The organism is Pseudomonas libanensis (assembly GCF_001439685.1).
Lineage (GTDB): Bacteria > Pseudomonadota > Gammaproteobacteria > Pseudomonadales > Pseudomonadaceae > Aquipseudomonas > Aquipseudomonas libanensis.
Window position 1 is genome coordinate 343,924 of the sequence record NZ_JYLH01000004.1, and the last position, 94,627, is coordinate 438,550.

A 94,627-nucleotide genomic window follows, 5' to 3' on the forward strand; every position below is an offset into this window, starting at 1 on the left:
AATGACTACGTTCTGGAGTCTGTACGTCACAGTCCTGAGCCTGGGTACCATCTTCGCCCTGACCTGGCTGCTGCTGTCGACCCGCAAGGGCCAGCGCACCGAGCAAACAGACGAGACCGTCGGCCACTCGTTCGACGGCATCGAGGAATACGACAACCCGCTGCCCAAATGGTGGTTCATGCTGTTCGTCGGCACCATCGTCTTTGCCCTTGGTTACTTGGTGCTGTACCCGGGCCTGGGCAACTGGAAGGGCCTGCTGCCGGGCTACAACTACCTCGACAACGACAAGCAAACCTCCTTCGCCAACGGCCAGACCGGCTGGACCGGCGTGCATGAGTGGGAAAAGGAAATGGCCAGGTCGGACGCCAAGTTCGGGCCGATCTTCGCCAAATTTGCCTCGATGCCCATTGAAGAAGTCGCCAAGGACCCGCAAGCCTTGAAAATGGGCGGCCGCCTGTTCGCCTCCAACTGCTCGGTGTGCCACGGCTCCGACGCCAAGGGCGCCTACGGCTTCCCCAACCTGACCGACGCCGATTGGCGCTGGGGCGGCGAGCCGGAGACGATCAAGCAGACCATCATGCAGGGCCGCCACGCGGTGATGCCAGGCTGGGCCGAAGTCATCGGCGAGCAAGGCGTGGCGGACGTCGCGGGCTTTGTGGTGACCAACCTTGACGGCCGCAAGCTACCGGAAGGCGCCAAGGCCGACGTGGCCAACGGCGAGAAACTCTTCGCCGCCAACTGCGTGGCCTGCCACGGCCCGGCCGGTAAAGGCACGCCAGCCATGGGCGCGCCCGACCTGACCCACCCGGGTGCGTTCATCTACGGTTCAAGTTTCGCGCAACTGCAGCAGACCATCCGTTATGGCCGCCAGGGCCAGATGCCGGCGCAGGAGCAGTTGCAGGGCAATGACAAAGTGCACTTGCTTGCGGCGTATGTGTATAGCTTGTCTCATGGGGATAAGAAGGCTGAGGAGCAGTAAGACCTCTGAAACAATGGAGCCCCGCGCAGCGAATGCTGGCGGGGCTTTTTGTTTATTGCTCTGAAACACAGCAGGCATTAAGTTTGAGCGCTGACGCTTACAGTCGGGCTGATGCATGAACGAAGACAACATCGACTTTCTCCCTGGGCGCACAACCATTATTACGAGGGCACAGTTCGATGATTGAGTCATTTAAACGGCCACAGTTCTAAAAACGCCGGGATTCCAATGGGGGGCTTGCTCGCTAATACGGAGTACCGGCTACGATTTTCATTACTGGAGACATCGCATTCGCGAGCAAGCCCGCTCCCACATCTGGACTGCCTTGTTCAAAAAAACCGGGTCTCTCAAGTGAACGCCTTTCGGACCTGCCCGTCCACCACAGCGACAAAAACCGTCCATACTTGCCAAGTCAATTGATCCAGGTCACGTACACCATCAATTGATTTCCCCCAACGCGACCAAAGGTCGCACCCTTTGCGCACCATCGGGGGCGTATCATTAGGCCACTGCAACACCCTTAATTTGACCCCGGCTGGCACGTACTGGCCGAGGCAAATCTCCACCGCCGTGGGATGCAATGATGAGCAACCAGATACCGGTACATGACGTTACCCCGCCTGCCAAAAACGCGACCAACAGCGTCGACCTCTACGCTTCGCGTGAGAAGATCTACACCCGCGCCTTCACTGGCTTGTTCCGCAACCTGCGCATGCTTGGCGGTGCCGGTCTGTTCCTGCTCTACTTCGGCACCGTGTGGCTGAACTGGGGCGGTCACCAGGCCGTGTGGTGGAACCTGCCGGAGCGCAAGTTCTTCATTTTCGGCGCGACGTTCTGGCCCCAGGATTTCATTCTGCTCTCGGGCATCCTGATCGTTGCGGCCTTCGGGCTGTTCTTTATCACCGTGTACGCCGGGCGTGTGTGGTGTGGCTACACCTGCCCCCAAAGCGTGTGGACCTGGATCTTCATGTGGTGCGAAAAGGTCACCGAAGGCGACCGCAACCAGCGCATCAAGCTCGACAAGGCGCCCATGAGCGCCAACAAGTTCCTGCGCAAGTTCAGCAAGCACAGCCTGTGGCTGCTGATCGGCTTTGCCACCGGCATCACCTTTGTCGGCTACTTCTCGCCGATCCGCGAACTGGTGTTTGATTTCTTCACCGGCCAGGCCGATGGCTGGTCGTATTTCTGGGTGGGTTTCTTCACCCTCGCCACCTACGGCAACGCCGGCTGGCTGCGCGAACAGGTGTGCATCTACATGTGTCCCTATGCGCGCTTCCAGAGCGTGATGTTCGACAAGGACACCTTGATCGTGTCCTATGACCCGCGCCGTGGTGAAGTGCGTGGCCCGCGTAAAAAGGGTACCGACTACAAGGCCCAGGGCCTGGGCGATTGCATCGACTGCACGATGTGCGTGCAGGTCTGCCCTACCGGTATCGATATCCGCGACGGGCTGCAGATCGAGTGCATCGGCTGCGCCGCCTGCATCGATGCGTGCGACAACATCATGGACAAGATGGAGTACCCACGCGGCCTGATCAGCTACACCACCGAACACAACCTGTCGGGACAGAAAACCCATAAGCTGCGCCCGCGCCTGATCGGTTACGCCCTGGTGTTGCTGGCGATGATCAGCCTGTTGGTAGCCGCCTTCTTCATGCGCTCGCTGGTGGGTTTCGACGTCAGCAAAGACCGCGTGCTGTACCGCGAGAACGCCGAAGGGCGCATCGAAAACGTCTACAGCCTGAAGATCATGAACAAGGACCAGCGCGACCACACCTACGTGCTCGACGCCGCCGGCCTGCCGGACCTCAAGCTGCAAGGCCGACGCGAAATCAAAGTGGCGGCCGGCGATATCGTCAGCATGCCGGTTGAGCTGTCGAGTGCGCCGGAGCAGTTGCCGTCGAGCACCAACGAGGTGACGTTCATCCTCAAGGACGCCGATGACACCAGCGTTCATATTGAAGCCAAGAGCCGATTCATCGGCCCACAAGTCCGTTAACAGGGAATAGAACCAATGTCCTCAGCCACTGCCGCAAGCCCTTGGTACAAGCACCTCTGGCCCTGGATCATCATTGCGATCCTGGCCTGCTCGGTGACCCTGACCTTGTCCATGGTGACCATCGCGGTGAACAACCCGGACAACCTGGTCAACGACAACTACTACGAGGCCGGCAAAGGCATTAACCGCTCCCTGGACCGCGAACGCCTGGCCCAGACCCTGCAATTGCGCGCCAGGCTGCACCTGGATGAGCTGACCGGCGAAGTCGAGCTGCAGCTGACCGGCAACAGCGGCCCGGCGACCCTGGAACTGAACCTGATTTCCCCAACCCAGCCGGAGAAGGATCGCAAGATCGTCCTGGCCCGCAGTGACACTGGGCAGGGCCGCTATATCGGCCAGGTCACCGACAAGGTCGAAGGCCGGCGCTTCGTGGAATTGCTCGGCGTGGAAGGTGACCAGACCTGGCGGATGTTCGAAGAAGAAGAGGTCAGCCATGACAAGGACTTGCTGCTGGGTGACGAGCCGTTGCAGGGCGCCGAAGATCTGAAGCCGTAAAAAAAGCCGCGCTACGCGCATCGCGGGCAAGCCCGCTCCCACAGGAGAACGCAATCGAATGTGGGAGCCGGGCTTGCCCGCGATGAGGCCCTCCCAGCCACCAAAGACCTTGAACCATGACCACCCCCTGCTACCACTGCGCCCTGCCCGTCCCCGCCGGCAGCCGGTTTACCGCCCAGATCCTCGGCGAGCGCCGCGAACTCTGCTGCCCGGGCTGCCAGGCGGTCGCCGAGGCCATCGTTGCCGGTGGGCTCGAAAGCTATTACCAGCACCGCAGCGAAGCCTCGGCCAACCCCGAGGCGCTGCCCGTGCAGTTGGTGGACGAACTGGCGCTGTACGACCGCGCCGATGTGCAAAAACCCTTTGTGCGCCATGAAGGCGACCTTGCCGAAGCCACCCTGTTGATGGAAGGCATCAGCTGCGCGGCCTGCGGCTGGCTGATCGAGAAACACCTGCGCAGCCTGCCCGCCGTGGCCGAGGCCCGGCTGAACCTGTCCAACCACCGCCTGCAGGTACGCTGGGCCGATGGGCAGTTACCGTTGAGCCAACTGCTCAGCGAACTGCGTCATATCGGCTACGCCGCCCACCCTTACCACGCCGACCGCGCCGCCGAGCAATTGGCCAGCGAGAACCGCCTGGCCCTGCGCCAACTGGGAGTCGCCGGCTTACTGTGGTTCCAGGCGATGATGGCAACCATGGCCACCTGGCCGGAATTCAATATCGACCTGAGCCCGGAGCTGCATGTGATCCTGCGCTGGGTCGCGATGTTTCTGACCACGCCCATTGTGTTCTACAGCTGCGCACCCTTCTTCAAGGGCGCCCTGCGCGACTTGCGCACGCACCACCTGACCATGGACGTGTCAGTGTCCCTGGCGATTGGCGGCGCGTACGTGGCGGGCATCTGGACGGCGATCACCGGTGTGGGCGAATTGTATTTCGATGCGGTGGGCATGTTTGCGCTGTTCTTGTTGGCCGGCCGCTACCTTGAGCGCCGCGCCCGCGAGCGCACCGCAGCGGCCACCGCTCAGTTGGTCAACCTGTTGCCTGCCTCCTGCCTGCGCCTGAAAAATGATGGCCAGAGCGAACGCATCCTGCTCAGTGAGTTGGCGCTGGGTGATCGCGTGCTGGTGCACCCCGGCGCGGTTTTGCCGGCGGATGGGGTGATCCTCGACGGCCAATCCAGCATCGATGAATCCCTGCTGACCGGCGAGTACCTGCCGCAGCCCCGGGGGATCGGTGACAGCGTCACCGCCGGCACCCTGAATGTCGAAGGCGCGCTGAGCGTCGAAGTGCGCGCCCTGGGCCATGACACACGATTGTCCGCCATCGTGCGCCTGCTGGAGCGCGCCCAGGCCGAGAAGCCTCGCCTGGCGCAGATCGCCGACCGCGCCGCGCAGTGGTTCCTGCTGTGCTCGTTGATCGCCGCCGCGCTGATCGGCCTGCTGTGGTGGGAGCTGGACCCATCCCGGGCGTTCTGGATTGTATTGGCGATGCTGGTGGCGACCTGCCCATGCGCGCTGTCCCTGGCCACGCCGACCGCCCTCACTGCTGCCACCGGCACCTTACACACCCTTGGGTTGCTATTGACTCGTGGCCATGTGCTTGAGGGCCTGAACCAGATCGATACGGTGATTTTCGACAAGACCGGCACCCTCACCGAAGGGCGCCTGGCGTTGCGCGCCATCCGGCCCCTGGGCGCACTGGACAGCGACCAATGCCTGAGCCTCGCCGCCGCCCTGGAGAACCGCTCGGAACACCCGATTGCCCGCGCCTTTGGGCGTGCGCCGCTGGCCGCCGACGAAGTGCTCAGTTCCCCCGGCCTCGGCCTGGAAGGTCGCGTGGGTGAGCGGCACTTGCGTATCGGCCAGCCGGCGTTTGTCTGTGCGCTCAGTGGTTGCGCGATGCCGGCGGCACCGGATGAAGCCGGGCAATGGCTGCTGCTGGGCGATCGCAACGGCGCACTCGCCTGGTTCGTGCTGGACGACCGTCTGCGCAGCGATGCACCGGCCTTGCTGGCCGCCTGCAAGGCGCGCGGCTGGCGTACGCTGTTGCTCTCGGGGGACAGTTCGCCGATGGTCGCCAGCGTCGCCCTTGAGCTGGGCATCGACGAAGCTCACGGTGGCCTGCGCCCTGACGACAAGCTGCGCGTGCTGCAAAACCTGCACAAGGAAGGCCGTAAGGTGCTGATGTTGGGCGATGGTGTCAACGATGTGCCGGTACTGGCCGCCGCCGATATCAGCGTAGCCATGGGCTCGGCCACGGACTTGGCGAAAACCAGCGCCGACGCGGTGCTGTTGTCCAACCGCCTCGATGCCTTGGTGCAAGCCTTCAGCCTGGCGCGACGCACTCGCCGGGTAATCATTGAGAACCTGCTGTGGGCCGGGCTGTACAATGGTCTCATGTTGCCATTTGCCGCCCTGGGCTGGATCACCCCGATCTGGGCGGCGATCGGCATGTCCCTCAGCTCATTGACCGTGGTGCTCAACGCCTTGCGCCTGACTCGCCTGCCGAGCGCGCCAGCCACCGGCACCACCTTGATAACCCGCCCACTGCCGGCCTGAGCCGCGTGGGCATGGAGTGCAGATGCCAGCTCTATACGTGATGATTCCGGCGGCGCTGCTGTTAGTGGGTGTGGCGATCTACATCTTCTTCTGGGCCGTGGACAGCGGCCAGTACGAGGATCTGGATGGCCCGGCCCACAGCGTGTTGTTCGACGACCAGGACCCGAATCACCTGGCCGCCATCGACGAAGCCAACGGCCCCGAGCAACCGCCTAAAGCCCCGCCCCATGCTTGAGCTGGCGCCCCTGCTGGTCTCGGCGCTGATCCTTGGCCTGCTTGGCGGCGGCCATTGCCTGGGCATGTGCGGCGGGCTGATGGGCGCGCTGACCCTGGCGATCCCCAAGGCGCAACGCAGCCGCCGCTTTCATCTGCTGCTGGCGTACAACCTGGGGCGCATCCTCAGCTATGCAACGGCGGGGTTACTGATTGGCCTGGCTGGCTGGGCGGTGGCCAACAGCCCGGCGGCGATGTTCATGCGCGTGCTCGCCGGGCTGCTGCTGATCTGCATGGGCCTGTACCTGGCCGGCTGGTGGAGCGGCCTGACCCGTATCGAAAGCCTCGGGCGCGGCCTGTGGCGGCATATACAGCCTGTTGCCAACCGCCTGCTGCCGGTGTCCAGCCTGCCTCGCGCCTTGCTGCTGGGCGCGTTGTGGGGCTGGTTGCCGTGCGGGTTGGTCTACAGCACCCTGCTCTGGGCGGCGAGCCAGGGCAATGCGCTGGACAGTGCATTGCTGATGCTGGCCTTCGGGCTGGGCACCTGGCCGGTGCTGCTCGCCACCGGGCTGGCGGCCGAACGCGTAACCGCGTTATTGCGCAAGCGCAGCGTGCGTGTCGCCGGGGGCGTGCTGGTAATGATCTTCGGTATCTGGACGCTGCCGGGCCCCCATCAGCACTGGCTAATGGGGCATTAAAAGCCATGTGGCATAGCGCCGCTCCCCGTTGATGCAAATCAAGATGCCTGCCCGGCCCTGCCCCTAGACTCGGCTCACTAGCCATTCCCGGGGACCACCCGCATGCTCGACGCCATTCGTTGGGACACAGATCTGATTCACCGCTACGACCTGGCGGGGCCGCGCTACACGTCCTACCCCACCGCCGTACAATTTGACAGCCAGGTCGGCACCTTCGACCTGCTCCACGCGCTGCGTGACAGCCGCAAGGCCGTGCGGCCATTGTCGCTATATGTGCACGTGCCGTTTTGCGCCAACATTTGCTACTACTGCGCCTGCAACAAGGTCATCACCAAGGACCGCGGCCGCGCCCAGGCCTACCTGCAACGCCTGGAGCAGGAAATCCAGCTGGTGGCCTGTCACCTCGACCCCAAGCAAACTGTTGAGCAGCTGCATCTGGGCGGCGGTACGCCCACTTTTCTCAGCCACGACGAACTTCGCCAGGTGATGGCCTGCCTGCGCCAGCACTTCAATTTGCTGGATGATGATTCAGGCGACTACGGTATCGAAATCGATCCACGCGAAGCTGACTGGGCCACCATGGGCCTGTTGCGCGAGCTGGGCTTCAACCGCGTGAGCATCGGCCTGCAAGACCTCGATCCCGACGTACAACGGGCGGTCAACCGCCTGCAAAGCCTGGAAGAAACCCGCGCGGTGATCGATGCGGCACGCACCCTGCAATTTCGCTCGATCAATATCGATCTGATCTACGGCTTGCCCAAGCAGTCGCCGCTGAATTTTGCGCGCACCGTGGAGGAAGTCATCCGCTTGCAGCCGGACCGCCTGTCCGTATTCAACTACGCGCACCTGCCGGAACGCTTCATGCCGCAACGGCGGATCAACACCGACGACCTGCCCTCGCCGGCTGAGAAACTGCTGATGCTGCAAACCACCATCGAACAATTGACCCAGGCTGGCTACCGCTATATCGGCATGGACCACTTTGCCTTGCCAGATGACGAATTGGCCATTGCACAGGAAGAAGGCAGGCTGCAGCGTAACTTCCAGGGCTACACCACCCACGGGCACTGCGATCTGATTGGGCTTGGAGTGTCGGCGATCAGCCAGATTGGCGACCTGTACTGTCAGAACAACAGTGATCTGAACCAGTACCAGAAGGCCTTGGCGGGCGCGCAACTGGCGACCAGCCGTGGCCTGGTCTGTACCACGGACGATCGTCTGCGCCGGGAAGTGATCCAGCAGTTGATCTGCAATTTCAGCCTGGCATTCGAGGAAATCGAACAGAGGTACAACATCGATTTTCGCGGCTATTTCGCCGAACTATGGCCGCAACTGGAGACCATGGCTGCCGATGGCTTGATCGAACTGGATGCCCTGGGCATCCGTGTACTGCCTGCGGGGCGCTTGTTGGTGCGCTCGGTGTGCATGGTGTTCGATGCCTATCTGGAGCACCAGAACAGGCAGCGATTTTCGCGGGTCATCTAAAGGCCCTTACTTCATTGCCAGGCTGGCCGCTTTGACCGCGTCACCGGCACTCATCTCTTTCATCGCCTTGGTGAGAGACGCCTGGGCGCTGGTCAAGCTTGCCTGCAGCCCACTCAATGCCGATTGCAGGCCGGAAAGTCGGGCGCGAGCCTGTTCCGGACTGAGGCTCTTGTCGGCCATCACCGCCGCCATCTCAGCCTGCTTCTCGGCAATTTGCTTCTTGATCTCGCGAATCATCTTGAGCAGATTCTTGACGTTGTCCGCCAAGCCACTGTCGTCGATATCACTGTTTGAGGTTTTCTCAGCGGCCGCAGCTTTCATCGCAGCACCTGAAATGGTCACTGAAACGGCGGGCTTGGCTGCATCAGTCGTCGGGACCGCGGCAACATCGGATTCAGTAGCCTTCTTGGTTTCGGGCAGCGCCTGAATCTGAGTTCGCGAAGCGAGTTGAGTACTGAGAGATAACATGGTTTGAACCACCCGCATTCATATTCGATGGCAGTACTATCGGCCGCTTCGGGCAAATCTTTATATTCCGTCAGGTTTTTTGTACACGCTGGCCTCCGTGCCCCCCAGTGCGTTACCCTTACGTCTTATGTGTGTTTTCCCACAAGGATTTAAGAAATGTCTGAGCCAGCCAAACTGCGTGCTCACAGCCAGGTTCACTGCAAGGATTGCAGCCTGGCTCCCCTCTGCCTGCCACTTTCGTTGAATCTGGAAGACATGGATGCGCTGGACGACATCGTGAAACGCGGGCGCCCGCTGAAAAAAGGCGACTTTCTGTTTCGCCAGGGCGACAAATTCGATTCGGTCTATGCAGTACGTTCGGGCGCATTGAAGACATTCAGCCTCAGCGATGGAGGCGAAGAACAAATCACCGGTTTCCACTTGCCCAGCGAATTGGTCGGGCTGTCGGGGATGGACACCGAGGTTCACCCGGTGTCGGCCCAAGCGCTGGAGACCACTTCGGTGTGCGAAATCCCTTTCGAACGCCTGGATGAATTGGCCCTGCAGTTGCCGCAGTTGCGTCGCCAGTTGATGCGCGTGATGAGCCGTGAGATTCGTGACGACCAGCAAATGATGCTGCTGCTGTCGAAGAAAACCGCCGACGAGCGCATCGCGACATTCCTGGTCAACCTGTCGGCGCGCTTCCGCGCCCGTGGTTTCTCGGCCAACCAATTCCGTCTGAGCATGTCGCGCAATGAAATCGGCAATTACCTGGGGCTGGCCGTAGAGACCGTGTCCCGCGTGTTTACCCGCTTCCAGCAGAACCAGCTGATTGCCGCCGAGGGCAAGGAAGTGCATATCCTTGATCCGATCCAGCTGTGCGCACTGGCCGGTGGTTCACTGGAGGTCTGATCCAGACTGCGGCCGCGCCAATCGGCAAGGCCGCAGGTATACTTCGAGTCCGTTTTCCGCCCAGGACTCTGCGACGATGACTTTCGATTCGTTCGACATCAAATCCCTGATTCGCCCCGTCATCGACTTCCCCAAGCCTGGGGTTATCTTTCGTGACATCACTCCACTGTTCCAGTCGCCCCGCGCCCTGCGCCTGGTCGCCGACAGCTTTGCCCAGCGTTACGTCGAGGCCGACTTCAGCCATATCGGCGCGATGGATGCGCGGGGCTTCCTGATCGGTTCGATCATCGCCTACCAGCTCAACAAGCCACTGATCCTGTTTCGCAAGCAGGGCAAGCTGCCAGCGGACGTGCTGGCCGAGGGTTACCAGACCGAATACGGCGAAGCCTTCCTGGAAGTGCACGCCGACAGCCTGTGCGAAGGAGATTCGGTGCTGATGTTTGATGACCTGATCGCCACCGGAGGTACCTTGATCGCGGCGGCTAATCTGGTGCGGCGCATGGGCGCGAAGATCTTTGAAGCCGCGGCGATTATTGATTTGCCGGAGCTGGGTGGCTCGCAGCGGTTGGAAGACATGGGAATACCGACGTTTTGCCTGACGCAGTTCGGGTTGACTGAAAGATAGTCTTTGTCAGGACTGACCCCATCGGGGGCAAGCCCCCTCCCACCTTTGTTCTGTGAACGCAGTCAAATGTGGGAGGGGGCTTGCCCCCGATGAGGCCCTCAAGACCAACACAGATCACAACCCCATCTGCTTGCTGATGATTTCATTCATCACTTCACGCGTCCCGCCACCAATCGACAAAATCCGGTTATCGCGATAAAGCCGCTCCACCAGGCTGCCACGCATATACCCCTGCCCCCCCAGTATCTGCACCGCGTCATACGTCACTCGATCAGCGGTATCGGTGGCCAGGTTCTTGGCCATGGAAATCTCTTTGATCACGCTCTTGCCAGCGGCCATTTTCGCGGCCTGGCGATAGGTGAACTCGCGGGAAACCTCCACGGCGGTAGCCATTTCCGCCAGGCGATGCTTGAGCACCTGGAATTTGCCGATAGGTTTGCCGAATGCCTCGCGCTGGGCGGCCCACTTGAGGCTCTCCTCCAGGGCCAGTTGCGCGGTCATGTTGGCCATCAGCGCCAAGGCCAGGCGCTCGCTCTGGAAATTGCCCATGATGCAGGCAAAGCCCATGTTCTCGACGCCGATAAGATTGCCCACCGGCACGCGGCAATCGTCGAAGAACAACTCGGCGGTGTCCGATGCCCACCAGCCCATCTTTTTCAGCGGCTGGCCGACAGTGAACCCGGGCGTGTCTTTCTCAATCATCAGCAGGCTGATGCCGCCAAAGCCCGGCCCGCCCGTGCGCACGGCTACGGTGTAGAAGTCAGCGCGAATGCCGCTGGTGATAAAGGTCTTGGCGCCGCTTACACGGTAATGCTCGCCTTCACGTACGGCGCGGGTTTGCAGGTTGGCTACATCTGAGCCGCCGCTGGGCTCGGTCACCGCCAGGGCGATGATCTTTTCGCCGGCCAGCACCCGAGGCGCTATGCGCTCACGCACGTCGGGCCTGGCCCATTTGACGATGGGCGGCAGGCCGATATCCAGGGAGCCAAGCCCCGCAACCACACCACCGGAACCGCAGCGCATCAGTTCTTCGCTGGCGGCGACCTTGGCAAACAGATCGCCTTCGTGGCTACCTCCAAGAGCTTCGGGATAGCCGATCCCGAGGATGCCCGCCGCACCGGCCTTGCGATAGAGCCCACGGGGAAAGCTGCCGGCTTCCTCCCATTGCTCGACGCCGGGCAACACCTCGCGCTCGACAAAACGGCGCACGCTGTCGCGGACCAACTGGTGGCTGGGATCGAAGTATTCCTGATAGGCAGACATCGGCAAGCTCCATGGCGGGATGGAGCGAACTTACCAAGCGCTTGCTTGGTTATCAAGCCGAATACATTTTTAACCGTCACACAAAACCAATGTGGGAGCCGGGCTTGCCCGCGATGCCAGCGCCTCGGTCTTTCAGTTACACCGTGGTGATGCTATCGCAGCGATGCGGCGACCCGACAAGCCAGCTCCCACATTGGGACTGCAGTGGGTTTTAAAGCGCGATCGGCTTTCGGCCTGCGAACGAGTGCGCCAGGGTGCCGCCGTCCACCAATTCCAACTCGCCACCCAACGGTACGCCATGGGCGATTCGTGAAGTAATCAAACCTTTATTGGTCAGCAACTGGGCAATGTAATGCGCCGTGGCTTCACCTTCCACGGTCGGGTTGGTCGCCAGGATCACTTCGGTAAAGGTGCCCTGCGCTTCAATTCGTGCGACCAGTTGCGGAATACCGATAGCCTCCGGCCCCAGCCCGTCCAGCGGCGACAGGTGGCCCTTGAGCACAAAATAACGACCGCGGTAACCGGTCTGCTCAACGGCATACACATCCATCGGCCCTTCCACCACGCACAGCAAGGTGTCGTCGCGGCGTGGGTCGGCGCATTGCGGGCAGAGCTCTTCTTCGGTGAGGGTGCGGCACTGACGGCAGTGGCCCACGCCTTCCATGGCCTGACTCAGGGCCTGGGCCAGGCGGGTGCCGCCGCTGCGATCACGCTCCAGCAGTTGCAGGGCCATGCGCTGGGCAGTTTTCTGGCCGACACCGGGCAGCGTGCGCAAGGCGTCGATCAGTTGGCGAATCAGGGGGCTGAAGCTCATGGGCGAAGGGTCCGACAAAACAACGAGACGCGGTTTATACCCGCGCCCCGGATTAGCGTCAAATACTCAATCCTGCGCGACGCGCACCACCAACTTGCCGAAGTTGCGTCCCTCGAGCAAGCCGATAAAGGCTTCGGGCGCCTGCTCCAGGCCATCGACCACGTCCTCGCGGAACTTGATCTTGCCATCGCGCACCCACGGCGCCATGGCGCTGAGGAACTCCGGCTGGCGGTCGCCATAGTCGTCGAACACGATAAAACCCTGGATACGCACCCGCTTGGTCAGCAAGGTACGCTGCAGTGCCGGCAGGCGATCAGGGCCGCTGGGCGCTTCGTGGGCGTTATAACCGGCAATCAACCCGCACAGCGGCACGCGTGCCTTGGGGTTGAGCAGCGGCAGCACTGCATCGAAGACTTTACCGCCGACGTTTTCGAAGTAGATGTCTACACCCTTGAAACACGCCATGGCCAGTTCGTTGGCAAAGTCCGCGCTCTTGTGGTCGATACAGGCATCAAAGCCCAGCTCATCCACGACATAGCGGCACTTGTCCGCACCACCGGCGATGCCCACCACACGCAAGCCCTTGAGCTTGGCCACCTGGCCCACCACCGAGCCCACCGCGCCGGACGCAGCGGCCACCACCAGGGTTTCCCCGGCCTTGGGCTGGCCGATGTCCATCAGGCCCATGTAGGCGGTCATGCCCGGCATGCCCAGCACACCCAACGCCATCGACGGACTCGCCAGGCCCTTGGGCACTGGCATGAGGTTGCTCCCATCGCAAATGCAGTGGCTCTGCCAGCCGGTGGAACCCACCACCAGGTCGCCTACCTCAAATTTCGGGTGACGTGATTGCTCGACACGGCTGACAGCACCGCCGGTCATTACCTCGTCGATTTCTACGGGTGCGGCGTAGGACGGTGCGTCGCTCATGCGCCCACGCATATAGGGGTCCAGCGACAGATACAGCGTCTTCAACAACACCTGGCCGTCTGCCAGCTCCGGCAGGCTCACACGTTCCAGGCGAAAGTTCTCCGGCGTGGGTGCGCCTTGAGGGCGTGAGACCAAGACGATGCGTTGGTTGAGCGTCATTTCTTGAGGCATCAGCGGGGCTCCTGTTATCGATGAGAATTCAACGGTATAGGGTGCAGACCCTGGGTAACGGGTTGGGGTTCGATGTTTCGTCGGCCCAAAAAAAATGCCAGGCGCAATGCCCGGCATTTGAGTCTAGCCAAAGTGTGTATCAGAACGGCAGCTTCATGCCCGGCGGCAATTGCATGCCAGCGGTCACGCCGGACATTTTGTCCTGGCTGTTGGCTTCGATCTTGCGCACGGCGTCGTTGACGGCTGCGGCGAACAAGTCTTCGAGCACTTCGCGGTCGTCGTCGCTGACGCCTTCCAGCAGGCTCGGGTCGATGCTCACGCGCTTGATGTCGTGACGACCGGTCATCACTACGCTGACCATATCGCCACCGGCTTTACCGGTGACTTCGGCGTTGGCCAGTTCTTCCTGCATCTTGGCCATCTTTTCCTGCATCTGCTGCGCCTGCTTCATCAGGCCGGCCATGCCACCTTTCATCATGGGAATCACCTCAAAAGTACGTGGATCAAGTTAGTAGCCCGGAGTCATGACGCCTGGGACACCGGGGCTTCGACAGGTTCAATAGTATCGTGACGGACGACCGCACCGAACTGTTGCATCATTTGTTGGATCAGCGGATCAGCGTGGATCGAATCCTCGGCCTCGCGTTGACGGTTAAGGCGCCGACGGGTTGCCGCCTGGGCCGGGGTTTCCTGCTCGGGCTTGATCAGCTCGATGGCGATAGTCAGCGTGCGCCCATGGTACTGGTTGAGCGCATCGTTGAGCCGACGCTGCTGGGTGGCATTGAACAAGGCGCTATGGGCCGGGTCCAGGTGCAACAGCCAGTGGTCGCCCTCAATGGAAATCAGGGTGCAGTTGGCGGCGATACTGCCGGTCATGCCGGAGATCGGCAATTTCGGAAACAATTCCAGCCATTGCAGGGCCAGGCCGGTGGCCGGGGCCGCAGCCGGTTCTGCCTCGGGCTCGGGCGCCGGCTCGGCGGTGTGCTCGCTGGCCAATTCGTCCAGGTAGCTGTAGGCCGAGTCCATGTCCGGCTCGATGTAGTCTTCATCCAGCGGCGGTTCGTCGTCCAGGTCAATGCCTGGGGTTGCAGCCTCAACCTGGGCGACGGTCGGCTCGGGAACCGGCGCCGGCACCCATTCTGGGGCATCCGGCACCACGCTGTCAGGGGTCTGCGCCGGCATCGGCGTCAGCTCGGGTTGCTCGCCGGTGGTTTCCAGCACGGGCTCCACGGCCGGTTGTTGCTCAGGCTCTGGCTCGGCTTCGACCGGGTCATTCCAGGGCAGGTCGACCACAGGCTCTGGCTCGACAACCGGCGCAGGTTCAACCACAGGCGCTGCTGCAACCGGCACAGGTTCAGGCGTCGGCGCAACCGGTACGGGCGCAGCGACTACTGGCGCAACAGCTGCCGCGCCAGCCACTGGTTTGGCGGAATCAACTGTGGCCTGGCTGATCCCCACTGGCTTTAGCGGCTGTCTCGGCGCGTCTGCCGAATCCGCCGGCCGGAACGCCAGCATGCGCAGCAGCACCATTTCAAAGCCACCGCGCGGGTCCGGCGCCAGGGGCAGGTCCCGGCGGCCAATCAGGCCCATCTGGTAGTAGAACTGCACATCCTCGGCCGGCAGGGCCTGGGCCAGGGCCAACACGCGATCGCGGTCGCCATGGCCGTTGTCGACGCCTTCCGGCAGGGCCTGGGCAATGGCGACGCGGTGCAGCACATTGAGGATCTCCGAGAGCACGCCGTTCCAATCCGGGCCTTGCTCCGAGAGATGGCGCACCGCTTCGAGCAGCGCCTTGGCGTCGCCTTCGATCAGCGCATGAAGCACATCGAACACCTGGCCGTGGTCCAGGGTGCCGAGCATGGCGCGCACATCGGCAGCCATGACCTTGCCTTCGCCGAACGCGATGGCCTGGTCGGTGAGGCTCATGGCGTCACGCATCGAACCGTCGGCGGCGCGGCCCAGCAACCACAGCGCGTCGTCTTCGAACGGTACGTTCTCGACGCCCAGCACATGGGTCAAATGCTCGACCACGCGCTCGGGGGTCATGTTTTTCAGGGAGAACTGCAGGCACCGCGACAAAATCGTTGCAGGAAGTTTCTGCGGGTCGGTGGTGGCCAGGATGAACTTAACGTAGGGCGGCGGCTCTTCCAGGGTTTTCAACAGGGCGTTGAAAGAGTGGCTGGACAGCATGTGCACTTCGTCGATCAGGTAGACCTTGAAGCGGCCACGGCTCGGCGCGTACTGCACGTTGTCGAGCAGCTCGCGGGTGTCTTCGACCTTGGTGCGGCTCGCGGCGTCGATCTCGATCAGGTCGACAAAACGCCCCTCGTCGATCTCGCGGCATACCGAACAGGTGCCGCAAGGCGTTGAAGTGATACCGGTTTCACAATTCAGGCACTTGGCGATGATGCGTGCAATCGTGGTCTTGCCCACTCCGCGGGTACCGGTGAACAGGTAGGCGTGGTGCAGCCGTTGGCTGTCCAAGGCATTGATCAGAGCCTTGAGCACATGGGTCTGGCCGACCATTTCGCGGAACGAGCGCGGGCGCCATTTACGTGCAAGAACCTGATAACTCATCGAAAACCGTCGCAACTGGGAAGCGGAAGCCGGTAATGCTAGCGGAGCAAGGGGGAAATTGCATCCGGCACGCTCGTCTAATCTGACGAAGCTTGCCTGATTGGCCCCACAGCGGGCTTTTGCGCACGCCCTGCATGAACGCTTGAACGCCAGTGGCCCTCCAGACTGATAGCGGCCACGCTGGCCAGTACGATCACCGCGCCCAGCATCACCTGCAGGGCCACATGCTCGCCGAGCAGCGTCGCGGCCATCAGCATGGCCACCGGTGGGATCAGGTACATCGCCACCGAAGCACGGCTGACCTCGACATGCTTCAACACATACCCCCAGGCCAGGTATGCCAAGGCGCTGGGGAAGATGCCCAGCACCAGCACCGCGAGGTTCTCCGGTAACGGTGCCTGTAGGATGGCGGCGGGCAGGCCTGGCAGGTTCACGCAGAGCATCAAGGTGCCGGACCACACCATGTAGCACGCCAGGGTCAACGGACTGTAGCGATGGGCGTAATGCCGCGCGATGGCGAAATACACACTCCACGAGCACGCCGCCAGCAGGATGAGCAAGCCCCGGGGGTCGATGTCGCCCACGCCGTGGTCGCCCCAGATCACCACCAGCACGCCGGCCAGGCCCAATAGCACACAGCCCCAACGCCAAACGCTGACGCGCTCCTTCAAGCAGAAAAACGCGATCAACACACTGAACAGCGGTGCTGACTGTGCCAACACACTGGACGCCGCCGCCGTCACCCATTGCTGCCCGTGGTTGAGGCTGGTGTGGTGCAGGAACACCCCGAAAAAACCCAGCACCAACAACCACGGCAGGTCGCGCACATGGGGCCGGCCAATGCCCACCCAGCAGGCCACGCCCGCCATGAATACCGAGGCAATCAAAAATCGTAGCAACGCCAGTTGGCCCGGACTGTAGCTATGCAGCCCCATGTGCACGCCGATGGGCGAATAGGCCCAACAGAGGATGACGCCGGCAATGACTAGCGTAAGCTTTAGAGGTGATGGGGTATTCATCGACGGCATCCACACATTGAGAAGGCATGCCGTCAGTCTTGGCCCAGGCCGGGCCTAGGACAATTAAGTGTTTCTGACTTCTGAAATCACGGGAACTGAGCAATGGAACTGGCCCAACTGAAAATGGTGCGCGCCGTGGCACAAACCGGCAGCGTGGCCCAGGCTGCCCTGCAGTTGCACTGTGTGCCGTCCAACATCACCACGCGCATCAAGCAGCTGGAAAACGAGTTGGGCACGCCGCTGTTTATCCGCGCCGGCCGCGGGTTGGCGATCAGTGCTGCGGGTGAGATTTTCCTGGATTACTGCGAACGCATCCTGGCGCTGGTGGATGAGTCCAAACGTGCGGTGGATGCCAACGCCATTCCCCGTGGCACCTTGCGCATCGGTGCGGTGGAATCCAGCGCCAGCGGTCGCCTGCCACCGCTGCTGGCGGAATATCACCGACGCTACCCCGAGGTCAGCCTGGAACTGGTCACCGGCGCCTGGGCGCAATTGCTGGACGACCTGCAACACCATCGCCTGGACGTAGCGCTGGTTGCCGCCGGTGGCAACCGTACAAAGCTGGAGCGGAGCGTGGTCTACAGCGAGCGCCTGGTGTTGATCGCCAGCACCTCCAGTGCGCCTATCAACAGCGCCGAGGACCTGGCCGGCCGTACGCTGTTGGTATGGCCGCCAGGCTGCCCCTATCGCGCCGCCCTGGAAAACTGGCTCAAGCCCCATGACTTCAAGCCGGCGATTGCCAGCTACGCCAGTTGGGGCACGATCATCGGCTGCGTCAGCGCGGGGATTGGCGTGGCATTGGCGCCCGAGGGCATTCTGGCGCGCTATGAACAGGCCAATCAGCTGGCGTCCTATCGGTTTGACGAACTGGCGGCAGTAGACAATCTGCTGTTTTGGCACAAGGACACCCAGCGGCATCTGGCCCGGGATGCATTTGCCGGGTTACTGCGCGAGACCTTCGGCTGACACATTCCTAAATGCGGGAGGGACTTCATTGCCCTCGATGGCGGTGACTCAGTCAAATATGAGTTGACTGCCACACTGCTATCGGGAGCAAGTCGAAACGTCGTACCGCCCCCTCTACACTTTTTAGCGCTTCGGTGCCGCCAATCGCGCGTACTGGTCCTGGCTGATCCACCCCGTAAAGGAGCGCTCCTCAGCATTGATAAACTCCACCTGCGCCCAGCCATCCTTGAACGCCAGCACACCCACCACATCATCCTTGACGATGTAGGGACGCTTGGCGGCCTTGGCCCCCGGGGTTTTCAGCAGGTAAGCCTTGTCGGCGGCTACAGTCACCAGGCCGATCCACTTTTTGCTGGCGGTCTGGGTCAGGTCCAGGCCGGTGGCGATTTCCGGCATCAGCACGTTGATACAGCCGGGGTGCTGACGGCCCTGCTCCACCGTCAGGATCACACCGTCGGACGCCACAGCCACACTGCCAGGGTAGGCGGCGTCCAGCCAGGTGGTCAGCGCCTCAGGCTTGCCTTGCAGGAAGAAGGTGCAACGGCGGCTCACGCCCTCGCCCATCGCCTCGGCATAGAAACCCTCGACCTGATGCCCAGGCGTCACCGCCAGCATCAGCCCTTCGTACTTGCCCGAATGCAAGGTTGGCGAGCCAGCCAGTGCCGACGCCACCGTGCACAACGACAACACGCCCATCGCCAGAAAACGAATCATCTTATTTCTTCCCTTCAAAGGCTTCGTAGGCTTGTTTCATCAGCACGTCATAGTTGCCGTAGTCATCGCCGTTATAGTTGCGGGCCATGGCTGTGAAATCCTTGTTTTTCATCGCACTCATCAACGCCGCGCTCTTGCTGCAAAAGCTGATGTAGGCCTTGAGTTGATTACCGGCGTTCACTTTCAACGCTGCGACAAACTCAAACACCGTCTTGAAACCGCAGGATGCGAAGTTGAATCCCATGACCTGAAACATGCCCCACGACGCCGACATCAATGCCGCTTCCTGGTCCAGGGCGAATGCGGTGGCCATGGTTTCCCAGGCCTTGACCTGGTCCTTGTTATTGGTCTGCCACTGCGGTCCGGCTTTTTTCTTGTAGATGTACGACAGCAGCGGGTGCGACTGGTCGTAGATGTGCTTGGTGTACTTGCGAAAGTGGTGGCCTTCGAAGGCGATGATCGGCAACTTGGCCGGCCCGAACCCTACCTTTCCACCGGACTCCACGGTAGCGAAGGCCTTGACCACATTCACCGAGATGCCGCTGCCCAGTTGCTTGGCGGCGTTCTGGAAATCTGTGTCGCTGAGTGTGGTGCCGCCGTCGCAAGTGGCCTGGAGCATCAACTGGCGGTTACGCCGCTCGGCTTCGATCATCGCACGCACACGGTCCAGATAGACGTTCACCGTGGCCTGCACCGCATCGACGTTGTTATTGCCAAACACATTGATAAAAGTCGGAATGCGCATGGTCGGGAAGGCCTTCACTGGCACCTTTACCGCCTCTTCGATCAGACTGTTGAACGTGCGCCCCGTGGGGTCGATCACACCATCGGGGTGGGCGTATTTGAGATGGCGGAACTGATACTGGCTGATGCACTGCACCAACTGGCCGTCGCACTTGCCGTTCTCCTGCAAGGCAAAGCCCATCTTGGGAATGATCAGGTTGAATAGATACTGGATGCACTGAACATCGGCGGGCAAGTTGCGGGCTTTGCCGGGAGCGCCTACCGATGCACTGATAAGACGAGGCAACCCTTGCAGGCTTTTCATAACAGACATCCTTGTGAGTGAAAGAAGTGATAGCACTTCAGTATCAATTCCGTACCCTTGTCATACTCTGAAACAAGTGGCTGGCGGAAGCTAGCAAGGCGGTCTGCGGGTTGTCCAGAAGGCTTTTTGAAAGTTGTGAAATAGCCTGGTAAATCCATCAGTAACCATGGGATTCACGGGTCTTCTGATACTGGTGGTAGTCGAGCCACTCAACCACATCGTAGGGCAGATACAGTTGCATCCTGGCCCGGGAAATCGCGATATAGACCGCGCAGAGTCGCTGGTCGAACGCGTAGGCGTCCTTGAACTTCACGTTGGTCAGCAACTCGGGCGTGAGCAGCACCCGGTCGAATTCCATGCCACCGGCGTCTTGGGCCAGCATCAACAGGCAGCGCTCGTCCGGATGCCCGCTCAGCCTGTTCAAGCGCGTGACATCAGACAGGTTAAAGCCTTTTTCCAGCTCGGCCTCGACCCACAGGAACGCCTCGTCAAACTGGCAGGCTTCGCGCACCTGCTGCCAATCAGCCATATCGCTGAAAAACGGATGGGGGCCGCTGTCATTGAACTCGTTGCTGTAGAAATCAGGCTTGAACAGCGCCACAACCGTATCCATGAAGTATTTGAGCGACTGTTGCGCTTCTTTACTCGCCAGGCCGAATGGGCAGCGGGCTTCGCTCAGTTGCATGGCCCACTTCATGGTGTCCCAATGGGACGCGGTCAGCACCACGCAACCCTGCGGGGGTACGAAACCCTGCGGGTAAAACTCAATACCGACATCGGCATCCCGTGCGCCCTCGAAGAGCACTTTGCTTTTATCCGAGTGCTGGCTGATCAGTGGGTTGACCAGGCGCTCGACATTGCGTCCCGAACGCACGGAGTAGCACACGTCCGTGTGGCGAACTTCACGGGAGCGCTTGACCACGCCCCCACTGGCCTGTTGATACTCATCCCCAAGAGTGATCAGCACCTGGCGGCCACGCTCGATGATCTGCAACAGCGGCGCCGGAATGTCCTGGCTCTCGTCGATCAGTACGTGGGTATAGCGCTCGGGCACCACGCAGCCGGCGAGGCTGGCACGCTTGATCATCAACAAGGCTTCAAAGCCCGTCTGGCTGCCCCAGGCCGGATTCGCCTCAAGGTAGCTCCACAACCGGCTGGCATATTCGAGCAGTGCCCGGGCGTCGACGCTGGACAGCGGCTGCTTGAAATGCGGTAGATGCTTCGCCGACAGGCTGTATTCCCAGGAGCGGCAGTAGGCTTGCAGCACTTTGAGGCAGACATCCACCACCGCTTGCCCCTCCAAGCGCCGGAAGCCGAAGATATTCAACTCCCGAGCCAGTGCCTGCTTGCTCGGCGCCCTTGCTTGAGTATCCAGCGGCTTGGGCCTTGGGCCATGCAACAAGGCATGCGCAAACGCGTAGAAGGTATGCCCGGCCTTTCGCTCGCGAACGCCCACCATGCGAGCACGCAGGGTTTCCAGTTTTGCCGGGGTACGCGCCAGCAACAAGGTTTTCTCCGGACGCAGGTGCTCCATCAAGGCCACCAGCAGGTGACTTTTGCCGATGCCCGCGTAGCCTTGGACATGCAGGTCTTCGTTCAAGTTGGCGCGGAAGGTCCTGACCAGCTTGTCTTGCTCGGCGCTCAACCAGCGTTCGCGGTGCCGGGGCGTGACCATCTGTTTGCTGAACGGGTCATTTGCCTTGAGGTGGCGCACTTTATATTCGACGTCCCATTTGCCGCTGGGCAACAGGTAGTCTCGCGCCTGTACTTCCTCCGCCAGCAGAAAACGCAGCTTGAGGCTTTTGACCACATTGAGGCCGAAGTACAGCTTCCTTTGGTCGAACAGCCGCTGTGCTTCCGACAGCAGGGACACGCTCGTCGAATGGCTGGCCTCTACCGCCCAGTCAATGAGCTTGGCCAACACTTTTTCAGCGCCACTGGCGCTCAGGTCGCTTTCCGGCACCTGCGCCAGATTCTGGATAACCAGCACCGCCGCCAGCTCCGGCTCACTCAGGGCGACGAGCGCCCCTGCACCGTCGCCAGCCAACAAACCCGCACAGGTTTCATCGGTGATCGGCAAGAACACAGGGCTGGATAAATCAAAATGTTCCGAGTGCATACAGCCTCGTAGCCAGGGGAAAGAGACGCTTGGGAGTATGCCACTAGTCGTGAAATGACCGTCATGCGCTGTGCAACAGGCGTCACAGATGACTGGCTGGGCAATAAATACGAATTGGAAATCGAAGAAGGGACTGCAGGAGGAGCGTTATGGAGGCAACCCCACCAGCCACACCCCGGCACACAATGTTCCCGCTGTGGCTGCTGCCTTCCGGCTCTGACCAGGTTCACGGGTAATCGTTGCGGGGGGACCGATGGGGTCACCATAACGACGCTGGCCTCTCGGCAAGCCGCGCCATTGTACCGTTCTCATCGGAAGTTACAACCGTAAAAAATGAGAAGCTTCAAGTACTTGCCATGGCGTTCAACAATTGCACTGTCCAATGTGGGGGCTTACCCCTCCCCACAGGGGTTAATCATTGTGCCTGCAGGACCACATCGGCCCTGCCGCCCTCTTCCTGAATGACCAGGTGAATAAAGTGCAACTTGGCGATCACCGCCGAGGGCAGCACGAAAGGGTAGAAATCCGGCTGGCCCATGGCGCGGGACAGCTCGTTGAGCATGCCGGCCAGTTCGATCCAGGCGTTGACGAAGCTGAGGAATGCCGGGCCGCCAGGATGCTCGGGATCGTACAGCGTCGCCAGGGCAAACGGCTGGTAATCCAGGTCCATCTCGCGGGCGCTCATGCCAAAGCCCAGGGCAGTGTCCACCGCATCCATCATGTGCAGGTAGTGAGCCCAGGTTTCGGCCCAGTCTTCCCAAGGGTGCATCGTGGCGTAGGCACTGACGCAGTTTTGTTGCCAGTCCGGGCGCGGGCCGTTCTGGTAGTGCTGGTCGAGGGCGTCGGCGTAACTGGCGCGCTCGTCGCCGAACAGGGCGCGAAAAGGTTCAAGCCAGTGGCCGTCGGCGATCAGGCGATCCCAGTAATAGTGGCCGACTTCATGGCGAAAATGGCCGAGCAAGGTGCGGTACGGCTCGTGCATCTGTACGCGGACTTTTTCGCGGTGGGCATCGTCGGCTTCCTTGATGTCCAGAGTGATCAGGCCATTGGCATGCCCGGTGGTTGGCGCATTGCCTTGCAGGTCGGTGCCGATGAAGTCGAAGGCCAGGCCAGTGTCCTCGTCGACACTCTTGGGCACCACTTGCAGGCCGAGGCTGATCAATTGCGCCACCAGCCGGCGCTTGGCGGTTTCGACCTTGCGCCAGCGTTCGGGGTTTTGCGCAATCGACAGGTCGGGAATGGTGCGGTTCAGGCTGCAGGCCACGCACAGCTTGGCGGTGCTGTGGGCGGGGATCAGCCAGTTGCACGCAGCCGGGGTATCCAGGTTGGCGCAGCGTCGAAAAGCACCGGCATCGAGATGATCGTCCGCCAGCCAAGTGCCAACCACAGGGCCAGGTTGCAGGGAGGACAGGCGGCTTTGCTGCGGCAGGTAACCCAACACCGCCTGGCAGGCCAGACATTGGCTGTTACGGAAGAATAACGACTGGCCGCAGCGGCATTGCCACACCTTGCTGTTGCGCGAGGGTTGGGCCATGAACGGCGCTGCGATGCGCGAACTGAGTTGCTCGAAGTAGCGGAACATGGCGGGCTCTCCCTGGGGTGACCAAGACTAGATCATTTTCCGTGAGAGAACGTTCCCATCCTTTGCGTGGGAACGACGGCTTGGGCGCGCTTGAGTCGTGACGCGAAGCGTCACCGGATGCATTCCCACGCGGAGCGTGGGAACGACGGCTTGGGCGCGCTTGAGTCGTGACGCGAAGCGTCACCGGATGCATTCCCACGCGGAGCGTGGGAACGATCAGTCAGCGCGTTTCAAACGCTGATGTTGTGCTTGGCCAGGAAGGCCACGAAGGCTTCTTCGTCCAGCACTCTGAGGCCCAGCTCACTGGCCTTGGCCAATTTCGATCCAGCGCCCGGGCCGGCCACCACGCAGTGGGTTTTCGCCGAGACGGAACCGGCCACCTTGGCGCCGAGGCTTTCGAGCTTGTCCTTGGCCACATCGCGGCTCATCAGCTCCAGGGAGCCGGTAAGCACCCAGGTGTGCCCGGCTTCCGGCAAGCCTTCGACCACCTTCTTCTCGCTCTGCCAGTGCATGCCGAAGTCCTTGAGCTGTTGCTCGATGGCCAGGGCGCGACGGGCGTTGTCGGCATTGTCGAAAAAGTCGCGCACGGCCTTGGCCTGCTTCTCGGGCAGCGCCTGGCGCATGTCGAGCCAGTCAGCCTTGATCACGCCTTCAAGGGTGCCGAACTTGTCCGCGAGTTTCTGCGCGGCGCCCGGCCCTACGGAAGGCACGTGCAGCTTGTCGAGCAAGCCGCCCAAGGTGGTGCTGGCCGCGAATTCGGCGCTCAGGTCGCCCTGGTCCTGCAATTGCAGGCCGCATTCGTCCGCTGCCAACAGCGCACCGATCACTTCCTGGTTGTGGTCGTCTTCAAAGAAACTATGGATCTCATGGGCCACTTCCAACCCCACATCCGGCAAGTACGTCAGCACTTCCGGCAATGCCTTCTGCACACGCTCCAGCGAAGCCAGGGAGCGCGCCAGCACCTTGGCGGTCTCCTCGCCCACATCGGGAATGCCGAGGGCATAGATAAAGCGCGCCAGAGTTGGCGCCTTGCTGTTTTCGATGGCGCTGATCAGCTTCTTGCTGGAGATGTCGGCGAAGCCTTCCAGGTCGATGATCTGTTCATACTTGAGCTTGTAGAGATCCGCCGGCGAGCCGATGAGTTTTTCATCCACCAGTTGCTCGATGGTCTTGTCACCCAGGCCGTCGATGTCCATGGCGCGACGCGAGACGAAATGGATGATCGCCTGCTTGAGCTGTGCGCCACAGGCCAGGCGCCCGACGCAACGGTACACCGCGCCTTCGCTGACGGTTTCCTTGCCCTTGCTGCGCTTGACCAACTGCGTGCGCTCGACATGGGAGCCGCACACCGGGCAGCTCTCGGGGATCTGCACCGCGCGGGCGTTTTCCGGGCGACGCTCGGTGACTACCGAGACCACTTGCGGGATCACATCACCGGCGCGGCGGATGATCACCGTGTCACCGATCATCAGTCCCAGGCGTGCCACTTCGTCCATGTTGTGCAAGGTAGCGTTGGCCACGGTCACACCGGCCACCTTGACCGGTTTCAAGCGCGCCACTGGAGTCACGGCACCGGTACGGCCGACCTGGAATTCCACGTCGAGCAACTCGGTCAACTCTTCCATCGCCGGGAATTTATGCGCGATGGCCCAGCGCGGTTCGCGGGCGCGGAAGCCCAGCTCACGCTGGGCGGCGATGCTGTTGACCTTGAACACCACGCCGTCGATCTCATAGCCCAGCGCGTTACGCCGCTCGCCAATATCGCGGTAGTAGTCCAGGCATTCCTGGATGCCCTTGGCCAGCTTCAGCTCGTGGCTGATAGGCATGCCCCACTTCTGCAACTGCTTGAGGTTACCGATATGGGTGTCACTGATATCTGCGGTCACCTGGCCGATGCCATAACAGCAGAATTCCAGCGGGCGGCTGGCGGTGATCTTCGAATCCAGCTGGCGCAGGCTGCCGGCCGCAGCATTGCGCGGGTTGGCAAAGGTCTTGCCACCCACTTCCAGTTGCGAGGCGTTCAGGCGCTCGAAACCGGCCTTGGACATAAACACTTCGCCACGCACTTCAAGGGTGGTGGGCCAACCCGTGCCATGCAACTTCAAGGGAATATTGCGCACGGTGCGCACATTGACGCTGATGTCTTCACCCGTGGTGCCATCACCACGGGTAGCACCGCGCACCAGTTCGCCATCCTGGTACAGCAGGCTGACCGCCAGGCCGTCCAGCTTCGGCTCGCAGCTGTACTCCACCGCCGCGCCAGCGCCGAACAGATCGCCCACCGGCAGGTCGAGGCCCTCGGTGACCCGGCGATCAAATTCGAGCATGGTGGCTTCATCGAAGGCGTTGCCCAGGCTGAGCATCGGGATCTCATGCTTGACCTGGGTGAACGCCGACAGCGCCGCACTGCCGACCCGCTGCGTCGGAGAATCGCGCGTCACCAGTTCCGGGTGCTCGGCTTCCAGGGCCTTGAGCTCGTGGAACAGGCGGTCGTACTCGGCGTCCGGGATGCTCGGCTCGTCGAGCACGTGGTAGCGATAGTTGTGCTGATCCAGTTCAGCGCGCAGTTCGAGAATGCGGGTATGGGCGGCGGTCATGGGTGTTCTCTCATAAAGCAAAAGAGCAGCCGAAGCTGCTCAATATGTTAGTGCATGGATTCTACAGACAACGCTTATGATCGAACCTCAGCGTTTCTGTGTCAGGGCGCGACGCTCGAATTCGACGATGCGCTGACGGTAGTGTTCGATGGTCTGGGCGGTCAGGACGCTGCGTTGGTCGTCCTTGAGCTCGCCGTTGAGTTCCTGGGACAGCTTGCGGGCCGCAGCCACCATCACGTCGAACGCTTGTTTCGGATGACGCGGGCCCGGCAGGCCGAGGAAGAAACTCACCGCCGGGGTGCTGAACAGGTCGATATCGTCCAGGTCGAAGGTGCCCGGCTTGACCGCGTTGGCCATGGAGAACAGCACTTCGCCATTGCCGGCCATGCTTTCGTGGCGGTGGAAGATATCCATCTCGCCAAAACGCAGGCCGCTTTCAAGGATGTTCTGCAACAGTGCCGGGCCTTTGAAACCACCGGCATCGCGGCAGATCACGCTGATGACCAGCACTTCTTCGGCGGCCGGCTGATCGTTTACCGATTGGCGCGCTGCGCTCTTGGTCGGGGTCTCGTCGGGGAAATCGTTGTCGCGGCTGCTGAAGCTCGGGCCGTCATCGACGTCGAGGTTCAGGTCGCCCTGGTGCGGTTCTGCTACTGCTGCACTGCCACGCTTGCCGCGCTTGGACGACGGCTCGCGAGCTTCACGCACCGGCGCGCTCATCGACGGCAAGTCGTGCTCGTCCAGTTGCGGCTCTTTATGGGTATCCAGCACACGGGGCGGCCCCAGCAGCTCGGCGCTGCCGTCGTCGTCGGGCAGGTTGGACAGGTTTCGGTCCAAGCGGAACTTGAGCTTGCCCTTGCCACCGCGCATACGGCGCCAGCCATCAAAAAGAATACCGGCAATGACAATAATGCCGATGACGATCAGCCACTCGCGCAGACCGATTTCCATGTAATCCCGTGCCTCTATAAAAAATGCTGAAAAATAAGGGGTTTAGCACCGTGCAAACCGCTTTAAAACGTGGCGCCAACTCTATGTTCTGGCTGACGTTTTGCCCACGCACACGAAAAATTGACATTAAACTAGCACGACCAAAGACAACTTTACACCGTCTGTCAAAATGCCTTGAACAAATATGTCCTTTTGCCACTTTCGTCAGACCGGTAAACCACCCTACGTCGTGCCGTAAATCCGCTCTCTTGGCTTGACTCAGGATTCCACCATCGCCATCGCTTCTTCCACATCCACCGCGACCAATCGCGAACAACCCGGCTCGTGCATCGTGACCCCCATCAACTGATCGGCCATTTCCATGGCGATCTTGTTGTGGGTGATATAGATGAACTGCACGGTCTGGGACATCTCTTTGACCAACCGAGCGTAGCGTCCCACGTTAGCGTCATCCAGCGGCGCATCCACTTCGTCGAGCATGCAGAACGGCGCCGGGTTCAACTTGAAAATGGCAAATACCAGGGCCAATGCGGTCAGGGCCTTTTCGCCGCCGGACAACAAATGGATGGTGCTGTTCTTCTTGCCCGGAGGCCGCGCCATGATCGTTACCCCTGTATCGAGTAGATCTTCGCCCGTCAGTTCCAAGTAAGCGCTGCCACCACCGAAAACTTTTGGGAATAACGCCTGTAAACCGCCATTAATCTGATCAAAGGTATCTTTGAAGCGGTTGCGGGTTTCCTTGTCGATCTTGCGGATCACGTTTTCCAGGGTATCCAGGGCTTCCACCAGATCGGCGTCCTGGGCATCCAGATAACGTTTGCGCTCGGACTGCTGCTGGTACTCATCGATGGCCGCGAGATTGATCGCCCCCAAACGCTGGATACGTGCGGCAATCCGTTCAAGTTCTTCTTCGGCGTCTTTCTCGTTGGCCTGGGCGGTCAGGGTGTTGAGCACGCCGTGCAGGTCATAGCCGTCCTCAAGCAACTGGTCTTGCAAGGTCTTGCGCCGCACAGTCAAGGCTTGCCATTCCATGCGTTGCTGTTCGAGCTGGCCGCGGATCAACTGGGACTGCTGCTCGGCCATGGTGCGGCGTTTTTCAGCATCGCGCAGTTCACGGTCGGCATCTTCGAGGGCGATCTGCGCGGTCTTGAGTTCTTCGTCGACAGTCATACGCTTATCGAGCAACTCTTCGAGCTTGAGGCGCAGCTCTTCCAGTGGCGCCTCGCCCTCCTCCAGGTTCAGGCTCAGTTGCTCGCGTTTTTCGGTCAGGCGCTCGGACTGCATCTCCAGGCGCTCAAGGGCCTGGCGCGTGGAGTCGTGCTGGGCGCGCAACGAGCCGAGGCGCACCGCCAACTGGTGGGCGTGGTCCTTGTGCTGGCGCGCTTCCTGGCGCACGCGGTCGAGGCGTTCGCGCAGGCTGTCGCGCTGGGCCAGCAGCAACTCGCGCTGCTCGGTGTCCAGGGCCATGCTGTCGAGGGCTTCCTGCAATTGCAGGCGGGCTTCGCCGATCTGTTCGTGTTCCAGGGCGCGCTGCTCGCCCATCTCGGCCACCTCTTCGTCAAGACGGGTGCGGCGCAGGGTCAGTTGTTCGACCTTGGCCTTGCTCGCCGACAGTTGCGCTTTCAATTCGCCCTGCTGGCGCGCTTCGTCCTGCAACAGCCGGCGCAGGTGTTCGCGGCCGGTCTCTTGCTGGCGCTGGGTGGCGCGCAGGGTTTGCAGTTCGGTTTCCAGGCTTTCCAGGGTGGCTTCGCGCTCTTCACGCTCGGCGGTCAGATTGATGATTTCCTGGCCACGGGCCAATACGCCGCTTTCGGCTTCACTGGCACGGCGCACGCGCAGAAAGTGGCGACCGACCCAATAGCCATCGCGGCTGATCAGGCTTTCGCCGGCCGCCAACTGGCCGCGCTGGGCCAAGGCTTGCTCAAGGGACTCCACCGGTTTGACCTGGCCCAGCCACGGCGACAAGTCAATCGCCGCTTCAACCTTGTCCAGCAGACTGCCCGGCACCCGCGTGCCATCGGCCGCCGGGCTGAGCAGGCGCAAATCGCCCTGGGCAAACCCGGCCAGGTCGAAGCCGCCGAAATCATCCACCAGCACCGCTTGCAGGTCGGCGCCCAGCACCGTTTCCACCGCCAACTCCCAGCCGGCTTCGACTTTCAAGCCTTCGGCCAGGCGCGGGCGCTCAGCCAAATGCTGGTCGCGCAGCCATTCGGCGGTGCCGGTGCCGGGGTCGAGCGCGGCTTGCTGCAAGGCCTCCAGCGAAGCCAACCGACCATTGAGTCGCTGCAAATCGCCTTGGGCCTGCTGCTGCGCCTGGGTCGCGGTGTGCAATTGCTGACGCAGTTGCTCCAGGCGCTCCACTTGCTGTTCTTCGCTGGCCTCCAGCTCTTCGAGGGTCATTTCGCTTTCGGCCAGTTGCTCGCTCAACTGCGTGACCGCCGCGTCTTCCGGGTCGGCGGCGAGCAGTACGCGCTCTTCCTGCAGACGGCGCTGGCGCTCGGCCAGGCGTTCCATGCTGGTTTCCAGTTGCTGGATACGCGACTGCTGCACCTCGGCCTGGCGGCGTGGCTCGGCCGATTTCAGGTTGAAGGCGTCCCACTGCTCCTGCCAGCCGTGCATGGTGGTCTCGGATTCTTCCAGGGCGGCGGCGGCCTCTTCGGCGGCGGCGCTGGTGACTTCCTGCTCGGGGGTGAGCATGTCCAGCTCTTCGCCGAGGGTCAGCAGCAAAGTACGGTCATGGCCCAGGTGCGATTCGGTTTCCAGGCGCGCACGTTCGGCTTCCTTCAGGTCGTCCTGCAACTGGCGCAGACGCTGCTGGCCATGCTGGATGCTCTGCTCGACCCGGGCAATATCGCCGCCCACTGAATAGAAACGGCCCTGCACCAGATTGAAGCGTTCGGAGAGTTCATGGTGGCCGTCACGCAGGCGCTCGATGCTGGCGTCGGCGTTGCGCTGCTCGGCCACCAGCGCTTCAAAGCTGATTTCCTGGGTGCCAATGATCGCTTCGCGCTGGCCCACCTGGTCATTCAGCGCCTGCCAGCGCAGGGCCGAGAGTTGCGCCTTGAGCTGGCGTTCTTCGCCCTTGTATTCCTGGTACTTCTCGGCGGCCTGGGCCTGACGGTGCAGGCGCTCCAACTGGCGCTCCAGTTCTTCGCGCAGGTCGGTCAGGCGGGCGAGGTTTTCGTGGGTGCGGCGGATACGGTTTTCAGTCTCGCGGCGGCGCTCCTTATATTTGGAGATGCCGGCCGCTTCTTCGATAAAGTTACGCAGGTCTTCGGGCTTGGCTTCGATCAGCTTGGAGATCATGCCCTGCTCGATGATCGAATAACTGCGCGGGCCTAAGCCTGTGCCGAGGAAGATATCGGTGATGTCGCGACGACGGCACTTGGTGCCGTTGAGGAAGTAGCTGTTCTGGCTGTCGCGGGTGACTTTGCGGCGAATCGAGATTTCCGCATACGCCGCATACTCACCGATCAAGGTGCCGTCGGAGTTATCGAACACCAGCTCGATGCTGGCCTGGCTCACCGGCTTGCGGCTGGTGGAGCCGTTGAAAATGACGTCGGTCATCGACTCGCCGCGCAGGTTTTTTGCCGAGCTCTCGCCCATCACCCAGCGTACGGCGTCGATGATGTTCGACTTGCCGCAGCCATTGGGCCCCACCACCGCCGCCATGTTGCTGGGGAAGTTCACCGTGGTGGGGTCGACGAAGGATTTGAACCCCGCCAACTTGATGCACTTGAGCCGCACGCTTAGGCGCCTGCCAAGGCTGCGATGACCAGCGAACTGCTGCGCTGGCAATAGGCTGTGAGCACCAGGCGAATCTGCACCAGGTCACGGGCCAGCACTGCGGCGAGTAATTGCTCAAACAGCGCCAGGAACTCGCTCATGGACGCCTTGCGCTGATCCAGCGCCAGGTAATAAGCGCGGTTCATCGCCGGCTGCAGGTTTTCGACGGTTTCCTGCAAATAAGGGTTGTTGGCGAAGGGGTACGCGGCGCGCATCACGCTGAAGCTTTCATCGACGAAAGCGCGGATGTCCTCGCGCTCCAAACTGAGCTGCAGGCGTTGTTGAATTTGCAGGAACGGCGCCATGTCGGCCTGGGTCTGCCAGCCTTCGGCAACTGCATTGCCGAGCAGGATGTACATCTCGCCCATCAACGTACACAGGCTCTGCACCTTGTGCGCGGTGAGTTCGGTGACGTGAGCGCCACGGCGCGGCAGGATCGCGATCAGATGGCGGCGCTCAAGGATCAGCAAAGCTTCGCGCACGGAACCACGGCTGACGTTGAGCGCCAGCGTGACCTTCTGTTCCTGGATCCGCTCCCCAGGCTTGAGATCGCCGCGAATGATACGTTCGGCGAGGTGGTGAGCAATTTGCTCGGCGAGACTGTCCGGCGCCTTGAACGTCATGTTTTCCCTTCAAAATCTTCTATCGGTACAAGCGCGGCAGTGTAGCGCATTGGCCCGCTGATGGCGCTACGCCCACCGTGGCGAATTTGGCATGAAATAAGCAACGTTGAAAGCCTGTAAGCCGCCAAAAACGCCGGTTCCAGAAGACTGGACCATAATTGAAAGTGTTGCGACCGCGTTTTCTTGACCCTTAGGTCAGAAAACCATTGACCGAAAAGTCAGACATGACTAGATTCGGCGCAAAGCGGTTAACAACAATAATGAGTCTGCGAGGCCTTCCGTGATCCAGTTTTTACTCAACCAGGAACTCCGTAGCGAGCACGCCCTGGACCCCAACCTGACCGTGCTCAACTATCTGCGTGAGCATGTGGGCAAGCCCGGTACCAAGGAAGGCTGCGCCAGCGGCGACTGCGGTGCGTGCACCGTGGTGGTCGGCGAATTGCACACCAACGATCAGGGTGCCGAGCAGATTCGTTATCGCAGCCTCAATTCCTGCCTGACGTTCGTGTCGTCGCTGCACGGCAAACAACTGATCAGCGTTGAAGACCTCAAGCACCAGGGCCAACTGCACAGCGTGCAACAGGCCATGGTCGAGTGCCACGGTTCGCAGTGCGGCTTTTGTACCCCGGGCTTTGTGATGTCACTGTTTGCCCTGCAAAAGAACAGCGACACCCCCGACAGCCAGAAAGCCCATGAAGCCCTGGCCGGCAACCTGTGTCGCTGCACCGGTTATCGCCCGATCCTCGCCGCCGCCGAACAAGCCTGCTGCAACAAGCCCCAGGACCAATTCGACAGCCGCCAGGCTGAAACCATCGCCCGCCTCAAGGCTATCGCGCCGACGCAAACCGGTGAGCTCAACAGCGGCGACAAGCGCTGCCTGGTGCCACTGACCGTCGCCGACCTGGCCGACCTCTACGACGCCTACCCCCAAGCCCGCCTGCTGGCCGGCGGTACCGACCTGGCGCTGGAAGTCACCCAGTTCCATCGCACCCTGCCGGTGATGATCTACGTTGGCAACATTGAAGCAATGAAACGCATCGAGCAGTTTGACGACCGCCTGGAGATCGGCGCAGCCACCGCCCTCTCCGACTGCTACGCTGCGCTGCACCACGAATACCCGGACTTCGGCGAACTGCTGCACCGCTTCGCCTCCCTGCAAATACGCAACCAGGGCACCCTGGGCGGCAATATCGGCAACGCTTCGCCGATTGGTGATTCGCCGCCGCTGCTGATTGCCCTGGGCGCTCAGATCGTACTGTGCAAGGGCAACACCCGTCGCACCCTGGCGCTGGAAGACTACTTCATCGATTACCGCGTCACCGCCCGCCAGGACAGCGAGTTCATCGAGAAGATCATCGTGCCCAAGGGCCATGCGCTGTTCCGCGCCTACAAGGTGTCCAAGCGCCTGGACGATGATATTTCCGCAGTCTGCGCCGCCTTCAACTTGAAGATCGACAATGGGGTAATCAGCGAAGCCCGCGTTGCCTTCGGCGGCATGGCCGCCACGCCAAAACGCGCAAAAAGCTGCGAAGCCGTGTTGGTGGGCGCTACCTGGAATAGCGCCACCGTGGAAAAAGCCTGCGTCGCCCTGGCCGAGGATTTCACGCCGCTGTCGGACTTCCGCGCCAGCAAGGAATACCGCCTGCTCAGCGCTCAGAACCTGCTACGCAAATATTTCATCGAACTGCAAACGCCGCACATCGAGACTCGGGTGACCGCTTATGTCTAACCATCACGCCGTGGTAAAACCCCAGGCCGAACTTGCCGCACTCTTTGCCCAGGACCTCACCACCGGGGTGGGTCGCAGCGTCAAGCATGACAGCGCCACCAAGCACGTCAGCGGTGAAGCACAGTACATCGATGACCGCCTGGAATTCCCCAACCAGTTGCACCTGTATGCGCGCATGTCCGACCGCGCCCATGCCCGGATCATCAGCATCGACACCGCGCCCTGCTACGCCTTCGACGGCGTACGCATTGTCATCACCCATGAAGACGTACCGGGCCTGAAAGATATTGGCCCGTTGTTGCCGGGCGACCCACTGCTGGCCATCGACACCGTGCAGTTCGTAGGCCAGGTGGTGCTGGCCGTGGCCGCCCGCGACCTGGAGACCGCACGCAAGGCGGCGATGGCGGCGGTGATCGAATATGAAGACCTGGAGCCAGTACTGGATGTGGTCGAGGCGTTTCGCAACAAGCACTTCGTGCTTGACAGCCACACCCACCAACGCGGCGATTCGGCCGCGGCGCTGGCGAGCGCCAAGCACCGTATACAGGGCACCTTGCATATCGGTGGCCAGGAACACTTCTATCTGGAAACCCAGATTTCCTCGGTCATGCCCACCGAAGACGGCGGCATGATCGTCTATTGCTCTACGCAAAACCCCACCGAAGTGCAGAAGCTGGTGGCCGAAGTGCTTGACGTGTCGATGAACAAGATTGTCGTGGACATGCGTCGCATGGGCGGCGGGTTCGGCGGCAAGGAAACCCAGGCCGCCAGCCCCGCCTGCCTGTGCGCGGTGGTGGCACGCTTGACCGGCCAGCCGACCAAAATGCGTTTGCCGCGGGTTGAAGACATGCTGATGACGGGCAAGCGTCACCCGTTCTATATCGAGTACGACGTGGGCTTCGACGACAACGGCCGCCTGCACGGGATCAACCTGGAACTGGCGGGTAACTGCGGTTGTTCGCCGGACCTGTCCAACTCGATTGTCGACCGCGCCATGTTCCACGCCGATAACTCGTATTACCTGGGCGACGCCACGGTCAACGGCCATCGCTGCAAGACCAACACCGCCTCCAACACTGCCTACCGTGGCTTCGGCGGCCCCCAGGGCATGGTCGCGATCGAGGAGGTGATGGACGCCATCGCGCGTCACCTGGCGGTGGACCCATTGGCCGTGCGCAAGGCCAATTACTACGGCAAGACCGAGCGCAACGTTACCCACTACTACCAGACCGTCGAGCACAACATGCTCGAAGAAATGACCGCCGAGCTCGAAGCCAGCAGCCAGTACGCCGAGCGCCGCGAAGCGATCCGCCTGTACAACGCCCACAGCCCGATCCTGAAAAAAGGCCTGGCGTTGACCCCGGTGAAATTCGGCATCTCTTTCACCGCAAGCTTCCTGAATCAGGCCGGCGCGCTGATTCATATCTACACAGACGGCAGCATCCACCTGAACCACGGTGGCACCGAGATGGGCCAGGGCTTGAATACCAAGGTCGCGCAAGTCGTGGCCGAGGTATTCCAGGTAGAAATCCACCGCGTCCAGATCACCGCCACCAACACCGACAAGGTGCCCAACACCTCGCCCACTGCCGCTTCCAGCGGTGCGGACCTTAACGGCAAGGCCGCGCAGAATGCCGCCGAAACCATCAAGCAGCGCCTGGTGGAGTTCGCTGCGCGCAAGTACGACGTGAGCGAAGCGGACGTGGAGTTTCGCAACGGCCATGTGCGCGTGCGCGAACAAATCCTGACGTTCGAAACGTTGATCCAGCAGGCGTATTTCGCCCAGGTCTCGCTGTCGAGCACTGGTTTCTACAAGACGCCGAAAATCTTCTACGACCGCAGCCAGGCGCGTGGTCGGCCGTTCTACTACTTCGCCTTCGGCGCCGCCTGCTGCGAAGTGATCGTCGACACCCTGACCGGCGAATACAAGATGCTGCGCACCGACATCCTCCACGACGTGGGCGCCTCGCTGAACCCGGCCATCGACATCGGCCAGGTCGAAGGCGGCTTTATCCAGGGCATGGGCTGGCTGACCATGGAAGAGCTGGTGTGGAACGACAAGGGCAAGCTCATGACTAACGGCCCGGCCAGCTACAAGATCCCCGCCGTAGCGGACATGCCGCTGGACCTGCGAGTCAAGCTGGTGGAAAACCGCAAGAACCCGGAAGACACTGTGTTCCATTCCAAGGCCGTGGGTGAGCCGCCGTTCATGCTCGGGATTGCTTCGTGGTGCGCGATCAAGGATGCGGTGGCGAGTTTGGCTGACTATCGCCAGCAACCGAAGATTGATGCACCGGCCACGCCCGAGCGGGTGTTGTGGGGGTGTGAGCAGATGCGGCAGTTGCGGGTGGCGAAAGCTGTCGAGGCTGACACTGAATTGGCTTCGCTCTAGACCCAGGCGCTGCAATCGCGGGCAAGCCCGGCTCCCACATTTTGAGGTGCTAACCCGATCAAATGTGGGAGCTGGCTTGCCTGCGATAGCGGCCGAACTAACAGCAGAAATGTTGAGGTAGACATGAACAACTGGATCAGCGCCCTCGCCACCCTGCAAGACCAGGGCGAACCCTGCGTACTGGTGACCATCATCGAAGAGCTCGGCTCCACGCCGCGCAATGCCGGCTCCAAGATGGTAATCAGCGCCGCCCAGACCTTCGACACCATCGGCGGCGGGCACCTGGAATACAAGGCGATGCAGCTCGCCCGCGACATGCTCGCCCGCGGCCAGCAGACCACCCACCTGGAACGCTTCAGCCTCGGGGCCAGCCTCGGACAGTGCTGCGGTGGCGTGACCGTGCTGCTGTTCGAACCCATGGGCCAGGTGCAGGCGCAGATCGCGGTGTTTGGCGCCGGCCATGTGGGGCGTGCGCTGGTGCCGTTACTGGCGAGCCTGCCGTGCCGGGTGCGCTGGATCGACTCCCGCGATCAGGAATTCCCGCAGCACATCCCCCAAGGCGTGCGTAAAATCGTCAGCGAAGAGCCGGCCGATGAAATTGCCGACCTGCCAGCGGGCAGTTACTGCATCGTCATGACCCACAATCACGCATTGGACCTGGAACTCACTGCCGCCCTGCTCAAGCGCAATGACTTCGCCTACTTCGGCCTGATCGGTTCGAAGACCAAGCGCGTGAAATTCGAACACCGCCTGCGTGACCGCGGCTTCGACACCGCTCAGTTGCAACGCATGCGCTGCCCCATGGGCCTCACCGAGGTGAAGGGCAAGTTGCCGGTGGAGATCGCCATTTCCATCGCCGGCGAAATCATCGCCACCTATAACGCCAATTTCGGCCAGCACACTGCCGGCGCCGAACCCATTGCCAAATTGCTGCCGGCTTCGCGCCGCAGCCAAGCTATCTAAATTGAGATAACCATGCCTTTGACTCGCAAAGCCTACCGTGCCGCCATCCTGCACAGCATCGACGACCCTGCCGTCGTTGGCATCGAAGCCTCCTACGAGTATTTCGAAGACGGCCTGCTGGTGATCGATAACGGCCAGATCAGCGCGCTCGGTCACGCCAGCGATCTGCTGCCGAACCTGCCTGCCGATATCGACATCACCCACTACCAGGACGCGCTGATCACCCCCGGCCTGATCGACACCCATATCCACCTGCCGCAGACCGGCATGGTCGGCGCCTATGGCGAACAGTTGCTGGACTGGCTCAACACCTACACCTTCCCGTGTGAAAGCCAGTTCGCCGACAAGGCCCACGCCGAGGAAGTCGCGGACATCTTCATCAAGGAACTGCTGCGCAACGGCACCACCACCGCGCTGGTGTTTGGCAGCGTGCACCCACAATCGGTGAATGCATTCTTTGAAGCGGCCGAGAAGCTCGACCTGCGCATGATCGCCGGCAAGGTGATGATGGACCGCAACGCGCCCGATTATCTGACTGACACGCCTGAATCCGGCTATCGGGAAAGCAAGGCGCTGATCGAACGCTGGCACAGCAAAGGCCGCCTGCATTACGCGGTGACGCCACGCTTTGCCCCCACCAGCACACCGGAGCAATTGACGCTGGCCGGGAAACTGCTGGGGGAATACCCGGACCTGTACATGCAGACCCACATCAGCGAGAACAAGCAGGAAGTCGAGTGGGTGAAAGAACTGTTCCCGGAGCGCAGCGGCTACCTGGATGTGTACGACCACTACAAACTGCTGGGCGAGCGCTCGGTATTTGCCCATGGCGTGCACCTGTGCGATGACGAGTGCGCACGCTTGGCAGAGGCCGGTTCGGCGGTCGCATTCTGCCCGACCTCGAACCTCTTTCTCGGCAGTGGTTTGTTCAACCTGCCGATGGCGGAGAAACACAAGCTCAACGTGGGCCTGGGCACCGACGTGGGTGGCGGCACCAGCTTCTCGCTCCTGCAAACATTGAATGAAGCCTACAAGGTCATGCAGTTGCAGGGGGCACGGTTAAGCCCGTTCAAGTCGCTGTACCTGGCGACCCTGGGCGGTGCGCGGGCATTGCGTCTGGAAGACAGGATCGGCACGTTGCAGCCGGGGACGGATGCGGACTTCCTGGTGCTGGACTACAACGCCACGCCACTGCTGAGCTATCGCTTGAAGCAGGCCAATAACATTGCCGAAACGCTGTTTGTGTTGATGACGCTGGGGGATGATCGAGCGGTGTTGCAGACCTATGCGGCCGGGCAGTTGGTGCACCAGCGCTGACTCAAGCTACACACAACCAATGTGGGAGCTGGCTTGTGTGGGAGCTGGCTTGCCTGCGATAGCATCACCGCGGTGTAACTGATACACCCCGGCGCCTGCATCGCGGGCAAGCCCGGCTCCCACAAAAACCAGCTCCCACATTTGATCGGGTTTACAGCTTTACAGACGGGCGGCCTGGCTTCCTGGTCTGCAGCAAATGCGAAAACACCGCATGCAAATCATCCGACGCGCTCTCTTCATCGAGGTTGAGCTTGCTGTCGATATGATCCATGTGATGCATCATCAGGTTCACCGCCAGCACCGCATCCCGGGCTTCGATCGCGTCGATCAACTGGGTGTGCTCATCGTAGGAGCAGTGCGAGCGGTTGCCGCTTTCGTACTGGGCGATGATCAATGAAGTCTGGGACACCAGGCTGCGCTGGAAGCTGATCAACGGTGCGTTTTTTGCCGCCTCGGCCAGTTTCAAGTGGAACTCGCCCGAAAGACGGATACCCGCACCGCGGTCGCCGCGGGAGAAGCTGTCACGTTCATCGTTGACCATTTGGCGCAGCTCGGCCAGTTGCTCGGCCGTGGCGTGCTGCACCGCCAACTCGGTGATCGCCCGCTCCACCAGACGCCGCGCCATGAACACCTGGCGCGCTTCTTCCACGCTTGGGCTGGCAACTACCGCGCCGCGATTGGGCCGCAGCAGCACCACGCCCTCATGGGCCAGGCGCGACAGCGCGCGACGAATGATGGTGCGGCTCACGCCGAAGATCTCGCCCAGTGCCTCTTCACTCAATTTGGTTCCGGGTGCCAGGCGTTGTTCGAGGATCGCCTCGAAGATATGCGCGTAGACGATATCGTCCTGGGTTCCGCTGCGACCGGCCTTGCCGGCTCGCGGTTGTTTCTTGAGAGGTTGCAACTGTTCGTTCATGGGCACTCGGGTTTGGAGAACGGCGGCGAAATAACGGTAATACGGCAACGACGCTACGCTGGCAAGTATCACCTAAAAACAGGGCACATTGTACACAACCCGATGCGCCAACACACTGTACGGCTGTTTGCGGCCCCGGCTGTATTGCAATGCCTCGTTACGTTTGAGTTTAGGCTTGAATCTGCGCCATCACCGGCAAAACCCAGGTAAAAGGAATACCCTTCCATGACCGATGCCACCCAAGCGCCCTTGCGCCCGCTGGCCGACACTTCTGCGTCGGCCATCGTCGCCGGCTTCATCGCCATGATGACCGGCTATACCAGCTCCCTGGTGCTGATGTTCCAGGCCGGCCAGGCCGCCGGTTTGACCACCGCGCAGATTTCCTCGTGGATCTGGGCGATTTCCATCGGCATGGCGGTGTGCAGCATCGGCCTGTCGTTGCGCTATCGCACGCCTATCACCATTGCCTGGTCCACACCGGGCGCGGCGCTGTTGATCACAAGCTTAGGCGGCGTGAGTTATGGCGAAGCCATCGGCGCCTACATCACCTGCGCGGTGCTGGTAACCATTTGCGGGCTGACCGGCAGCTTTGAAAAGCTGGTCAAGCGGATCCCGGCGTCGCTGGCGGCGGCATTGCTGGCGGGGATCCTGTTCAAGATCGGCAGCGAAATTTTCGTCGCCGCGCAGCATCGTACCGGGCTGGTACTGGGGATGTTTTTCACCTACCTGGTCATCAAGCGACTTTCACCGCGATACGCCGTGCTCGCTGCGTTGGTAATCGGCACCCTGCTGTCAGGGCTGATGGGGTTGCTGGATTTCAGCGGCTTCCACCTGGAAGTGGCAACGCCGGTGTGGACCACGCCGCACTTCTCACTGGCGGCGACCATCAGCATCGGCATCCCGCTGTTCGTGGTGGCCATGACCTCGCAAAACATGCCCGGCGTTGCCGTACTGCGGGCCGACGGCTACAACGTGCCGGCATCGCCGTTGATCACCACCACCGGCCTGGCCTCGCTGGTGCTGGCTCCGTTCGGCTCCCACGGTATCAACCTGGCGGCCATCAGCGCGGCGATCTGCACCGGGCCCCATGCCCATGAAGACCGCAACAAGCGCTACACCGCAGCGGTGTGGTGCGGGGTGTTCTACGGGATTGCCGGGGTATTCGGCGCGACCTTGGCGGCGTTGTTCGCAGCCTTGCCCAAGGAATTGGTACTGTCGATTGCAGCGTTGGCGCTGTTTGGCTCGATCATCAATGGCCTGAGCATCGCCATGAATGAGCCGAAGGAACGGGAAGCGGCGCTGATCACCTTTATGGTCACCGCGTCAGGCTTGACGTTGTTTTCCATCGGTTCGGCGTTCTGGGGGATTGTGGCGGGGGTGTTGACGTTGCTGATTCTGAATTGGCGCAAGGCATAAAAAAACGGCGACCCTCAGGTCGCCGTTTTTTTAAGTATCACTTGGCCGCGTTGATCGGCTTTTCCGGATACCACACGTCCAGCAGCGGGCTGACTTCAGCCTTGGTCAGCTCGGAACGGGTTTTCAGCCAGGCTTCAACAGCTGCGCGCTGCTCTTCGGAAACCGAGCCACGCTTCTGCAGGCAAACCAGACCGTAGTCGTCGCCGCCGACATAGCCCAGACCGTTGGCTTCCATGGCTTCTTTGATGAATGCTTCGAGGAAAGCGTCGATAGCTTCTTCACTCAGGCCTTCTTTGAAGTCCAGGTTCAGTTCGAAACCCAGCTCTTGAAATTCATCAACGCACAGTTTTTTGCGCAGACGCTGGGAACGGTTAGTCGCCATTGGAACAATCCTCATAAGTAATAACGGGCGGCACTTTAGCAGTTTAAGGCGGCAATTGCCCGACTCTCTGGGACGGGCGGGCAAAAGCCGACAAAAAAACCGCGATTAGCAGCTATCGTTGAGCTACAAGTGGTGCCAGCTTGGGGCATAATGCCGACACTTTCGTGACCATTGAGGGATTTTCTTGCATACCCCTCACCTTTTCACCCTCCTCAGCAGTAGGGTTCTACCTCTTATGATCAAATCTTTACGTTCAGTGTTATTCGCCGGTTTCCTCTTGCCACTGGCCTTCTGCGCCACTGCCGCCCCGATTAATACCACCCTGCCGCCCAGCGTTGCCCAGGCCCTGCAGAAAGCCAAGCTGCAAAACACCGCGCTGTCCCTGGTAATGCTGCCGCTGAACGGCCCCGGCACAGCCACCGTGTTCAACGCCGATGTCTCAGTGAACCCGGCCTCCACCATGAAGCTGGTCACCACCTACGCGGCCCTGGAAATGCTCGGCCCCAACCACCAGTGGAAGACCGAGTTCTACACCGACGGCACCCTCAGCGGCGGCGTGTTGCGCGGCAACCTGTACCTCAAGGGCGGTGGCGACCCCAAGCTGAACATGGAAAAACTCTGGCTGCTGATGCGCGACCTGCGCGCCAATGGCGTGCAGCAAGTCACTGGCGACCTGGTACTGGACCGCAACTTCTTCAACCAGCCGCAATTGCCTGAGTTCAACGACGACGGCAATGACGAAAACAAGCCGTTCCTGGTCAAGCCCGATGCCCTGCTGGTCAATCTCAAGGCCCTGCGCTTCGTGACCCGCAATGATTCGGGACGGGTCATCGTGTCGGTCGAACCGCCGATTGCCAGCATTCGCATCGACAACCAAGTGAAAGCCACCAACGCCAAGCAGTGCACCGGTGACGTTCGCTACAGCCCAGTGACCGCCGCAGACGGCAGCGTGACCGTGACCGTCAGCGGCCAACTGGCGGATGGCTGCAGCTCGCAGACCTACCTGTCGCTGCTTGACCACGCCACGTACACCGCCGGTGCCGTGCGCGCAATCTGGAAGGAATTGGGCGGCACCATCCAGGGCCGTGATATCCAGGCGCCGGTGCCCAAGGATGCCAAGGTGCTGGCCCGTGCGTTCTCGCCGGACCTGGCGGAAATCATCCGCGACATCAACAAGTACAGTAACAACACCATGGCCCAGCAGTTGTTCCTGAGCCTGGGCGCGCAGTTTCGCAACGATGCCGATGGGGACGATGCCAAGGCCGCGCAACGCGTCGTGCGCCAGTGGCTGGCGAAGAAAGGCATCACCGCGCCGCACTTGGTGATGGAGAATGGCTCCGGTCTGTCCCGCGCCGAACGGGTCAGCGCCCGCGAGATGGCGGCCATGCTGCAAGCAGCCTGGAGAAGCCCCTATGCGGCGGAGTACATCAGCTCGATGCCAATCGCCGGCACCGATGGCACCATGCGTAAACGTTTGAAGACCACCGCCATGCGCGGGGAAGCCCATGTAAAGACCGGCACATTGAATACCGTGCGTGCCATCGCCGGGTACAGCCGCGACAACAACGGCAATACCTGGGCGGTGGTGGCGATCCTCAATGACAACAAACCGTGGGGTGCCTCATCGGTGCTGGACCAGGTGCTGCTGGACCTGTATCGCCAGCCGAAGGCCGTTGCAGCCGCGCCGGTTCTCTAAAGCATCACATCACCCTGTAGGAGCGAGCTTGCTCGCGAAAATCGTCAACGTTAACGCGTGTCTCCTGAATAAACGCGGCGTCTATGGCTTTTTCGCGAGCAAGCTCGCTCCTACAGGCATCAGGGCTTGCCCACTCCCACACGCCTCGACCCGGTCCCTGCCCGCCTGCTTGGCCACATACACTGCCGAATCAGCGCGCAGCAGCAAGCCATCTATGTCTTCATCGATCCGCCAACTGGCCACGCCAAAGCTGGCGGTGACGATACCCACCGGTTCCATCGGCGTGTTGCGCAGCGACTGCCACAACTGCGTCGCCAGGCTATAAGCCTGGGCACCATCGGTGCCGGGGCACAGCACCGCGAACTCTTCGCCGCCTACCCGGCAGAATACATCGGTACGCCGCAACCGCTGGCCAATGCGCTTGCACAACTCCTGCAATACGCGGTCACCCATGGCGTGGCCGTGCTGGTCGTTGATCCGCTTGAAGTGATCGATATCGAGCATGATTAACGACAGAGCACCGGCGCTGCGGTTGAGGCGGAGCATCTCGACCTTGAGGCGATCCTGAAAATAACGGCGGTTATAAATGCCCGTCAATGAATCGGTGATGGACAGCGCACGCAGTTCTTCCTCGACCCGCTTGAGATCGGAAATATCCGATACATAACCGTGCCAAAGCGTACCGCCTCCCGGTAATTCCTCCGGTGTCGCCTCGCCGCGAATCCAGCGCAGGCCTCGCTGCGGCAATTGCACGCGGTACTCTTCGCGCCAGTGGCTTAATTGCAGGGCCGACAAACGAATCGACGCCTGCACCCGCTCGGCGTCCAACGGGTGGATGCGCTCGAACACCGTGCGCGCATCCTGTTGCAACACACCGAGTTCGATTTCATAGATATCGCGCATGCCTTGGCTGGCGTAGATGAAACGCCAGTTGTCCTGGGGTTCCAGGGTGAACTGGAAGATTCCGCCAGGCACATGACTGCTGAGTTTTTTCAGCAAGCGATCCCGCGCGGCAAGAGCTTCGTAGGCGCTCTTCTGCTCGGTGATGTCCAGGTAAATCGCCAAATGCCCGACCCATAGGCCGTAGTCGTCCAGAAGTACCGTTACCAGCATGTTGACGGTCAGCTGGCTGCCGTCCTTGCGCTGCAGCGTCCATTCGCGGGCTTCATGTTGACTGTCGGGGGTTTCCACCAGCATCGCCTGGCTCGGCGGGATGCGCTTGCCCAACGCCGCGCTCAAGGGCACAGCGCGTGCTTCAAGTTCCGAGGCCAGGTGCAGGCTCTCCAACTTCAGGCGGCCCAGCACCTCTTCGCTCTTGAACCCCAGCATGCGTTCGGCACCAGCGTTGAAGGTGTTGATCACACCGCGCAAGTCGGTAGCGATGATCGCCACTTGGGTCGCCGCGTTCAGCACACTGCGCAGCTGACCATGGGCCCCACGTAACTCCTGCTCTCGCAAGCGCAACTGCACGGTACGCTGCTCCACCAGTTTCAACGCGCGCTGGCGCTGGCTGACCAACACGTAGAGCAAGGCGCTGAGCAAGGCACTGAGCAGCACGCCCATGGCCAGGACGGTGTTCATGGACGAGTGATTCGCCATGTCGAACACCTGGCTCGCACGCACGCTCAGGGCGTAGACATGGTCACCGAGGGCAAGACGGCGCGTAGACGACAGGTCACTGTTGCCCGGTGCATTGCTCGACGCATACAACTCCCGCTGCTGGCTGTCGGAAGTATCGATGATCTGCATCACCAGGTTGTCGCGGTTCGGCTTGGGTAAACCGTCGGTCACCAGCTGGCGCATGCTGATCACCGCCATGACAAAACCGTAGGGCTCGGTATCGCCAGCTTTGCTGACCGGCGCTACCAGCAACACCCCGGCCGCATAGGCAGGCTCGACGCCCACCAATTGCATGGGTTGTGACACCGCAGGCTTGCCGCTTTGTTGTGCACGTTCCAGGGCTGAGCGGCGCAAGGGCTGGGCCAGCAGGTCAAAACCCAAGGGGGCGCCCAGCAGGCTTTGCGTCTGGCTGTAGAGTACCGGGACGTATTCATCGCGCTCGGCGGCCGGTGCCAACTCGCCCAAGGCATTCAGTTCACGGATCGCAAAAGGTACGCCGCGCTGGCGGGAGATCTGTTGTTCAAACTGGCTGCGCTGCTCGCGAAATACCCGCGGCGCCCAGGAATAGGCACGGGCATGCAGCAACAGCGGTTGGGCAAAACCGTCGAACTCGCTACGGGACACATCAGCGGAATTGGCGAAGAAACGCTGCAAGCTCCCCAGGCGTTGTTCCTGGTCTTCGAAACGTTCCTGGATACGAGTGAAGCGTTCGTTGACCAACAATTGGAAACGCTGGTGCACCTGCTGCTGATACAGATCGGCCGCCGCCCACGCGACAACCACCGTCAACGCGCTACCGACCGACAGTACGACCAACGCCACCAGCCAAGCCGACGCCTGCTCACTGATAAAACCAAGGATTTTCGGGCGACCGGCTTGCATCGGCATGGGCAACACTCGCAACGCCAGCGTGCGGGGGGTCACTATGGCTAGGCTTTCAGTTATAGCCATTGGCCCAGGGTTTGACCAGCGTAAAAACTGCGGGCGCTTAATGTGGGAGAGGGCTTGCTCCCGATAGAGGTGTATCAGTCAATACATCGGGTGACTGACACTCTGCTATCGGGAGCAAGCCCCCTCCCACACTGGATACTCAGCGCATTCAGAACTTCTGATGTTTAATCAGCGTGCGGTGATTTTCCAGGCCCGGTGGATCTTCGCATTGCGCGCAAAGTCCGGGTCGATGGTCTTGTCGCTGATTTCCTCGACCGCATAGCGTTCACTGACGTTGTCTTCCAGCTGGAACTTGCGGAAGTTATTGGAGAAGTACAACACGCCACCCGGCGCCAGGCGGGCCATGGCCAGGTCGAGCAATTGCACGTGGTCACGCTGCACGTCGAAGATGCCTTCCATGCGCTTGGAGTTGGAGAAGGTCGGCGGGTCGATGAAAATCATATCGAACTCATCGCGGCTGGCCTCCAGCCATGCCATGACGTCACCCTGCTCCAGCCGGTTTTTGTCGGAGAAACCATTGAGCGAGAAGTTGCGACGCGCCCAGTCCAGATAGGTCTTGGACAGGTCGACGCTGGTGGTGCTGCGCGCGCCGCCCTTGGCGGCGTGCACACTGGCGGTGGCGGTGTAGCAATACAGGTTGAGGAAGCGCTTGCCCGCCGCTTCCTTCTGGATACGCATGCGCATCGGGCGGTGATCGAGGAACAGGCCGGTGTCCAGGTAGTCGGTGAGGTTGACCAGCAACTTCACGCCGCCTTCACTGACTTCGGTGAACTTGCCCTGGGCGCTCTGACGCTCGTACTGCTTGGTACCGCTCTGGCGCTCACGACGCTTGACCACCACGCGGCTCTTGTCGACGTTGAGTGCCTGGGGAATCGCTGCCAGGGCATCGAACATGCGGGCCGAGGCTTTTTCCGGGTCGATGGATTTCGGCGCGGCGTACTCCTGCACGTGCACCCAATCGTGATACAGGTCGATGGCCATGGAGTATTCAGGCATGTCAGCGTCATACACACGGTAGCAATCCACGCCTTCACGCTTGGCCCATTTGCCCAACAGCTTGAGGTTCTTTTGCAGGCGGTTGGCAAACATCTGCCCGCCTTCGCTCAAGCGCGCCTGTTCCACCACGGGCGCCGGGGCCGGCTTGATCGGGTTGCCGTTCTTGTTGTACTGGCGCTCTACCGGCTCGGTCGGGGCCTGGTCGTAAGCCGCTTGCTCACGCTCGGCCTGGCGCTGTTCCGGGGTACGGCGCTCGCCGGTGACGAACTGATCCGGGTTGACCTTGATCAGCAGCAATTTGCACGGCAATGCGCCGTTCCAGAAGGAATACTGCTTGTGACTGCGGATGCCCATGCGCTTGCCCAGGTCCGGCGCGCCGGTGAACACCGCCGCTTCCCAGCCCATGCAGGCCTGGCGCAGGCGCTCGCCGAGGTTCTGGTAGAGGTACAACAGGCTGGCTTCGTCACCCAGGCGCTCGCCGTAGGGCGGGTTGCAGATCACCAGGCCTTTCTGATTCTGGTCCGGGCGCGGCTCGAAGGTGCCGACTTCGCCCTGGTACACCTTGATCCAATGGCTCAGGCCAGCGCGTTCGATGTTATTGCGTGCCGGCTGGATCAGGCGTGGGTCAGCTTCGTAGCCTCGTACCCACAACGGCGGTTTGTTCATACCGATGGCCGCGCGTTCGGTGGCCTCGCTGTGCAGCTTCTTCCACAGCGCCGGGACGTGGCCCAGCCAGGTGGTGAAGCCCCACAGTTCGCGGTTGAGGTTGGGGGCCATGTCGGCGGCGATCATCGCGCCTTCGACCAGGAAGGTGCCGACGCCGCACATCGGGTCAGTCAGCGCGCCACCTTCGGCGGCAATGCGTGGCCAGCCGGCGCGGATCAAAATCGCCGCCGCCAGGTTCTCCTTCAACGGTGCCGCGCCCTGCTGCAGGCGGTAGCCGCGCTGGTGCAGGCTGTGGCCGGACAGATCCAGGGACAGGATCGCTTCGCCACGGTCCAGGCGCAGGTGAATGCGCAGGTCCGGGTTGATTTTGTCGATGGACGGACGTTCGCCGGTCGGGGTGCGCAGCTTGTCGACGATCGCATCCTTGACCTTCAGCGCGCCGAAGTGGGTGTTGTCGATGCCCGAGCCATGACCGCTGAACTCCACCGCCAGGCTGCCATCGGGCACCATGTGGTCGGCCCATTCGATATCCAGCACGCCATGGTAGAGGTCTTCGGCGTCCTTCATCGGGAAGCGCTTGAGCACCAGCAGCACACGGTTGGCCAGGCGTGACCAGAGGCACAGGCGGTAGGCGGTTTCCATGTCGGCCATGCCGCGCACAGCCGAGGTGTGCTCGCGGGCTTCCTCAAGGCCAAGCCCGACGGCTTCCTCGATCAGCAGGCCTTCGAGGCCCTTGGGGCAAGTGAGGAAGAGTTCAAAACGGTCCGACATGGGGCATTCCAGGCTTTTCAGCAATAAATGAACGGGCGACGCATCGCCGGCTCGGTTTTCAATCAAGCACTTTTCTTGAAGAGTGCTCGCGTGGCACGAATGTGCCGTCCCACCCCGTCTGACGGGCCCTCGGGCCTTTATTGACGGGGCAGAGAGAAATTTTTAGCGATTACATCCGCAACAAAACGAAATATTCTGACCCTTCGTCGAATAATAACCGACTGCAACAGGCGGAAATTCTCACTAAAGGATTAAACCCTTTCGCTTTGCAGGGCACATCATAGCTGGCTTTGCCCAATAAAAGGGACGAAAAGCCATCCCAGCTTATGGCTATAGCATCGTTATCGTTACGTGCTTATGACAAAACGATCATTGAATCCATGTGACCTATTGGTTAGAACTCAACACAGGTTGGCGCCGTCACGACGCCGACACATCGGCTCGCCACGCCGGCAGCGAGCCCACCAACGGCAGAAAAACTCTGCCCGGCCTTGGACAAGGCCGAAGGATATCTAGACAGTCAACAAGTGAGGGAAACACCCTATGAGAAGACTTAAGCGTGATCCGTTGGAAAGAGCATTTTTACGCGGATATCAATATGGTGTTCATGGAAAATCCCGTGAGCTTTGCCCATTTACTCTACCGTCGGTACGCCAAGCCTGGATCAACGGCTGGCGAGAAGGACGCGGCGACAATTGGGACGGTATGACTGGCACTGCGGGCATCCACAGACTCAACGAACTTCACGCCGTCGGCTAATCAGGGCACTTAAATTCCGACACACACCTTTGAATATGTAGCGACTTAACCACGCGCGCCCCATCCGGGCGGCGGGCTTCGGCCCAGGGGCTCCTTTATGGAGCCCTTTTTATTACCTGCCGATTAGCCGTTTGCATCAGCGCAAGGCAGCGATGGCATCCACCGACTGGCGTATCAGCGCCGGCCCTTTGTAGATAAACCCTGAATACAACTGCACCAGGCTCGCGCCAGCCGCGATCTTTTCGGCAGCGTGCTTGCCTTCGGTGATACCGCCCACCGCAATGATTGGCAAACGCCCAGCCAACTCGGCCGCCAGCACCTTGACGATATGGGTGCTCTTGTCCCGCACCGGCGCGCCCGACAGGCCGCCCGCCTCGTCACCATGGGCCAAGCCTTCAACACCTACGCGGCTGAGGGTAGTGTTGGTCGCAATCACTGCGTCCATCCCCGACTCCACCAGGGCCTGGGCCACCAGCACGGTTTCTTCATCGCTCATGTCCGGCGCGATCTTGATCGCCAATGGCACGCGCTTGCCGTGGCGCACGGCCAGATCTTCCTGGCGTTGGCGCAAGGCTTCGAGCAGTTGCTTGAGGGAATCACCAAATTGCAGGCTGCGCAGGCCCGGGGTATTGGGCGAGCTGACGTTGACGGTGACATAGCTGGCGTGGGCATAGACCTTGTCCAGGCAGATCAGGTAGTCATCCACCGCGCGCTCAACCGGCGTATCGACGTTCTTGCCGATGTTGATACCCAGGATGCCTGTGTACTTCGCCGCCTGGACCCGCGCCAGCAGATGGTCGACGCCCAGGTTGTTGAAACCCATGCGATTGATGATCGCCTCGGCTTCCGGCAAGCGGAAAATGCGTGGTTTGGGGTTGCCCGGTTGTGGCCGCGGGGTCACAGTGCCGATTTCGACAAAGCCGAACCCCAACTGCGCGAACCCATCGATGGCCGCGCCGTTCTTGTCCAGGCCGGCTGCCAGGCCGACCGGGTTAGGAAAATCCAGCCCCATCACCGACACCGGCATTTTCGCCGGTGCCTTGCATACCAGGCCATTGAGTCCCAGGCGGCCACCGGCACCGATCAGGTCCAGGGACAGATCGTGGGAGGTTTCCGGGGAGAGTTTGAACAACAGCTGGCGGGCCAAGGTATACATGGGCGGGCTAGACTCGGATGGCGGCAAAAGGTGACGCCGATTATAGCCGGGGTGGCGGGCCGCATGCGAGGCGCGCCGCGCTGATCTCATTGACGCTGCGAAACCAGCGCTTCATAACGCACCCAGATCCTTTCCGCGTACCGCAGGCGTAGTGCCTCACGCTGCGGGCCTGGCCCCGGCCCGACGTTGTAGGCACCCACCGCCGTCCAGTTATATCCGAAACGCTGGATAAACTCAGCCAGGATCGAGGCACCGACCTCCACTGACAGGCAAGGCTCGTTCAGCAGACGCTCTTCGGTAATGCCCTGCTTGAGCAAACGCGGCAGGTGGATGCTGTTGATCTGCATCAGGCCGATATCACGCGTGCCGTTGCGGTTGGTGTAGTTCATTGCCTGGGAGCGGTAACCCGACTCTACCGCAGCGATGGCCTGCAACAACTCAGGTTCCAGGTCGTATCGCCGGGCCATTTCGTCCCAGCAATAGGCCAGTGCCTGGTTGCTGCCCATCAGCAAGCCGAGCAGCAGGCCCCTGCTCCACCCCTTAAGCATTGCTGGCCTGACCGCAGAATGAGCACACATGCACAACGTGCCTTGATGGGTTGCTCACCACACGCACCGGGCAGGTAAAGCGATACCCCTTGCCGTAGATCGTCTTGATAAATCCTTTGTCAGCACCCAGGTGCTTGCGCAGGGAGTAAATGCACCGCGTCAGTGATTCATCGGCCACCTCGCCACGGGACCAGGCCAGTTCCAACAAGCGGTCCTTGGTCATCAACGTGCCACCGGAGGCCAGCAGCAGACGCAGAACCTGCCCCTCCTTGGGTGGCAACTGAATATCCGCGTGCCCGCCCGTCAACCGGCCATCGCCATGCAAAGTCCAGCGAGCAAAGACCAGGGAAGTCGCAGGTTCAGCAGTCACGACGACCATACGCACCTCTGCATTCGACTACTGCCATTCAAAATCCTTATTTCCTGTGCCAGCTCGCGCCAATGTCACAACTATAGAAATCGGCACTTCGGCCCGCGTTAGGACAAAACCCATTCAGCCGACTTTTTTTTGCACCCTCCGGTAGGACAATTCGCTACCCGCCCTTATTGAGAGATCCACTCCTGATAGGTCTCCTGCAACTCCACCCCCAGCCGGTCCTCCAGTTGCACCAGCTCACCCAATGCCATCAGTTGCCCGTTGACCCGCACCTCCACACATCGGGTTACCCCTGGATCCAAGGGCAGTACCTTCCCCGGTGCGAACGCAGCCAGACGCTTGCGGCTGATCAGTTGTTCCTGCAACAGTATTTCCAGGTGCATGGACAAAGGCCTTTTTCAGGGGAAACACTCAGGATTCCTGGGCTGTATGGCTTGAAGAAGCGGCCATACTGCGAGGCGCAGGAGGTTCAATCATGATGGAAAGCTGACGGCAGAACCCACCCTCCAGCCCATGGCATGTGCCTTGCTATGCACTCTGTAACAGGCCCGCGCCAAAGACTCGGCGAGCCTACGCACATAGGCGTGGTTACCCTGCAATGGCCTGCACCGCCACCCCAGGGAATCACGGCTTTCCTGGAAAAAGGCAGGTGTTGATGAACGATCCACTGGCTTGGGTAAACGGCAGTGACGCCCCGGAAAAAAGCAGCCTCGACCTGGGCTTCATGGCATTGACCGATTGCGCCTCGCTGGTAGTTGCCGCCACCCAGGGCTTTGCCCAACCCTATGGCCTCACGCTGAATCTCAAGCGCCAGTCGTCCTGGGCCAACCTGCGTGACAAGCTGGTCAGCGGCGAACTGGACGCCGCCCACAGTCTCTACGGGCTGATCTATGCCGTGCATCTGGGCATCGGCGGTGTCGCCCCTTGCCCCATGGCGGTGCTGATGGGGCTGAACCAGAACGGCCAGAGCATCAACCTGTCCCGCGGCCTGCAGACCCAAGGTGTGGTCACTCCTGAGGCACTGGAGCGCCATGTGCACCAAAGCCGGACGAAACTGACCTTTGCCCAGACATTTCCCACCGGCACCCACGCCATGTGGTTGTATTACTGGCTGGCCAGCCAAGGCATTCATCCGTTGCGGGATGTGAACAGCGTAGTGGTGCCGCCACCGCAGATGGTTGCGCACCTGCAAGCCGGACGCATCGAGGGGTTTTGTGTCGGCGAACCCTGGAGCGCCAGCGCAGTGAAGGAAAATCAAGGCTTTACCCTGGCGACCAGCCAGTCGATCTGGCCCGATCATCCGGAAAAAGTCCTGGGCTGCACCCAGGCCTTCGTCGACGAGTATCCCAATACCGCCCGCGTGCTGGTGATGGCGATTCTCGAGGCCAGCCGGTTTATCGAACAGGGCAGTGAAAACCGCCGCTCCACTGCGCAATTGCTCAGTGCCCGTGAGTACCTGGACGCCCCACTGGACTGTATAGAGCCGCGACTGCTGGGCAACTATGACGATGGCCTGGGCAACCAGTGGCAAGATCCCCACGCATTGCGTTTTTTCGCCGGTGGCGAGGTGAACCTGCCCTACCTCAGCGACGGCATGTGGTTCATGACCCAGTTCCGACGCTGGGGCTTGCTGCGTGAAGACCCTGACTACCTGGGCGTCGCCCGGCAGGTGCAGCAACTGGCGCTGTATCGCCAGGCGGCCGAGACGCTGGGCATTGCCGCCGGCGACTCAGAGATGCGCAGCAGCCAGTTGATCGACGGCAAGACCTGGGACGGCTCCGACCCTGCCGGCTACGCCCGCAGCTTCCGCCTGCATGCCCTGGCCGATGACGCCAGCCGCCAAGCGCTGCGCTGAAAGGGGTATGACAATGCTGCGAATCCTGTTGATCAATGACACTGCGCGCAAGGTCGGGCGCCTCAAGGCTGCGCTGACCGAGGCTGGTTTCGAAGTGATCGATGAGTCGGGCCTGACCATCGACCTGCCCGCACGCGTCGAAACGGTGCGCCCGGACGTGATCCTGATCGATACCGAGTCACCCGGTCGCGATGTGATGGAGCAAGTGGTGCTGGTCAGCCGCGACCAACCCCGGCCCATCGTGATGTTTACCGATGAGCACGACCCGAACGTGATGCGCCAGGCAATCAGGGCCGGGGTCAGTGCCTACATTATCGAAGGCATCCAGGCCCAGCGCTTGCAACCGATCCTTGATGTGGCCATGGCCCGCTTCGAGAGCGACCAGGCCCTGCGCGCCCAACTGCACGCCCGCGACCAGCAGTTGGCCGAGCGCAAGCGCATCGAGCTGGCCAAGGGCCTGTTGATGAAAATGAAGGACTGCAATGAAGAAGAGGCCTACACCCTGATGCGCCGCCAGGCCATGAGTCGCCAACAGAAACTGATCCAGGTGGCGGAGCAGATTATTGCCATGAGCGAGTTGCTCGGCTGATCTGGCTCAGCTCTTGCTAAACAATCCTGACAGGTAGCCAACGGCGGTTGCCCCTCCACGACAAAGACGTCGCCCATCCGGTTTGCCCCTCGCGAACCTGGTGGCGGCGTTTTTTGCGTTTTGGCCCCCTAGCCCCCAACCGTTGAGGTGCATGATGAAATCAAGCTTCTGGAAATCCGGGCACACCCCGACCCTATTCGCCGCGTTCCTGTATTTCGACCTGAGCTTCATGGTCTGGTACCTGCTGGGCCCGCTGGCGGTGCAGATTGCCGCCGACCTGCAGCTGACCACTCAACAGCGTGGCCTGGTGGTGGCGACACCGATCCTGGCCGGCGCGTTGCTGCGTTTTCTGATGGGCATGCTGGCCGACAAGCTGTCGCCCAAGACCGCCGGGCTGATCGGCCAGGTGATTGTGATCGTGGCGCTGTTCTGTGCCTGGAAACTGGGGATCCACAGCTACGAGCAAGCCTTGCTGCTGGGCCTGTTCCTGGGCATGGCCGGTGCCTCCTTTGCAGTCGCCCTGCCCTTGGCGTCCCAGTGGTACCCGGCGGAACACCAGGGCAAGGCCATGGGCATCGCCGGGGCCGGTAACTCCGGCACCGTGTTTGCCGCATTGCTGGCACCGGTGCTGGCGGCCGCATTCGGCTGGAGCAATGTGTTCGGCTTTGCACTGATTCCGCTGGTGCTGACGCTGATCGTGTTCGCCTGGCTCGCACGCAATGCCCCAGAGCGGCCGAAAGCCAAATCCATGGCCGACTACTTCAAGGCCCTGGGCGACCGCGACAGCTGGTGGTTCATGTTCTTCTACAGCGTGACCTTCGGCGGTTTTATCGGCCTGGCCAGCGCCCTGCCCGGCTACTTCAACGACCAGTACGGCCTGAGCCCGGTGACCGCCGGCTACTACACCGCCGCCTGCGTGTTCGGCGGCAGCCTGATGCGGCCCTTGGGCGGCGCCCTGGCGGATCGTTTCGGCGGGATCAAGACCCTGCTCGGCATGTACAGCGTGGCAGTGGTGTGCATCGCTGCCGTAGGTTTCAACCTGCCGAGTTCTTACGCGGCATTGGCGCTGTTCGTCTGCACCATGCTCGGCCTCGGCGCCGGGAATGGCGCGGTGTTCCAACTGGTGCCCCAGCGCTTTCGCCGGGAAATCGGCGTGATGACCGGGCTGATCGGCATGGCCGGCGGCATTGGTGGCTTCGCCCTCGCCGCCGGTATGGGTGCGATCAAGCAGAGTACCGGCAGTTATCAACTGGCCCTATGGTTGTTCGCCAGCCTCGGTGTGCTGGCCTGGTTCGGCCTGCATGGCGTGAAACGGCGCTGGAGAACCACCTGGGGATCGGCCGCCGTGACCGCCGCACGCGTCTGATGAGCCTGCAACTGAGCGTCGCCCAGGCCAGTGCCATCGGCCCGCGCAGCGAAAACCAGGACGCGCTGCGCGTGGTCACACCCATGGCGGAACTGGCGGCGAGCAAAGGCTACCTGTGCGCACTGGCCGATGGCGTCAGCCAATGCGCCGACGGTGGTCTGGCCGCGCGCTCGACGCTGCAGGCCCTGGCCCTGGACTACTACGCCACGCCGCAGACCTGGGGCGTAGCCCAGGCGCTGGAGCGCCTGTTGCTGGCGCAAAACCGCTGGTTGCAGGCCAATGGCGGCGGGCAACCGCTGCTGACAACCCTCAGTGCCCTGGTGTTTCGCGGCCGGCGTTTCACCCTCGCCCATGTCGGCGATTGCCGAGTATATCGCTGGCTCAACGGCGAGTTGCAACGCATCAGCGAAGACCATGTGTGGGAACAGCCGGGCATGCAACATGTGCTCAAGCGCGCCCTCGGCCTGGATCAGCACCTGGTGCTGGATTTCCTCGACGGCGAACTGCGCGAAGGTGAATGCTTCCTGCTGCTCAGCGACGGGGTGTGGGCCACGCTGGGCGACGCCAGCATCGGCACGATCCTGCGTGAACAAAGCGACCTCGACCTGGCCGTCAGCACCCTGGTCAACGCTGCGCACCTGGCCGGCAGCCAAGACAACGCCAGCGCCGTACTGGTGCGTATCGACCGACTCGGCGCCGCCACTCTCGGCGACGCCCTGGTGCAGTTACAGCAATGGCCGCTGCCGCCAGCGCTGAAGGCCGGCCAGATCTTTGAAGGCTGGCGAGTAGAGAGCGTGCTGGCCCAGAGTCGGCAGTCGCTGCTGTACCGGGTCCGCGATGCCCAGCAACAACCCTGGCTGCTCAAGACCCTGCCACTGAGCCACGACGACGACACCGACGCGGCCCAAGCCTTGTTGTCGGAAGAATGGTTCCTGCGCCGAGTCGCCGGCCGCGCCTTTCCTGAAGTCCACGCCGCCAGTGGTCGTCAGCACTTGTACTACGTGATGCGCGAATATCCCGGGCAGACCCTGGCCCAGCTGTTCCAGCAGCAAGGCCCGTTGCCGCTGGCGCAGTGGCAGACGATCGCCGAACGTTTGCTGCGGGCCGTGGGCCTGTTGCATCGCCGGCAGATCCTGCACCGCGATATCAAGCCGGAAAACCTGCTGCTGGGGGACGATGGCGAACTGCGAGTGCTGGACTTCGGCCTGGCCTACTGCCCTGGGCTGTCTGAAGACCGCGCCCATCTGCTGCCCGGCACCCCGAGCTTTATCGCACCGGAAGCCTTCGGTGGCGAGCAGCCTACGGCGCAACAGGATTTGTATGGCGTTGGTGTGACCTTGTATTACCTGCTGACCGGGCATTACCCCTACGGCGAAATCGAAGCCTTTCAACGCCCGCGCTTCAACCAGCCGGTCAGCGCCAGCCGCTATCGCCCCGACTTGCCGGATTGGTTGCCCCTGAGTCTGGAACGTGCCGTAGCCGCCCTTCCCGCCCAACGCTATGAAACCGCCGAAGAATGGCTGCTGGTACTGGAACAGGCCGACCGCCGCGAACTCAGTGTACGACCACGGCCTTTGCTGGAGCGCGAACCGCTCAAGGTGTGGCAGACCCTGGCGGTGGCTTCGCTGCTGATCAATCTGGTGCTGATGTACTGGCTTTTGCACCACTAACGGGCAAAATCCGCCGAGGCTCTATTTAAACGCCCAATAAAACTGGGGCCATGGGAACTTGGCACAGCTGCTGCATTAGCTTTCCCAACAACCCACATACAGCCGCCCCTTCAACGACGAAGGCGCGTGCTTCCCGAGAGAACGGGACCAGGACAAAGGCGTCCTCGCTAGCTGACTAGCGGGGACGCCTTTTTTTGTTTGCGCGTGTTTGGTCGGAGAGCGACATGAAAAAACTCAAACTGGTGATGATCGGCAACGGCATGGCCGGGGTGCGTACCCTGGAAGAATTGCTCAAGCTCAGCAGCGACATTTATGACATCACCGTGTTCGGCGCCGAGCCCCACACCAACTACAACCGCATCCTGCTGTCGCCGGTGCTGGCCGGTGAGCAAACCTTCGAAGAGATCGTGCTCAACGACCTGGACTGGTACCTGGACAACAACGTCAAGTTGCTGCTCAACCGCAAGGTGGTGCAGATCGACCGGGTCAAGCGCAGAGTCATCGCCGAAGACGGCACCGAGGCCGAATATGATCGCCTGCTGATCGCCACCGGCTCCACGCCGTTTATCCTGCCGATCCCCGGCAACACCCTGCAGGGCGTGATTGGCTACCGCGATATCGCCGATACCCAGGCCATGATCGACACCGCCAAGACCCACAAGCATGCGGTGGTGATCGGCGGCGGCCTGCTCGGCCTGGAAGCTGCCAATGGCCTGATGCTGCGCGGCATGCATGTAACCGTGGTGCACCTGGGCGAATGGTTGCTGGAACGCCAGCTGGACAAAACCAGCGGCCAACTGCTGCAGACCGAGCTGGAAAGCCGTGGCCTGGTGTTTCGCCTGTGCGAACAGACCCAGGCCCTGCACGACGCCGGCAATGGCCGGGTTGGCTCGGTGCAGTTCAAGAATGGCGACGTCATCCCCGCCGACCTGGTAGTGATGGCCGCCGGCATCCGCCCCAATACCGAACTCGCGGAAAAGTCCGGCATCCCCTGCAACCGTGGGATCCTGGTCAATGACACGATGCAAACCTATGACCCGCGCATCTATGCGATCGGCGAATGCGCCAGCCATCGCGGCATCGCCTACGGCCTGGTGGCGCCCTTGTTCGAACAGGCCAAGGTCTGCGCCAACCATCTGGCCCAGCTGGGTTTTGCCACCTACAAGGGCTCGGTCACCTCGACCAAGTTGAAAGTCACCGGCATCGACCTGTTCTCTGCCGGCGACTTCATGGGCGGCGAAGGCACCGAGACCATCACCCTCTCCGATCCGATCGGCGGCGTGTACAAGAAGCTGGTGATCAAGGATGACATCCTGGTCGGCGCCTGCCTGTACGGCGACACCGCGGATGGCGGTTGGTATTTCCGCCAGATTCGCGAGAACCACGCCATTGGCGAAATCCGCGATCACCTGATGTTCGGTGAGAATGCGCTGGGCGACGTCGGCCATCAAGGGCAGGACAAGGCCATGAGCATGGCCGACAGCGCCGAAGTCTGTGGCTGCAACGGCGTGTGCAAGGGCACCATCGTCAAGGCGATCCAGGAACAGGGCTTGTTCAGCGTCGACGAGGTGAAAAAACACACCAAGGCCGCCAGTTCCTGCGGCTCCTGTGCTGGCCTGGTGGAACAGATCCTGATCAACACCGTGGGCGGTGCTGCCGACGTCAAACCCAAAAGCGAAAAGGCCATCTGCGGCTGCAGCGATCTCAATCACGGGCAGATCCGCCAGGCCATCCGCGAGCAGCACCTGCTGACCATCGACGCCACCCTGCGTTACCTCAACTGGCGCACGCCCAATGGCTGCGCCACCTGCCGCCCGGCCCTCAACTATTACCTGATTTCCACCTGGCCCGGCGAGGCCAAGGACGACCCGCAATCGCGGCTGATCAACGAGCGGGCCCACGCCAATATTCAGAAAGATGGCACCTATTCGGTAGTCCCACGGATGTGGGGCGGTGTGACCAACCCCTCGGAGCTGCGCCGAATTGCCGACGTGGCCGACAAGTACAACGTGCCGATGGTCAAGGTCACGGGCGGCCAGCGTATCGACTTGCTCGGCATCAAGAAGCAGGACTTGCCGGGCGTATGGAAGGATCTGGATATGCCGTCAGGCCACGCCTACGGCAAGTCCATCCGCACCGTGAAAACCTGCGTGGGCAGCGAGTTCTGCCGATTCGGTACGCAGAACTCCACGCAACTGGGCATCGAGCTGGAGCATGACCTGTTCAATATGTGGTCGCCCCACAAGGTCAAGCTGGCGGTCTCCGGATGCCCACGCAATTGCTCGGAAGCGGGGATCAAGGATGTCGGAATCATCGGCGTCGACTCGGGCTGGGAGATGTACATCGGCGGCAATGGCGGGATCAAGACCGAAGTCGCGGAGTTCTTCGTCAAGCTGAAAACCGCCGAGGAGGTGCGCGAATACAACGGCGCGTTTCTGCAGCTGTACCGCGAAGAAGCGTTCTACCTGGAGCGCACGGTGCACTACCTGCAACGGGTTGGCATGGAGCATATCAAGAAGGCGGTGCTCGAGGACCCGGCCCGCCGCAAGGCCCTCAACGAGCGCCTGCAGTTCTCGCTGTCATTCGAGCAGGACCCGTGGAAAGAGCGCCTGGAACAGCCGCTGCTGAAAAAGGAATTCGACGTTATCCCTGTCAAACAGCTGGAGGTCTCGCTATGAACTGGCTGGATATCTGCGCCCTAGATGAAATCAATACCCTGGGCTCGCGCATCATCAGTGGGCCGAAAGGCGATATCGCGATTTTCCGCACCAGTGACGACGAAGTCTTCGCCCTCGACGACCGTTGCCCGCACAAGGGCGGCCCGCTGTCCCAAGGCTTGATCTACGGCAAGCGCGTGGCCTGCCCGCTGCACAACTGGCAGATTGACCTGGCGTCCGGCGAAGCCCAGGCCCCGGATATCGGCTGCGCCCACCATCACCAGGCCCGGGTGGAAAACGGTCGGGTGATGCTGGCCCTACGGGACGCTGGTTGATGAACCGCCAGACCACCGCGTCCACCTGCTGTTATTGCGGGGTGGGCTGCGGCGTGCTGATCGAGCATGACGGCGAACAGATCCTGGGGGTGCAAGGCGACCCGAGCCACCCGGCCAACTTCGGCAGATTGTGCAGTAAAGGCGCGAGCCTGCACCTGACCGGCGATTTAAGCGCCCGCGCCCTGTACCCGGAGTTGCGCCTGGGCAAGGACTTGGCACGCACACGCACCGATTGGGGCACCGCCCTGGAACACGCGGCCACTGTGTTCGCCGATACCATCGCCGAACATGGGCCCGACAGCGTGGCGTTCTATATCTCGGGGCAACTGCTGACCGAGGATTACTACAGCTTCAACAAATTGGCTCGGGCCTTGGTTGGCACCAACAATATCGACAGCAACTCACGGCTGTGCATGTCTTCGGCCGTGGTCGGCTACAAGCGCAGCCTGGGCGCCGATGCGCCGCCGTGCAGCTATGAAGACCTGGAAAACAGCGACTGCGTGATGATCGTCGGCAGCAATATGGCCTATGCCCACCCAGTATTGTTCCGACGCCTGGAGCAAGCCAAGGCGCAACGCCCGCAGATGAAAGTGCTGGTGATTGACCCTCGGCGTACAGACACCTGCGATTTGGCCGACCTGCACCTGGCAATCCTGCCGGGGACAGATGTGGCGTTGTTCCATGGGATCTTGCATCTGCTGCTGTGGGAAGGCTGGATCGACCACGCCTTTATCCAGGCCCACACCGAGGGCCTGGCCGAGCTCAAACGCCTGGTGCATGACTACACGCCGCAAATGGTCACGCAACTGTGCGGCATCAGTGTCGAGCAGTTGCGCCTGTGCGCCCAGTGGATAGGCACTTCCAGTAGCTTTTTGTCGCTGTGGTGCATGGGGCTTAACCAATCCACTGCTGGCAGCGCGAAAAACAGCGCGTTGATCAACCTGCACCTGGCCACGGGCACCATTGGCCGGCCGGGCTGCGGGCCGTTTTCCCTGACTGGGCAACCGAATGCCATGGGTGGGCGCGAGACCGGCAGCCTGTCCAACCTGCTGCCGGGCCACCGCGACGCGGCCAACCCTGAACATCGCGCCGAGGTCGCGAGCTATTGGGGCGTGGATCAACTGCCGGCGCCCACCGGTCTCACTGCGATCGAACTGTTTGAACAGGTGCAGGCCGGCAAGATCAAGGCGCTGTGGATCGCTTGCACCAACCCCGCCCAATCCTTACCGGACCAGAATGCCGTGCGCGCAGCCCTGGCGGCGTGCCCGTTCGTGGTGTTGCAGGAGGCGTTCCGCACCACCGAAACCGCTGCCTATGCCGACCTGCTGCTGCCTGCTGCCAGCTGGGGTGAAAAGGACGGTACGGTGACCAACTCCGAACGGCGCATTTCCCACGTACGCCGTGCCATCGCCCCACCGGGAGAAGCGCGGGCGGACTGGGCAATCACCGTGGATTTTGCACAACGCCTGGAACACCGCCTGCGGCCGGGCGCGCCCAGCCTGTTCGCCTTTGAAGGGCCGGCGCAGTTGTTTGATGAATTCAAGCAACTGACCCAAGGCCGTGACCTGGACTTGTCGGGTATCAGCCATGCCCTGCTCGACCAGCTCGGCCCACAGCAATGGCCATTTCCCGAGGGCGCGCAGACGGGTACGCCGCGTCTGTACACCGACGGTATTTTCCCCACGGACGATGGCCGGGCGCGGTTTGTCGCCGACCCTTACCGCGCCGCCAAGGAACAGCGTGACGCACGCTTCCCCCTGACCCTGATCACCGGGCGCCTGCGCGACCAGTGGCATGGCATGAGCCGCACCGGCACGGCCGCGCAGTTGTTCGGGCATGTCAGCGAGGCATTGCTTGGCCTGCACCCGGACGAACTGCGTCGCCATCGTTTCAAAGAAGGTGACCTGGTCAACCTGAAAAGCCGTCGAGGCAATGTGATCGTCGCCGTCAGCAGCGATGACAGCGTGCGCCCCGGCCAGGCGTTTCTGCCTATGCATTGGGGCGACCGCTTTCTCAAGGGCGGCGTGAACGTCCTCACCCAGCCGGCGTTCGATCCCTTGTCCAAGCAGCCGGAACTCAAGCACAGCGGCGTGCGCCTGGAAGCGGTGCAACTGCCATGGCAACTGTTCGCGCTGATCGAGGGCGATGTGCAGCAACACTTCGACGCCCTTCGCCCGCTGTGTGAGGGCTTTGCCTACGTGAGCCTGAGCCTGGCCGGACGTGAGAGACCGGCCCTGCTGGTGCGGGCGGCACATACCGAGGCACCCGACCTGGGGCTGCTGAACCGCATTGACCAATTGTTGGGCCTGAACGACGGTCCGGTTATGGCCTATGACGACCCGCGTCGTTCAATTGGCAAACGCGTGAAGATCGAGAAAGGTCGTATTACTGCCCTGCGCCTGGCCGGCGAAACCCTGGCCCGTCACTGGCTGCAAAGCCTATGGCTGGAAGGCCGTGCCGACGAGCAACTGCGACGCTGGCTGCTGGCGCCATTAAGCGCGCCACCAGGCGGTGCGGCGGCCAGCAGCAAGATTGTGTGCAACTGCAAGAACGTCAGTGAAAACGCCGTATGCGCAGGTATTGCGCAGGGCCTGGGCCTGGACGGCCTCAAGCAGGAACTGGGCTGCGGCACGCAATGCGGCTCCTGCGTACCGGAAATCAAACGTCTTTTGGCCAGCACCCCGCAGCCAATCGCGATCAGTGTGTGAGGGAAAAACATGAGCGCAAAAGTGTGGCTGGTAGGCGCCGGGCCCGGTGATCCGGAATTGCTGACCCTCAAGGCGGTCAGGGCCCTGCATGAGGCGGATGTGGTGCTGATCGATGACTTGGTCAACCCGGCAGTACTGCAACACTGTAACGCTGCACGGGTGGTGACTGTCGGCAAGCGCGGTGGCTGCCGCTCCACGCCCCAGGAATTTATCCATCGCCTGATGCTGCGTTATGCACGCCAGGGTAAATGTGTGGTGAGGCTCAAGGGCGGCGACCCGTGCATCTTTGGTCGCGGTGGTGAAGAGGCGCTGTGGCTGCGCGAGCGCGGCGTTGAAGTTGAATTGATCAATGGCATCACAGCGGGGCTGGCCGGTGCGACCAACTGCGATATTTCACTAACGCTGCGCGGTGTCAGTCGCGGCGTGACATTAATCACAGCCCATACCCAGGACGACAGCCAATTGAACTGGCGCGCACTGGCCGAAGGTGGGACCACCTTGGTGGTGTACATGGGCGTGGCGAAGCTGGAGGAAATTCGCCAGCAACTACTGGAAGGCGGCATGGCGGCTGATATGCCTGTGGCGATGATTGAAAACGCATCGCTGCCCCAACAGCGCGAATGCCGCAGCGAGCTGGCGCGGATGCATGAGGACGCGCAGGCATTCGCCTTGAAAAGCCCGGCGATCCTGGTGATTGGCCACGTTGCTGCTGCCGCACAGACGGCTTGGGTAGCTGCAGCGGCCAGCGCCTGAGGCAAATCGCAGGCGAAAAAAACCCGGCCTAAGCCGGGTTTTTTTATAAAGCCAGGCTAATTACTTAGCGGTGGCTTCAACAGCAGCTTCTACGCGACGGTTAACAGCGCGGCCAGCTTCAGTTGCGTTGTCAGCAACTGGGCGGGACTCACCGTAACCTACGGAAGTGATGCGGCTAGGAGCTACGCCATCTTTAACCAGGACTTGCTTAACAGCGTCAGCACGACGCTGGGACAGCTTCTGGTTGTAGGCGTCTGGACCGATGGAGTCAGTGTGACCAGCAACTTCTACGTTGGTGTCTGGGTACTGAGCCATGAAGTCGGCCAGGTTTTTCACGTCGCCGTAGCTGTTAGGCTTAACAACCGACTTGTCGAAGTCGAACTTAACGTCCAGCTCAACACGAACAACCTGAGCAACCGGAGCTTCTGGCTCTGGAACTGGCTCTGGAGCTGGTGCTGGGGTAGGAGCTGGAGCAGCTGCGCCAGCGTTACCGCCGAAGTTCACGCCCAGGCCAACCAGTGCGGAGTAGTCCCACTTGCCGTTGTCCAGACCGTAGTCAGCTTCAACACCAGCACGTGCGTACAGGTTGTTGGTGAAGTAGTACTTCACGCCGGTACCGATGGTAGCGAAAGTGGTCTGGTCGCGACCGCTGTGGCCATCAGCCTTGACGTTGGTACGGCTCTGGTGGCCGAAACCGCCTTCAACGTATGGACGCAGGCTATCAACGCCAGCCTGACCGAAGTGGTACTGGGCAACGAGGCTGCCAGTGTCACCTTTGATCTTCTGGTTGCCAGTGCCGTCGTTCGAACGGGTGTGGTTGGTCTTGTCGTACGACAGATTCAACGACAGATCGTCGGTCAGGAAGTAACCAATGCGAGCGCCTGGGTTGAAGCCGTCTTCGATGTGCTTGACGCTATCGTTGTACTGCTTCTTGTAGAACAGCTCGCCTTCAACTGCGCCTTGGCCTTGTGCCAGAACGCCGAAAGAAGTAGCGGCAATAAGAGAACCAATGGCCAAGCCCAAGGTGTTTTTCAGTTTCATCCGTTAAATCCCCATCTGGTGATTGTAAAGCAGTCCCACAAACCGGGGGACAACTCGGCGACAAGTCTAACAGAACTTGCCTACACGTAAGAGATATTTGCTACGCACTAAGTTTCAGTCTCGCCCGCAAATTTCTCACGTAATTTATCAAGAGCACGTTTGTAACGCATTTTTGTAGCACTCAAGCCCATATGCATGATGTCAGCGATTTCCTGGAATTCCAGCTCTGCGACAAAGCGAAGCACCAGAATTTCCCGGTCAATCGGGTTCACATGCACCAACCAGCGATCAAGTCCGCCCTTCTCCTCGGGTGCCGGCGCCTTTTCCTCAGACGCCTCCTCAAGGGGGTCCAGACTCAAAGCGTCCATCAAGCGACGCTTTCGCCGTTCCTTCCGATACTGCGTGATGCACTCGTTGTACGTGATGCTGTACAGCCATGTTTTGAACTTCGATTTGCCCTCAAAGTTCTTCAGGCCGTAGAGCACCTTGAGCATCACTTCCTGACAGACATCGTCCGCATCTCTATCGTTCCCCAAATACCTTGAACAAACGTTGAACAGAGTGCGTTGATACCTGCGCATCAATTCTTCGTACGCACGTGTTACGTGAAACAGCTCCGTGTGCGAGCGCGCGACCAACTCCTCATCAGAGAGCTCACGTGGGTCATAGCGCGTGGACAGCGTTTGGGCTTTATTCAAAACAAGTCGTGCCGACAGTCAGGTCAATGTCCGTTGCAACCCGGTCACCCGGGTTCGCGGCGGCGTACATTAGCAGGGTTTGCCGGGTTAGCGGCTACTGACCTGCTGCTCAAGGAGAATCCGGTTGGACAGCGACACCAGTTCCCCGTCATCGGTCAGCACGGTTGTCTTGACTGTGCCGATCTCCTCGATTTGCCCTTCGACCTCGCCCACACGCACCTGTTGCCCAACTTGATACAGCTCACGCACATAGATTCCCGCAAGAATCTGGCCGGCAATTTCCCGGCTTCCCAAGCCCATGGCCAGCGCAACGGCCAGACCAACGGTAATCAAAACAATCACAATCACGTGGTTGAGCAGGTCAGTCTTGACCTCCAACTGGCTGATCGCGACGGAAATACTGATGATGATCACCAGCCCCTGGGCGATTCGCCCCAGGCCTGCCGCGTAGTCCAACCCCACGCCTTCGGCGGCCCCGCGCACCAGCCCGTTGGCCAGTTGCGCCAGTAAAACCCCCACCAGCAGCACCAGCGCGCCACCGAAGACTTTCGGCAAATACAGTGCCAGCATGTCGAGCGTAGCTGAAACTCGCTCAAGTCCAAGGGACTGAGCCGCAGAAACCAGAAAAATAAGTAGAACGAACCAGTACACGATCTTGCCGATCAGGGTCGAAATCGGCACTTGCAACCCTGCCCGGCCCAGCAACTTGGTAAGACCGGTGCCGGCCATCAGGCGATCCAACCCCAGTTTCGCCAGCAACTTGGACAGCAGGGTATCGAGCAACTTGGCCACGACAAAACCCAGCAATACCAGGACCAGGGCACCAAACAGGTTGGGAATGAAATTCGCCACCTTGGTCCACAATGCGGTCATCGCAGTGACCAGGCTCTGGGTCCAGAGATCAAGTTCCATATTCAATCAGCCTTATCAGCAGTGCGAGCAAGAGGTTTACGACGGGAAACCGGTGAGACATGGGCCGAACCGTTGTTCAGGGCCATCATCAATGCCGGCAGCCAGCGCCCGAGCAGACCGAACAGATCTCCCGCCCCGACCTGACGGTTGGCGGTTTTGAGTACGCGACCCAGGCAAGCATCGTCATCACGGTTGGATGGCGAGGCATTGAGCATGTCACGCAAAGACTGTTCGAACGGATCGTGCATAAGAGACCTCTCGCAAGTGTTTTAAAAGACGAGGGTAAATTTCATGGGGTCACATCGGCCCCTTCTTACGTTCAGCTCATATTCAGGTCAAACCCAGCGCAATCGTCGAAATAACCACCACTGCCCCAATGCCACCGAGACCATCAACAGGCAGGCAATCATGAATCCATAAGGGCTGGCAGAGAACGGAATGCCCCCCACATTGATACCAAGCAACCCGGTGAGAAAACTCATCGGCAGGAAGATCCCGGTGATGATCCCAAAGCGGTACATGGTGCGGTTCATGCGCACGCTCAAGCGCCTATCTTCGGCCTCAAGCACAAGCCCCACGCGCTCTCGCGCCAATTCCAGCTCTTCCAGGTAACGGGTCAGGCTGTTGTGCAATTCATTCCAATAGTCGGCATCGTCGTCACAAAACCACGCCAGTTTGATTCGCGTCAGTTGGGCAAAAATATCCCGTTGCGGCGCCAGGAAACGCTTGAGCCCTGCCGCTCGCCGACGGATCTGCAAGACACTGCCGTGCTCCGGGGTATACCGTTCGTCGGCATCGAGTTTTTCTTCCTCGGCATCGACGATTTCAGACAAGGACGTGACCAGATCCTGCACTTTATTGGTCAGGTATTGGGCCATATAAAGGATGAGTTCAGAAGCAGTCCGTGGGCCCTTACCCTCCGCCAATTGCACCAGCAGCTCATCGGTCGCACGCAGCGGACGCAAACGCAGGGAAATCACACGATTGGCGGCGGCGAAGATACGTACCGAAACCATGTCCTCGGGCTCGGCGCCCGGGTTGAGGTTGATCCCGCGCAGAAACAACAGCAATTCGGCGTCCGGCAGCGGCAACAGCCGTGGGCGAGTGTTCTCTTCCAGCAGCAGGTCACAGGCAAACTCGCTCAGGCCGCTGGATTTGCGTAGCCAGGTCTGGGTCTGGGGATGGCTGCGATCCCAATGCAACCACAGGCTTTCATGGGGCTGCACTTGCAAATCGTCGAGCTCAGTCCGGGCAATCGAACGCGCACCGCCTTTACCGTCCAGCACCAGGGCATGCACAAGCCCCCATTGCGCGTTCTCTTCCTCGAACATCCTCACCCCTATCGGCTACTGCGGTTTATTCAGGCATTTTCAGCGGGCTGGGCGATACGATCACGCCGTTGTTATCGGCATAGATGTACTCGCCCGGACGGAACGTCACGCCGGCGAACGTCACCACCACGTTCAGGTCACCCAGACCACGCTTGTCGGTTTTCATCGGGTGCGAGGCCAGCGCCTGCACACCCAGGTCGGTTTGGGCGATAACGTCGACATCACGGATGCAACCGTAGATCACCAGCCCTTCCCAACCGTTTTTCGCGGCTTTCTCGGCGATCAGATCCCCCAGCAATGCACGACGCAGGGAACCGCCGCCATCGACCACCATGACTTTGCCGGCGCCTGGCTGGTCCGCCTGTTCCTTGACCAGGGAGTTATCTTCGAAGCATTTGATGGTGACAATCTCGCCACCAAAGGAGTCTCGGCCACCGAAGTTGCTGAACATCGGCTCCACTACCTGCACCAGCTCCGGGTAGGCGTCACACAGGTCGGGGGTCACGTAATGGTTCATCGAGAAACTCCTGTCGTCAAAGAAGAGGTCAAACATCCACGCTGTACATCAGGAAAACGCGCCGCGACAGGCATTCTTTAAGTGCGTGTCGGTCAGCGGCGGCCATGATCAGATCCACCTCGGTGCAACGCAATACACGTTGCGCGACTGAATATGACCAGAAGTGCCTGGCGCGTCATATCTTAGCCGCAACCACTCAAGAGTGAAACGCCCTTGGTAGAGCGTTTCGTCAAACCGCCGCGGCCATGTCGGGCTGCGTACCGAATAAAGGTGTCAGCGGCTCTCGCAACCAACGCTCCACCAATGGCCACACTTCGGCCTGCGCGGCCTTGCTGACCAGCATCTGCACATGCCCGAAATCCTCACTGAAACCTTGTTTGCGCCCCAGGCACAGGTACTGACGATGCTCGCTGCCGACTTGTTCGAAGAGCTGGCGGCACGCCCAGTCAGGATCTTGGCGGTCACCGGCCGCGCTGACCGCCAGCAGTGGCACGTCGACCTCTGCCAGGCCCTTCCACCAATCACGCTCGGCATCGCCAAACCGGCCAAACAGGCCGTTCCAGCGCATCGCTTCGATCATCACACCGGCCGGCTCGTCCTCCGGGCCGCGCTTGAATCGCGGGCCGGACACCTGGGCGAGGCGCTTGAGGATAAATCGACCGCCCCACTCCACCGGTGGAATTTTCAATGGCCAATGGGTGCGACTGACCTGGCAGCCGAACAAGGCCACCGACGCTACCAATGACGCCCCCAGGTGTTGGCCCCCCAGGGCCGCCGCCAAGGTCGTGGCACCCAGGGAATGCCCGATCCAATGGGGAATTTGCCCGCTTTGCTCACGCACAAACGCACCGATGGCAGGCAAATCGTAGCGTGCGTAATCAGCAACACGGTTTCTGGCGTAATCCTGGTTGCGCTTGGACAGGCCATGCCCGCGCATTTCCGCAACCCACACATCAAAGCCCCGGCGCGCCAGGTAAGCGCCCAGGCCGATGCCTTTGGGGGAGTACCAGAAGCGTCGATTGGAAAAACTGCCGTGCAACAGAATAATCGGCGTGCCCCGGTTTTCAGGGACATTGGCCAGGCCCAAACGGGTAACGGCCAGTTCGACAGTGCCGTCGGGACTGTTGCCGGGCTTGAGCCGGTACACATCTTCACTCAGGTCGCCACGACGCTCAGCGCTGATCAAGGCGACAGGAAATAGTTTGCTGCTGCTTTGCATAATGCTCTTGCACAAAAAAGGGCGGCGTCCGCAAGGAGTTCCGCCCTGTACAGATAAGAATGCCGGTCACCCTCTACGAGTGACCGGCACTTTTGACATCGCGACCTTAGGCGGACGCTTGGCCTTCCGCCAGGAAGAACCAGGTTTCCAGCACGGAATCGGGGTTCAGCGAGACGCTTTCGATGCCCTGCTCCATCAGCCATTTGGCCAGGTCAGGGTGGTCCGAAGGGCCCTGGCCGCAGATACCGATGTACTTGCCGGCCTTGTTACAGGCCTGGATGGCGTTGGCCAGCAGCTTCTTGACCGCAGGGTTACGCTCGTCGAACAGGTGAGCGATGATCCCCGAGTCGCGGTCCAGGCCCAGGGTCAGCTGGGTCAGGTCGTTGGAGCCGATGGAGAACCCGTCGAAGAACTCCAGGAACTCTTCAGCCAGGATGGCGTTGGACGGCAACTCGCACATCATGATTACGCGCAGGCCGTTCTCGCCACGGGTCAGGCCGTTTTCGGCGAGCAGGTCGACCACCTGGCTCGCTTCGCCCAGGGTGCGCACAAATGGCACCATGATCTCGACGTTGGTCAGGCCCATCTCGTTGCGCACGCGCTTGAGTGCACGGCACTCGAGCTCGAAGCAGTCACGGAACGCTTCGCTGATGTAGCGTGAAGCACCGCGGAAACCCAGCATCGGGTTTTCTTCTTCCGGCTCGTAGAGCTTGCCGCCGATCAGGTTGGCATATTCGTTGGACTTGAAATCCGACAGGCGCACGATGACCTTTTTCGGGTAGAACGCCGCCGCCAGGGTACTGATGCCTTCGACCAGTTTCTCGACGTAGAAGCCTACCGGGTCGTTGTAGCCGGCAATGCGCTTGTCGACGCTTTCCTTGATGTCCAGCGGCAGGCCGTCGTAGTTCAACAGGGCCTTGGGGTGCACGCCGATCATGCGGTTGATGATGAACTCCAGGCGGGCCAGGCCCACACCGGCGTTCGGCAACTGCGCAAAATCGAATGCGCGATCCGGGTTGCCGACGTTCATCATGATCTTGAACGGCAGGTCAGGCATGGCGTCGATGGAGTTCTGCTTGATATCGAAGCCCAGCTCACCTTCGAAGATGAAGCCAGTGTCGCCTTCGGCGCAGGACACGGTCACACCCTGGCCGTCCTTGAGCAGTTGGGTGGCGTTGCCGCAACCGACTACCGCAGGAATCCCCAGCTCACGGGCGATGATCGCCGCGTGGCAGGTACGCCCGCCACGGTTGGTGACAATGGCGCTGGCACGTTTCATCACCGGTTCCCAGTCCGGGTCGGTCATGTCGGAGACCAGCACGTCGCCGGGCTGGACCTTGTCCATCTCGGACACGTCCTTGATGATCCGCACCTTGCCGGCGCCGATGCGCTGGCCGATGGCACGGCCTTCCACCAGTACGGTGCCGGTTTCCTTCAACAGGTAGCGTTCCATGACATTGGCCGAAGTGCGGCTCTTCACGGTCTCGGGACGGGCCTGCACGATATACAGCTTGCCGTCGTCACCGTCCTTGGCCCACTCGATGTCCATCGGGCACTTGTAGTGCTTCTCGATGATCATCGCTTGCTTGGCCAGTTCGCTGACTTCAGCGTCGGTCAGGCAGAAACGCGCGCGCTCGGCCTTGTCGACGTCAACGGTTTTCACCGAGCGACCGGCCTTGGCCTCGTCGCCGTAGATCATCTTGATCGCCTTGCTGCCCAGGTTGCGGCGCAGGATGGCCGGGCGGCCGGCCTCAAGGGTGTGCTTGTGCACGTAGAATTCGTCGGGGTTGACCGCGCCTTGCACGACGGTTTCGCCCAGACCGTAGGCACCCGTGATAAATACCACGTCACGGAAGCCGGATTCGGTATCGAGGGTGAACATCACGCCGGCAGTGCCGGTTTCCGAACGCACCATGCGCTGCACGCCGGCAGACAGGGCCACCAGCTTGTGGTCGAACCCTTGGTGTACGCGGTAGGAAATCGCACGGTCGTTAAAGAGGGAGGCAAACACTTCCTTGGCTGCGCGGATCACGTTTTCGACGCCGCGAATGTTCAGGAAGGTTTCCTGCTGGCCGGCAAAGGAGGCGTCCGGCAAGTCTTCGGCGGTCGCCGAGGAGCGCACGGCCACGGCCATGTCCGGGTTACCGGCGGACAGGGTCGCGAAGGCGGTACGGATTTCTTCGTTGAGCTTCTCGGGGAACTCGGCTTCCATGATCCACTGGCGGATCTGGGCGCCGGTCTTGGCCAGGGCGTTGACGTCATCGACGTCCAGGGCGTCCAGCGCCGCGTGGATCTGGGCGTTGAGGCCGCTCAGCTCAAGGAAGTCGCGGTAAGCCTGGGCCGTGGTGGCGAAACCACCAGGCACCGAGACACCAGCGCCTGCAAGATTACTGATCATCTCGCCGAGGGATGCGTTCTTGCCCCCTACGTGCTCTACATCATGGACGCCGAGCTTATCGAGGGAAACTACGTACTCTACCAAGGTGATCTCTCCACTTTCTGTGTTGGAAAAGCTCAGGACGCCGGCTGCTCAGTAGGAGCTAACGCCAGCGCTTGTGGCCTGGACCTGGAAAATAAGTGAGAATGCGGCCCACTGCGGGACGGCAAAATCGCGCCTATCATATCCAAGATTCGCCATCAGCTTAAGGCCCAGGGCTCAAATGAAACGATCTGCTTTCTTTATTTCCGACGGCACCGGCATCACAGCCGAAACATTGGGCCAGAGCCTGCTCGCGCAGTTCGAAAACATTACCTTCGCCAAATTCACGCGGCCTTATATAGACAGCGTGGATAAAGCGCGGGCCATGGTACAACAAATCAATCTGGCGGCTGAAAAAGACGGATTTCGTCCGATCATTTTCGACACCATCGTCAATCAAGACATTCGTGAGATTCTCGCAACGTCGAATGGTTTCATGATCGACATTTTCTCGACCTTCCTGGCGCCGCTGGAACAGGAGCTGAGCGAGCATTCATCGTACTCCGTCGGCAAGTCCCACTCCATCGGGCACAACTCCAACTATATGGAGCGGATCGAGGCGGTGAACTTCGCCCTCGACAACGATGATGGCGCCCGCACCCACTACTACGACAAGGCCGACCTGATTCTGGTGGGCGTGTCGCGCTGCGGCAAGACCCCGACCTGCCTGTACATGGCCATGCAATTCGGCATCCGTGCGGCCAACTATCCGCTGACCGAAGATGACATGGAGCACCTGACGTTGCCTGCCGCCCTGCGTGCGCATTCGCACAAGTTGTTCGGCCTCACAATCGACCCGGACCGGCTGACCGCCATCCGCAACGAGCGCAAGCCCAACAGCCGCTATTCCAGCTATGCCCAGTGTGAGTTTGAAGTGCGCGAAGTAGAAAATCTGTTCCGTCGCGAGAATATTGCGCACATCAATTCCACGCATTTTTCGGTGGAAGAGATTTCAGCGAAGATTTTGGTGGAGAAGGGTGTGGAGCGCAGATTCAAATAGTTGTATTGCCTGAACTGGCGCTTTCGCGAGCAAGCCCGCTCCCACATTTTGACCGTATTCCAAAGAAGGATTTCGGTCCAATGTGGGAGCTGGCTTGCCTGCGATGAACGGTAACGCGGATTTACAGATGAAACCGCCCGCCCCCCTGCCCCAGCGCGGTCGCCAGCGCATCGAAGCCCTCGCGCAATAGCTGATCATCGCCCGACGTGTTGCAGATACTCGCCCGAATAAACTGCGGCACCGCCGTCTGACCCACGGCGAACGCCTCGGCAGTAGCGATCAGGTAATTATTCTGCTTGAGCTCTGCCTCGATTTCCGATGCCCGCCAAGGCTCCGGCACTTCAATCCAGAAGTGCGGGCTATTAAGGTGAGTGCGATAGGCCAGGCCGCCCAACTGGTCGCTCACCAAGGCTTTGCGCCGGCTGATTTCGCTGATCTGCTGGCGCAACAGGTACTCCGCCGTGCCGTTCTCGATCCATTGAGTGGCCAGCTCCAGGGTCACGGGCGTGGCCATCCAGCAGGTCGAGCGCAGTGCCGCCGAGATGCGGCTGACCAGTGCCGGTGGCGCGTGCACGTAGCCCACCCGCAACCCTGCCGACACTGCCTTGCTCAGGCTGCTGATCAAAATCGTACGTTCAGGCGCGAAATAGCTGAGGGGCGGCGGACGATCTTCCACCAGCACGCCGTGGGCTTCGTCTTCAAGAATCAGCAGGTTGTGTTCGCGGCACACCTTGGCCAAGGCTTCGCGGCGCGCAACCGACAACACCGCCGTCGTCGGATTCTGGATAGTCGGCGTGCAGTACAACGCCGAGATCCGGTGATTACGACAAACCTCATCCAGCGCCGTGGGCAGCACGCCCTCCTCATCCATTTCCAGGCCGATCAGCCGCACACCCAGCATGCGCGCAGCGGTAATCAGCCCCGGGTAAGTCAGTTGCTCGGTGACCACCGTATCGCCAGCGCGCAGCAACGCCATCATTGCGCATAACAAACCATGCTGGCCGCCATTGACGCAGATGACCTGCTCGGGAATCGGATGGAAATCGCGTTGCACCAGCCACTGCGCACCGGCTTCACGGTAACGCGGCAGGCCGGCGTCGGGGGTGTAGGCACTGATGTCCTGAAGAAACTTGGCGTTGGTCGACAGGGTTTGGAAGCTCTGGGCGAGAAACGCCGTCTCCTGCCCAGGGATATGCATGTTGCGGCTCATGTCGAAGTATTGGCGCGGCTCCTCGCTGAAATTGCGAAAGCCCTCATCGCGCTGGCGCTCCATCCCACGCTTGCGCACGAAGGTTCCATCACCTACCCGCGCGACCACCAACCCCAGGCGCTCCAGCTCACCATAGGCGCGGCTGATGGTGCCGATGGTCACCCCCAGATTGTCGGAAAGCACCCGATGGGGAGGCAGCTTTCGTCCCGGTTCAATCAAGCCTTCGAGGATGCCCCGCTCCATGACATCGGACAAGCGCTTGTACTTCACGCCCTGCCCGCTGGACAACCCCTCACGCATAATTGACACCATGTCAATATTTGTTTTGACAGTCATCTTTTGCCCTAATAGTGTGCTTTTACGGGTTCAATCGCCGATAAACATACCTCATTACAAGTTCAATATAGAGTTCAATTTCGGCTCAGGGAAGCAATAAACGATGCCAATGTCCGCCGTTCTCGAAAGCACCGCAAAAACAAAAACGCAAAAACAGTGGTTGGCCGGGCTGGTGACCAGCGTGATGTTCCTCATCGTATGCCTGAGCTGGGGCACTACCTGGCTGGGCATCAAGATTGCCGTGGAGAGCGTGCCGCCGCTGACGTCTGCCGGCCTGCGCTTCCTGATTGCCTTTCCGTTATTCCTGTGTTTTGCCCTGGTGCGGCGCGAGCCGATCCTGTTCCCCCGGGAAAGTCGCTGGTTCTTCGTATTCGTGACCCTGTCCTACTTCAGCATTCCTTATTACCTGCTCAACTATGGCGAGATGCATGTGTCGTCCGGGCTCACCGCCCTGCTGTTCAGCTGCATGCCGGTGTTCATCCTGATCTTTTCCGCGCTGTTCCTGCGTGAGCGCATCTACTTCTCACAGGTGGTCGGCATCGGCATCGGGTTCGCCAGCCTCTACATGATCATCAGAAGCCAGGGCCTGCACCTGGACCACGCCGAGTTCTTCGGTGTACTGGCTATCCTGAGCGCGGCGATCATGCATGCCTTGTGCTATGTCATCACCAAGCAAAAAGGCAGCGCCATCAGCGTGATTACCTACAACACCCTGCCCATCGGCATTGCCGGGCTGATGCTGTTCGTGGCCGGCCTGTGGTTTGAAACGCCGGTCTTCAACGCCATCACCCTGCGTTCCTGGAGTGCGCTGTTCTACTTGGGGCTGGTGGCCTCTGTAGGCGGGTTCATCGTGTATTTCATGCTGCTCAAGCGCCTGAGCCCGATCATCCTGTCGTTCGTCTTTATCATCTTCCCGGTGTTCGCGGTCATCATCGGTGCCTGGTACGAAGGCGTGGAAATTTCCCGCGACCTGATGCTGTACTCGGCGATCCTGCTGGCCGGCTTTGCGATCACCAAGTTGCCCATCGAAAAACTCCTGGCCAAGAAAAATTGACCCCTAACCAACGCGAGAGAAACATGGAAGTCCTCCGCCCAACCGCCCTGGAACAAATCTATGCCCACGCCAGCCGCAGCTACCCCGAGGAATGTTGCGGTTTTGTCTTCGCCGACGGCAGCGTGTACCTGGGCAGCAATATCCAGAACGAGTTGCACCGCAAGAACCCCGAGATGTACCCGCGCAGCGCGGCCAACGGCTACACCTTCTCGGTGCCCGACACCCTGCTGCTGAACAAGGCGTTTCGCAGCGACAACCCGGTGGTGGTGATCTACCACTCGCACCCGGATGTCGGCGCTTATTTCAGTGAGGAAGACCAGGACAAGGCGCTGTTCCTGGGGGAGCCGATCTACCCCGTCAGCTATCTGGTGGTGGATGTTCGCCAGGGCCAGGCCCTGGGCTCGAAGCTGTTTGCCTGGGATGGCAGGCATTTCGCCCTTCAACCCTTCAACGACCTGCACACGGAGTTGTCCATGAACGCTGTCTCTTTCCCCGACATTCTGGTTCGCGTGGCCAAGCTGCCGGAATCGACCCTCGAGGGCGCCGGATCGACATTGCGCGAAGTCATTGAAAATCTCTGCAGCAGTTACCCGCAGTTGCGCCAGCACCTGTTTCATGAAAAGAACAACCAGCTCAAGGAACACTTCCTGTTCACCGCCGAGGAAGAACTGATCGAGGCCGACGAACGCTTGCCGGAAAAAGCCCGGATCGAAGTGTTGCTTGCCACCTCCGGTGGCATGGACGTCGATACCCTGAGCAATGAAGAAGTGCAGCGCTACGTGCGCCATATCACCCTGCCCGGCGTCGGTCGCGAGGGCCAGTTGAACCTGAAGAAAGCCAAGGTGCTGATCATCGGCACCGGCGGCCTGGGCTCGCCCATCAGCCTGTACCTGGCGGCGGCCGGCATCGGCACCCTCGGGCTGGTGGACTTTGATGTGGTGGAAAGCAGCAACCTGCAACGCCAGATTGTCCACGGCAACAGCACCCTGGGAATGCCCAAGGTCGAATCCGCCAAGCAACGCCTGCAGGACCTCAACCGCCATATCCAGATCAACACTTACGACACGGCGCTCGACGCCGACAATGCCCTGGAGCTGGTGGGCGCCTATGACCTGGTGATCGACGGCACCGACAATTTCGACACCCGCTACCTGGTCAACGATGCCTGCGTCCAGCTGGGCAAGCCCTTGGTGTACGGTGCCATCTACCGCTTCGATGGGCAGATCAGCGTGCTCAACCATAAAGGCGGGCCGTGCTATCGCTGCCTGTTCCCCAAGGCTCCCCCTGCCGAACTGGCCCCCAATTGCAGCGCCGGCGGCGTGATCGGCGTGCTGCCGGGCGTGGTGGGAATGATCCAGGCGACCGAGGCGATCAAGTTGCTGATCGGCATCGGCGAGCCCTTGTCAGGCCGCCTGATGCGCTTCGACGCGCTGGCGATGAAGTTCACCGAGATCCGCTTCAAGCGCCGCGCCGACTGCCCTTGCTGCTCGGAGCTGCGTCACAGCGAAACCGTCACGCCCGCTACCTGCGCAGATGCCGTACCAAGCCAACCGTCCCTGGCGGCAGAGCGCTACATCAAGCCCCAAGGCCTCAAGCAAGTGCTCGAACACCCCAGCAGCGCCGATGTACTGCTGGATGTGCGCGACGCCAGCGAACTGGAAGTGTGCAAACTACCGGGCGTGGTGCATATCCCCCTGGCCGAGCTGGATGGGCAATTGGCCAACCTGAGCCGCGACAACACCCATTACCTGATCTGCTATGCGGGCACCCGTGCCGAGCAAGCCGCCAGCACCTTGCTGGCGGCCGGCTTTGCCAATACCAAAGTTCTGCAGGGCGGTATGAAGCACTGGGTTCGCGACGTCGAACCCGACATGCCTTTGTACTGATCGTGGGGGCTTGCTGATGCTGCATAACTCGATTCTCGACGTCATCGGCCAGACGCCGATCGTGCGACTGGCGCAGTTTTCCGAAGACCTTGGCATCGAGGTCTACGCCAAGCTGGAGTCCCTCAACCCCGGCGGCAGCCACAAGGCGCGCATCGCCCTGGGCATGATCCTCGATGCCGAGCGCCGGGGCGTGCTGATCCGTGATTCCGGGCAAACCATTATCGAGCCAAGTGGAGGCAACACCGGCATCGGCCTGGTGATGGCCGGCAACGTGCTCGGCTACAAAGTAGTGCTGGTGATCCCTGACAACTACAGCCCCGAAAAGCAGAAACTGCTGCGCCTGTATGGCGCCAGGGTGGTGCTGTCGGACAGCCGCCTGGGTAACAATTCCCACGGCGAAAAATGCATGGAACTGCAGTTGGAGAACCCCAACTACGTGATGCTCAACCAGCAGCGCAACGGCGCCAACCCTCAGACCCACCGCGACACCACCGCACCGGAAATCATCCGCGCCTTCGGTGAGCGGCGCGTGGACTACTTCGTCAGCGGTATCGGTACCGGCGGTCATATCACCGGCATCGGCGAAACCCTCAAGGCGGCCTGGCCGGCGCTGCGCATCATGGGGGTGGAGCCGGAAGAATGCGACCTGTTGAAAGACCAGCACGCCGCGCACGCGATCCAGGGCCTGTCGATTGGCCTGATCCCGAGCATTCTCAACCTGGATGTGATCGACGGCATGCTCAAGGTGTCGCACGCGGCATGCCTGGACATGATCAAACGCATCATGCGCACCGACGCCATCAGCCTGGGGTTGTCCTCGGCCGCCAACATGGTTGCCATCGCCCAGCTCGCCCCCGAATTACCGCCTGAAACGGTGGTGTTGACCATGGTCTACGACAATGCCGACAGCTACCTGCCCAGTTTCGAGTAACGGGTTTTCCAACCATCCAGAATGCGGGGGTGCCTCCATGGGGGGCTTTATCGACATGCAACAGCTGCACGATGAGCTGCTTACCCATCTCATCACGACCCTGACGCCCGGGCAGATGAAGCAGCTGGAACCGCACCTTGCGCCGCTGATCCAGAACGCGGCCCAGGCAGTGGCCGACGACCTGATCGCCTACGCCTATCGTGACCCCGCATCGCGCGGGCGCGGGGAGTTGATCCTGGAATCCTATGCCTCGTTCAAGGCAGTGCTGTTCTATCGCCTTGCGCATCTGGTGTGGAATTTCCCCGACCCTGGCCACGCGATGTTTTCGCGCATGGCCCTCAAGCTCAGCAACCAGGGCAAGATCCTCTCCGGCGCCGAGATTCACCCGGCGGCGCGCATTGGCCGACGCTTTGTGCTGGACCACGGCTTCGGCACCGTTATCGGCGAGACCTGCGTGATTGGCAACGATTGCTACATCCTCTGCGGCGTGACCCTGGGCGCCCGCGGCATCGCCAACAACCCGGACGGCAAGCGCCACCCGCGCCTGGGCAACAATGTCGAGGTGGGCGCCGGAGCCCGGGTGCTGGGTTATGTGTCGATTGGCGATAACGTGTTTATCAGCCCCTCCTGCGTGATCACCCAGGACGTGCCGGCAGGCACCAAGGTCAAGGTGGTCAACCAGATCCAGCTGCAAAAGAACGATGAATCGGACCACAGCAACTACCTCGGCGCCTTTGCCCTGGATGAGCGCTTGCATGTCGTCGGCGAGGTCAGTGCCGGCCACAAGGTCACCGTGCTGGATGCTGACTTTCATCCGCTGCAAGGGTTGATGCTCGAGCCCACGGTAAAAGAGCGGCATCACCTGCAATTCCGCCTGCATCGCCTCGACACCGGTGACCAACTGCCGCGCCTGCCGTTGAACCTGAAAGTCTGCGGACCAGAATTTGAAATCACCCTGCTCTCTCCTCCTGGCTTGAGCGCAATGGTGCGCCACCTGCTGCAAGCCAGCCCACTGATCGTCGGAGGTTGAACATGTCCGTGCACACCATGGAAACCCTGGCGCTGTTCGACAGCGCGCCCTACCAGAACGCTTTCAGCGCCCGGGTGATTGCCGTCAGCGAACAGGGCATCGCCCTGGAGCACACGCTGTTCTACCCCACCGGCGGCGGGCAACCGGGCGATACCGGCCATCTCACCCTGGCCGATGGTACGCAGGTCGAGGTGACGGGCACCGTGCGCGACCCGGTGTTGCGCTCGATCATCTGGCACCAGGTGGAGCATTGCCCCGAGCAATTGACCGCCGGCGTCCAGGTCGACGCAGGGCTGGATTGGGAGCGGCGCTACCAGCACATGAAGATGCATACCTGCCTGCACTTGCTGTGCTCGCTCATCGACGCGCCGGTGACCGGTTGCAGCATCAGCTCGGATAAAGGCCGCCTGGATTTCGACCTGCCGGAAATGACCCTGGACAAAGACAGCCTCACCCGCGACCTCAATGCCCTGATCGAGCAGGCCCACGCGGTGAAGACGCTGTCGATGCCCGCCACCGAGTACGCGACGCTGTTGCAGATCACCCGCACCCAAGCCGTGGCGCCACCGGTGGTCTCGGGTTCGGTACGGGTGATTGAAATTCCCGGCATCGATATCCAGCCATGCGGCGGCACCCATGTGCTCAACACCGAGGAAATCGGCCGGGTGTTCTGCGAGAAGATCGAGAAGAAGAGCAAGCACAATCGCAGGGTGATACTGCGGTTTGAATAGATTCTGAAGCTGGGCTCGGTCAATTGTGGGAGCTGGCTTGCCTGCTCCCACATTGACCGTGTTGTTTTTCAGATCGTGAACAGGCCCATGAAACGGTTCACAGGCGTCGCCTCAAGCCGCGCCTGGTCCTTGCACAACGCAAAAATTTCGGCGCTGCGCTGCGCGGTAAACCTCGTCGCCAGGTTGGCTTTGAACTTGTCTTCCAGCAATGGGATACCGTCCACCCGACGGCGGCGATGACCAATCGGGTACTCCACCGCCACCTGCTCGGTGCAGGTACCGTCCGTAAAGAACACCTGCACCGCATTGGCAATGGAGCGCTTGTCGGCTTCCAGGTACTCGCGACTGTAGCGAGGGTCTTCGACGATGACCATCTTGGCGCGCAACTCATCGATGATCGGGTGGGCCGCGTGGAAGTCATCTTCGTAGTGCTCGGCCACCAGGTTGCCGAACGCCAATGGCACGGCGGTCATGTATTGCAGGCAATGGTCACGGTCGGCGGCGTTGGCCAGTTGGCCGACCTTGGAAATGATGCGAATCGCCGACTCATGGGTGGTGATCACGATGCGCTCGATCTCGTGCAGGCGCGGCTTGACCTGCGGGTGCAGGGTCACCGCCGCTTCACAGGCGGTCTGCGCGTGGAACTCGGCGGGGAAGCTGATCTTGAACAGCACGTTTTCCATCACGTAGGTGCCGTAGGGCTGGGACAGGCTGAAGGCGCGTTTGTCTTCAGGCTTGAGCGCCAGGTCCTTGTTGGTGTGGCTGAACAACACATCATAAAAGCCCCACTGCGGCGCACTCAGCACACCGGGGATGCCCATTTCGCCACGCAGGGCGATATCCGCCAGGCGCACGCCGCGGCTCGATGCGTCCCCCGCGGCCCAGGATTTGCGCGAGCCGGCATTCGGCGCATGCCGATAGGTGCGCAACGCCTGCCCATCGACAAAGGCGTGGGACAGAGCCGATAGCAGCTGTTCACGGTTAGCACCCATCAGCTTGGCGGTGACGGCTGTGGAGGCGACCTTGACCAGCAGCACATGGTCGAGACCGACGCGGTTGAAAGAATTTTCCAGGGCAATCACACCCTGGATTTCGTGAGCCATGATCATCGCTTCCAGCACCGCACGCACGGTCAGCGGCGCGTCACCATTGGCCACGCGTTTTTGTGAAAGGTGATCGGCCACCGCGAGAATGCCGCCGAGGTTGTCCGAGGGGTGCCCCCACTCAGCGGCGAGCCAGGTGTCGTTGTAATCGAGCCAGCGCACGATGCAGCCAATATCCCAGGCGGCCTTGACCGGGTCGAGGCGAAACGACGTGCCCGGCACCCGTGCACCGAATGGCACCACAGTTCCCTCCACAATCGGCCCCAGGTGCTTGGTGCACTCGGGGAACCGCAGTGCCAGCAGGCCACAACCGAGAGTGTCCATCAGGCAGTTGCGGGCGGTGTCCAGTGCATCCGGGGAATCAATGCGGTAGTTGAGGACATAGTCGGCGATGTCCTGCAAAACCAGGTCGTAGTCGGGGCGGTTGTTCTGGTCGACGTTGGCGCTCATGGCAGTCTCCTAAAAGGTTGGTTTATTCCTCAGAATCACGGTTGATCGTCAGGGCAGGTCTGGTTGTCTGCCTTGGAATAAAGGTTCCATGTGGGAGCGGGCTTGCCCGCGATTGCGATTTTTCAGTTGATAAAGATGTCGACTGATACTCCGTCATCGCGGGCAAGCCCGCTCCCACAGGGGTTCTGTGTAGGCCTTTAGAACGCATCGCCTGGGACGCGCACGTAGCCTTCCATCAGCACACGCGCACTGCGGCTCATGATGGCTTTCTTTACCACCCATTCACCGTTCACCTGACTGGCCTCAGCGCCCACGCGCAAGGTGCCGGACGGGTGCCCGAAGCGCACGGCATTGCGCTCTACGCCGCCCGCCGCCAGGTTGACCAAGGTGCCGGAAATCGCCGCCGCGGTGCCAATCGCCACCGCCGCGGTGCCCATCATCGCGTGGTGAAGCTTGCCCATGGACAGGGCGCGCACCAGCAAGTCCACATCGCCGGCCTTGATCGCCTTGCCGCTGGAGGCCACGTAATCGGCAGGCTTGGCCACGAACGCCACCTTGGGCGTGTGCTGGCGCTGGACGGCTTCGTCCAGGTGTTTGATCAGGCCCATGCGCAACGCGCCATACGCCCGCACGGTCTCGAACATCGCCAGGGCCTGGGGGTCGCTGTTAATCGCGCCTTGCAGCTCGGTGCCGGTGTAACCCAGGTCTTGGGCATTGATGAAAATCGTCGGGATACCGGCGTTGATCAACGTGGCCTTGAAGGTACCGACGCCGGGTACCTCCAGATCGTCGACGAGGTTGCCAGTGGGGAACATCGAACCCCCCCCGCCCTCTTCTTCCGCCGCCGGGTCCATGAATTCCAACTGCACTTCGGCGGCCGGGAAGGTCACGCCGTCCAGTTCGAAGTCGCCGGTCTCCTGCACCGCACCGTCGGTAATGGGCACGTGGGCGATGATGGACTTGCCGATATTGGCCTGCCACACCCGCACAACGGCTATACCGTTGTGGGGCACGCGGGCCGGATCGACCAGGCCCGCGCTGATGGCGAAAGAGCCCACCGCCGCCGATAGGTTGCCGCAATTGCCGCTCCAATCTACAAACGGCTTGTCGATGGAAACCTGGCCGAACAGGTAGTCCACGTCGTGATCGGCGCGGGTACTTTTGGCGAGGATCACGCTTTTGCTGGTGCTCGAGGTAGCCCCGCCCATACCGTCGATCTGCTTGTCGTAGGGGTCGGGGCTGCCAATCACCCGCAGCAGCAAGGCATCGCGCGCCGCCCCCGGGACCTGCGCCGCTGCGGGCAGGTCCTTGAGGCTGAAGAACACGCCCTTGCTGGTGCCGCCACGCATGTAGGTGGCGGGGATCTTGATTTGCGCTACGTGTGCCATGGTAATCCTCTTCAGGCGGTCGCCTTTGATTCCAGGAAGTCCTGGGCAAAACGTTGCAACACGCCGCCCGCCTCGTAGATCGATACTTCTTCGGCGGTGTCCAGGCGGCAGGTCACCGGCACTTCGACACGCTCGCCATTCTTGCGGTTGATCACCAGGGTCAGTTGCGCCCGCGGGGTGCGTTCGCCGACCACGTCATAGGTCTCACTGCCGTCGATCTGCAGGGTGTGGCGGTCGGTGCCTGGCAGAAACTCCAGGGGCAACACGCCCATGCCCACCAGGTTGGTGCGGTGGATGCGCTCGAAACCTTCGGCGGCAATCGCTTCCACACCGGCCAGACGCACGCCCTTGGCCGCCCAGTCGCGGGACGAGCCCTGACCATAGTCGGCGCCGGCGATGATGATCAACGGCTGCTTGCGCGCCATGTAGGTCTCGATGGCTTCCCACATCCGCGTGACCTTGCCTTCCGGCTCGATACGCGCCAGGGAACCCTGCTTGACCTTGCCGTTTTCCTGCACCATTTCGTTGAACAGTTTCGGGTTGGCGAAAGTAGCGCGCTGCGCAGTCAGGTGGTCGCCACGGTGAGTCGCGTAGGAGTTGAAGTCGACCTCCGGCAAGCCCATTTTCGCCAGGTATTCACCCGCAGCACTGTCGAGCATGATCGCGTTGGACGGCGACAGGTGGTCGGTGGTGATGTTGTCCGGCAGCACCGCCAGCGGGCGCATGCCCTTGAGCGGTCGCGCACCGGCCAGCGCGCCTTCCCAGTACGGCGGGCGGCGGATATAGGTGCTCTGCGGGCGCCAGTCGTACAGCGGGGTGACTTTGGGGCCGGTGTCTTCGTGGATCGCGAACATCGGGATATACACCGCACGGAACTGCTCGGGCTTGACCGATGCCTTGACCACCGCGTCGATCTCTTCATCGCTCGGCCAGATATCTTGCAGGCGGATTTCCTTGCCGTCGGCGTCGAGGCCGAGCACGTCCTTCTCGATATCAAAACGGATGGTGCCGGCAATCGCATAGGCCACCACCAACGGCGGCGACGCCAGGAAGGCTTGCCTGGCGTAAGGGTGGATGCGCCCGTCGAAGTTGCGGTTGCCCGACAATACCGCGGTGGCATACAGGTCGCGGTCGATGATTTCCTGCTGGATCACCGGGTCGAGGGCACCGGACATGCCATTGCAGGTAGTGCAGGCAAACGCCACCACGCCAAAACCGAGCTTTTCCAGCTCATGGCCGAGGCCGGCTTCTTCCAGGTACATGGCCACGGTTTTGGAGCCCGGCGCCAGGGACGACTTGACCCACGGCTTGCGGGTCAGCCCGAGCCTGTTGGCGTTGCGCGCCAAGAGGCCTGCGGCGATCACGTTGCGCGGGTTACTGGTGTTGGTGCAACTGGTGATGGCAGCGATGATCACCGCGCCGTCGGGCATCTGCCCTGGCACTTCGTCCCACTGGCCGCTGATGCCTTTGGACGCCAGGTCGCGGGTGGCAACACGGGCGTGGGGGTTGCTCGGGCCGGCCATGTTGCGCACGACGCTGGAGAGGTCGAAGGTCAGGCCGCGCTCGTACTGCGCGCCCTTGAGGTCATCGGCCCACAGGCCGGTGTGGCGGGCATACTGTTCCACCAGGGTGACTTGCTCATCTTCGCGGCCGGTAAGTTTCAGGTAGGCGATGGTCTGTTGGTCGATATAGAACATCGCTGCTGTGGCGCCGTATTCCGGGGCCATGTTGGAGATGGTTGCGCGGTCGCCCAGGGTCAGTGCCGAAGCCCCTTCGCCGAAGAACTCCAGCCAGGCGCCGACCACTTTCTGCTGACGCAGGAACTCGGTGAGCGCCAGCACCATGTCGGTGGCGGTGATGCCTGGTTGCAGCTTGCCGGTCAATTCCACGCCGACGCTTTCCGGCAGGCGCATCCAGGATGCACGGCCGAGCATCACACTCTCGGCTTCCAGGCCACCGACGCCGATGGCGATCACGCCCAGGGCGTCCACGTGCGGGGTGTGGCTGTCGGTGCCGACACAGGTATCCGGAAAGGCAACGCCGTCGCGCACCTGGATCACCGGGGACATTTTCTCCAGGTTGATCTGGTGCATGATGCCGTTGCCCGGCGGGATCACATCGACGTTCTTGAAGGCCTTTTTGGTCCACTCGATAAAGTGGAAGCGGTCTTCGTTACGACGGTCTTCGATGGCGCGGTTTTTCTCGAATGCCTGCGGGTCAAAGCCACCGGCCTCGACGGCCAGGGAGTGGTCGACGATCAGTTGGGTCGGCACCACCGGGTTGACCTGGGCCGGGTCGCCGCCTTGCAGGGCAATGGCATCGCGCAAGCCGGCGAGGTCTACCAGCGCAGTCTGGCCGAGGATGTCATGGCATACCACGCGGGCCGGGAACCACGGGAAGTCGAGATCGCGCTTGCGGTCGATCAACTGGCTCAGGGACGCGTTGAGGGTGGCCGGGTCGCAACGGCGCACCAGGTTCTCGGCGAGCACGCGCGAGGTGTAGGGCAAGGTGGCGTAGGCGCCGGGGCTGATTGCCTCGACAGCCGCACGGGCGTCGAAGAAGTCCAGGCGGCTGCCGGGGAGCGGTTTGCGAAATTCAGTGTTCATCGTCAGGACTCGGTCACGGTAAGTGCAAAAGGTGAACTGTCGACACTGGCTTTGTTTACTGTGGGAGCTGGCTTGCCTGCGATGGCATCACTGCGGTGTGACAGGTACACCGAGGTGATGCCATCGCAGGCAAGCCAGCTCCCACAAACAAGCACATTAGCCAGCGGACACAGCCCATCCCATTCAGCGACGTTCGATTGGCACGAACTTGCGCTGCTCAACGCCGATGTACTCGGCGCTTGGACGGATGATGCGGTTGTTGGCGCGCTGTTCGAACACGTGCGCGGCCCAGCCAGTCAGGCGCGAGCACACGAAGATCGGCGTGAACAATTTGGTCGGGATGCCCATGAAGTGGTACGCCGAGGCATGGTAGAAGTCGGCGTTGGGAAACAGCTTTTTCTGCTCCCACATGGTCTTGTCGATGGCCTCGGAGACCGGGAACAACACGGTGTCGCCCACTTCATCAGCGAGTTTTTTCGACCAGCCCTTGATCACTTCATTACGCGGGTCGCTGTCTTTATAGATGGCATGGCCGAACCCCATGATCTTGTCTTTGCGCGCCAGCATGCCGAGGGTGCCTTCGACCGCGTCTTCGGCCGAGGAGAAACGCTCGATCATTTCCATGGCCGCTTCGTTGGCACCACCGTGCAGCGGGCCGCGCAGGGAGCCGATGGCGGCGGTAACGCAGGAGTACAGGTCGGACAAGGTCGAGGCACACACCCGAGCGGTAAAGGTCGAGGCGTTGAATTCGTGCTCAGCGTAGAGGATCAGCGATACGTTCATGACCTTCACATGCAGCTCGCTCGGTTTCTTGCCATGCAGCAGGTGCAGGAAGTGACCGCCGATGCTTGCTTCATCAGTCACGCAATCGATGCGCTTGCCGTCGTGGCTGAAACGGTACCAGTAGCACATGATCGCCGGGAACGCGGCGAGCAGGCGATCGGTGACATCGCGCTGTACGCTGAAATCTTTCTCCGGCTCGATATTGCCCAGGAACGAGCAACCGGTGCGCATCACATCCATCGGGTGGGCGTCCGCGGGGATGCGTTCGAGTACTTCCTTCAGCGCCTGGGGCAAATCCCGCAGCTTGCTCAGCTTGGCGCTGTAGGCGGCCAGTTCGGCCTTGGTTGGCAGTTCGCCGTACAGCAACAGGTAGGCGACTTCTTCAAACTGCGCATCGGCAGCGAGTTCGCGCACGTCGTAGCCGCGATAAGTCAGGCCGGCCCCGGCTTGGCCCACGGTGGACAGGGCAGTCTGCCCGGCCACCTGGCCACGCAGGCCGGCGCCACTCAATACTTTTGCTTCAGCCATGTTCGTTCTCCAATCTTGAATTTATTAGGGAGGCGCACCGCATCACTTTTTCGCGGCAAACAGCGCGTCGAGCTTCTGCTCGAAGGTGTGGTAGTCGATGCGATCGTAGAGCTCCATGCGCGTTTGCATGGTGTCGATCACGTTCTGTTGAGTGCCATCGCGACGGATCGCGGTGTAGACGTTCTCGGCGGCCTTGTTCATGGCGCGGAAGGCCGAGAGCGGGTACAGCACAATGGAAACATCGGCAGATTTCAACTGTTCGGTGGTGTACAACGGGGTCGCGCCGAACTCGGTAATATTAGCCAGGATCGGGGCCTTTACGCGGGAGGCAAACAGCTTGTACATCTCAAGTTCGGTAATGGCTTCCGGGAAGACCATGTCGGCACCGGCTTCGATACAGGCCGCGGCACGCTCAAGGGCGGACTCCAGGCCCTCGACAGCCAGGGCGTCGGTGCGCGCCATGATCACGAAACTGTCATCGGTGCGCGCATCCACGGCGGCCTTGATACGGTCGACCATTTCCTGCTGGGACACGATCTCTTTGTTAGGGCGATGCCCGCAGCGCTTGGCGCCGACCTGGTCTTCGATATGGATGGCGGCGGCGCCGAACTTGATCATCGACTTGACGGTGCGCGCCACGTTGAACGCCGAGGAGCCAAAACCGGTGTCCACGTCGACCAGCAACGGCAGATCGCATACGTCGGTGATGCGCCGCACATCGGTGAGTACGTCATCCAGGCCGGTAATACCCAGGTCCGGCACGCCGAGCGAGCCGGCGGCTACCCCGCCACCTGACAAGTAGATCGCCTTGAAACCGGCGCGCTTGGCCAGCAGCGCGTGGTTGGCGTTGATTGCGCCGACCACTTGCAAGGGCTTTTCGCTGGCAACTGCGTCACGGAAACGCTGGCCGGGAGTGCTGTTGTTGTTGGAACTCATGACTCACCTCGTGATGAAGGAGCGCCGTCCGGGAAGTGACGGGCAATGTTGCGTTTGGATGCGCCGATATGCCGGCGCATCAACAGTTCGGCCAGTTCCCCGTCGCGATCGGCAATCGCGTCAAGAATGCGGTGATGCTCGGCAAAGGCCTGGCGTGGACGATTGGGGGTGGCGGAGAACTGGATGCGGTACATGCGCACCAGCTGATACAGCTCGCCGCACAGCATCTGCGTCAGGGTACGGTTACCGGCGCCCTGGATGATCCGGTAATGAAAGTCGAAGTCGCCTTCCTGCTGGTAGTAACCGACACCGGCCTGGAACGCCGCATCCCGTTCATGGGTGTGCAATACCTGGCGCAGCTCTTCGATTTCCGCGTCGGTCATGCGCTCGGCGGCCAGGCGGCAGGCCATGCCTTCCAGGGACTCGCGAATTTCATAGAGTTCGATCAACTCGGCGTGGCTCAAAGACACCACCCGCGCGCCAACATGGGGCACGCGTACCAGCAGGCGCTGGCCTTCCAGGCGGTGGATCGCCTCACGCAGCGGGCCGCGGCTAATACCGTAGGTGCGTGCCAGCTCCGGCTCGGAGATCTTGCTGCCGGGGGCAATCTCGCCCTTGACGATAGCCGCCTGGATACGCCGGAAGACGTTCTCAGACATGGTTTGGGATTCGTCTGACGTCGCTATCGGAATTTCCGCCTGATCCAGCATATTGTCGACACCTTTAAAATCAATGTCGCAAAAACTAGCCAATCCACCCGTAATAGTCAAAGAATAAATAGGTATTGTCGACAATCGTCTAATGCGCCCGTTTTACTTACGCCGGGCATGGCCGCCTGCCAGCGCTGGCGCCAAAAAAGCATCATGTTAGAATGCCCGGCGTATTTGCCTGACATCTCTGGATGAAACGGCGCACGAGGGAGTTTGCGCAGCAATGCCAGTCGCCTTGAATTGAACATCGCACGGCACCGCCTCAGGATTTATGAGACTCAAGCCCTTCCCCCTGTTTTTCTGCCTTCTGTTTATACCCAGCCTCGGCATTGCCGCCGAGAAGACGGTGTATGGCCTCAATGAATACGCCAAGCTGGACGGCATTGACCTGGAAGTCGCGGCCAAGCTCGACACCGGCGCCAAGACCGCCTCGCTGAGTGCCCGTGATATCAAGCGTTTCAAGCGCAACGGCGAATCCTGGGTGCGCTTCTACCTGGCCATCGACACCGCCCACTCCCACCCCATCGAACGCCCCCTGGCCCGCGTCAGCAAGATCAAGCGCCGCGCCGGTGACTACGACCCCGATGAAGACAAGAACTACACCGCCCGTCCGGTGATTGCCCTGGATATCTGCATGGGCACTGCTTTACGCAGCATAGAAGTGAACTTGACTGACCGCAGCGCTTTCCAATACCCGCTGCTGATCGGCTCCGAAGCGCTCAAACGCTTTGATGCGCTGGTCGACCCCAGTCTTAAATACGCAGCAGGCAAACCTGCCTGCGCCGCCGACGCTCATACCGCCGAGTAAACCGAATGCGCTCTCTGACCCTGCACCTGAAAATCCTGATCACCTTGCTGGTGGTGCTGGGCATTTCGGTCACCGCCTATCAGATTTTCGTGCTGGGCATCCCTGTCACCGAGGATGCCACTGACGACTTGTGGAACATCGACGCCAAGGTCGAGTTCGTCGCCAACCCGAAAGACCCGGTCAAGATCCAGATGTTCGTGCCGCCCCTGAGCCGCGACTTCGTCAGCCTCAACGAAAGCTTTATCTCGAACAACTACGGGGTGAGCGTCAATCGCATCGACGGCAACCGCAAGGTCACCTGGTCGGCGCGCCGGGCCAAGGGCAACCAGACCCTGTATTACCGCCTGGTGCTGACCAAGCGCTACAGTGGCGAGAAGATCAAGATCAAGGGCCCGACCTTCCGCGATAGCATCGCCGTGGAAGGCCCGGAAAAAATCGCTGCCGAAGCCTTGCTGGCGCCGATCCGCCAGCACTCGGCCGACGTCGAGACCTTTATCAGCGAAGCGATCAAGCGCACCAACAACCTAAACGACGACAATGTGAAATTGCTGCTGGCCGGCGACCCCTCGACGCCGCACAAAGCCAAGATCGTCGAGCTGCTGCTGTCCATCGCCCATGTGCCGGTAGAGAAAGTCCACACCATCCGCCTGGTGGCAGACCAGCCGCAAACCCCGGAACTGTGGCTGCGCAGCTTCAATGGCAGCGACTGGCTGTACTTCAACCCTGAAACCGGTGAACAGGGCCTGCCGGCCGACCGCCTGCTGTGGTGGACCGGTGATGAAAACCTGATCACGGTCGATGGCGGCAAGAAAGCCATGGTGACTTTCAGCCTGAACAACAGCGAAATGAACGCCATTCGCCTGGCCAAGCTGACCGACGAAAACACCGACGCCAATTTCCTCGAATACTCTCTATATGGCCTGCCGCTGCAAACCCAGCAGACCTTCATGATCATGGTGATGATCCCGATTGGCGTGCTGGTGATCCTGATCCTGCGCAACCTGATCGGCCTGCAGACCCTGGGCACCTTCACGCCGGTGCTGATCGCCCTGGCATTCCGCGAGACGCAGTTGGGCTTCGGCATTGTGCTGTTCACGATCATTACGGCGCTGGGCTTGTCCCTCAGGTCGTACCTGGAACATTTGAAACTGCAGATGCTGCCGAGGCTGTCGGTGGTGTTGACCTTCGTGGTGGTGCTGATTGCCGCCATCAGCCTGTTCAGCCATAAACTCGGGCTGGAACGCGGACTATCGGTCGCGCTGTTCCCGATGGTGATCCTGACCATGACCATCGAACGTCTGTCGATCACCTGGGAGGAGCGTGGCGCCAACCATGCGCTGAAGGTGGCGATTGGCACACTGTTCGCAGCGTCCCTGGCGCACATCATCATGAGCGTGCCGGAGCTGATCTACTTTGTGTTCACCTTCCCGGCGATCCTGCTGATCCTGGTGGGCTTCATGCTGGCCATGGGGCGTTATCGCGGCTACCGCCTCACCGAACTGGTGCGTTTCAAGGCATTCTTGAAGGCTGACTCCTGATGTTCGGCTTCTGGAAGACCTGGAAAGCCCTGGAAGCGCGGGGAATCATGGGCATCAACCGGCGTAACGCCGACTACGTGCTCAAGTACAACAAGCGCAGCCTGTACCCGATTGTGGATGACAAGATCATCACCAAGGAACGGGCGCTGGCGGCCGGTATTCACGTGCCGGAAATGTACGGGGTGATCTCCACCGAGAAGGAAATCGACAAGCTCGACGAGATCATCGGCGGGCGCAGCGACTTCGTGATCAAGCCGGCCCAGGGTGCGGGCGGTGATGGCATCCTGGTAGTGGCCGACCGGTTTGAAGGACGCTATCGCACGGTGTCCGGCAAGATCATCAGCCATGAAGAGATCGAGCACCAGATTTCCAGCATCCTCACCGGCCTTTACTCCCTGGGTGGTCACCGCGACCGGGCGCTGATCGAGTACCGCGTGGTGCCCGACCAGATCTTCAAGAGCATCAGCTACGAAGGCGTGCCGGATATCCGCATCATTGTGCTGATGGGCTACCCGGTGATGGCGATGCTGCGCTTGCCGACCCGCCAGTCAGGGGGCAAGGCCAACCTGCACCAGGGCGCGATTGGCGTGGGCGTCGACCTGGCTACCGGGCTGACTTTGCGCGGCACCTGGCTGAACAACATCATTACCAAGCACCCTGACACCACCAATGCCGTGGATGGCGTGCAACTGCCCAACTGGGACGGTTTCATGCAGCTTGCGGCTGGCTGCTACGAGCTGTGCGGGCTGGGCTATATCGGCGTGGACATGGTGCTGGACCAGGAAAAAGGCCCGCTGATCCTTGAATTGAATGCACGGCCGGGGCTGAATATCCAGATCGCCAATGACTGCGGGCTGACCTTGCGCACCCATGCGGTGGAGGCGCGACTGGAGGAACTCAAAGCTGCCGGCGTGACGGAAACCCCGCAAGAGCGGGTGAAGTTCGTGCAGGAGATGTTTGGGCATATACCGCCTGTCGAGGGCTGAAGGCCAAGGCCTGGCGGGATGGATATCCCGCTATTGCCTCTAGGAGCAAATCCTACAGAAGACTACAATCCCCTCCCCCGCGCCATTGGCTGATCCACCCCCGCATGTCGACCTGCTCCGTATATCCGTTGCCCTACCGGGCCAATCCCGCCGAATATTTTGCGGCGATTCGCCATGCCCCAGGTGCAGTGCTGCTCGACAGCGGCCGCCCCACGGCGGAGCGCGGGCGTTATGACCTGCTCAGTGCCTGGCCCGAAGCGACCTTGACGGTAGGGCCGGACGAAAGCGGCAGCGATTTCCTGCAACGCTTGCGCAAGAACCTGGCGCAACTGGGCGAGGCGGCCTTGCCTGTCGGCTATGACTTGCCGTTTGCCGGCGGTTTGATTGGTTACTTGAGCTATGACTTTGGTCGGCATCTGGAACAGGTGTCGCATCTGGCCGTGGACGACCTGCATCTGCCGGATGCGCGATTCGGGCTGTATGCCTGGGCACTGGTCAGCGATCACCTGGCGCGCACCAGCCAACTGGTGTTTCACCCGGTGCTGGCCGATAGCGAGCGGCAACGTCTGATCGCCCTGTTCAGTCATGCAACAGGTGACACCCCCACCGCCTTCAAGCTCCAGGGCACCATGGCGCCGGACCTCAGCGTGGATGCGTACCAGCAGGCCATCCTGCATATCCAGGATTACATCCAGGCCGGCGACTGCTACCAGGTCAACTTTGCCCAACGCTTTCGTGCGCCGTGCATCGGCGATCCATGGGCAGCCTACTGCGCGCTGCGCGAAGCCTGCCCGACGCCGTTTTCCGGGTTCCAGAGTTTGCCCGATGACGGCGCGGTGCTGAGCCTGTCGCCGGAACGCTTTGTGCGCATCAGCGAGCGCCAGGTGGAAACCCGCCCGATCAAGGGCACCCGCCCTCGCGGTTTAACACAGGAAGAGGACGCTGCCAACGCCGCTGAGTTGCTCGCCAGCCCCAAAGACCGCGCAGAAAACCTGATGATCGTTGACCTGCTGCGCAACGACCTCGGCCGCAGTTGCCGAATCGGCTCAGTGAAAGTGCCGGAGCTGTTCAGCCTGGAAAGCTACCCCAACGTGCACCACTTGGTGAGCAGTGTCACTGGCATATTGGCCGACGACAAAGACGCCCTCGACCTGATCGCCGGCAGCTTCCCTGGCGGCTCCATTACCGGCGCGCCGAAGATTCGCGCCATGCAGATCATCGACGAGCTTGAACCCACCCGCCGCGGGTTGTATTGCGGCTCGCTGGTGTACCTGGACGTGCGCGGCGAGATGGACAGCTCCATCGCAATTCGCAGCTTGCTGGTCAAGGACGGGCAAGTGTGTTGCTGGGGTGGCGGCGGGATTGTGGCGGATTCGCAGTGGCAGGCTGAGTATCAGGAGTCGCTGACGAAGGTGCGGGTGTTGTTACAAACGTTGGAAAATCTGTAGGGCACAGCCCCTTCCTAGCGTTCGAGTAGAACGCCATGCGATAGAAAAAGCCTGAATCAGAACCGCTGTGGACGGGATAGACGCTTGCAGATAGCGTCCGGATCGACCGTCCACCCGCCACCTGTGAAGGATCACATGAAGCGACTGCCTCCTCGTCTGGAAATATTTCCGAGATTGCCTATCCACGCAATCGCACCTATGATCTCCCAAAACGGGAGGTTGAAGCGATGCGGATAATCGCTCTATCTACCCTACGAATATTCTGGGAAAGCCATTCAGCTTATAGCGACGCCAGAACACCGCTGGTCGAGTTGTATCGGCACATGGAAAAGGCCAATTATCCAACACCGCAAGCACTCAAGGCCGAACTCAGAACAGCGAGCATTCTTAAGGGCGGCAGGGTCGTGTTCAACGTCGGCGGCAACAAGTATCGAGTGATCATGGCGATCGACTACCAGCGACAACTAGGGTTTATACGGTTCGTGGGGACCCACGCTCAGTACGACCAGATCAACGCGGAGACTGCGTGATGAACATCAAACCTATTCACTCCCAGGAAGACCTGACTGCGGCACTCGTACGAGTCGAGCAGATATGGGGAGCACCACCCGGCTCGCCTGAAGGTGATGAGCTGGAAATCCTGGCAATCCTCATCGAGAAGTACGAAGCCGAGTATTACCCCATGCCCCCTTCGGATCCGGTAGAGGCTATCAAGTTTCGCATGGAGCAATTGGGCATGACCGCCCGCGATCTAGAGCCGTTTATCGGCACCAGTGGGCGGGTGTCAGAGGTGCTGAACCACAAGCGCAAGCTGAGCCTGTCGATGATCAAGCGTCTGCATGAAGGCTTGCGTATTCCTTATGAGCGCTTGCTGGCCGAGGGTTAGGCGGTGACGGCGCCGACGCCATCGCAGGCAAGCCTGACTCCCACAGTTGACCGCGTCGTTTGACGTTACATGATCGACGGTGGGAGCTGGCTTACCTGCGATGAGGCAATCAGCCGCGCCGCATAACTTACAGGCTCAGCTGCCGATTCGACGCCTTGATAAACTCTTTCTTCAGGTCTTCAAACGTATGCACCGCCGGGAACTGCGGGAATTCGCTAATCACATTGTCCGGCGCATGGAACAGAATCCCGCGGTCCGCTTCACCCAGCATGCTGGTGTCGTTGTAGGAATCACCGGCGGCGATCACGCGGTAGTAGAGGGTCTTGAATGCCAGCACCGATTGGCGCTTGGGGTCTTTCTGGCGCAGTTGATAGCTCACCACCCGGTCGTGCTCATCGGTGATCAGGCGGTGGCAGAGCAAGGTCGGGAAGCCCAGCTGGCGCATCAGCGGCTGGGAAAACTCGTAGAAGGTGTCGGACAGGATCACCACCTGGAAGCGCTCGCGCAGCCAGTTGACGAACTCGACGGCACCGTCCAACGGCTTGAGGGTGGCGATCACTTCCTGGATATCGGCCAGCTTGAGCCCGTGCTCGTCGAGTATGCGCAGGCGCTGTTGCATCAGCACGTCGTAGTCGGGGATGTCACGGGTGGTGGCCCGCAGGGACTCAATGCCGGTTTTCTCGGCAAAGGCGATCCAGATTTCCGGAACCAGTACCCCTTCCAGGTCAAGGCAGGCAATTTCCACACGACACTCCTGTTAGATGTTGTTAGTTGAGCGAGCAAAAGGACTGCCGAACTCTAGCGACTCAAGCACGCCGCCGCAACGCGGGACAGATTTTGATACCATCGCCCCCCTATAGAGCGCTCAGCGCCACTGACCTGTAGGAACCGTCCTGATGAACCAAGCCTTCGACGTCGTTGAACTCGCCACGACTTATGCCAACAAGTCTGCCCAGGACATTCTCAAGCTGGCGTTCAGCCAGTTCGGCGATGACCTGTGGATTTCCTTCAGCGGTGCCGAGGATGTGGTGCTGGTGGACATGGCCTGGAAGCTGAACAAGAACGTCAAGGTGTTCAGCCTCGACACCGGCCGCCTGCACCCGGAGACCTACCGGTTTATCGAGCAGGTGCGCGAGTTCTACAAGATCGACATCGAACTGATCTCGCCGGACCAGAGCAAGCTGGAACCCTTCGTCAAGGAAAAGGGCCTGTTCAGCTTCTATAAGGACGGCCATGGCGAATGCTGTGGCATCCGCAAGATCGAACCGCTGCGCCGCAAGCTTGCAAGTGTAAGTGCCTGGGCCACCGGCCAGCGCCGCGACCAGAGCCCCGGCACTCGCAGCCAGGTGGCGGCGCTGGAAATCGACACGGCCTTCTCTACCCCGGAACGCACCCTGTACAAGTTCAACCCGTTGGCACAGATGACCAGTGAAGAGGTCTGGGGCTATATCCGCATGTTGGAACTGCCCTATAACAGTCTGCATGAGCGCGGGTTTATCAGCATCGGCTGCGAGCCGTGCACACGGCCGGTATTGCCTAACCAGCATGAACGGGAAGGCCGCTGGTGGTGGGAAGAAGCGACGCAAAAAGAATGCGGACTGCATGCGGGGAATATCATCAGCAAGGCCTGAAGTCCTGAAAGTTGATGCGGTAGAGAAAAAATGTGGGAGGGGGCTTGCTCCCGATAGCGGTAGGTCAGTTGCAGATTTTCTGACTGACATACCGCTATCGGGAGCAAGCCCCCTTGTGTCTTGAGCCAGGATTAGACTGAGGGTGAGAGCGGTGAGTAGCAAGCTGAATGCCCCGAGTGCTTAAAGCACGTGTGGGAGCCCACGCTGCTACTCACCCCTCCGCTCTGGAC

At 61.0% G+C, this 94,627-nt stretch carries 78 protein-coding genes and 1 other RNA gene (1 of these 79 cut by a window edge); 39 read left to right on the top strand and 40 right to left on the bottom strand.

The window, feature by feature from the left end; translation table 11 throughout:
- From TU73_RS08855 to hemN, 8 genes are all read left to right on the top strand, one after another.
- Nucleotides 1-5 carry the end of a CcoQ/FixQ family Cbb3-type cytochrome c oxidase assembly chaperone gene (locus tag TU73_RS08855; RefSeq protein ID WP_003193169.1) on the top strand. The gene continues 181 nt to the left of window position 1, outside the view, so only the last 5 of its 186 coding nucleotides appear in the window; its start codon lies beyond the left edge, outside the window; its stop codon occupies nt 3-5.
- Nucleotides 2-979, top strand: a complete 978-nt coding sequence (gene ccoP, locus TU73_RS08860; protein WP_057011871.1) for a cytochrome-c oxidase, cbb3-type subunit III — start codon at nt 2-4, stop codon at nt 977-979. Before TU73_RS08855 ends, ccoP begins: the two co-directional genes overlap by 4 nt.
- A gap of 583 nt (nt 980-1,562) precedes the next feature.
- Entirely contained in the window at nt 1,563-2,978 is a 1,416-nt protein-coding gene (gene ccoG / locus TU73_RS08865; protein WP_057011872.1) for a cytochrome c oxidase accessory protein CcoG, read from the top strand.
- Nucleotides 2,979-2,993: 15 nt separating this feature from the next.
- Nucleotides 2,994-3,533 carry a FixH family protein gene (locus tag TU73_RS08870; RefSeq protein ID WP_057011873.1) on the top strand — a complete coding sequence of 180 codons (540 nt, stop codon included), beginning with the start codon at nt 2,994-2,996 and terminating at the stop codon, nt 3,531-3,533.
- Nucleotides 3,534-3,649: 116 nt separating this feature from the next.
- Nucleotides 3,650-6,094 (top strand): heavy metal translocating P-type ATPase, encoded by a 2,445-nt coding sequence (locus TU73_RS08875; protein WP_057011874.1) that lies wholly within the window; start codon nt 3,650-3,652, stop codon nt 6,092-6,094.
- 22 nt (nt 6,095-6,116) lie between these two features.
- Nucleotides 6,117-6,329, top strand: a complete 213-nt coding sequence (gene ccoS, locus TU73_RS08880) for a cbb3-type cytochrome oxidase assembly protein CcoS (protein WP_034119272.1) — start codon at nt 6,117-6,119, stop codon at nt 6,327-6,329.
- Entirely contained in the window at nt 6,322-7,005 is a 684-nt protein-coding gene (locus tag TU73_RS08885) for a sulfite exporter TauE/SafE family protein (RefSeq protein ID WP_057011875.1), read from the top strand. The genes ccoS and TU73_RS08885 overlap by 8 nt, the downstream gene beginning before the upstream one ends.
- Before the next feature lie 102 nt (nt 7,006-7,107).
- Nucleotides 7,108-8,490 (top strand): oxygen-independent coproporphyrinogen III oxidase, encoded by a 1,383-nt coding sequence (gene hemN, locus TU73_RS08890; protein ID WP_057011876.1) that lies wholly within the window; start codon nt 7,108-7,110, stop codon nt 8,488-8,490.
- Between the two features lie 6 nt (nt 8,491-8,496).
- On the opposite strand, the gene TU73_RS08895 is transcribed toward hemN, so the two are convergent.
- Nucleotides 8,497-8,958 (bottom strand): VCBS domain-containing protein, encoded by a 462-nt coding sequence (locus TU73_RS08895; RefSeq protein ID WP_057011930.1) that lies wholly within the window; start codon nt 8,956-8,958, stop codon nt 8,497-8,499.
- A gap of 156 nt (nt 8,959-9,114) precedes the next feature.
- Here TU73_RS08895 and fnr point away from each other — a divergent pair, with 156 nt between their 5' ends.
- Nucleotides 9,115-9,849: a fumarate/nitrate reduction transcriptional regulator Fnr gene (gene fnr, locus TU73_RS08900; protein ID WP_057011877.1), complete on the top strand. Its 735-nt coding sequence runs from the start codon at nt 9,115-9,117 to the stop codon at nt 9,847-9,849.
- A 76-nt stretch (nt 9,850-9,925) separates the two neighbouring features.
- Nucleotides 9,926-10,474, top strand: coding sequence for an adenine phosphoribosyltransferase (locus TU73_RS08905; RefSeq protein WP_057011878.1), 549 nt, complete (start codon nt 9,926-9,928; stop codon nt 10,472-10,474).
- Nucleotides 10,475-10,588: 114 nt separating this feature from the next.
- Here the strand turns inward: TU73_RS08905 and TU73_RS08910 are convergent, their stop codons facing one another.
- The 6 genes from TU73_RS08910 to TU73_RS08935 form a co-directional block, all read right to left on the bottom strand.
- Nucleotides 10,589-11,737 (bottom strand): acyl-CoA dehydrogenase family protein, encoded by a 1,149-nt coding sequence (locus tag TU73_RS08910; RefSeq protein WP_057011879.1) that lies wholly within the window; start codon nt 11,735-11,737, stop codon nt 10,589-10,591.
- Nucleotides 11,738-11,948: 211 nt separating this feature from the next.
- Entirely contained in the window at nt 11,949-12,551 is a 603-nt protein-coding gene (gene recR, locus TU73_RS08915; protein WP_043047046.1) for a recombination mediator RecR, read from the bottom strand.
- A 66-nt stretch (nt 12,552-12,617) separates the two neighbouring features.
- Entirely contained in the window at nt 12,618-13,652 is a 1,035-nt protein-coding gene (locus tag TU73_RS08920; RefSeq protein ID WP_057011880.1) for an NADP-dependent oxidoreductase, read from the bottom strand.
- Nucleotides 13,653-13,791: 139 nt separating this feature from the next.
- Nucleotides 13,792-14,130 carry a YbaB/EbfC family nucleoid-associated protein gene (locus TU73_RS08925; protein ID WP_017527493.1) on the bottom strand — a complete coding sequence of 113 codons (339 nt, stop codon included), beginning with the start codon at nt 14,128-14,130 and terminating at the stop codon, nt 13,792-13,794.
- Between the two features lie 44 nt (nt 14,131-14,174).
- On the bottom strand, nt 14,175-16,229 hold the full coding sequence (gene dnaX / locus TU73_RS08930; protein ID WP_057011881.1) for a DNA polymerase III subunit gamma/tau: 2,055 nt from the start codon (nt 16,227-16,229) through the stop codon (nt 14,175-14,177).
- Nucleotides 16,230-16,306: 77 nt separating this feature from the next.
- Nucleotides 16,307-17,248, bottom strand: a complete 942-nt coding sequence (locus TU73_RS08935) for a DMT family transporter (protein ID WP_057011882.1) — start codon at nt 17,246-17,248, stop codon at nt 16,307-16,309.
- 102 nt (nt 17,249-17,350) lie between these two features.
- On the opposite strand from TU73_RS08935, the gene TU73_RS08940 reads away from it, so the two are divergent.
- Entirely contained in the window at nt 17,351-18,214 is an 864-nt protein-coding gene (locus TU73_RS08940) for a LysR family transcriptional regulator (protein ID WP_057011883.1), read from the top strand.
- A gap of 123 nt (nt 18,215-18,337) precedes the next feature.
- Here the strand turns inward: TU73_RS08940 and TU73_RS08945 are convergent, their stop codons facing one another.
- From TU73_RS08945 to TU73_RS08980, 9 genes are all read right to left on the bottom strand, one after another.
- Entirely contained in the window at nt 18,338-18,928 is a 591-nt protein-coding gene (locus TU73_RS08945; protein ID WP_057011884.1) for a hypothetical protein, read from the bottom strand.
- 1 nt (nt 18,929) lies between these two features.
- A complete protein-coding gene (locus TU73_RS08950) occupies nt 18,930-19,976 on the bottom strand; it encodes an N-acetylmuramidase family protein (RefSeq protein ID WP_057011885.1) in 1,047 nt (348 codons plus the stop codon).
- Nucleotides 19,977-20,133: 157 nt separating this feature from the next.
- On the bottom strand, nt 20,134-22,095 hold the full coding sequence (locus tag TU73_RS08955; RefSeq protein ID WP_057011886.1) for a hypothetical protein: 1,962 nt from the start codon (nt 22,093-22,095) through the stop codon (nt 20,134-20,136).
- Between the two features lie 159 nt (nt 22,096-22,254).
- An RNA gene (gene ffs, locus TU73_RS28180) (signal recognition particle sRNA small type) lies at nt 22,255-22,351 on the bottom strand.
- 159 nt (nt 22,352-22,510) lie between these two features.
- On the bottom strand, nt 22,511-23,677 hold the full coding sequence (locus TU73_RS08960) for a zinc-binding metallopeptidase family protein (RefSeq protein WP_057011887.1): 1,167 nt from the start codon (nt 23,675-23,677) through the stop codon (nt 22,511-22,513).
- A gap of 230 nt (nt 23,678-23,907) precedes the next feature.
- On the bottom strand, nt 23,908-26,274 hold the full coding sequence (gene ligA, locus TU73_RS08965; RefSeq protein ID WP_057011888.1) for an NAD-dependent DNA ligase LigA: 2,367 nt from the start codon (nt 26,272-26,274) through the stop codon (nt 23,908-23,910).
- An 87-nt stretch (nt 26,275-26,361) separates the two neighbouring features.
- Nucleotides 26,362-27,225 (bottom strand): cell division protein ZipA, encoded by an 864-nt coding sequence (gene zipA, locus TU73_RS08970; protein WP_046071683.1) that lies wholly within the window; start codon nt 27,223-27,225, stop codon nt 26,362-26,364.
- Nucleotides 27,226-27,483: 258 nt separating this feature from the next.
- A complete protein-coding gene (gene smc / locus TU73_RS08975) occupies nt 27,484-30,972 on the bottom strand; it encodes a chromosome segregation protein SMC (RefSeq protein WP_057011889.1) in 3,489 nt (1,162 codons plus the stop codon).
- 2 nt (nt 30,973-30,974) lie between these two features.
- A complete protein-coding gene (locus TU73_RS08980; protein WP_057011890.1) occupies nt 30,975-31,634 on the bottom strand; it encodes a GntR family transcriptional regulator in 660 nt (219 codons plus the stop codon).
- A gap of 280 nt (nt 31,635-31,914) precedes the next feature.
- Here TU73_RS08980 and xdhA point away from each other — a divergent pair, with 280 nt between their 5' ends.
- From xdhA to guaD, 4 genes are all read left to right on the top strand, one after another.
- Nucleotides 31,915-33,363, top strand: coding sequence for a xanthine dehydrogenase small subunit (xdhA, locus tag TU73_RS08985; protein WP_057011891.1), 1,449 nt, complete (start codon nt 31,915-31,917; stop codon nt 33,361-33,363).
- Entirely contained in the window at nt 33,356-35,755 is a 2,400-nt protein-coding gene (gene xdhB, locus TU73_RS08990; protein ID WP_057011892.1) for a xanthine dehydrogenase molybdopterin binding subunit, read from the top strand. Before xdhA ends, xdhB begins: the two co-directional genes overlap by 8 nt.
- 123 nt (nt 35,756-35,878) lie before the next feature.
- Nucleotides 35,879-36,718, top strand: a complete 840-nt coding sequence (xdhC, locus tag TU73_RS08995; RefSeq protein ID WP_057011893.1) for a xanthine dehydrogenase accessory protein XdhC — start codon at nt 35,879-35,881, stop codon at nt 36,716-36,718.
- A 12-nt stretch (nt 36,719-36,730) separates the two neighbouring features.
- On the top strand, nt 36,731-38,035 hold the full coding sequence (gene guaD / locus TU73_RS09000; RefSeq protein WP_057011894.1) for a guanine deaminase: 1,305 nt from the start codon (nt 36,731-36,733) through the stop codon (nt 38,033-38,035).
- Nucleotides 38,036-38,186: 151 nt separating this feature from the next.
- On the opposite strand, the gene TU73_RS09005 is transcribed toward guaD, so the two are convergent.
- The gene (locus tag TU73_RS09005) at nt 38,187-38,951 is read right to left on the bottom strand and encodes a GntR family transcriptional regulator (RefSeq protein ID WP_057011895.1); all 765 of its coding nucleotides are present in this window, start codon (nt 38,949-38,951) and stop codon (nt 38,187-38,189) included.
- 225 nt (nt 38,952-39,176) lie between these two features.
- Between TU73_RS09005 and TU73_RS09010 the strand changes: the two genes are divergently transcribed.
- The gene (locus tag TU73_RS09010; protein WP_057011896.1) at nt 39,177-40,367 is read left to right on the top strand and encodes a benzoate/H(+) symporter BenE family transporter; all 1,191 of its coding nucleotides are present in this window, start codon (nt 39,177-39,179) and stop codon (nt 40,365-40,367) included.
- A 37-nt stretch (nt 40,368-40,404) separates the two neighbouring features.
- On the opposite strand, the gene TU73_RS09015 is transcribed toward TU73_RS09010, so the two are convergent.
- Entirely contained in the window at nt 40,405-40,749 is a 345-nt protein-coding gene (locus TU73_RS09015; RefSeq protein ID WP_010208515.1) for a YggL family protein, read from the bottom strand.
- Nucleotides 40,750-40,984: 235 nt separating this feature from the next.
- On the opposite strand from TU73_RS09015, the gene dacB reads away from it, so the two are divergent.
- Entirely contained in the window at nt 40,985-42,445 is a 1,461-nt protein-coding gene (gene dacB, locus TU73_RS09020) for a D-alanyl-D-alanine carboxypeptidase/D-alanyl-D-alanine endopeptidase (protein WP_057011897.1), read from the top strand.
- 81 nt (nt 42,446-42,526) lie between these two features.
- On the opposite strand, the gene TU73_RS09025 is transcribed toward dacB, so the two are convergent.
- Nucleotides 42,527-44,953: a sensor domain-containing diguanylate cyclase gene (locus TU73_RS09025; RefSeq protein WP_057011931.1), complete on the bottom strand. Its 2,427-nt coding sequence runs from the start codon at nt 44,951-44,953 to the stop codon at nt 42,527-42,529.
- Between the two features lie 231 nt (nt 44,954-45,184).
- Nucleotides 45,185-47,449 (bottom strand): bifunctional 23S rRNA (guanine(2069)-N(7))-methyltransferase RlmK/23S rRNA (guanine(2445)-N(2))-methyltransferase RlmL, encoded by a 2,265-nt coding sequence (gene rlmKL, locus TU73_RS09030; protein ID WP_057011898.1) that lies wholly within the window; start codon nt 47,447-47,449, stop codon nt 45,185-45,187.
- A 543-nt stretch (nt 47,450-47,992) separates the two neighbouring features.
- On the opposite strand from rlmKL, the gene rmf reads away from it, so the two are divergent.
- Nucleotides 47,993-48,208: a ribosome modulation factor gene (gene rmf, locus TU73_RS28185; RefSeq protein WP_002553055.1), complete on the top strand. Its 216-nt coding sequence runs from the start codon at nt 47,993-47,995 to the stop codon at nt 48,206-48,208.
- A gap of 136 nt (nt 48,209-48,344) precedes the next feature.
- On the opposite strand, the gene TU73_RS09035 is transcribed toward rmf, so the two are convergent.
- From TU73_RS09035 to TU73_RS09050, 4 genes are all read right to left on the bottom strand, one after another.
- Nucleotides 48,345-49,364 (bottom strand): quinone-dependent dihydroorotate dehydrogenase, encoded by a 1,020-nt coding sequence (locus TU73_RS09035; RefSeq protein WP_057011899.1) that lies wholly within the window; start codon nt 49,362-49,364, stop codon nt 48,345-48,347.
- 86 nt (nt 49,365-49,450) lie between these two features.
- Entirely contained in the window at nt 49,451-49,912 is a 462-nt protein-coding gene (locus TU73_RS09040) for a transglycosylase SLT domain-containing protein (RefSeq protein WP_057011900.1), read from the bottom strand.
- Nucleotides 49,905-50,291, bottom strand: coding sequence for a winged helix-turn-helix domain-containing protein (locus tag TU73_RS09045; RefSeq protein WP_057011901.1), 387 nt, complete (start codon nt 50,289-50,291; stop codon nt 49,905-49,907). The genes TU73_RS09040 and TU73_RS09045 overlap by 8 nt, the downstream gene beginning before the upstream one ends.
- Nucleotides 50,292-50,455: 164 nt before the next feature.
- The gene (locus TU73_RS09050) at nt 50,456-50,671 is read right to left on the bottom strand and encodes a FliM/FliN family flagellar motor switch protein (RefSeq protein ID WP_043047071.1); all 216 of its coding nucleotides are present in this window, start codon (nt 50,669-50,671) and stop codon (nt 50,456-50,458) included.
- A 272-nt stretch (nt 50,672-50,943) separates the two neighbouring features.
- Between TU73_RS09050 and TU73_RS09055 the strand changes: the two genes are divergently transcribed.
- The 8 genes from TU73_RS09055 (at nt 50,944) to cobA (ending at nt 62,221) form a co-directional block, all read left to right on the top strand.
- Complete coding sequence (locus tag TU73_RS09055; RefSeq protein ID WP_057011902.1) at nt 50,944-52,143, top strand: CmpA/NrtA family ABC transporter substrate-binding protein; 1,200 nt, start codon at nt 50,944-50,946, stop codon at nt 52,141-52,143.
- Between the two features lie 13 nt (nt 52,144-52,156).
- On the top strand, nt 52,157-52,732 hold the full coding sequence (locus tag TU73_RS09060) for an ANTAR domain-containing response regulator (RefSeq protein WP_057011903.1): 576 nt from the start codon (nt 52,157-52,159) through the stop codon (nt 52,730-52,732).
- Between the two features lie 154 nt (nt 52,733-52,886).
- Nucleotides 52,887-54,098, top strand: coding sequence for a nitrate/nitrite transporter (locus tag TU73_RS09065; protein WP_057011904.1), 1,212 nt, complete (start codon nt 52,887-52,889; stop codon nt 54,096-54,098).
- A complete protein-coding gene (locus tag TU73_RS09070; protein WP_057011905.1) occupies nt 54,098-55,768 on the top strand; it encodes a bifunctional protein-serine/threonine kinase/phosphatase in 1,671 nt (556 codons plus the stop codon). The genes TU73_RS09065 and TU73_RS09070 overlap by 1 nt, the downstream gene beginning before the upstream one ends.
- 224 nt (nt 55,769-55,992) lie before the next feature.
- Nucleotides 55,993-58,446: a nitrite reductase large subunit NirB gene (nirB, locus tag TU73_RS09075; protein ID WP_057011906.1), complete on the top strand. Its 2,454-nt coding sequence runs from the start codon at nt 55,993-55,995 to the stop codon at nt 58,444-58,446.
- Entirely contained in the window at nt 58,443-58,760 is a 318-nt protein-coding gene (gene nirD, locus TU73_RS09080) for a nitrite reductase small subunit NirD (RefSeq protein WP_005790365.1), read from the top strand. The genes nirB and nirD overlap by 4 nt, the downstream gene beginning before the upstream one ends.
- A complete protein-coding gene (locus TU73_RS09085; protein WP_057011907.1) occupies nt 58,760-61,468 on the top strand; it encodes a nitrate reductase in 2,709 nt (902 codons plus the stop codon). Before nirD ends, TU73_RS09085 begins: the two co-directional genes overlap by 1 nt.
- 9 nt (nt 61,469-61,477) lie before the next feature.
- Nucleotides 61,478-62,221, top strand: coding sequence for a uroporphyrinogen-III C-methyltransferase (cobA, locus tag TU73_RS09090; protein ID WP_057011908.1), 744 nt, complete (start codon nt 61,478-61,480; stop codon nt 62,219-62,221).
- Nucleotides 62,222-62,281: 60 nt separating this feature from the next.
- Here cobA and TU73_RS09095 read toward each other — a convergent pair whose 3' ends face one another.
- The 8 genes from TU73_RS09095 to ppsA form a co-directional block, all read right to left on the bottom strand.
- Nucleotides 62,282-63,262, bottom strand: a complete 981-nt coding sequence (locus TU73_RS09095) for an OmpA family protein (RefSeq protein ID WP_046071663.1) — start codon at nt 63,260-63,262, stop codon at nt 62,282-62,284.
- 107 nt (nt 63,263-63,369) lie between these two features.
- Nucleotides 63,370-63,960 (bottom strand): RNA polymerase sigma factor SigX, encoded by a 591-nt coding sequence (gene sigX / locus TU73_RS09100; RefSeq protein WP_003193286.1) that lies wholly within the window; start codon nt 63,958-63,960, stop codon nt 63,370-63,372.
- Between the two features lie 87 nt (nt 63,961-64,047).
- Entirely contained in the window at nt 64,048-64,872 is an 825-nt protein-coding gene (locus TU73_RS09105; RefSeq protein WP_003193288.1) for a mechanosensitive ion channel family protein, read from the bottom strand.
- Nucleotides 64,873-64,874: 2 nt separating this feature from the next.
- Nucleotides 64,875-65,120 carry a hypothetical protein gene (locus TU73_RS09110; RefSeq protein ID WP_005790375.1) on the bottom strand — a complete coding sequence of 82 codons (246 nt, stop codon included), beginning with the start codon at nt 65,118-65,120 and terminating at the stop codon, nt 64,875-64,877.
- 87 nt (nt 65,121-65,207) lie between these two features.
- Nucleotides 65,208-66,203: a zinc transporter ZntB gene (locus TU73_RS09115; RefSeq protein WP_057011909.1), complete on the bottom strand. Its 996-nt coding sequence runs from the start codon at nt 66,201-66,203 to the stop codon at nt 65,208-65,210.
- Between the two features lie 25 nt (nt 66,204-66,228).
- On the bottom strand, nt 66,229-66,720 hold the full coding sequence (gene rraA, locus TU73_RS09120) for a ribonuclease E activity regulator RraA (RefSeq protein ID WP_046071661.1): 492 nt from the start codon (nt 66,718-66,720) through the stop codon (nt 66,229-66,231).
- Between the two features lie 229 nt (nt 66,721-66,949).
- Entirely contained in the window at nt 66,950-67,939 is a 990-nt protein-coding gene (locus TU73_RS09125; RefSeq protein WP_057011910.1) for an alpha/beta fold hydrolase, read from the bottom strand.
- Nucleotides 67,940-68,045: 106 nt separating this feature from the next.
- Nucleotides 68,046-70,421, bottom strand: a complete 2,376-nt coding sequence (ppsA, locus tag TU73_RS09130; protein WP_043047082.1) for a phosphoenolpyruvate synthase — start codon at nt 70,419-70,421, stop codon at nt 68,046-68,048.
- Between the two features lie 178 nt (nt 70,422-70,599).
- Here ppsA and ppsR point away from each other — a divergent pair, with 178 nt between their 5' ends.
- The gene (ppsR, locus tag TU73_RS09135) at nt 70,600-71,418 is read left to right on the top strand and encodes a posphoenolpyruvate synthetase regulatory kinase/phosphorylase PpsR (RefSeq protein ID WP_003193298.1); all 819 of its coding nucleotides are present in this window, start codon (nt 70,600-70,602) and stop codon (nt 71,416-71,418) included.
- A 121-nt stretch (nt 71,419-71,539) separates the two neighbouring features.
- On the opposite strand, the gene TU73_RS09140 is transcribed toward ppsR, so the two are convergent.
- Nucleotides 71,540-72,964 carry an aminotransferase-like domain-containing protein gene (locus TU73_RS09140; RefSeq protein WP_057011911.1) on the bottom strand — a complete coding sequence of 475 codons (1,425 nt, stop codon included), beginning with the start codon at nt 72,962-72,964 and terminating at the stop codon, nt 71,540-71,542.
- Between the two features lie 160 nt (nt 72,965-73,124).
- Between TU73_RS09140 and TU73_RS09145 the strand changes: the two genes are divergently transcribed.
- Genes TU73_RS09145 through TU73_RS09165 form a run of 5 tightly spaced genes read left to right on the top strand, consistent with a single transcriptional unit; the run spans nt 73,125 to nt 78,596 of the window.
- Nucleotides 73,125-74,018: a DMT family transporter gene (locus TU73_RS09145; protein WP_162276342.1), complete on the top strand. Its 894-nt coding sequence runs from the start codon at nt 73,125-73,127 to the stop codon at nt 74,016-74,018.
- A gap of 23 nt (nt 74,019-74,041) precedes the next feature.
- The gene (gene moeB / locus TU73_RS09150) at nt 74,042-75,904 is read left to right on the top strand and encodes a molybdopterin-synthase adenylyltransferase MoeB (protein WP_057011913.1); all 1,863 of its coding nucleotides are present in this window, start codon (nt 74,042-74,044) and stop codon (nt 75,902-75,904) included.
- 16 nt (nt 75,905-75,920) lie between these two features.
- Nucleotides 75,921-76,835, top strand: coding sequence for a PLP-dependent cysteine synthase family protein (locus TU73_RS09155; protein WP_046072693.1), 915 nt, complete (start codon nt 75,921-75,923; stop codon nt 76,833-76,835).
- A 37-nt stretch (nt 76,836-76,872) separates the two neighbouring features.
- Nucleotides 76,873-77,865, top strand: coding sequence for a serine O-acetyltransferase (locus TU73_RS09160; RefSeq protein WP_057011914.1), 993 nt, complete (start codon nt 76,873-76,875; stop codon nt 77,863-77,865).
- 2 nt (nt 77,866-77,867) lie between these two features.
- Complete coding sequence (locus tag TU73_RS09165; protein WP_057011915.1) at nt 77,868-78,596, top strand: alanyl-tRNA editing protein; 729 nt, start codon at nt 77,868-77,870, stop codon at nt 78,594-78,596.
- A 68-nt stretch (nt 78,597-78,664) separates the two neighbouring features.
- On the opposite strand, the gene prpD is transcribed toward TU73_RS09165, so the two are convergent.
- The 6 genes from prpD to TU73_RS09195 all read right to left on the bottom strand — a co-directional run bounded on the left by prpD (nt 78,665) and on the right by TU73_RS09195 (nt 87,100).
- On the bottom strand, nt 78,665-80,149 hold the full coding sequence (gene prpD / locus TU73_RS09170; protein ID WP_057011916.1) for a 2-methylcitrate dehydratase: 1,485 nt from the start codon (nt 80,147-80,149) through the stop codon (nt 78,665-78,667).
- A gap of 197 nt (nt 80,150-80,346) precedes the next feature.
- Complete coding sequence (prpF, locus tag TU73_RS09175) at nt 80,347-81,537, bottom strand: 2-methylaconitate cis-trans isomerase PrpF (RefSeq protein ID WP_057011917.1); 1,191 nt, start codon at nt 81,535-81,537, stop codon at nt 80,347-80,349.
- A gap of 11 nt (nt 81,538-81,548) precedes the next feature.
- Nucleotides 81,549-84,143, bottom strand: a complete 2,595-nt coding sequence (acnD, locus tag TU73_RS09180) for a Fe/S-dependent 2-methylisocitrate dehydratase AcnD (protein ID WP_057011918.1) — start codon at nt 84,141-84,143, stop codon at nt 81,549-81,551.
- Nucleotides 84,144-84,326: 183 nt separating this feature from the next.
- Nucleotides 84,327-85,454, bottom strand: a complete 1,128-nt coding sequence (prpC, locus tag TU73_RS09185) for a bifunctional 2-methylcitrate synthase/citrate synthase (protein ID WP_057011919.1) — start codon at nt 85,452-85,454, stop codon at nt 84,327-84,329.
- A 42-nt stretch (nt 85,455-85,496) separates the two neighbouring features.
- The gene (gene prpB / locus TU73_RS09190; RefSeq protein ID WP_046071650.1) at nt 85,497-86,390 is read right to left on the bottom strand and encodes a methylisocitrate lyase; all 894 of its coding nucleotides are present in this window, start codon (nt 86,388-86,390) and stop codon (nt 85,497-85,499) included.
- Entirely contained in the window at nt 86,387-87,100 is a 714-nt protein-coding gene (locus tag TU73_RS09195; protein WP_057011920.1) for a GntR family transcriptional regulator, read from the bottom strand. The genes prpB and TU73_RS09195 overlap by 4 nt, the downstream gene beginning before the upstream one ends.
- Before the next feature lie 271 nt (nt 87,101-87,371).
- Between TU73_RS09195 and rloA the strand changes: the two genes are divergently transcribed.
- From rloA to TU73_RS09225, 6 genes are all read left to right on the top strand, one after another.
- Nucleotides 87,372-87,908, top strand: coding sequence for a retropepsin-like aspartic peptidase RloA (gene rloA / locus TU73_RS09200; protein ID WP_046071648.1), 537 nt, complete (start codon nt 87,372-87,374; stop codon nt 87,906-87,908).
- Nucleotides 87,909-87,913: 5 nt separating this feature from the next.
- Entirely contained in the window at nt 87,914-89,446 is a 1,533-nt protein-coding gene (gene rloB / locus TU73_RS09205; protein ID WP_057011921.1) for an osmotic stress tolerance membrane protein RloB, read from the top strand.
- Nucleotides 89,446-90,432: an alpha-L-glutamate ligase-like protein gene (locus TU73_RS09210; RefSeq protein WP_005790412.1), complete on the top strand. Its 987-nt coding sequence runs from the start codon at nt 89,446-89,448 to the stop codon at nt 90,430-90,432. The genes rloB and TU73_RS09210 overlap by 1 nt, the downstream gene beginning before the upstream one ends.
- Nucleotides 90,433-90,536: 104 nt before the next feature.
- Nucleotides 90,537-91,880, top strand: coding sequence for an aminodeoxychorismate synthase component I (gene pabB / locus TU73_RS09215; protein WP_057011922.1), 1,344 nt, complete (start codon nt 90,537-90,539; stop codon nt 91,878-91,880).
- 227 nt (nt 91,881-92,107) lie between these two features.
- Nucleotides 92,108-92,410: a type II toxin-antitoxin system HigB family toxin gene (locus tag TU73_RS09220; protein ID WP_034128346.1), complete on the top strand. Its 303-nt coding sequence runs from the start codon at nt 92,108-92,110 to the stop codon at nt 92,408-92,410.
- Entirely contained in the window at nt 92,410-92,766 is a 357-nt protein-coding gene (locus tag TU73_RS09225; RefSeq protein WP_043047098.1) for a helix-turn-helix domain-containing protein, read from the top strand. Before TU73_RS09220 ends, TU73_RS09225 begins: the two co-directional genes overlap by 1 nt.
- Before the next feature lie 127 nt (nt 92,767-92,893).
- Here TU73_RS09225 and thrH read toward each other — a convergent pair whose 3' ends face one another.
- Nucleotides 92,894-93,511 carry a bifunctional phosphoserine phosphatase/homoserine phosphotransferase ThrH gene (gene thrH / locus TU73_RS09230; protein WP_057011923.1) on the bottom strand — a complete coding sequence of 206 codons (618 nt, stop codon included), beginning with the start codon at nt 93,509-93,511 and terminating at the stop codon, nt 92,894-92,896.
- Nucleotides 93,512-93,662: 151 nt separating this feature from the next.
- Between thrH and TU73_RS09235 the strand changes: the two genes are divergently transcribed.
- Nucleotides 93,663-94,397 (top strand): phosphoadenylyl-sulfate reductase, encoded by a 735-nt coding sequence (locus TU73_RS09235; protein ID WP_057011924.1) that lies wholly within the window; start codon nt 93,663-93,665, stop codon nt 94,395-94,397.
- Nucleotides 94,398-94,627: the final 230 nt, after the last annotated feature.

Excerpts from the sequence above, each read along its gene's own strand:
- TU73_RS08885 (WP_057011875.1), top strand. The coding sequence starts at position 6,322 with ATGCTTGAGCTGGCGCCCCTGCTGGTCTCGGCGCTGATCCTTGGCCTG.
- TU73_RS08950 (WP_057011885.1), bottom strand. The coding sequence starts at position 19,976 with ATGAAAAGCCTGCAAGGGTTGCCTCGTCTTATCAGTGCATCGGTAGGC.
- ccoP (WP_057011871.1), top strand. The coding sequence starts at position 2 with ATGACTACGTTCTGGAGTCTGTACGTCACAGTCCTGAGCCTGGGTACC.
- TU73_RS09105 (WP_003193288.1), bottom strand. The coding sequence starts at position 64,872 with ATGGAACTTGATCTCTGGACCCAGAGCCTGGTCACTGCGATGACCGCA.
- ccoG (WP_057011872.1), top strand. The coding sequence starts at position 1,563 with ATGAGCAACCAGATACCGGTACATGACGTTACCCCGCCTGCCAAAAAC.
- TU73_RS09050 (WP_043047071.1), bottom strand. The coding sequence starts at position 50,671 with ATGCACCTGGAAATACTGTTGCAGGAACAACTGATCAGCCGCAAGCGT.
- dnaX (WP_057011881.1), bottom strand. The coding sequence starts at position 16,229 with ATGAGTTATCAGGTTCTTGCACGTAAATGGCGCCCGCGCTCGTTCCGC.
- TU73_RS09155 (WP_046072693.1), top strand. The coding sequence starts at position 75,921 with ATGCTGCATAACTCGATTCTCGACGTCATCGGCCAGACGCCGATCGTG.
- TU73_RS09165 (WP_057011915.1), top strand. The coding sequence starts at position 77,868 with ATGTCCGTGCACACCATGGAAACCCTGGCGCTGTTCGACAGCGCGCCC.
- TU73_RS09015 (WP_010208515.1), bottom strand. The coding sequence starts at position 40,749 with ATGGCGACTAACCGTTCCCAGCGTCTGCGCAAAAAACTGTGCGTTGAT.
- TU73_RS09160 (WP_057011914.1), top strand. The coding sequence starts at position 76,873 with ATGGGGGGCTTTATCGACATGCAACAGCTGCACGATGAGCTGCTTACC.
- TU73_RS09085 (WP_057011907.1), top strand. The coding sequence starts at position 58,760 with ATGAACCGCCAGACCACCGCGTCCACCTGCTGTTATTGCGGGGTGGGC.
- TU73_RS09095 (WP_046071663.1), bottom strand. The coding sequence starts at position 63,262 with ATGAAACTGAAAAACACCTTGGGCTTGGCCATTGGTTCTCTTATTGCC.
- TU73_RS08960 (WP_057011887.1), bottom strand. The coding sequence starts at position 23,677 with ATGTTCCGCTACTTCGAGCAACTCAGTTCGCGCATCGCAGCGCCGTTC.
- TU73_RS09005 (WP_057011895.1), bottom strand. The coding sequence starts at position 38,951 with ATGAACGAACAGTTGCAACCTCTCAAGAAACAACCGCGAGCCGGCAAG.
- nirB (WP_057011906.1), top strand. The coding sequence starts at position 55,993 with ATGAAAAAACTCAAACTGGTGATGATCGGCAACGGCATGGCCGGGGTG.
- TU73_RS08910 (WP_057011879.1), bottom strand. The coding sequence starts at position 11,737 with ATGTCTGCCTATCAGGAATACTTCGATCCCAGCCACCAGTTGGTCCGC.
- TU73_RS08945 (WP_057011884.1), bottom strand. The coding sequence starts at position 18,928 with ATGATTCGTTTTCTGGCGATGGGCGTGTTGTCGTTGTGCACGGTGGCG.
- xdhC (WP_057011893.1), top strand. The coding sequence starts at position 35,879 with ATGAACAACTGGATCAGCGCCCTCGCCACCCTGCAAGACCAGGGCGAA.
- TU73_RS08955 (WP_057011886.1), bottom strand. The coding sequence starts at position 22,095 with ATGCACTCGGAACATTTTGATTTATCCAGCCCTGTGTTCTTGCCGATC.
- TU73_RS09060 (WP_057011903.1), top strand. The coding sequence starts at position 52,157 with ATGCTGCGAATCCTGTTGATCAATGACACTGCGCGCAAGGTCGGGCGC.
- TU73_RS09065 (WP_057011904.1), top strand. The coding sequence starts at position 52,887 with ATGAAATCAAGCTTCTGGAAATCCGGGCACACCCCGACCCTATTCGCC.
- rlmKL (WP_057011898.1), bottom strand. The coding sequence starts at position 47,449 with ATGTCGGACCGTTTTGAACTCTTCCTCACTTGCCCCAAGGGCCTCGAA.
- TU73_RS09070 (WP_057011905.1), top strand. The coding sequence starts at position 54,098 with ATGAGCCTGCAACTGAGCGTCGCCCAGGCCAGTGCCATCGGCCCGCGC.
- TU73_RS09055 (WP_057011902.1), top strand. The coding sequence starts at position 50,944 with ATGAACGATCCACTGGCTTGGGTAAACGGCAGTGACGCCCCGGAAAAA.
- rraA (WP_046071661.1), bottom strand. The coding sequence starts at position 66,720 with ATGAACCATTACGTGACCCCCGACCTGTGTGACGCCTACCCGGAGCTG.
- TU73_RS08920 (WP_057011880.1), bottom strand. The coding sequence starts at position 13,652 with ATGCCTCAAGAAATGACGCTCAACCAACGCATCGTCTTGGTCTCACGC.
- TU73_RS09110 (WP_005790375.1), bottom strand. The coding sequence starts at position 65,120 with ATGCACGATCCGTTCGAACAGTCTTTGCGTGACATGCTCAATGCCTCG.
- guaD (WP_057011894.1), top strand. The coding sequence starts at position 36,731 with ATGCCTTTGACTCGCAAAGCCTACCGTGCCGCCATCCTGCACAGCATC.
- xdhB (WP_057011892.1), top strand. The coding sequence starts at position 33,356 with ATGTCTAACCATCACGCCGTGGTAAAACCCCAGGCCGAACTTGCCGCA.
- TU73_RS08925 (WP_017527493.1), bottom strand. The coding sequence starts at position 14,130 with ATGATGAAAGGTGGCATGGCCGGCCTGATGAAGCAGGCGCAGCAGATG.
- TU73_RS08905 (WP_057011878.1), top strand. The coding sequence starts at position 9,926 with ATGACTTTCGATTCGTTCGACATCAAATCCCTGATTCGCCCCGTCATC.
- prpD (WP_057011916.1), bottom strand. The coding sequence starts at position 80,149 with ATGAGCGCCAACGTCGACCAGAACAACCGCCCCGACTACGACCTGGTT.
- TU73_RS09025 (WP_057011931.1), bottom strand. The coding sequence starts at position 44,953 with ATGCCGATGCAAGCCGGTCGCCCGAAAATCCTTGGTTTTATCAGTGAG.
- hemN (WP_057011876.1), top strand. The coding sequence starts at position 7,108 with ATGCTCGACGCCATTCGTTGGGACACAGATCTGATTCACCGCTACGAC.
- TU73_RS09210 (WP_005790412.1), top strand. The coding sequence starts at position 89,446 with ATGTTCGGCTTCTGGAAGACCTGGAAAGCCCTGGAAGCGCGGGGAATC.
- TU73_RS09225 (WP_043047098.1), top strand. The coding sequence starts at position 92,410 with ATGAACATCAAACCTATTCACTCCCAGGAAGACCTGACTGCGGCACTC.
- moeB (WP_057011913.1), top strand. The coding sequence starts at position 74,042 with ATGGAAGTCCTCCGCCCAACCGCCCTGGAACAAATCTATGCCCACGCC.
- TU73_RS09140 (WP_057011911.1), bottom strand. The coding sequence starts at position 72,964 with ATGACTGTCAAAACAAATATTGACATGGTGTCAATTATGCGTGAGGGG.
- recR (WP_043047046.1), bottom strand. The coding sequence starts at position 12,551 with ATGAGCTTCAGCCCCCTGATTCGCCAACTGATCGACGCCTTGCGCACG.
- TU73_RS09040 (WP_057011900.1), bottom strand. The coding sequence starts at position 49,912 with ATGCTTAAGGGGTGGAGCAGGGGCCTGCTGCTCGGCTTGCTGATGGGC.
- TU73_RS09010 (WP_057011896.1), top strand. The coding sequence starts at position 39,177 with ATGACCGATGCCACCCAAGCGCCCTTGCGCCCGCTGGCCGACACTTCT.
- fnr (WP_057011877.1), top strand. The coding sequence starts at position 9,115 with ATGTCTGAGCCAGCCAAACTGCGTGCTCACAGCCAGGTTCACTGCAAG.
- ligA (WP_057011888.1), bottom strand. The coding sequence starts at position 26,274 with ATGACCGCCGCCCATACCCGCATTCTCGAACTGCGCGCTGAACTGGAT.
- rmf (WP_002553055.1), top strand. The coding sequence starts at position 47,993 with ATGAGAAGACTTAAGCGTGATCCGTTGGAAAGAGCATTTTTACGCGGA.
- TU73_RS08895 (WP_057011930.1), bottom strand. The coding sequence starts at position 8,958 with ATGTTATCTCTCAGTACTCAACTCGCTTCGCGAACTCAGATTCAGGCG.
- zipA (WP_046071683.1), bottom strand. The coding sequence starts at position 27,225 with ATGGAAATCGGTCTGCGCGAGTGGCTGATCGTCATCGGCATTATTGTC.
- cobA (WP_057011908.1), top strand. The coding sequence starts at position 61,478 with ATGAGCGCAAAAGTGTGGCTGGTAGGCGCCGGGCCCGGTGATCCGGAA.
- rloB (WP_057011921.1), top strand. The coding sequence starts at position 87,914 with ATGCGCTCTCTGACCCTGCACCTGAAAATCCTGATCACCTTGCTGGTG.
- prpC (WP_057011919.1), bottom strand. The coding sequence starts at position 85,454 with ATGGCTGAAGCAAAAGTATTGAGTGGCGCCGGCCTGCGTGGCCAGGTG.
- TU73_RS08875 (WP_057011874.1), top strand. The coding sequence starts at position 3,650 with ATGACCACCCCCTGCTACCACTGCGCCCTGCCCGTCCCCGCCGGCAGC.
- ccoS (WP_034119272.1), top strand. The coding sequence starts at position 6,117 with ATGCCAGCTCTATACGTGATGATTCCGGCGGCGCTGCTGTTAGTGGGT.
- TU73_RS08980 (WP_057011890.1), bottom strand. The coding sequence starts at position 31,634 with ATGACGTTCAAGGCGCCGGACAGTCTCGCCGAGCAAATTGCTCACCAC.
- prpB (WP_046071650.1), bottom strand. The coding sequence starts at position 86,390 with ATGAGTTCCAACAACAACAGCACTCCCGGCCAGCGTTTCCGTGACGCA.
- dacB (WP_057011897.1), top strand. The coding sequence starts at position 40,985 with ATGATCAAATCTTTACGTTCAGTGTTATTCGCCGGTTTCCTCTTGCCA.
- TU73_RS09035 (WP_057011899.1), bottom strand. The coding sequence starts at position 49,364 with ATGTATACCTTGGCCCGCCAGCTGTTGTTCAAACTCTCCCCGGAAACC.
- TU73_RS09235 (WP_057011924.1), top strand. The coding sequence starts at position 93,663 with ATGAACCAAGCCTTCGACGTCGTTGAACTCGCCACGACTTATGCCAAC.
- TU73_RS09115 (WP_057011909.1), bottom strand. The coding sequence starts at position 66,203 with ATGTTCGAGGAAGAGAACGCGCAATGGGGGCTTGTGCATGCCCTGGTG.
- prpF (WP_057011917.1), bottom strand. The coding sequence starts at position 81,537 with ATGGCACACGTAGCGCAAATCAAGATCCCCGCCACCTACATGCGTGGC.
- TU73_RS08940 (WP_057011883.1), top strand. The coding sequence starts at position 17,351 with ATGGAACTGGCCCAACTGAAAATGGTGCGCGCCGTGGCACAAACCGGC.
- TU73_RS09125 (WP_057011910.1), bottom strand. The coding sequence starts at position 67,939 with ATGCAAAGCAGCAGCAAACTATTTCCTGTCGCCTTGATCAGCGCTGAG.
- TU73_RS08935 (WP_057011882.1), bottom strand. The coding sequence starts at position 17,248 with ATGAATACCCCATCACCTCTAAAGCTTACGCTAGTCATTGCCGGCGTC.
- TU73_RS09045 (WP_057011901.1), bottom strand. The coding sequence starts at position 50,291 with ATGGTCGTCGTGACTGCTGAACCTGCGACTTCCCTGGTCTTTGCTCGC.
- rloA (WP_046071648.1), top strand. The coding sequence starts at position 87,372 with ATGAGACTCAAGCCCTTCCCCCTGTTTTTCTGCCTTCTGTTTATACCC.
- ppsR (WP_003193298.1), top strand. The coding sequence starts at position 70,600 with ATGAAACGATCTGCTTTCTTTATTTCCGACGGCACCGGCATCACAGCC.
- TU73_RS08870 (WP_057011873.1), top strand. The coding sequence starts at position 2,994 with ATGTCCTCAGCCACTGCCGCAAGCCCTTGGTACAAGCACCTCTGGCCC.
- TU73_RS09220 (WP_034128346.1), top strand. The coding sequence starts at position 92,108 with ATGCGGATAATCGCTCTATCTACCCTACGAATATTCTGGGAAAGCCAT.
- acnD (WP_057011918.1), bottom strand. The coding sequence starts at position 84,143 with ATGAACACTGAATTTCGCAAACCGCTCCCCGGCAGCCGCCTGGACTTC.
- TU73_RS09195 (WP_057011920.1), bottom strand. The coding sequence starts at position 87,100 with ATGCTGGATCAGGCGGAAATTCCGATAGCGACGTCAGACGAATCCCAA.
- nirD (WP_005790365.1), top strand. The coding sequence starts at position 58,443 with ATGAACTGGCTGGATATCTGCGCCCTAGATGAAATCAATACCCTGGGC.
- pabB (WP_057011922.1), top strand. The coding sequence starts at position 90,537 with ATGTCGACCTGCTCCGTATATCCGTTGCCCTACCGGGCCAATCCCGCC.